The organism is Citrobacter sp. JGM124, from assembly GCF_018257795.1.
Classification (GTDB): domain Bacteria; phylum Pseudomonadota; class Gammaproteobacteria; order Enterobacterales; family Enterobacteriaceae; genus JGM124.
In genome coordinates, this window is the sequence record NZ_JAERJD010000007.1 from 1 (window position 1) to 115,343 (window position 115,343).

Below are 115,343 nucleotides of genomic sequence, written 5' to 3' on the forward strand. Positions count from 1 at the left end.
CAGCGCCTTGTCGAGTTTTTCAACTTTCGAGCCGGCGCTGGTCAGGCAGTCGAGAAACACCTGCATCCCCGCGGTCAGACGCTCATCCGCTGTCGCGTCAGACATGGCCTGCGCGTCCTGCCAGATATCCAGCGCACTCAGCTCAGACACCGGGCTCAGGTTAATTTTTTCAAACAGCGTGGCATACACCCCGCCAGCAGGGCGCCCGGTCACCAGGCTTTCGCCCCCCGTAACATGCTCATTTTTTACAGACATCGCTCTCTTCCTTATTAATCCGTTAAATACCGCGGTCGTTATGGCTGTTTCGGGGCCAGGGCTGACAGTTCAGAGCGAAGCTCCGCACTTAACGCCGGGTCGAGCAGAATCTTTTCCAGCTCTTTGCGGAAAGCCTGGTTATCCAGCAGGTTCGCTTTTAAATCCCGCAGCAGGCTGCGCATGGACAGCATGGCCTTCAGCTGGGGGATCTGGCGCGAGACCTGCTCCGGTGAAAAATCCTTCATGCTCCGGAATACCAGGCTGATGTTCTCCTCGCTGCCGTCACCCGCCAGGGTATTTTTGACGCTCAGGCTGACACTGGGGGAATACTCGCAGAGCACGGCGTCAAAGTTATTTTTATTCACATTCACTTTTTCGCGCTCTGATAAGGGGGCGGATGCCTGACCGTGGCTGAAGTCCCCCGCCACCAGTAACTTCAGGGGAAGTTCGGTTTTCTTGCCGGCGCCACCGGTGTGCAGGTCAAGCTTTAGGTTAATACGTGCCTTTGGCACTTCATTCTGGAAACTGTCAGCCATTTCATCATCCCTCTGTTCATCGCTGGTCACACTGTTTGTTTTGCAGTTCTTTACGTTCAGGGGCGGAACAATAATTGACGCCAGTCGTTATTTACAGTTTTTTAAACTAAAATAAGAAAAACCTTACGGTTTTTACGCTATTTTATCGTAGTGCACCGCATGGTGGACCAGGGCCGCAGGGCTCGCTGTACCGAAAAGAAGGAAAGGACAGACAGGATGAAAGGTGAAATGGCTCGGGGGATTTTTATTAAAGACGATCGCCTGCTGATTTACATTTTCAGGCGAGCGGAAGATAAAAAAGGGGCAAAGCACAAACCAGGACAACGGGGCGATGACCACCTCCCTGAAAGGCGATAACTCTCGATTAAAAAAGCACGTTTTGAGTTCCCTGCCATCCCACATCATGTAAACGAAAAACCACCGATCCAACGGTGGTTTTTCGTCAATTGCGCGGGATTAGCCTCTGCCCGGCTGCAACAGGTTATCTGACCATCTAGAAGCTGTAAGTCAGGCCTACAGTATAGCGACGGCCATCCAGTATGGTGTCATAAGTACTGTAGTCAATCCGTTTATCCAGCAGATTATAAACGCCTGCTGATGCCATCAGGCTTTTGTTTATGTCATAGCGCAGGCCTACATCAACCATTGTGTAAGAAGGCGTTCCCTGGGCCATCGCACTGCGGCTCAAATATTCTGAGGTATTACCACGGAAGTTCAGGCGACTCCAGAAACCAATATCCTGCATTGCCTGCCAAGAAAGTGTGGTATTAAACATATTTTTTGGCATTTTGTTTAATGGCTTGCCTGAGAATTGCCCACTCTTTTGCTCTGATTTGGTGTAGGTATAGTTCGCCGTCCAGTTCAGGCTGGGGGTAATTTTCCAGCCGAAGGTGGACTCCACGCCACGAATATTGACTTTATCCACATTAATGCGATCACTGACAAAATCGTAATGGGTTGTGCCAATGGTACAGGCTGGATCTGAGCTGCTGTTACAGCGGCGAACTTCACTAATTTTATCTTTAAAGTCAGTGTTATACAGAGTGATACCTGCATTGAGGTTATCATTGTTATCCCAGAGTAAGGCGATCTCTTCACTCAAGCTTTTCTCTGGTTTCAGATCCGGGTTACCCACAATAATGCCGTTGGAGCGCCCCCCGCCTGTTGTCTGCCCCCAGTTCTCTGATGACTGGCGTAAATCAGGAGCCCGATAACCCGCTGAAACGCCGCCTTTCAGGATCCAGTTATCATTGAGGTTCCATACTGCATAACCACGCGGTGTCCAGTTGGTACCGTATTTCTCATCCCGGTCCATACGCAGCCCCCCCGTCAGTGCGACCTGCTCAGTGACGAGCCACTCATCTTCGACAAACAGCGCCCAGTTCCAGCGAGTCAGTTTGTCGAGTCCGTCCGCGGCCTGGAGCTGATTCCCCGTATCACGCAACTTCTCATAACGGTACTGCCCTCCCAGCGTGAGAGTATGATCACCCAGGAAGATTTGGTTCTGATTATTGAAAACCGTATTGTACGATTTCATCCCACGATGGGGGTTTGTTGCTTCTTCCTGCTGTATATAGCTGGTGGTATCAAAAGCACCGTAATAACCACTGTGGGTAAGTGAATAGGTAGTGTGCTCATAGCGGCTATCACTCCTGCTGTTAGGCTCACACTTCCCGCTACGACAAACTTCTGAGTCTATTGATTTACCCGGGGTACTGTTCCTGTCCTGTAATTCCCGGGTTATTTCAAAATCGATATCGTTTTTATCATCAGGCGTAAAGTTTAGTGTCAGCCCACCGTTACGCATTTTCTGTTCATTATAGCCATTGAGAATAGTATCCTCTGCGCGGCGTGATATCAGGCCGGTGACTTTTGCCCCGAGTAGCCCGTCAATTAAGGGCCCGGAGGCATAGAGATTCGTTTGATACAAGTCGCCTGAATCATTATGTTGCTGGAATGTTGAATCCACGTGCAACGCGCCGTTCCAGGAACGGGTGTTAGAAATTTTCTTGGTAATGATGTTAATGACGCCGCCCATCGCATCTGAACCATACAGTGAAGACATTGGCCCACGAACCACCTCAATACGTTCAATGGATTCCAGTGGCGGCATCCAGCCCTGCTCAATGCCGGAGTTATCACTATTAGGCCGTGTCTCACGCGTATTTACACGTTTACCATTGATCAGGAACAAGGTGTACTGTGAGCCCATACCGCGGATACTGACATCACTCTTGCTTCCCCCACCCGTAACCACAACACCGGGGACATCTTTTAATGCATCAGTGACATCACGATATGCCTGGTCTTCTATCTGTTGCTTGGTTATGACAGAAATAGAGGCAGGAGCATCCTGAATTTTTTTTTCGAATCCAGAGGCAGTAACAACCAGGGTATCTTCACTGGCCGCGAAGGTAAGAAAGGGTAAGCAGACAAGGGAAATGGCTGAAGAAACAGCTTTAATATGATGTATTTTCATTATTTATATACCACACAAATTAATCTCAGAAGTATCACAATCAACAGCAGAATGATTCGAGTTGACCTTTACCGCGATAAATCAACGATGATCACTTGCGAAAGTGTACAAATATATTTCACAATGTAAATAGAAATAATAATTAATATCATTTGTAGTCACGTATTTTGATATCCCGTGTCAGGACTCAGACCTTTGGGGCCATTCACAGAAGGGAGACAAGAAGATCCATCAGGCCATTGTGGCTTTGATACTGAAATGCATAAGATTTTATCGCAATAAGGCGGGGAGACTGTTGTTGAGGATGGCCCTTCACGCTTTCACCAGCACGGCGTGAATCCGACTAGCCAGAAAGATGAAAAACGACGGGCATTACCCTCGCATCGTGGGCGACAGGGAGAGACCCAGAACAGGCCTGTTTTATTCATGGTGCAAGTTCGCGGCTTAACCACCGACAGTGGCGAAGTGCAAAACCGGGCAGGCCGCACAGGTGAGCGCACCCCGTGACACGCCTCTGAACGCGGTGTTATTGCAATCCCGGCGACCTTTCTATTGGTGCGAACGGGCAATCAGCAACATTTGGCCCCCCCCTTTCCACCATAGCGTGCATCCTGCCGATCCCGGAAGAACTCTTCATAGGTCATCGGGGTTTGCTCAGGGTGGGTAAGGCGTATGTGCGCCACATAGTTTTCATAATCCGGTACACCGACCATCATTTTTGCCGCCTGACCGAGGTATTTACCTGCTTTTGAGAGCGAATCAAACATCACTTTGTCCTTTTCAGTAAACCCGGCCTCCGTCTGTAGGCCGGGTTCTATATTACATCAATGTGCGCGTTTCGTGGCGCCACTCAGCTGTGCTGCATCTGCAGGCATAGGCTCATACGGTGTTTCTTTTGACGTCGGTTTGTCTGTCTTCAAGGCAGCCAGGGCTGTTTTGATAGAAAAGAGTGCCAGAACAAGCACAACAACCATAAAGAAAATGGTCAAACCGGCATCCAGGCGGTTGTTGAACACCAACTGTGCCAGCTGGGATTCTGTATACTGTGGTGGGATATTACCACTATCAATCATCCCCTGGAATTTATTAGCGATAGCCAGGAAACCCAGTTTGGTGTCCGGGCTAAAGGATTTCTGCCAGCCGGCTACCAGGGTGCAAATCAGCAACCAGGCTGTCGGTACCAGTGCCACCCAGGCGTAACGCTGACGTTTCATTTTGAACAGTACCACGGCACACAGCATCAATGCCATTCCCGCCAGCATTTGGTTCGCAATACCAAACAGCGGCCACAATGTGTTGATCCCCCCCAGTGGGTCAACCACCCCTTGATGCAGAAAGTATCCCCAGGCCAGCACACAAAGCGCCGTGGCCAGGAGGTTCGCTGGCAGAGAGTCTGTTCGTTTCAGCCCTGGATTCACTACGCCCAGCAGGTCTTGCAACATAAAACGTGCAGCACGGGTTCCCGCATCCACCGCCGTCAGGATAAACAGGGCTTCAAACAGAATGGCAAAATGATACCAGAATGCCACATCCATCAGGCCACCTAAGGCTCCGTGAAGAATATACGCCATCCCTACTGCCAGCGTCGGGGCTCCACCAGCACGGGAAATGATAGACTGCTCCCCCACGTCATTAGCTATCTGATGCAGCAGGTCTGGCGTCACCACAAAGCCCCATGAGCTCACCACTTGTGCCGCGGAGGCGACCACATCCGTGGTTCCCGCAGGAGCAAGGACAGCCAATGGGCTGTTCATGGCAAAATAAACACCCGGATCGATGATACAAGCAGAGACCAACGCCATGATGGCGACAAAGGACTCCATCAGCATACCGCCATAACCAATGAAACAGGCCTGCCCTTCACTGGCGAGCATTTTAGGTGTGGTCCCGGAGGAAATCAGCGCATGGAAACCTGATACGGCACCACAGGCAATGGTAATAAATAAGAATGGGAACAGATCCCCAGCCCAAACCGGGCCACTCCCATCAATAAATTTCGTCAGGGCTGGCATATTAAGCGTGGGGCGCATAATCAAAATACCGACAGCCAGTCCGACAATTGTCCCAATTTTCAGGAAGGTGGACAAATAATCGCGGGGCGCAAGTAACAACCAGACAGGAAGAACAGAAGCCACAAAGCCATAGCCCACCAACATCCAGGTTAACTGAACCCCCGTATAGTCAAACCACGGCGCCCAGGTTTCGCTCTGGGCAACCCAGCCACCGGAAATAATGGCAAACACCAGCAGTACCAGACCAATGACCGAGACTTCACCAATACGCCCGGGACGCAGATAACGGATGTAAATCCCCATAAACAGTGCCAGTGGAATGGTGAACGCCACGGTGTAAGTTCCCCAGGGGCTGTGAGTCAGGGCTTTGACCACAATCATTGCCAGCACGGCAAGAATTATCACCATAATCATAAAGGTGGCGATCAGCGCGAGCACGCCGGCAGTAGGTCCCATCTCTTCGCGAACCAGTTCTCCCAGGGAGCGTCCATCCCGACGTGTGGAGACAAACAGAACCATGAAGTCTTGTACCGCCCCCGCCAGAACAACACCAGCGAGTAGCCAGATCATACCAGGCAGGTATCCCATCTGTGCAGCTAATACTGGCCCGACTAATGGCCCGGCACCAGCAATCGCGGCAAAGTGGTGACCAAAGAGGACTTTTTTATCCGTAGGGACATAATCAAGCCCATCATTGTGTTTAATCGCCGGGGTCATCCTGGTTGGATCAACCTGTAAAACATTCTTGGCAATATATCTGCCATAAAAACGGTAGGCGATAAGGTACACACACACTGAAGCAACAACGATCCACAGGGCGTTGATCTGTTCCCCTCGATTAAGCGCAATATAACCCAGGGCGAAGGCTCCAATAACGGAGAGTAACGCCCATATAAAGTACTTTCCTGAACTATTCATAATTATTATCCGTGTCAGTAGTAGGGAATGTTACATTTTGTGTCCATGGCGACACCGTGAATTTAACAACCCGGACATAAAGATGAACAGGAAAATAACCTGACATTATCACTGTATTGTTAACGGGATCACTTAAGGCAGGAAAGTCGAAACAAGACAAAGAAGAAAAGCGTGCGCCACGGCAATAATCCCCCCCTCAATGGGAGGGGAATATACTGTGCGTTTGGCTCACGGCAGGATGCGGTAACCTGATTAATAACACGGGTAATATGTTACGTTGCGGCAGGTTCCGCCAGGGGCACAGAGAATAACGGGTGAAATTTAACCCACTAACCTGGTGCTGTTATCGTGTTTTATCCCTTTCAGGAAATGGAACCCACTTTCCGGAACAGTCTGCCTGTAAAGGTTTTGCCATCGGGAAGCCCGCAGTTCCTGGGGGGGCTGGCCAGAGCCCTTTTTTACCCACCGTTAGATGTAAAAACTCTGTGCGCCAGGTAATATCAGGACTGAAGGTCACACCGTCCATCACAACATCAACAGGATGGGATGAATCATAACCGCGCAGAAGAACCGTGCCTGTTACACTATTTGTGGAATGAACATCGTTCAGCACAATGTTTCTGTATTCCGGGACTGAATCACCCACTGCTTTCGGCGCGTAACGGGTATCAAAAGATATCGGCCAGCGATTATTCCGCATACAAATATGAGTATATTTAATATCACGAACGATTCCCCCCCTGCTCACATCGCTTTTAATGCGTAACCCGGATGTGGTTCCATCCAGCGTGAGATTATGGACCACGACATCACGCACCCCCGCATTCACTTCACTCCCTATCGACATACCATGCCCGGAGTAAAAATGATTATCCGTGATTGAAATATGTTCGGTGGGGCCGCTTCCCGCTTTGATGGCAATATTATCGTCCCCGGTGCGGATAAAACTCTGTGCGATAGTGATATCCTGGGATGCACCAGGATCTATCCCGTCAGTATTTCTTGCCGATGCTGGCGTGTCGATAACAATACCCCATATCGTCCCGCCTTTAACATGGTTAAGGACAATATGAAAATTGGGGGAATTATGCAGCCGGATGCCATGAATGATAATGTCACTGGCATGATCAATTTGAACCAACCGGGGAGCATTCTGTTTACCACCAGGAATGGACTGAGCCCGGCGTGCCATCGCCCACCATGTTTCAGCCTGGCCCTTCATCGTGTCCCCGCCTCGCCCGTCTATCATGCCCTGGCCCTGAATCCCGCCACCCTGACTGTTTTTTATTTGGATAAAAGGCCGGCACCCTTTTCCTTCTTTATCTATCGTGCCACATCGCCCGCGACCGGTGTCGTAGTATTCAGGGTTGGGGTCAGCGGCCAGTACCGTCCCTTGATCCAGTCGCAAAAAAACACCCGAGGGTATCTGTAGAGGCCCCGATGTAAAAGTACTGCCTGACGGGCCCTTACTGAGCTGGACTGCCTGCCCAGCAGGACAGCGGTTTAACGCTTGCTGGATATCACGCTGTGTGGTGATACTGTCCTGGCCCACTTCAGGGTAAAGCGTTGCACAAACGGGCTGTACTGGCTCGGGTTCCTTCACCTCTCGACGATCACCCGCGGCCTGAGCCACGAGACAGACAAGCAACGTACTGCTGCAGGCTGAGAGTGCCAGTACCCGAATAAGGGTGTTTTTATTTATTACCATACCCTGTGACACTCCGTTAAGAGACAACGCCCGTATTTAACGGGAGTATGTCCGGCCTATAGTGGGCAAACAGTACCGACAGATTACTCTTCAGTTTCCTGCGGCGCTCCCTGGCTTGCTTTGCGCTCAATAATCATCGTCTGAGGCGATGACAGCACGACGCCCTCCTCACGCAGACGCGTCAAAATAGCAAACAGTAAATCGCTTTTTACACTGCTCACATGCCGGGGGCTGGCTACATTGCCCGTTACCGACATCACAATACCGCTGGAGGTTAAGTCCTTAAATGATACGGATGGCTCTGGCATTTCCAGGATGCGTTCATTCTCACGGTAAATATCCAGCAGCAGCTGACGTACCTTCTGCGGGTCAATATCCAGCGGGAACGTCAGCAGAATAGTCGCCACCCCTTGCGCGTTCCCCATTGTCGCATTGCGCACATTCTGTGAAATTAGCTGCGAGTTAGGCACAATAACGGTGGATTTATCACTCAGCTGGATCTCCGTGGCACGTACATTGATGCGGCGAATATCTCCCTCAATACCACTGATGCTCACCAGGTCGCCAACTTTAACAGGACGTTCAGTTAACAAAATTAATCCGGAGATAAAATTCTTCACAATCTCCTGCAGACCAAAACCGATACCAACAGACAAGGCGCTGACAATCCATGCCAGCTTATTCCACTGAAGTCCCATGATCGACAGTGTCATCAGTATCAATAAGACAAAGCCAATATTGCTAAACAGGGTGATCAGTGAAACCCGCATTCCCCTGTCCATAGACGTTTTGGGCAGGAATTCATTTTCCAGCCAGCGTTTAACTGAGCGAAGTATCCAGAGTCCTACCAGCAGGCAAAGCAGGGCATTGACCACCTGTGCCGGGACGATGTTCATCGACTCCAGGCCTTTCCCCCCCCAAAACTCCATGGTTTTTTGCACCAGCTCGATCGGGGTAACACTGCCAAACGAACCATTCAGTAAAGACATAGCCGCCGCCAGTAGCAGCAATGTTTTGCCTATCGCACTCAACAGTGCGGCAACCAGACTCAGGTGGCGGGCCTCAATATTCAGGGATGCCTGTATTTGTCTGCCAAATGCCGTATTGATCGAGAACAAACTTTCGCAGGTGTCCGTAATAAGCCGGCTAAAGATATAAAAGAGACCACAGACGATGCCCATCCAGATCAGCTCATAGGCAAGGAATCGTGCCAGGGTAATGTAACCAATCATTAGTGAAATCATGATGACAAACCCTGTCAGGGTCAGGGCCATCTGAATCAGTCCCGCTAGCGTTGATCGTGCCTCCGGTTGTTGACCATCCATTATCATACGACGGCGAACCAGATTGGTGCGCATGCTAATCGCCAGGGCGGTAGCCCCAATCAGCAATGCGGTCATGCCATTAGCGAAAATCGTTGTGGCAACGCTGGTGTTGGCACTGCTGTTAAAATTCTCTGCCGTCTGGAAAATAAACATTAACGTGGCAGTCAAAGGTGGAAACGGTTTTAATGCCAGCGCGACTTCATCTGAAATTTGTGGCAAACGCCAAGAAGGACGACGGGTGGAGAGAAAAGCACGCCCCAGACCGGCTATCAGCCCACAGAAAACACTCAGGTCCACCAGTTTGTCGGCAAAGCTCCGCACGGTGTCTGATACTTCTTGCTGGCGGGTAAATGCCAGGTCGAGGAAGTTAAATGCCAGCACGATACTGCCCAGCGTAGTCATGGCAGTCGCGGCGGCCAGGAAACTACGACGTAATCGTCCTTCGGGTAAGTGGTGAATGCCTATCCAGGCCAGGAGTTCTTCAAGGTAACGGCGCCCCAGGGTCGCAACCAACCCGGCGGCCAGGATCCAGCATACCGTGCCCAGTATCCAGTCCGGGGAAAAAGAGAGTTCAGCCGTCGACTTGAGATCATCGATGAAGTCGCTAATGTTATCACTGTCATCATCCTGGGTATGGGTCAGCGGCGCCCAAAAACGTGGGCTAAAAATACTGCCCGCATTGAGGGCCAGTTGAGTTTTCAGAGCATTACGACGCAGATTGACTATCTGTGCAGAAAGATTAAGCGCCCCGACTTTAATCGCTTCCGCTTGCTTAATTTGATCGTCTGTCTTGCTATTCTGGTTCTCGAGCTTACTGCGTTTAATTGTTACTTCACCGGTCTCTTTTACGCCACTATCGGCTGTCGGAACCGGGCCAAGTACAGCCAGCTGAGCCTGCAGCTCTGTTTGCTGGATGTTCAGAGACTGTATCAGGCGATCGGCGTCACTGGACAATTCCAGCGCCAGACCATTGAGTACGATAAGCCGAGTATCGTTTGTTTCGCCAGAGACCTGTTGTTTAATTTTATCGAGTATCTTCTGCATCTTGGGCAGTTCAACCGCGGCATTGGCCTTTATCGGTGCCTCACCACTTTGCTGAGTACTACCGTTATCACTCGCGATGCTCCATGGGGATATTAGCGTCATCAGAGTCAACAGACACACACGGACAAAAGTTAACATGCCAGACATGTAAAGGTTCCTGAAAATAATTGAAGGCAGATGACCGCCGGAAGACTTATCGCGCCATAGTTTATGCCTTTGCCCTGCGCCACACTATAGGATTTGCGATAGAAATATTGTCTCCGGATCATAAGAATTCTTGATGGATATCCCCTGTGGGCGGCACAAAAAAGATAGCCTGCCATCAGGCCAGTGATAAAGGCCAGACTCTGTCAGCAGAAAGATTTGGAATTGATTCTCACCCCGGAACACCCTTTCATTGAGTAAGAAATATCGCTATCATTGGCTGCGCTGGCATTTTACACACTCACCCTGATCGCAGGTAATTCCCGATGTTCAAAGAGATACCATTCTCCGATGCCTCCCCAGTCGACAGAAATGATGATCCCCAAAAATGCTCATAACGTGTTGTTACATTCCACAATACTTTCAACCGAGCACCAGAATGAAATAAATGCCATATATAGAGCACCATAACTGGAAAGACACACCGTTCAGTTATACCCAGCAATCAACTGCCGCCATTAAAATTACATCATCGCCGGATTTTTTGACTCTGCTGCAACATTCAGGTGTCAAACGCTGTGCACTGACGTCGATTAGGCATAACTCATTAATAATAAATAATAAAAGCTATTGGAAATAATTTATGAAGACTATTTTTATTACAGGTGCAACCGGATTTGTCGGTGGGGCTATTGTAGAGAATCTGCTGAACAGAAATGCCGGAGAAAACTTACTGCTGCTGGTCAGGGCTGAAAACCGGGAAATGGGTCTCAAACGACTGCTGGAAAACCTGGAAAAATTTGATATCCCGCAATCAACACTGTCCGGGCTGACCGTCGATAATATTGTTACAGGTGACCTCGCTACCCCTGAAAACTTTATACAGAATCCCGTTCTGGATAGTGTGACACATGTCATTAACTGTGCGGCTATTGCTTCTTTTGGTAAAAACCCACTGATCTGGAAAGTTAACGTTACCGGAACCCTTGAATTTGTTAAAAGAATGAACCGCGTTGCAGGTCTTAAGCAGTTTATTCAGGTTGGTACGGCAATGTCTTGCGTCCCGTCCCAGGGAGAGCTGGTGACTGAACAGAATATCAGTGCTGAAGAAAAAGAGCATATTGTCGCCTATACCTACTCTAAAGCGACAATCGAGCAGTTGATACAAAAAGAGTGCCCGGATCTGCCATTACTGATCGTCCGACCATCCATCATTGTCGGGCATTCTAAATTGGGCTGCCAGCCTTCAAGCAGCATCTATTGGGTCTTTGAAATGGTGCTGAAACTGGGGAAATTTTTGTGTGCTCTGGAAGACAGAGTTGACATCATCCCTGTCGATTTCTGTGCTGAAGCGATTGTTCTTCTGTTGGATAAAGAAATATCAAATAATGAGATTTTTCATATTTCTGCTGGTGAAAAATACAGTGTCAGCTTCAGAGAAATTGACGCGGCCATATCCAAGGCACATGCAAGGCCTGCTATCGCGGAAAATTATCAGCAGGTAGATTTTAGTGAAGTTTATGCTCTTCGTAAAAGTTTCAATGAATTATATGGGGAGTGTAACGAACGCCTGATGCTGCTTGCCATGCAGCTTTATGGTTCTTTTGCGCAACTAAACGTTAAATTTGATAACAATAAATTACTCAATCTGGGCATGACACCTCCCCAGCGATTTGTTGAATACGTGGATAAATGTGTCTTAACAACAAGCCATTTAAGCGTGCCTGAATTGATGATTGTAGATTTTAAATAGTGTTGTAAACCCAAAATAGATATCGTATAACAAGCTTCTCCGAGGGGTGTCCTGTAATGGGCTGAGATGGTAGCAATGCCGAACCCTTTGAACCTGATCTGGGTCATGCCAGCGAAGGGACGGGTTGTCAGGCACCCCTGTGCTTTTGACTCTTCACACCGCCATCGTACCCGGATCTCCACACATTTTTGGAGATCGTATGTCTGTTTCAATGTTCGGATATGGCCTGTTTGGTCGCCTGCGCCAGGCGGCAGGGCAGGACTGGCAACACTATGTTTCTCACCCTTTTCTACAACAGCTGGGTTCAGGTGCTCTGCCACAGATCGCTTTTCGCCGCTATCTGACCCAGGACTATCTGTTTCTGATCCACTTTGCCCGAGCCTATGCATTGCTGGCAACCAAGTTTCATACCTTGCCAGAGATCCGCGCCGCCGTCCGGTCACTCAATCATATTGTTGCTGAATTGCCCCTGCATGTGGGTTACTGCACTGGCTGGGGGTTGAATGAAATACAAATGGCCCGGGAACCTGAAGCCAGTGAAACCCTCAACTACACCCGCTATGTCCTGGATATAGGGCACTCAGGTGATGCGCTCGAACTCCTCGCAGCCTTGCTCCCCTGTGTCGCCGGTTATGCAGAGGCTGGCCTGCTTTTATTGAATGATCCCCATACCTTAATCGAGGGTAATCCCTACGCGTCCTGGATACAGAATTACAGTGATCCTGAATATCTGGCCGGGGTTAATGGTGCGATAGAGATGCTCGAACAGGTCGGTCTGTCACGGGGAGCCGAGGGGCGTTTTACCCGACTGAGCGAGATATTTACCACTGCAACCCGCCTGGAATCTGCATTCTGGCAAATGGGACTGAATGCGGCAGACGGGTCGGTGTATAGAAAGTGAAGACCGCAATATCACCGCCGGGGATTGAAGTCCGTGATTTAACGCTGTGTTTCGGCTCACGAATAATTTTTGAACACCTTAACTTTACTATTCCAGGTGGAAAATTTATTTCCCTGCTTGGTACCAGTGGGGCCGGGAAAACCTGCTTGCTGAAGATTATCGCCGGCCTCTCCAGCCCCACATCTGGCAGTGTTGTCGCCAGTGATGGTCTTCCCGTCCCGGGACGTATTGCCTATATGGGTCAGCGCGACTTGCTCTATCCCTGGCTCACGGTGCTGGAAAATATCACCCTGGGCTCAAGACTGCGTGGAGAAAAGGCTGACTCAGCCTGGGCCTGGCAGTTATTAGAGCAGGTTGGACTCAGTGGACAGGGGAATGACAGGCCGGCATCACTCTCTGGAGGGATGCGTCAACGGGCTGCCATTGCCCGCACGCTGTATGAACGTCAGCCCATTGTGCTGATGGATGAACCCTTCTCAGCACTGGATACCCTCACCCGTGCCACCATCCAGACCCTGGCGGCAAAACTACTGGCTAATCATACGGTGCTCCTTATCACCCATGACCCAATGGAAGCCTGCCGTCTTAGTCATCGCCTGTTAGTACTGTCACGCTACCCTGGCGGCATTGATGATGGTCACGCTATTGCTGGCCTGCCGCCCCGGGCCCCTGATGATCCTGACGTGCTGAAAAGTCAGGCAGAACTGTTACAACAGCTAATAAAGGGGGCGGAATGAAGGGCCAGTCAGATCGCCGTGTTGCACGCTGGGGGCGGGGAATCACGGTATTGGCGGGTCTGATCTTGTTATGGTGGCTGGCGACCCTCAGTACTGTCCCCGCCTTTCTGCTCCCCTCTCCCTTAGCCGTTGCTGAGGCACTGTGGAAAGGTCATGATTTTCTTTTTTATCATACTGTTATTACAGCTTCAGAGGTGGTGGCTGGACTGCTGTCAGGCGTATTGCTCGGCGTATTACTGGCTCTGGGGATGATTTACTCCCCTCGTCTGCAACGCTGGCTGATGCCCTTAGTGCTCACCAGCCAGGCGATCCCGGTGTTTGCCCTTGCCCCACTGCTGGTGCTGTGGTTCGGCTTTGGCATGGGGGCCAAAGTAGCAATGGCAGTACTGGTCATTTTTTTCCCGGTGACATCGGCTTTTTTCGATGGCCTGCGCCGGGTCAATACTGACTATATCGATCTTGCACGCACTCTGGGTGCATCCCCCTGGGCACAGTTACGCCATGTCAGACTGATGGCAGCACTACCTGCGTTTGGTACCGGGTTGCGTATGGCTGCAGCAGTCGCCCCTATTGGTGCCATTATCGGGGAATGGGTAGGGTCAGCCGAAGGACTGGGTTATTTGATGCTGAATGCCAATGCCCGGATGCAGACCGACCAGCTCTTTGCCGCACTCTTTATCCTGATTCTGATGACGGTCCTGCTGTGGATCGCTGTTGATAGTCTGTTACGCCGCCTTGTGAACTGGACGGCGGAATAATGCACTCTGTTTTATAATACAAGGAATGAAACCTGATGAAAAAAAGCTTCTGTACTCTACTACTTGGCTCCTTAATCACAATGCAAGCTTCTGCAGCAGAAAACGTTACGCTGATGCTGGACTGGTACCTCAATCCTGACCACGCCCCGATTATTGTTGCAGAACAGATCGGTGCCTTTAAAGAACAGGGGCTCGACGTGAAGATTGTCCCCCCCTCTGATCCGTCACTACCCCCACGACTCGTGGCCGCGAAACAGTCTGATTTGGCCATCACTTATCAGCCACAGCTGCACTTCTTCGCAGACGAGGGGTTGCCACTGGTCCGTGTGGGTACCCTGGTGAATACCCCACTGAATACAGTAATTACCCTGGATAAAAAAATAACATCACCCGCTGGGCTGAAAGGAAAAAAAGTGGGCTTTTCTGTTTCGGGGATTGAAGAGGCAACACTCAATACGATGCTGAAACATGAAGGTCTTGTTCCGACAGATGTCCGCCCGGTCAGCGTTAACTTTCAGTTAAGCGGCGCACTCCTGGCAGGCCAGGTTGATGCAGTTATTGGCGGTTATCGCAATATTGAAGCCCTGGAATTACAACTACAAGGTAAAGAACCTACGGTATTCAATGTCGAAGACTATGGCGTTCCGGCCTATGACGAGCTGATCATCGTCGCCCATCCTGATAATGTGCATCAACCGAAAATCGCTAAGTTTTTAGCGGCGTTAAAAAAAGGGAATGACTACTTACAGGCTCACCCAGAAGAAACCTGGAAAGCCTTTGCCAGTACCCATCCAGAGCTGAATACCGAACTCAATCACCAGGCCTGGCTGAAAACATTACCTCTTTTTGCCCGAGATCCTGGACATCTTGATACTGCCCGTTATCAGGCTTATGAACAGTTTCTCTTCGATAATAAGCTGATTAAACAGATAACACCGGTAGAAAAATACGCCACGGAGATTCAGTAGCCCTCACGCTGCATATTATCGGGCTCGCAATAGATAATGATAAGCATTATCATATAAACCACTATTCCTGTTACAGAGGTGGAGATGATGGTGCAAGCCACGGAAAAACTGACCGCTGACTGCTGTATTGTTGGCGGTGGTCCCGCGGGACTCATGCTAGGTTACTTGCTGGCCCGTTCTGGCGTGAAGGTCATTGTGCTGGAGAAGCACGCCGATTTCTTGCGTGACTTCCGGGGCGACACCCTCCACCCGTCAACACTACAAATCATGGATCAACTCGGATTACTGGAGGCTCTGCTCCGGCTCCCCCACCAGCGCGCCGAACGTTTGGAGGCAGAAGTCGGAGGTGAAGAGGTAACGCTGGCTGATTTTTCGCGCCTGCCCGTAAAGTGTAAATTTATTGCTTTTATGCCCCAATGGGATTTTCTTAATTTCCTCACGGCACAGGCGAGTCGATTTCCTGATTTTAGATTACTCCAGTCATGTGCTTTCGATGATTTTCTCTACACCGATGCGCAGATTTGCGGCGTTCGTGCGGTGATGAACAGCAAACCACTTGAAATTTATGCCCCGCTAATTATCGGCTGTGATGGACGCCACTCAAGGGTACGTGAAAAAGCGCAGCTGCCAGGCCAGTCATTTGGGGCCCCACGGGATGTGGTCTGGTTCCAGCTGGATAAACAGGCAGACGATCCGCAATGGGGAATGGGGCATAAAGGGCCAAAACAAAATTTTATTATGCTTGATCGTGGCAGTTTCTGGCAGTGCGGGTACTCGATTATGAAAGGGGAATTTAGTGAGCTGGCCGCGGAAGGTCTTGAGGCATTTAAGCAGCGAGTCGCTCTTATTGCACCTTTCCCGGTATTACGCCTGGCACAACTGACGGACTGGAATCAGCTACGGTTATTAGACATTCGTATTGACCGCCTCAATAACTGGGCTCGGGAAGCAGTATTATGCATCGGCGACGCGGCTCATGCCATGTCACCGATTGGCGGCGTGGGTGTGAATCTGGCCATTCAGGATGCGGTGGCGGCCGCCAATATTCTCACGCCCTCGTTATTAAAGGGCAAAGTGACGCTACGGCAGTTGAATAAAGTACAGCGTCGTCGTCAGTTTCCAACCCGGGCGACACAGTTTATTCAGATAAAAATGGGCGGCAAAAAACGGCAACCAGGTGAGAGTAGCCGGCTCCCGCACATACTTAAACGTTACCGTTTCCTGCCCCATATTTTTGGCTGGATCATTGGCCTGGGCTTCCGTCGTGAGAAACCACGTCGAATAAAGTCCTCACAAGCCATCCGGTGAATATTTGCCACGTTGACACCAGGAAACTGTGCCGCCCAAACAGCAACGGGTTATCCGTTAAAAAAAGACGGAGTCAGTGCGGGTCAATCACCCCTATCACCTCATCGGCTTGCAGCTGGCAGCCCTGGCTGACGAGCTGCCTGATAACACCACTGCGCCGGGCAATAACCTGAACCTCCATTTTCATGGCCTCCATAATTGCGATGGCCTCCCCCGCTCGCACACCTTCCCCTTCTTTGGCTAACCAGCGAAAGAGCTGGCCGCTAATCGGTGCTTCAATACGGTTTTCTACCGTTGCCGGGGTGGGGACGGTTGTTTTTTCATCCGTGGGTGTTGCACCCTGTAGGGAAAGGCCTGTAAACAGGCTGGCTGGCAGCCCCAGGGTCATACGGCGCCCGTCCAGTTCAATCCAGCTGTGGGTGATGCCCCCACCCGCATTAGTAACCGCTGGTTTTTGTCGCGCCGCTGGAGGGATACAGGCACGAAAATCAGTCTCTATCCAGCGCGTGTGGACATTAAAATTTTCAGTGAAGTCCGTGTCCTCCATCACCGCACGATGGAAGGGTAATACAGTGGCAACACCGTCAATATAAAATTCCCGTAATGCCCGTCTGGCCCGGTCAATAGCCTGTTGTCGAGTCTGCCCTGTGACAATCAGTTTAGCTATCAGCGAATCATACTGCCCCGGAACCCTTGATCCCGTGACAACGCCACTGTCGAGACGAATGCCAGGACCTGAGGGGGCATGAAATGCAGTGATTCGACCCGGTGTGGGTAAATACCCTTTTCCTGCGTCTTCCGCATTAATACGAAACTCAAACGCATGCCCACGTGCCGCCGGAGATTGCTGAATACTCAGCGGCAGGCCATCGGCAATACGTAACTGTTCCACAACAATATCTAGCCCGGTTATCTCTTCAGTGACTGGGTGCTCAACCTGAAGTCGGGTGTTTACCTCAAGGAAAGCGAGCTTGCCGTCCCGGCCTAATAAGAACTCCACCGTTCCGGCACCGACATAACCAACATGGCGACAAATATCTTCCGCCGAACGCTGGATTTGTTGCTGCAGGCTATCGCTAATAAAGGGCGCGGGGGCCTCTTCCACCAGTTTTTGATTCCGGCGCTGTAGTGAGCAGTCACGTGTCCCCAGAACGATAATATGCCCATAATTATCCGCAATAACCTGGGCTTCAATGTGCCGCGGACGGTCAATAAACTGTTCCACATAACATTCTGCACGCCCAAAGGCATGCAGAGCTTCACGGGTCGCTGAATGATAAAGCTCGGCCACTTCATCCAGTGCCCAGGCCACTTTTAAGCCACGACCACCACCACCAAATGCAGCCTTAATAGCCATCGGTAAACCATGCTGAATAGCAAACGTCATCGCCTCTTCGACACCACTGACGGGCCCACTGGAACCGGCTACCAGAGGGGCCCCCACTGCCATGGCAATCTTACGCGCCTGAATTTTATTCCCCAGTTGCTCAATAACGTCAGGCGAAGGACCAATCCAGATAAGCCCGGCAGACTGCACCGCGCGGGCAAACTCCCCCCGCTCGGAAAGAAAGCCATACCCGGGGTGAACCATCGTTGCACCGCTGCGTCGGGCAATATTGAGTAAAGCCTCAATGTTCAGATAGGTCTCTGATGAGTCCGTGCCGGGCAGTGCCCAGGCTTCATCAGCCATACCGACATATAAAGCCTCCGCATCCGGTTCAGCGTAAACCGCTACCGACTGCACACCGTAATCCTGGCAAGCGCGAATAATACGCACCGCAATTTCACCCCGGTTGGCAATCAGAACTTTATGGGTGTTAATGGTCACAGGCTGGCTCCCCTGATAATTCAATGAATGGCTGAATAAGCACAAAGCGAATAAATGCACCCGGGGGAATTTGCCCCGCACGATCAAGGTGATAATCCGCCACCACCGCTATCACCGGGTATCCCCCCGTAACAGGGTGATCACGTAAAAATAGCACAGGCTGACCATTTGCCGGGATCTGAATGGCACCACTACAGGTTCCTTCACTCGGTAACTCCGTAGTTTGACTCCGCACCAATCCTTCTGCTCCGGTCAGGCGTAAACCCACACGATTTGATTCGGTGGTCACCTGCCAGGATTGTTCCGTTAGCCGCGCAACGGATTCTGATGTAAACCAATCGGTGCGAGGCCCCAGTATGATATCCAGGGTTATCGTTTCGCCTGGAGCCGGTAAAACCTCAGTTGGGGGCTGGTCAATAAGTACGGGGCTGCGGCCAGGATGATGACTGATTTGCACCCAATCCCCTGCCTGCAACGGAAGGGGGCCCAGTTGCGCCAGAGTATCCCGGGAACAACTTCCCAGTACCGGGGGGACCATAAACCCGTTCCTGACGGCCAGGTAACTGCGAACACCGCGAGCCGGGCTGCCAAGACGGAGCTCATCCCCCGCAGCTAAATTAAAGGGCCGCTCGTTGCCCAGGCAAAAGTCTTCCCCATCAACGGTCCTTAATTTAAGAGGGCAAGGTGCACCAGTCAGGGCCATCACCATATCCTGATGCGCTCTAATGTGCAGCCCCCCGAAGGTTATCTCCAGACAACCGTATTCCCGAGGATTCCCCACAATACGATTGGCACGATATAATGCCTGTCTGTCCATCGCCCCTGATGCGGAAAGGCCCATGGCAGCATAGCCTGTTCGCCCAGCATCCTGCCATAAGGCCTGAAGCCCGGTGGCCAAGATGTTAAGCCCTGTATCGCCCGTTACCGGGGGGGATATTGTCGGTTTATGGACGGGCAGAGAAATAATTTTATCTTTTTTATGTTCAACAAATTGAACCCGATCTCCGGGGGCCAGCGTTGCCGGTACTGGCCTGTCTAAATCCCACATGGTGAGTCCGGTACGCCCAATCAATTGCCATCCTCCAGGGCTGGCCTTTGGATAGATACCACTAAACACATCCGCTACCGCCAGGGCTCCCGGGGGAATACGTGTCCGGGGACTCCTGCGTCTGGGGATTTTCCACAACCAGTCAGGTGAGGATAAATAGGCAAAACCCGGGGCAAAACCGGTAAAGGCGACCTTCCAGACTGCCTCTTGATGGTGCTGGATCACCTGCTGAGTGGTCATGCCCATAACGCCGGCAAGTTCAGCCAGATCGTCGCCCTGATACTCAACAGGGATCCTCATCACCGGGCTTTGTTCATGGGCTACCAGGGTCACGGGAAGGCGCAAGAGGGCGTTCGCCAACAGGGACATGCTGGTGTGTAATGGCTGAAAACGAACTAACAGCGTCCGTGCCGCCGGGATCACTTCCTCTATCCCTGTCTGGGGCTGGTGCCTCAGTGCGTCAAACAGTGCCAACGTCTCTTCAAGGGAATCCAGTTCGACCAGAAAATGGGTAAAGCTGACCGAGATAAATCGCATTTCACCCCCCTGCCTTGTTCACTACGTCACACGTTATCATTGATATCAAGGCATTATCTCCTGACGATTACACTGAGATCTTGCTTATTCAGGCTAGTTAATGGGCAAGAAAAGAGCTGACAGTCACTCCCTGAGACGTTAATAACCGTCGTATCTCTGTCACCATTGCTAATGCTTCTGGCGTATCGCCATGAACACAAATGGACTGTGCATCAATGCGGGTAAACGTCCCTTCAATAGAGATAAGGCCACCTTCTGTCACCCATTGCAACATACGTTCTGCCACGTGACGGGCATCATGGATCACTGCCCCCGCTGCGGTCCGGGAAACCAGAGTGCCATCAGAATGGTAAGCCCGGTCAGCAAAAGCCTCAGGAATGGCGGTAAGGCCTTTCTGTTGTGCCAGTACCAGTAAAGGAGAGCCGGCAAGTGCCACCAGGGGCAAAGCAGGGTTGACAGCCAAAATGGCGTCAATAACAGCCAGGGCCTGGCCTGAATGATGAGCAATGGTATTGTAAAGTGCCCCGTGAGGCTTCACATAACGCACATCAGTACCCGCTGCTTTGGCTAACCCCTGCAATGCACCTATTTGGTAAATGACATCCGCGGTTAACTCTTCACTGGCAATATCCATATTACGCCGGCCAAAGCCAACCAAGTCGGGATAACTCACATGGGCCCCGACAGTCACACCTTGAGCAGCTGCAGCTTTTAAGGTTTGGAGTAAGTGCGCGGGGGAACCGGCATGAAAACCACAGGCAACATTAACACTGCTGACCAAAGGTAAAATAGCGGCATCATCCCCCATCCGCCATTGTCCAAAGCTTTCACCGAGATCACTGTTTAAATCTATTTTTTTTAGCATCGGCTTTTAATCACACCCAGTAAAAAAATGTTCCCCTGAATTTAACGCACTCTGGACTATTTTGCTGCTGAATGCGACTAATGAGGTACGTTACTGAAAGAAGTATTCGGTGATCACCGCGCTGATAATCACGACGCTGCCACCTTATGACCGAAACGCATCCATGAGTTCCTGCCAGTAATTCCCCTTACCCCCATCAAAGAATGGAAATATCCACCTAAAAACACGACAAGTGTCACAATTTTGAGACACTTGTTTTTAATTTATGCTTAAGAGTACATTAGCGCCATTGGGTGAATTATCCCCAGTAATAGCTGCCTGTGATAGTTAAAGTTACCAGTTTATTGGCCTGATGTTGTGTCGGTAATACATCGGGGATCCCGGGCATACGCGTGATTAAACGGCTTTTATCACTGCATATATACAACCTGTATCTGGTTATTGGGTGTACACAAACACGGAGTTAGCATAAGTGAAATACTTTCTGATGGGCATTTCCGTCATTTTGATATTGTGGGCAGGTACGTTTTTCTTGATGATAGAATAACGGATGTCAGACAAGGCACAGGAAAAAGGCAGGCTTTTCAGAAGGCCTGCCGTTGTTTTATTCATTAACAGAGGCTTACTCTGCCAAGTCAGTACTGTTTTTAGTACTGTGGGGTAGCAGTCCATCAGCACGGAACATCGTTTTAATCCCGCGGATCGCCTGGCGAATACGATCGCGATTTTCAATCAGGGCAAAACGAACGTGGGTGTCGCCATAATCCCCAAAGCCAATACCTGGCGAAACGCAAACCTTCGCTTCCTGAAGCAGCTTTTTAGCGAACTCCAGCGATCCCATCGCCAGATAGGGTTCCGGGATTTTAGCCCAGACATACATTGAGGCTTTTGGACAGTCAACCATCCACCCCGCTTCATGTAGCCCTTTCACCAGTACATCGCGACGGCGCTTATATTGTTCTGCAATATCACGAACGCACTGCTGATCCCCTTCCAGAGCTGCGATAGCCGCAACCTGTAATGGTGTAAATGTGCCGTAGTCGTGATAACTTTTAATACGCGCCAGCGCACTGACCAGCTCCTGATTTCCCACCATGAAACCAATACGCCAGCCCGCCATATTGTAACTTTTAGAGAGGGTGAAAAACTCCACAGCCACATCACGTGCCCCAGGCACTTCCATAATTGAGGGGGCCTTCCAGCCGTCATAGACGATATCCGCGTAAGCTAAGTCATGAATGACCAGCACGTCATAACGTTTCGCCAGGGCAACAACTTTCTCGAAAAATTCTCGCTCCACACACTGGGCCGTGGGGTTAGAAGGAAACCCGAGGATCATCATTTTGGGTTTTGGATAGCTTTCCCGAATCGCGCGCTCCAGTTCAGCAAAAAAGTCTACCCCTTCCACCAGGGGAACAGAACGTACCTGAGCCCCGGCGATCACCGCACCATAGATATGAATGGGATAACTTGGATTCGGTACCAGCACAGTATCGCCATGATCAAGGGTTGCCAGCATCAGGTGTGCCAGTCCCTCTTTTGACCCAATGGTAACAATCGCTTCCGTTTCAGGGCAGATATCAACATCGTAACGGTCTTTATACCACCGTGAAATCGCCCGGCGTAAGCGTGGAATACCTCGTGAGGTTGAATAACCATGGGTATCATCCCGCTGGGCGACGGTACAGAGCTTTTCAACAATATGCGGCGGGGTTGCACCGTCTGGGTTGCCCATACTGAAATCAATAATATCTTCACCGCGCCGACGCGCAGCCATTTTCAGTTCAGCGGTGATATTAAAAACATAAGGAGGGAGACGATCAATACGCGAAAAACGACGTTTTGGACTGGAGTCAGTCATAAATTCCTCGAAATAACGTGAGCGCCCGGACCGTCCGAGCGACGCTGCCACCTCAGGTGACATGTCATTGACAATAGCCTGAAACAAAATCATCTGTCGAGGGGGAAAGGCAATATTTTTACTGGCACGCCCCCTTTCCCAGGTACCGACACAGGATAAAAAACTGATGTCGTTTTATAAAACAGGGGGAATAACGTTATCTTTCCGCAGAAGGGTAAATAACAGACTGGGATATGACGGCAACAGGCATAAAAACACCTGCCACCGTTGGTGAACAAAAAATCAGCCCGTTAGCGTGGCAATTACAGCACGTTACCAAGAACCTGGCGCAGATGAGCACCCGCCCCCAATAATCCGGGCTGATCATGAACAATCAAATAGACGGGGATATTTTTAACGTACTCTTTAAAACGCCCTTTATCTTCAAATGCCGCACGAAAGCCGGAAGCTTTGAAGAAGTCCATAAAGCGCGGCACAATTCCCCCGGCGATATACACCCCGCCAAAAGTACCAAGATTTAGCGCGAGATTGCCACCGAAACGCCCCATAATGACGCAGAACAAGGAGAGCGCACGCCGGCAGTCAGTACAGGTATCTGCCAAAGCATGCTCGGTAACATCGCTAGGCTGATAATTTTCCGGTACACGATTATCCGCTTTTACAATCGCGCGATAGAGGTTTACAAGACCCGCACCAGACAGGACGCGTTCAGCCGAAACATGACCAATTTCTGACCGCAGTTCGTCCAGAATAAGACTTTCTTCTTCGCTGTTAGGGGCAAAATCCACATGCCCGCCTTCCCCGGGCAAGCTGACCCAGCGCTTATCCACATGCACCAGATGACACACCCCCAGCCCGGTACCCGCCCCATAGATAGCTACCGGCTTACCCGCCACGGGTTTATCACCACCAAACTGAATCAAATGCTCTGGTTTTATCATTGGGATAGCCATGGACACGGCGGTAAAATCGTTGATTATCTCCAAATTATCCAGGCCAAGACTCTTCTTCATTTCAGCAATCGAGAAAGCCCATGAATGGTTGGTCATCGCCACCCAGTCCCCAGTGACAGGACAGGCAATGGCAATAGACGCATCTTTTATCGTGACGTCCAGGGTGCCTAAATAGTGAGTGATCACCGCCTCCAGTCCTTGAAAATCGAGACCTGAATAGGTTTTAATCTGCTCAATATCGCCATTATCCAGGCGGCAAAGCGCCAGACGCGCATTAGTACCGCCGATATCTCCTACCAAAGCGTATTTGGTCATCGTTTCACAACTCCAGTAAAGTCAAAATGCATTCTGTTTCCACTGTAGAATTTGCCCGCTAAAACAACAAGGCGATCATTCAGACGTCATCTGAATAGTGAGCCGGGTCACAGTGCAGGGAATAAAAAGGTGAATGGCAGGGAGAACGCCCCCTTAACTACCTCACTGTGGCAATGATTAACCAGAAATTCAGTGCCACGACTAATAGCACAATAATCCAGACCATTATCTGCATTAAGCGGTGGTTAACCAGTTCCCCCATCAGCCGTTTATTGCTGGTGAACAGCAACAACGGAACCAGTGCCAACGCGATACCAAAACTCAGGAGAACTTGGCTCATTACCAGAATGCGCGTGGGGTCAAGACCCAACAGGATAACAACAAATGACGGCACCATAGTGATAAGGCGGCGCAGCCACAGTGGAATATAAAAATGAACAAATCCCTGCATCACAACCTGGCCTGCCAGCGTGCCCACCACCGTTGAAGAGAGGCCGGCTGCCACCAGACTGAGGCCAAAAATAGTCGCCGCTGCATGGCCGAGTAAGGGTTCCAGCGTTTTATAAGCCTCTTCCAGTTCAGCCACACCGGAATGACCACTAAAGTGAAATGCGGCAGCCGCCGTGGCCATCATGGCGATATTAACAAAGCCGGCAATGGTCATGGCAATCCCCACATCCCATTTAGTCGCTGTGTAGCGTTCTGCCCGGCTCGCCCCGGTCTGGTATTGTGTGAGGGATGAATGAAGGTATATGACATGCGGCATAATCGTCGCCCCCAATACCCCGGCAGCCAGGAATACGGCATCCGCATTGGGAAGTTCTGGAATCAATACGCCCTGACCTAACTGAATCATATTCGGTTGCGAAAAAATCAGCTCAACCAGATAAGCCGCTGCGACAAACAACAACAAGCCCGCAATGACCATTTCCAGTGGTTTCTGTCCTCGGTTTTGCAGCATCAAAATCAGGAAGGTCGCAATACCTGTAAGGACGGCTCCTTGCAGCAGAGAGATGCCGAGGATGAGTTTAAAACCTATCGCGGCACCAATAAACTCGGCTAAATCAGTCGCCATGGCGATGATTTCAGCCTGTACCCAGTAAAACCATACCAAAGGTTTCGGGTAGTGGTCCCGAATGTGTTCCGCGAGGTTCCTGCCTGTGGCAATACCCAGCTTGGCCGACAAAACCTGGATAACTGCCGCCATAATATTGGCCCATACCACCACCCAGAGCAGCTGATAGCCAAAACTGGCACCAGCCTGAATGTTGGTCGCGAAGTTTCCTGGGTCGATATAGCCGATAGCGGCGATAAAAGCAGGCCCCATTAATGCCAAACGCAATTTGCGCCCTGTGCCCCCGGTGCTATGTTTAATATGACGGTCACTCAAGTGGTCTCTCCGGGATATAGCCTTTGCTATGTTTGATGCTAACAAAATATCACCTACAGGCAAGCGCTACATCCGTAATGGCCTGAGATTTTTGACAAAAGGTAATTTTAGCGAAAAGAAGAAAAAGCGTGGCATTTCACAATGAAAATACGAACAAACGGGTAAGATTCAGCGTCATTTTTTTTACGTCGGTTCATCTATTTGATAACATAGCAAAATTGTATGACTGATCACTATTTTGGTTTTGAATTATAAAATATTTATATTCTGTGGCGGCGATCTCATTTTCTTATTTCTCGTTACATAGAATGTGCAACGAAACTACACATGTCTCATATTCGGAGCAAATATGTCCCATATTCTGCATTTCATTTTAGCGCTTGTGGTTGTTGCACTGCTAGCTTTGCTAGTCAGTCCTAACCGTAAACAAGTGCGCATCCGCTTTGTTATCCAACTATTGGTTATCGAAGTCTTACTGGCTTGGTTTTTCCTGACTTCGAATGTGGGCTTAGGATTTGTTCAAGGTTTCTCGGGGCTGTTTGAGAAACTGCTTAGTTTCGCCAATCAAGGCACAGACTTTGTATTTGGCAAAATGAATGATGAAGGGTTGGCATTCTTCTTCCTGAAAGTGCTCTGCCCAATTATCTTCATCTCGGCACTTATCGGTATTCTGCAACACATTCGTGTCCTGCCTGTCGTGATTCGCGCTATCGGTACTGTACTGTCTAAAGTCAATGGTATGGGTAAGTTAGAGTCATTTAACGCCGTCAGCTCCCTGATCCTTGGTCAGTCTGAGAACTTTATTGCCTATAAAGATATTCTCGGGAAAATGTCCCGCAATCGCATGTACACCATGTCAGCCACGGCAATGTCGACGGTTTCCATGTCAATTGTGGGTGCATATATGACGATGCTGCAACCTAAATACGTGGTTGCTGCATTAGTACTGAATATGTTCAGTACCTTTATCATTGTTTCTCTTATTAACCCCTACCGGGTTGACGAAGCAGAAGATAAGCTGGAAATGACCAACGCCCATGAAGGCCAAAGCTTCTTTGAAATGCTGGGAGAGTACATCCTGGCAGGTTTCAAAGTTGCGGTGATTGTGGCAGCGATGTTGATTGGTTTCATCGCGTTGATTTCAGCACTGAATGCGCTGTTCTCAACCGTACTGGGGATCTCTTTCCAGGGTATTCTCGGCTACATCTTCTACCCTGTGGCTTGGGTGATGGGCGTTCCTGCGAGTGAAGCATTGCAGGTAGGCAGTATTATGGCCACTAAACTGGTATCCAACGAATTCGTTGCCATGATGGACTTGCAGCAACTGGCAGGCTCTTTGTCACCACGTGCTGAGGGGATTCTGTCTGTGTTCCTGGTTTCTTTCGCTAACTTCTCTTCTATTGGTATCATTGCGGGCGCAATCAAAGGCCTGAATGAAGAGCAAGGTAACGTGGTATCACGTTTCGGTCTGAAACTGCTGTACGGCTCTACTCTGGTCAGTATCCTGTCTGCCTCGATTGCAGCCTTGGTTATCTAGTACCGCGCTCTGTGCGTCTTCAGGCGCAGGATTTAAGCCTTAAAAAAACCGGAGTATGCTCCGGTTTTTTTTCGCTTCCCGTTTGCCCGTCAACCGATAACCACTGACGGAACAGAGAGCATTTATCTGGATAACTCATGGCGTTAAAAAAGAGTGGTAAAAGCGAGTGAATAGGTATAAAAGCAAAAAACCCTCGCCTGAGCGAGGGTTTCTAATATGGTGGAGCTAAGCGGGATCGAACCGCTGACCTCTTGCATGCCATGCAAGCGCTCTCCCAGCTGAGCTATAGCCCCAGACCATAAAGCCGTGTCGTGTTGACGGTCGGCATGATATGAAACCAGCCATATGCTGTCAACGGCAAATTGTTTTTCCGCGTTCAATTGCCTAAAAAGTCATCGTGTTGATTAAATCCTGATTGCATCTGGCCGCGTTGTAGTTAATTCTGTCATTGTTTGAGGTAAAGTACTTCAATAATATAAACCACTAACCCCCTCCCTTCTGGAAAAGAAAAGGAATCACTGTGCTCAAGGAAAGAATGACACCCGAGGAATTAGCTATAGTTACTGGTTATAGTCGCCAGACCATCAACAAATGGGTACGAAGGCAAAACTGGACCACATCCCCCAAGCCGGGAGTTCAGGGCGGTAAAGCGCGCCTTATTCATATTGATGAACATGTTCGCGACTTTATTAATAGTGCCAGGCGTGTTACGGAGAGTCAGGTACGCTATAACGTCAACGATGCCCCACTGGAAAACCTGCTGTTAAATTCACTCCAGCAGATGTCAGACAGCGAACAACAAAGGATGGCGGCGATACTATTGCGGGACGGTATTGCAGGTGTATTAATGCGGCTGGGTATCAGAGATGAGTAACCCATAAGCTGCTTTCAGGCGAGTTCCGTCTGACACATAACGTTCCAGTCTAAAAAACAGCATCACGCTGTTCAGCAAGCATCGGGGGGAGACTAAACTCCCCCCTTCATTAACAAAAAACGGGTTAAAAAGACCGACTATCTGAACCAGATAACGTCATTACTGCCCTTCACGCTCACTGATAAACACCAGCGCTTTGGCAATACGTTCCAGTGAACGTTGTTTACCAATAGCATGTACAGTGACATCCAGCCCTGGAGACTGGCTGCCCCCTGTTACAGCAACTCGCAATGGCATGCCGACTTTGCCCATACCGACTTCCAGATCATCCGCGGTTGCCTGAATGGCATTATGCACGTTTTCAGGGCTCCATTCGGTGATAGCTGCCAGTTTGTCGCGCACCACTTCTAAAGGCTGACGGGCAACGGGACGCAAATGTTTTTTTGCTGCATCTGCATCAAACTCATTGAAATCCTCATAAAAATAACGGCAAGTTTGCGCCATCTCTTTTAAGGTTTTACAACGTTCCCCCAACAGTTTAACCAGCTCAGATAACTGCGGGCCAGTACGGGTATCAATGTGTTCCTGCTCAATATGCCACTGTAGCTGGGTAGCAACATACTCTGCTGGCAGATGGTTGATATAATGATGGTTCAGCCACTGCAGTTTTTCAGTATTGAAGGCACTGGCTGATTTGCTGACTGTATTCAGGGCAAACAACTCGATCATTTCTTCCCGGGTAAAAATTTCCTGATCACCGTGGGCCCAGCCTAAACGCACCAGATAGTTTAGTAAGGCCTCAGGTAAATAACCTTCATCACGGTATTGCATGACACTCACCGCACCATGACGTTTAGACAGTTTTTTACCATCATCCCCGTTAATCATCGACACATGAGCATAAAGGGGGACGGGTGCATTCAGTGCTTTCAGGATATTAATTTGACGTGGGGTATTATTAATATGGTCTTCACCGCGAATGACGTGTGTGATTTCCATATCCCAGTCATCAACGACTACACAGAAGTTATAGGTAGGGCTACCATCAGTACGACGGATGATCAGGTCATCCAGTTCCTGGTTGCTGAACTCAATAGGGCCACGAATCTGATCATCAAAAATGACGGAGCCTTCTTGCGGGTTAGCAAAACGTACCACACAAGGTTCATCTGCTGCATGTTCCGTCGTGTCATGGCGGCAACGCCCGTCATAACGAGGTTTCTCGTTATTGGCCATTTGATTTTCACGTAACGCTTCCAGACGTTCTTTAGAACAGTAGCATTTATAAGCCGTTCCAGCCTCCAGCATTTCGTCAATCGCTGCATTGTAACGATCAAAACGCTTAGTCTGGAAATAAGGGCCTTCATCCCAGTCAAGACTTAGCCAGTTCATGGCGTCCATAATGGCTTCAATGGCTTCCGGGGTGGAACGTTCGATATCCGTATCTTCTATACGCAACACAAACTCGCCGTCGTGGTGACGAGCAAAAAGCCAGGAGTAAAGAGCTGTACGAGCACCGCCAACGTGAAGATAGCCCGTTGGGCTTGGCGCGAAGCGAGTTTTGATTTTCATTAAAAGGCCCTAGTTACGCAAAAATGCCAAAGAAATGGCAATTGCCAAAGAAAGTTCACAGGTAACATTCTATCACTGTGGGCTAATTCCTCAATGTTGAGGCGGATCAATAGCTATAATCCTGATAATTTGGTGATAAATCAAACAGACACAGGCATTTGTTGACAGTATCGTTTAATTTTAAGACTAACAGAAAAAAACTGAAGAAAATGCGTTGACTCATTTTCAACTCTCCCTATAATGCGACTCCACACAGCGGGGGTGATTAGCTCAGCTGGGAGAGCACCTCCCTTACAAGGAGGGGGTCGGCGGTTCGATCCCGTCATCACCCACCACTTCGGGTCGTTAGCTCAGTTGGTAGAGCAGTTGACTTTTAATCAATTGGTCGCAGGTTCGAATCCTGCACGACCCACCAATGTAGAAAGGCGCCCTAAAGGCGCCTTTTTGCTGTCTGTTCGATTATATCGCCCCCTGCCATCACCTGAGAAAAACACCGTTGAGCAGCCTTACTTCAGCCACGGCTCGCCGCATCTGGCATACCTCCCCCGTGCAGAAGATACCTTTTTTCCATTTGTCGTCCCCCTGCTTTTTTTAATCTAAGAACAACCGCGGAAAACTGCGGGTAAATGTCAGTTTTGAGCCAAAAGAAGAAACGGATCGCCATGGACGATAGTATCGGGAAAAGTATCATTGATAAAATATCTGCCGAGTCATGGGGGACATATCGCCTGTAATGCTCAGGAAATCGACATTATTCACCAGAATAACAACAAAAATATTGATATCTATATCTAATGGGTTGACTCAGTTTCAACTATCCCTATAATGCGACTCCACACAGCGGGGGTGATTAGCTCAGCTGGGAGAGCACCTCCCTTACAAGGAGGGGGTCGGCGGTTCGATCCCGTCATCACCCACCACTTCGGGTCGTTAGCTCAGTTGGTAGAGCAGTTGACTTTTAATCAATTGGTCGCAGGTTCGAATCCTGCACGACCCACCAATGTAGAAAGGCGCCCTAAAGGCGCCTTTTTGCTGTCTGTGCATTATATCGCCCCCCGCCATCACCTGAGAAAAACACAGCGGAACAGTGTTGCTTTGGCAGCAGCCCGCGGCAGGGCCATCCTGCACGACAGACGACTTCCTGCGAATCAATTGTGCCGGGGAGCCATATCAGGTATTAACTTTTTGTCATGCATGCCGATAACAGACTGAAATCCTATTATTCAGGTGCGATGATGACAACAATCAGTACAACCCTTAATCTGGCCTCTCCCGCCGCCGGGGCGACCAGTCATTCCGACAATAGTCTCTCTTCACAGATAAGCCAGCTAACCAGCCAAATAACTAAACTGACTCAACAGCTAAAGGATGTTGCCGCTGGTGAGGGATCGGCAGATCAAAAGAAAGAAAAACAAGAACTACTCCAGGCACAAATAAAAATGTTACAGGCCCAGCTGGCACAATTACAGCGCCAGCAGGCAGAGCAAGCCAACAAAAAAAATAGTACACAAGCCGCGCCGCAAGTGGGGGTCAACAACCCAACTGACGGCAAGAAAATTGATATTTATATCTAAAGGTGCACGGTATCATCAAAGAGTGGATCACCTTTACGGGCTTCAGTTAATCGTTGAGCCTGTTGGTGAACCACTTTCCAGATAACCTCTGCAGCGCGAGAAAGTGAACGGTTCTTACGACGAACGAGCATGATAGTTCTGTCTACGCTCGGTACTAATCGCTTCACCACCAGCGAGCCGCCTTCCGGCAAAGGTAATGCCAGCGCCGGCAATATACTGATGCCGATCCCAGCTTCCACCATGGGATAGAGTGTTGCCGGGTGCCCTATCTGCTGAACTATTTGCGCGTTTATCCTCTGATTAAAAAGTGCCTCATCAATTAGAGGACGGCTGCCGGAGGCATAATCCTGTAATACCAGCTTCGCTCCTTGTAATTGCTGCCAGGTGACTTGGGGATCATGCGCCAGACGATCATCACCCCGACAAAGCAAGAAAAAGGGTTCCGATAGCACCTTTTCGCAGTGTAAGTCACTGGCTTCCCCGGGATCGATAACAATCGCCAGATCAACCTCCCCCTGACGAACGCTTTCCAGCACCCACTGCTGTGGTCTGTCATAGAGTTTGAACTGGATCTCAGGATAATAACGTGTTGCTGTAGCAATCGACTGGGGCATCAGGTGCGCGGAAATCGTCTGGCTGGCGGCAACCCTTACGGTGCCACTGAGCTGGTAGCCCACACTGCGCACATCAAGTAACGTCGCATTAAGATCTTCCAGTAACTGCTCTAGCCGTGAAGCTAATTGCTCACCCGCAGCGGTGAGCACCACTTCACGCGTAGTTCTGTCGAGCAGTTTCACACTGAGTGCATTTTCTAAATCTTTTATACTGTGGCTTACGGCTGACTGACTGAGACCAATCGCAGCACCCGCCTGGCTGAAACTGCCCTTGCGTGCCACGGCAACAAATACCCGTAACTGACGTAGTGAATAATTCATTTATTAAATTCATCAATCTATTAGATAAATCAATTTTATTTCTTAAACCAGAAGGAACACAATAGCCCTCTTTTGGCGGAGAACTGGCTATGAGATTGTTCCGTATTCTGGATCCTTTTACATTAACCCTAATTTGTACTGTTGTACTTGCCTCTTTCTTACCCGCAGAAGGAAACGTTTTTACCTTCTTTGAAGGCCTGACTACGGCTGCTATTGCCCTGCTATTCTTTATGCATGGTGCCAAGCTGTCACGGGAGGCCATTGTCGCAGGCGGAGGCCACTGGCGCTTGCACCTGTGGGTTATGTGCAGTACTTTTGTGCTGTTCCCGGTATTGGGTGTACTGTTCAATTGGTGGCAACCTTTCGACGTCAGCCAGAATTTATATGACGGTTTCCTTTACCTCTCCATTCTGCCCGCCACCGTGCAGTCAGCCATTGCCTTCACCTCTATCGCGGGAGGTAATGTCGCAGCAGCGGTCTGTTCAGCCTCAGCCTCCAGTGTATTGGGGATCTTTCTGTCACCAATCCTGGTCGGTATCGTGATGCATGTTAAAGGTGCCAGTGGCAGCTTCCATGATGTTGGCAGAATCATGCTGCAACTCCTGTTACCGTTTGTTCTCGGCCACTTAATGCGTCCGTGGATTGGCAACTTTGTGACGAAGCACAAAAAGATTATCGGGAAAACAGACCAGACATCCATTCTGCTGGTGGTCTATACCGCTTTCAGTGAGGCCGTAACTCATGGCATCTGGAATCAGGTCGGCTGGGAGGCCTTGCTGTTTATTGTGGGAGTCAGTCTGGTGCTACTGGCGATTGTGATCACCGTCAATATTGTGGTGGCTCGCCGTCTGGGCTTTAATAAAGCAGACGAGATAACAATTGTATTCTGTGGCTCGAAAAAAAGCCTGGCTAATGGTATCCCGATGGCGAATATCCTGTTCCCTGCGGCAACCGTTGGCATCATGGTGCTACCACTGATGATCTTCCATCAAATTCAGCTGATCATCTGTGCCATGATGGCTAAACGCTACCACCGTCAGGCCCTTGCCGCAAAAGCAAAGACTGAAACAGAAACACCATCAGCGCAGCACTAATTCTGCTGCAGGGGCCGGACCAAATGTTCCAGCCCCTCTGTTTTTATCACCAGAGCCAGGGCCATTAACTCACCCAACTGCCCTTCCGGGAAGTTATCTTTGCGGGCAAACCACAACAGATATTCTTCCGGAAGCGCGATGAGCATCCGCCCTTTGTATTTGCCAAAGGGCATAGCAGTATTGGCCAGGCTAACCAGTTGTGCTTTATCCAGCATGTTCGGTCAACAGACGGATCATTTCCGCTTCATCAATGATTTCTATTCCCAGTTCCTGAGCTTTGACGAGTTTAGATCCCGCAGCTTCTCCGGCAATTACTAAGTCAGTCTTTTTTGAAACACTGCCTGTGACTTTCGCCCCGAGCGCGGTAAGTTTATCTTTCGCTTCATCTCGCCCCATGATATTCAGAGACCCGGTCAGTACTACCGTTTTCCCCGCAAATGGGCTTTCTAACTCAGCAACGTTGACCAGCACAGGCGCTGGCCAGTGAACACCTTTATCCATGAGCTGACGAATGACTTCACGGTTACTTTCTTCTTCCAGGAAGTTGAACGTATGCGTCGCCACGACAATGCCGACATCAGGCACGGCCTGTAATTGATCAATACTGGCTGCGATTAACGCATCAAGAGTACCAAAATGTGCAGCCAGTCCGGCGGCAGTGGCCTCCCCAACTTCACGAATACCAAGGGCATATAAGAAACGGGCAAAGGTGGTTGTTTTCGCTTTTTCCAAAGCATTCACCACATTTTGCGCAGATTTTGGCCCCATACGTTCAAGTCCGGTAAGGATCCCGGGGGTCAGATCAAACAGATCGGCCGGGTTACGCACATACTCTTTATCCACCAGCTGGTCGATGATTTTATCGCCCATCCCGTCCACATCCAGCGCCCGACGGGAGACAAAATGTTTCAGTGACTCCTTACGCTGGGCACCACAAGTCAGTCCCCCAGTACAACGGGCAACGGCCTCACCTTCCACGCGTTCAATATCCGATCCACATACTGGGCAATGGGTTGGGAAGACAATTTCCTGGGTGTTGTCCGGGCGAGCTGACTCAACCACGCCAACCACCTGGGGAATAACATCCCCGGCACGGCGAATAATGACCTTGTCACCAATCCGTAATCCGAGACGCGCTATCTCATCGGCATTATGCAGCGTTGCATTACTGACCAGCACACCTGCAACCTGAACAGGTTCAAGGCGGGCTACAGGAGTGATTGCCCCGGTACGTCCGACCTGAAACTCCACGTCACGGACTTCTGTCATCTCTTCCTGGGCTGGAAATTTAAATGCGACAGCCCAGCGCGGTGCTCGGGCAACAAAACCGAGTCTTTCCTGCAAGGCCATAGCGTCAACTTTGATCACGACGCCATCAATATCAAAACCCAGGGTTGGACGATCCTCCTCCACCTGGCGGTAGAAACTCAGCACCTCTTCCGGGCTATGACACAGACGTACCCGAGAACTGACAGGCAGGCCCCAGGCCTTAAACTGCTGTAATCTTTCATAGTGGCTGGGGGGAAGTGTTCCCCCTTCCAGTAAGCCGACGCCATAGCAGAAAAAAGTTAAAGGGCGTTTTGCTGTGACACGAGGGTCAAGCTGACGCAAGGAGCCCGCAGCAGCATTGCGTGGATTGGCAAAAAGTTTTCCCCCCGTGCGGCGTGCTTCCTCATTAATTTTTTCAAAACCCGCTTGGGGTAAAAATACCTCTCCCCTGACCTCAAGGCGATGGGGAATATTGTCACCCTGAAGTTTTAGTGGAATGGCCCGGATGGTACGGACATTAGCCGTAATATTCTCACCCGTTGTCCCGTCACCACGCGTGGCGGCACGCACCAGCAAACCATTCTCATAGAGCAGGCTGACAGCAAGACCATCCAGTTTTAATTCACAGCAAAGCGTCACTGCCTCGGTGCTTTTTAAACGGTCCTGAACGCGTTTATTGAAAGCCAGGTAACTGGACTCATCAAAAACATTATCCAGAGATAGCATGGGGACTTCATGACGTACTTGAGTAAATTCACTTAATGGTGCCGCACCCACTCGCTGGGTTGGAGAGTCCGCAGTAATTCGTTCGGGATAGCGACCTTCAATTTCCCGTAACTCCCTCATTAAACGATCATACTCTGCATCAGGGATTTCGGGATTATCAAGCACATGATAGAGGTATTCATGGTGACGAAGCTGAGTTCGTAGCTGAGTCAGTTGTTTTTCAATTGAGTCCATATCCCACCATCAAGGATAAAAAACCCCCGACAGGCGGGGGTGATTAATGATTAATTGAGCAAGGAGAAAACCAGATGCCCCTTGGTTGTGACAAGGAGCGAAAATCAACAACGTGATTTTCACTCCTTTTTAGCAGTTTCAAACCACTGTGGCGGCGTCGATGTAAAAGATGGTATGACGACAACGTGTTAGTTGTTGAAGTCCATGACTTCGCGTATCCGATCTTGATACTCACGCATCTTTTGAGGTGTCATCATACGGCGCGCATCATCCAACACCACACCACCCACTTCATCAGCAATATGCTGGGCCGACTGTAGCATGAGTTTAAAATTCTGTTGCGGATCGCCATAAGAAGGAACCTGCATAAAGATAGTCACGCCCGGCGTTGCGAAATCAGTCATGTGTTCTGGATCAAAAGATCCCGGTTTTACCATATTTGCCAAACTAAACAGTACCGGCCCGCTGCCATCAGGACTCAAATGACGATGGAATATGTTCATTTCACCAAACTGGAAGCCCGCCTGCAGAATACTGTTTAACAACAGTTCACCATTCAACGTGGAGCCAGCATGGGCAGCAACGTTCATCACCACCACCGTCTCTTTCAGCCGTGGCTTTTCTACTGGTGCTACAACAGGCTCAGGTATCGCTTCCGGTTCAGGGGCGACTTCAGGCTCAGAGTAATGTTCTGGTTCTGGATCCGGTTTCGGCGTTGCCACCACAGGCGCCCTTGGTGGAACCGGTACAGGCTCCGCCTCTGGCACTGAGGGTTCAGCATGGGCTGGCGCAGCCGCTTCAACGGATTGAGCAACTTGTTGACGAGGCTGGGGCGACGCATAAGGCGGCTCATACTGGTGCTGGGGCTCTGCGCTCTGCTGCGCACGCGATGACGGTTCAGACGTAGTGCGCTGAACACGTACTTTTCCGACACTTTCCAGTTCGTCATCTTCTTCATCGTCGTCTTCATCACGCCTTGACTTCAGACGTTTCAGCGGACGATCACGAAAAATAGATGAGCGTTCCTTACGGCTAGTCCACAGTCCATGAACCAGCAATGCTATTATGGCTATCGCGCCAACAATGATTAATATCAGACGCAAATCCTGCATCATTATATTCTCTGTTGTCCTAACACCTTGCCTATGTGGCAAACATTTACACACTAAGAGTATTTGCCCAGCTACACAAGTGCAAGTCTGAGCGTATTTTTCTCAACAGAAAGATAGATTCAGGACACTTTTCGTCTTTTTTTCGACCAAATCCTGATACGAATCTCTTATTGAGCTCGGTTATGATAAACAGGCTAGCATCATATTAACGATAACGGAGTCTATTTACACTATGGGTTTACCTTCAGACAATCACCAGCATAGCGGGGTTCACTATTTCGCACTGGGTTGTAAATTAATACGCGAACCGGGCATTAAACGCTATGTCATTTTACCGCTGATCTTCAATATTGTGCTTATGGGTGGTGCTTTTTGGTGGTTATTTAACCGCCTCGGGCATTGGATCCCTGCCATCATGTCCTATGTTCCACAATGGCTACAATGGCTGGACTACTTAATCTGGCCACTGAGCGTTATTTCCGTATTACTGGTATTCGGTTATCTTTTTTCAACTATTGCTAACTGGATCGCGGCGCCATTTTGCGGCTTACTGGCCGAGCAGCTGGAAGCACGTTTAACCGGTGCAACCCCACCCAATACCGGCGTTAGTGATGTGTTAAAAGACACACCGAGAATCATGAAGCGTGAATGGCAGAAGTTCTGCTGGTATCTCCCCAGAGCGCTGCTGTTGCTGGTTTTATATTTTATTCCCGGTATTGGTCAAACGGTGGCACCGATACTGTGGTTCCTCTTTAGCGCCTGGATGCTTGCTCTGCAATATTGTGATTACCCTTTTGATAATCATAAGGTGCCATTTAACAGCATGCGACAAGCGCTGCGTACCAACAAAATCACGCAACTGCAATTTGGCACGCTGGTCAATATTTGCACCCTTATCCCTATTGTGAATCTGTTTATTATGCCGGTGGCTGTCTGTGGCGCCACAGCCATGTGGGTGGATTGCTACCGTAACCAGCATGCTCAGTGGAAATAGTTTTGTCCCGGGAAAGAAAAAATGGACTGCCAGTGGCATCGCTTATTCCAACTTTCTTTGCCTTATTTCTGTTACACATATAGATATGCTATTTCTTTACTTCCGCATATTGTCTGAGCAGGTATGCTGATTCGGTATCTCAAATTTCGATTATTAAGGATGAGTAATGAGCAAAATTTATGAAGATAACTCCCTGACCATAGGTCACACACCTCTGGTTCGCCTGAACCGCATTGGCAACGGGCGCATCCTGGCAAAGGTGGAGTCTCGTAACCCAAGCTTTAGCGTGAAATGCCGTATTGGCGCAAATATGATTTGGGATGCGGAAAAACGCGGTGTGCTCAAACCGGGTATTGAACTGGTTGAACCAACCAGTGGCAATACAGGGATTGCTCTGGCCTATGTTGCAGCTGCCCGGGGTTACAAACTCACCCTGACCATGCCTGAAACCATGAGTATTGAACGCCGTAAGCTACTAAAAGCGCTGGGTGCCAATCTGGTATTAACAGAAGGCTCCAAAGGTATGAAAGGTGCAATCCAGAAAGCAGAAGAGATTGTTGCCAGTGACCCTGCTCACTATCTGTTGCTTCAGCAGTTCAGTAACCCAGCTAACCCTGAAATTCACGAAAAGACCACAGGGCCAGAAATCTGGGAAGATACTGATGGTGAAGTGGACGTTTTCATCGCCGGTGTAGGCACCGGTGGCACCCTGACGGGTGTCAGTCGCTACCTTAAACAAACCAAAGGTAAAAAATCCCTGGTAAGTGTCGCGGTTGAGCCATCTGACTCCCCTGTCATAACCCAGGCTTTAGCGGGGGAAGAAATTAAACCCGGTCCACATAAAATCCAGGGGATTGGGGCAGGTTTCATCCCGGCTAACCTCGACCTTAAACTGATTGATAAGGTCGTTACTATCAGTAATGAAGAGGCCATCTCTACCGCACGCCGCCTGATGGAAGATGAGGGCATTCTGGCGGGGATCTCTTCGGGTGCTGCCGTGGCAGCCGCGCTGAAATTACAGGAAGACCCGGCATTTGCAGATAAAAATATCGTGGTCATTCTCCCTTCTTCAGGGGAACGTTATCTGAGTACAGCATTGTTTGCTGATCTTTTTACCGAAAAAGAACTGCAACAATAGTGCCATTGTTTTAATGTTGCTTAAAAAAGCGCCCAATAGGGTGCTTTTTTGTGGCCTCCATCATGTTTTTACGCTACTCGGCATTGCGCCAACTCTCCAGGTCTGGTATTTAACCAGCAATTATTTTGAAGCGCGAAATTATTCATCTTCGGTTTGATGAAAGCTGAATCGATTTTACTGGTTTGTAAAAATGCGCTTTTGGTTACACTATAGCTCTAATCAATATGGTGTAATTCAATTCTGTCCATAACGCTGACAAATGATTTAAGTCGCATTTTATGTGCAAGAACTCTTTAGGCTAAAGTTTACCGTTAGAGCTAAACTTTAGTTTCATAACACTTAACCGATAAGTTGAGGAAAGCAAATGTTCCAGCAAGAAGTTACCATCACTGCACCAAACGGTTTGCATACTCGCCCGGCGGCTCAGTTTGTTAAAGAAGCTAAAGGCTTCACATCTGACATTTCTGTAACCTCCAACGGCAAAAGCGCCAGTGCAAAAAGTCTGTTCAAATTACAGACTCTGGGTCTGACTCAAGGTACCGTTGTCACCATCTCTGCTGAAGGTGAAGATGAGCAAAAAGCGGTTGAACATTTAGTAAAACTGATGGCTGAACTCGAGTAATTTCCAGTTCTTATTAAAAATATCAGTCACAAGTAAGGTAGGGTTATGATTTCAGGCATTTTAGCATCCCCCGGTATCGCTTTCGGTAAAGCGCTTTTACTGAAAGAAGACGAAATCGTCATCGACCGGAAGAAAATTTCTGCCGCTAACGTTGAACAGGAAGTTGAGCGTTTTTTGAGTGGTCGTGCGAAAGCATTCACTCAATTAGAGGCTATTAAAATTAAAGCCGGTGAAACGTTTGGTGAAGAAAAGGAAGCTATCTTCGAAGGCCACATCATGTTGCTGGAAGACGAAGAATTAGAGCAAGAAATCATAGCCCTGATTAAAGATAAGCTGGTTACTGCTGATGCAGCAGCCTATGAGGTTATTGAAGGTCAGGCAACCGCTCTGGAAGAGCTGGATGACGAATACCTCAAAGAGCGTGCCGCTGACGTTCGTGACATAGGCAAACGCTTGTTGCGCAATATCCTGGGGCTGGCAATCATCGACCTGAGTGCAATTCAGGATGAAGTTATCCTGGTAGCCCAGGATCTGACCCCGTCTGAAACTGCCCAGTTAAATCTGGATAAAGTTCTCGGTTTTATCACCGATATCGGCGGTCGTACCTCACACACCTCAATTATGGCTCGCTCTCTTGAGCTACCTGCGATTGTCGGTACAGGCAATATCACCCAGCAAGTTCATACGGGTGACTATCTGATTCTGGATGCGGTAAACAACGTGGTTTACGTTAACCCGTCCGAAGAAAAAATCACCTCACTGAAAGAAGCACAAATACAGCTGGCTAACGAAAAAGCTGAATTGGCTAAACTGAAGGACCTGCCAGCGATTACCCTGGATGGGCATCAGGTTGAAGTTTGTGCCAACATTGGTACCGTGCGTGATGTTGAAGGTGCTGAACGTAATGGTGCTGAAGGTGTCGGCCTCTACCGTACCGAATTCCTGTTTATGGATCGTGATTCGCTGCCAACCGAAGAAGAGCAGTTCAGCGCCTATAAAGCGGTTGCTGAAGCTTGTGGCTCCCAGGCTGTGATCATCCGTACCATGGACATTGGCGGCGATAAAGAGCTGCCTTATATGAACTTCCCGAAAGAAGAGAACCCATTCCTCGGCTGGCGTGCTATTCGTATCGCTCTCGATCGTAAAGAAATTTTACGTGACCAAGTGCGTGCCATACTCCGTGCATCGGCTTTCGGTAAATTACGCATCATGTTCCCGATGATTATCTCTGTTGAAGAAGTGCGTGCGCTTAAAGCAGAAATTGACATCATGAAGGCACAACTGCGTGAAGAAGGTAAAGCATTCGACGAGAAAATCGAAGTCGGCGTGATGGTAGAAACCCCTGCTGCTGCCGTTATTGCTCCTCATTTAGCTAAAGAAGTTGATTTCTTCAGTATTGGGACGAATGATTTAACACAATACACTCTGGCAGTTGACCGTGGTAATGATATGATTTCACATCTTTACCAGCCAATGTCACCATCCGTACTGACACTTATTAAACAAGTTATTGATGCTTCTCATGCGGAAGGCAAATGGACTGGTATGTGTGGTGAGCTTGCGGGCGATGAACGTGCTACACTGCTCCTGCTGGGGATGGGACTGGACGAGTTTAGTATGAGTGCTATCTCTATCCCACAGATTAAAAAAATCATTCGCAATACTAACTTCGAAGATGCGAAGGTATTAGCAGAACAAGCCCTTGCCCAACCGACAACTGATGAGTTGGTGGCATTGGTTAATAAGTTCATTGAAGAAAAAACTATCTGCTAATACGGAAGATGCAGCCCAAATTACTGCTTAGGAGAGAAGGCTAATGGGGTTATTTAGTAAACTTTTCGGTGATAAAGGCAATAACGATACCGGAACCATTGAGATCGTTGCTCCACTGTCTGGCGAAATCGTTAATATTGAAGATGTGCCAGATGTTGTGTTTGCAGAGAAAATTGTTGGCGATGGGATTGCAATTAAACCATCAGGCAACAAAATGGTCGCTCCGGTAGATGGGACTATTGGCAAAATTTTTGAAACGAACCACGCTTTCTCTATCGAATCAGATAGCGGCATTGAGCTGTTTGTCCACTTCGGTATTGACACTGTTGAGCTCAAAGGCGAAGGCTTTAAGCGTATCGCTGAAGAAGGCCAGCGCGTGAAGAAAGGTGATGTCGTGATTGAATTTGATCTGCCATTGCTGGAAGACAAGGCCAAATCGACTCTGACGCCTGTCGTTATCTCTAATATGGATGAGATCAAAGAGTTAATTAAGCTGAGTGGCAGTGTGACGGTAGGTGAAACGCCCATTATCCGCATCAAAAAATAGAGAGACCACAGTGGCACCCATACCGTGCCATTGTTTCTGACGGAATAACCTTCCCTCTTTATTAGCAAAGCTAAAAAAGCACCTGTAACGGGTGCTTTTTTTATTCTATCTCTGCGGCGGCAGTATCAGTTCATCCAGTTGATGTTTTTGAGTCCAGGTAATGGCAGCAAAAACACGTCCGGCCGCGGCCTCTGCTGCCTCAGGGACAAGCATCCCTTCCAGAAGATGGCTAATCAGTTCCGCACAGAAGAGATCACCCGTACCTTTCAGACTCATGACAATGCGTTCATGGCTGATGATATCCACCGAATCTGCCGTCACAGTGACCACTGAAATAGTCTCAGGGGTATCCCCTGGTGCACTGGTGATAACAACCCATTTTAGCGTATCGGAGAGCAATGTTTTCGCCGCTGCCACTGCCTGACTGAGGGTATGACAAGGCAGACCCGTCAACACGTTGAGCTCAAACAGATTCGGGGTAATTCCCTGCGCTATCGGCAATAATGCAGCACGGTAGGCTTCTGGAATACCCGCTTTGACATAAATACCACTGTCGGTATCACCGATAACCGGGTCCACCATAATAATCGCCTCTGGGTGTCGGTGCTGAATATCCTCCAGCCATTGGGCCAGGAGATAGATTTGCTCCGCACTCCCCATGTAACCCGCCATCACGGCCTTAAGTTCCCGTAATGCGTCACGCTCTTCCAGGGCCTGTAAATACCCACTAAACCAGTCCACGGGAATCACCCCGCCGTAGTAGGTATCGTAATGGGGCGTATTACTGAACAGCACGGTGGGAACAGCCATAGCACGCCAGCCATGCTGTTTTATTGCTGGTATGGCGATACTGTTACCCACACTGCCATAGATAACCTGTGACTGTACTGCGACAATATCGGTTTGCAGCGCACGATGTGTATCGTTAAACAATACCGACTGGATGTCGTTATCCTGGACCATATCTCCTCCCTTGATAAATTAAATTCCGGCTCCCTGAACGTAGATCTCTTCACCAAATACGCCAGTGGATAAGTAACGGTCTCCCCGGTCGCAAATGATGGCAACAACGACAGAACCGGGGCTGGAGCGCGCGATACGGAATGCGCCAGCAACAGCACCACCAGAACTGACGCCACAAAAGATGCCCTCTTCAGCGGCCAGACGGCGCATTGTCTGTTCCGCTTCACTCTGTGACATATCAAGGACTTCATCAACCAAAGCGGGTTGATAAATTTTTGGCAGCCAGGCCGCCGGCCAACGACGAATACCAGGAATAGCACTGCCCTCTTCAGGCTGCAGGCCAACAATAGTGACAGGCCTGGCTTGCTCCCGCATAAAACGCCCGACACCGGTGATTGTTCCGGTGGTGCCCATGCTGGAAACAAAATGTGTAATTCGCCCGGCCGTTTGCTGCCAAATTTCAGGGCCAGTAGTCAAATAATGTGCCAGGGGATTATCCGGGTTATTAAACTGATCGAGGATTTTACCCTCCCCCCGATCGGCCATCTCCTGCGCCAGTGCCCTGGCCCCTTCCATTCCCTGTGTTTTAGTGACCAGGATAAGTTCTGCACCGTAGGCTTGCATGGCAGCCTTACGCTCCATACTCATATTATCTGGCATCAGCAGTTTGATTTGATAACCTTTTAATGCGGCTATCATCGCCAGAGCAATCCCTGTATTGCCGCTGGTCGCTTCAATAAGCGTGTCTCCCGGGGAGATATCACCACGCTTTTCCGCCTCAACAATCATAGAGAGTGCCGCACGGTCTTTTACTGACCCGGCAGGGTTGTTACCTTCCAGTTTGACCCAAATCTCGCTGCCATTGTTCAGCCCGGTGCGCTGCAGGCGAACTAAAGGGGTATTGCCAATCGTGCTTTCTAAAGTGACCACCTGCCACTCCCTTTACATGAAAAAACGGCCACTCAGGCCGTTTGTTACGGAATGTATGATGATAAATTATCAGGCTGGCTGCATCAGGTCTAGCTACTGGATGGGATTATTACCCTGGTAAATACGCGCGTGTTGCAGGCCAACAAACAGACGGTCACCCCGCTGCGGCGCTACACTTTCACGTAATACCACAGTGATTGGCTCATTATGCCACCCCATGGGCTGCACCACTAACTGCATGTAATAGCCTCGTGGGCTCACTTCCAGCACCTGTACAGGCAGAGGCGAGTCGAGATTTGTCCGCCTGCTCACATCCACCTCCCATGGCCGTAAGAAGAGATCAACCTCCCCTTGATAAACGGGAGTGTCAGCGAGCGGCCAGGAGTGAGCTCCCACCTGGAAATGGCTGGCATGGATGGTGCCTGGGATGCGGTTCACCTCACCAAGAAACTCCAGGACAAAACGCGTTTTTGGCTCACCCCACACGACGTCTGGTGCATCAGCTTGTTCAATATGTCCCTGGCTCATCACCACAACCCGATCAGCAACTTCCATTGCTTCTTCCTGATCATGGGTGACAAAAACACTGGTAAAACGCAGTTCTTCATGAAGCTGGCGCAACCAACGGCGTAGCTCTTTACGAACCTGAGCATCCAGCGCCCCAAAGGGTTCATCCAGCAGCAAAATTTGCGGTTCAACAGCCAGAGCACGGGCTAAAGCAACACGTTGCTTCTGCCCCCCAGAAAGCTGGGCTGGGTAACGGTCAGCAAGATGTGACAGCTGTACCATCTCCAGTAACTTGGTCACTTTTTGCCGAATGACTGCGGCTGATGGCCGTTCACGACGGGGTAATACGGTTAACCCAAAAGCAATATTGTCGAACACTGACATATGGCGAAATAACGCATAGTGCTGGAAGACAAAACCCACTTTACGTTCACGGGCATGGACTCGACTGACATCGGTTCCCTTAAACTTAATTTGACCGCTGTTTTGATGTTCCAGACCTGCAATGATCCGTAATAACGTCGTTTTACCTGAACCGGAAGGTCCCAGTAATGCCACCATCTGACCTGAAGGAATATCCAGCGAGATATCATTCAGCACCTGGGTGCGACCAAATGACTTCTTAATATTGGCAATATCAATGCTCATGATTTTCCTCTTGCTTGAGGCGTTTTTCCTGATTATTCAGACGCCACTGCAGCGCACTTTTTAAGAACAATGTCAAAATAGCCATCACAGTCAACAGGGCTGCTGCGGTAAAAGCACCCACCGTATTATAGTCCTGCTGTAGCAGTTCAATTTGTAGTGGTAATGAGAAGGTTTCACCGCGAATAGCACCGGATACCACTGATACAGCACCAAATTCACCAATGGCTCGTGCATTGGTCAGTACAACACCATATAACAACGCCCAGCGGATATTAGGCAAGGTGACGCGGCGGAACATCTGCCAGCCAGAAGCACCTAACAGAATGGCGGCTTCATCTTCCTGGCTTCCCTGACTGAGCATCACGGGTACCAGTTCACGAACGACAAACGGACAGGTAACAAAAATGGTAACCAGCACCATGCCCGGCCAGGCAAACATAATCTGTAAATCGTAAGTATCAAGGAAGCCACTTAACGGCCCGTTAGATCCGTAGAACAACAAATAGATTAAACCCGCCACCACCGGGGAGACGGCAAAAGGTAAATCCAGCAAGGTTAATAACAACTGACGTCCGGGGAAATCAAAACGCGTCACAAGCCATGCCAGTAAAATACCGAATACCAGGTTTACGGGTACCGTAATCAGCGCAATCATTACCGTCAGCCAGATAGCATGCAACATATCCGGATCGGCAATATTATGCAGTGCTGGCATAATGCCTTTTGAAAAAGCTTCGGAGAAAATAGATATCACCGGCACCACCAGGATCAAGAATGACACCAGCATGCCTATCCCAATCAGTGCCCATTTACCCCAATTGACGGGAGTACGGATATCATTTTTTACTACAGAGTCATTCGTCATTAGTGACCTACCACACGCCGACCAAAGCGACTTTGCAAGGTGTTAACGGTGAACAACAGCAACAATGATGCCGCCAGAATCACTGAGGCAATAGCACTCGCTGCCGGGTAGTCAAATTCCTGTAAACGAACAAAAATCATGAGTGAGGTAACTTCTGTTTTCCAGGCAATATTACCCGCAATAAAAATCACCGCACCAAACTCCCCGAGACTGCGGGTAAATGAAAGCGCCACCCCCGCCATCAACGCCGGAGAGAGTTCAGGCAGAATGACACGACGAAAACTTTGCCAGCGCGTTGCACCGAGCGTTTCTGCCGCTTCCTCATATTCTGGCCCTAACTCCTCCAGTACCGGTTGCACCGTACGCACCACAAACGGAATACTGGTGAATGCCATCGCCACGGCAATCCCCAACCAGGTGTAGGTCACTTTAATATCAAATTGAGCCAGCCATTCACCATACCAGCCATTCACCGAAAACAGGCCCGCAAGCGTTAAGCCTGCAACAGCGGTTGGCAAGGCAAAGGGTAAATCCATTAATGCATCCAGCAGGCTGCGGCCAGGAAATTGATAACGCGTCAGTATCCAGGCCATTAACAGCCCGAAAACGCCATTAAAAATGGAGGCGACTGCCGCAGAAATCAGAGTCACTTTATAGGCTGCAACCACCTGTGCATTAGTAATGACCTCCCAATATTGCATCAATGTCATCTGGGACAGCTGCATGACCAGTGCACTTAATGGCAATAACAGAATCAAACACACGAACAGCAAACTGGTGCCCAGGCTTAAAGTAAAACCAGGAAGGACACGCTTTGAGACCTGGGCAAACATTAACCACGCCCCGCAGCTAACAATTTATCCAGTTCACCACCGGTGGCGAAATGTGTCTTCATCACCTCAGGCCAGCCACCAAACTGCTGCTCCACACTAAACAGTTCTGTTTGCGGGAATTTATCTTTCAGTTTATTCATCACTTCCGGGTTATTCACACGGTAGTAGTAGTCGGTAATAATCTCCTGAGCTTGTGGGCTATAGAGATACTCCAGGTATTCTTTGGCCGCTTTTTCAGTACCATTCGCTTTGGTATTTTTATCCACCCAGGCTACGGGGAATTCAGCCAGTACGTTAACTTTAGGGACGACGACTTCGTAGCCCTCTTTCTCATACTGGTTACGAATGTTGTTTACTTCCGACTCAAATGAGATCAATACATCACCGAGACCACGTTCAACAAAACTGGTTGTAGCCCCACGACCACCGGTGTCGAAAACCTCTACGTTACCTAAAAATTGCTTCATAAATTGCTCAGTTTTCGCCTTATCGCCACCGTCTGCTTTGTCCGCGGCACCCCAGGCGGCAAGATAGGTATAACGAGCATTACCTGAAGTTTTGGGGTTAGGGAAAATAAGCTTCACATCCGGGCGTGACAGGTCACTCCAGTCATGAATATTTTTCGGATTCCCTTTACGTACCAGGAAAGCCATCGTGGAGTAAAAAGGCGAACTGTTATTCTCAAGACGGCTCTGCCAGTCAGCGGGGATCAGGTTGCCTTTGTCGTGAAGAATTTGAACATCACTGACCTGATTATAGGTCACTACATCGGCTTTCAGTCCCTGAAGAATGGCCAGTGCCTGTTTTGATGACCCGGCATGAGATTGTTTTATCGTCAGTTTGTCGCCATTATTTTCTGCAGCCCACTGTTTTTCAAAAGGGGGATTCAAGGCTGAAAATAACTCACGAGACACATCATAAGAGCTATTCAGTAGTTCAGTGGCCTGGGCAGACCCAGCCAGTACTAAAGAAACAGCTAATGCGTTCCATACATTTTTAACTGCTGTGATTGCCATACTTTGCCCTTACAAGTGTGGAAGTAATGGTTAACTGGCAACCAGTTTATTTATAACAGGGCATAAAACAGTAACGCTTTTATATACCGTTTAGCGATTTGCAATAAGAAACGAGCATAAGCAGATACGGCGCGGTGAATACCGCGCCACAAAGAGGGGGATTAGAGTGTCAGCAACACATCAAGGGAGGGGGCAAAATAGTAACCGCCAGTCACGGGACGGGTAAAACGCAGCATGGCATCATGCTTACCATCAGTTTCACCAAACATACTCAGTAATTGCTGTTCAATATTATGCAAACGTGCACTGTAGGCGATGAAATAAAGGCCATGCACACCACTGGCAGTGCCATAGGGCAAACTTTGACGCAATATTTTTAACCCTTTGCCGTCTTCCTTAAGATCCACACGACTGAGGTGAGAAGTGACGGGACGTTTGTCTGCCTCAATCTCTTCGTTCTCTTGTTTGGTGCGCCCGATTACCATTTCCTGCTCATGAACGCTCATACGGTTGAGCTGGCGCAAGTTATGTTCCCAGCGCTGAACCAGAACATAACTCCCCCCCGCATCAATACCATTCTGAATAATCGCCACATTCCGGCGATTTTCTTCACCCTGTGGATTTTCAGTTCCATCAACAAAACCGCTCAAGTCACGTTCTTCAACCCAACGGAAGCCATGTGTCTCTTCTTCTATTTTTAGAGCTCCGGCAAAGGCGGCCAAAGCGCCCTGAGCCAGGGTAAAGTTCACATCATGGCGCAAAGAAAGAATATGGATCATCACATCGTGCTGGCTGGCAGGTGCCACACCTTTACCCAAAGGGGTAAAATCTTTCAGTTCTTTAGCACTGTCATTACCCGCCAGGTCACGCCATAAACGGTGACCAAACGCCACTACTGCGCCCAATTGTGCCTGGGGGAATTGCGTCTGCAGTGCATTCAGAGTAGCGATAAATTGAGTACAACCTGAACGTAACGCAGCCAAATCACCAGTGAAAGAGGCTTCTAACCAAATAGCTGCGCGACAATGCTCAGGCAGAATACCACTTTGAGTCTGGAACATAATATCTCCTAAAGTCATAGTCCCTATTGCGGTCTAAGATTGCTAACAATATGAAAATACGTGCTTTTAATAATTAAAAACACGTATAAAAACCACCGCACCAAATTTATTATTATCAATAAATGGCACACCCGCCTCTGGCAACCAAAAAGATGGCGGGTATATAATTAATGTAAGAACTTTGGGTTGAGTATTTATTGACTTGTAACAACAACCTGTCATCTCACTGACTAACTCGTTCACCAGGTTACTGGAGTCAGCCGGACTGAACTAGCGTTGCCAGATAATCTTATTCACGGTCCATTTCTTCAGCGTATCATCCGCCGGGATTAATCCTTCCGGACCACTCCATTCGCCTTTAAAGGCATAACTAATGTGTGAACTACCGGGTGCTTTACATACCACGAAATCAGCATCGTCCCCTTTCCCCCGTTCGCAGGCCCCAAAAGCCTTATCGTATAAGTCGCCAAAGGGGGTGCCTATTGTGACACCACTATCGGTTTCAATGCTACTGTCCATGACATCAATTCGGCTGACGGTCCCGGTATTACCATTGATGACCAGCATCATCTGGTTATCTTTTAATACCTCAAAATAAGGCACTATCTCACCATTGGCCGTCTTCATACCATTACGCAGATGATAGTCACTATTTAACCCATCACGAATAGCGCTTTCATTCATTGCCGTCCCCCTGTTAAGCCCTGCCACCCCCTGTTCGCTAACTTTTGCACTGGAGCCGAACCAGTTCCATGGCAGTGCTGAAGACCACTGAACAGACGACAAGGTAGAACAGCCAGCTAACATCAGGGGGAGCCCTAATATCATCAGACGCAGTGTTTTCATTGAGGGTTCCTTTTTAAAAGAAGTTACCGCCTTTGGAGTGCAGACATGCTGAAAAGTGCCATTTCATTCATGGTGCAAAGCGAAGTAGTCGCGTAATCGACGATTCATGGCAAGCCACCATAATGCCAGGAGATCCATTACCAGTAAGACAAGCGTGCCCCCATTAATAACATCATCGGTGAGCCCGCTACATTGCCATACCAGCAACAGTAACTGGGTGGCCACGAGCACAGCCCACAATTTTGGCCAAAGGCGTGGCCATAAATGACGGCGACCACTGAGAAAAAAAGCCACTGCAGCCGGTATTCCCGGCAGCAGGCCTAACCAGAAATAATGATTATCTGGGTAAAACCAGCGTAAAATAGCCTCGCCTTCATCCCGAGAAGCCCCGGCAATGACCAGCAGCACCCACGTGCGAGCCTGAAATAATAAGATAGCCCAAAAAAGTATCGGAGCTTTCAGGTATCCTCGAGAATCAAAGTCATGGTACGAGTAGAGATTATTCAACGTCAATTAGCTCAATATTCCTGGTCTTCAATTAACCGTTTACCCAACAAAATAGTGTCCTGATGTTCATAGTCGAGTTTCTCATAAAGACCGATAACCACGTCGTTTTCTTCACGAATATGAATATGAATTTTTGGGCATCCACGGGCGATGAGTTTCTTTTCCAGCCGGTTCAATAATGCGTTGGCGATACCCCGCCCACGATATTCAGGGTGCACACCGAGATAATAGGCCGATCCTCGATGGCCATCATAGCCCCCCATTAATGAACCAATAATCTCCCCTGCCACTTCAGCGACCAGGAACAGATCCGGTGAATGTTGTAACTTACGCTCAATATCCATTTCTGGATCATTCCATGGGCGCAATAGATCACAACGTTCCCAAAGCGTTATCACCTCTTCGAAGTCTTCCTGGCGAAACACACGAATTTCCATGGGGGTAACCACCTTAAATCATAAAAGCTTAATTATGGCGATAAGTGTCCTGTAAGCCAATATCTACCGCAAAACTGGTAAAAAAGTGGCATAATTAAACGTCTGTCTTGAAATGAATAGAAAAACATTTCTGGCAAAAAATAATCATTTACCTGGTGTTGATACGCTATAACTTGCCTTCTGGACTACATAAGATAACGATTCCATTCGTATGAGCAAAATTAAATCGCTAACGCGACTAACAACACGTCGCCAGCTTCTGCTTTCAGGACTGGCCGCCCTGACTCTCGCAGGAATAAACAGAGCTCTGGCCAGTGGCGCAGGGACACCGCAGTCGTCCGCAGTTCCCCCCAGGGCCGCCAGGAAGCAGACCACTCGCCGTATTGTGGTTCTCGACCCAGGTCACGGTGGTATCGATACTGGTGCCATTGGTCATAACGGTTCCCAGGAAAAACATGTGGTACTGGCAATTGCTAAAAGTGTGCGCAGTATCCTGCGCAGCAAAGGTATTGACGCCCGTCTAACCCGATCTTCCGACGAATTTATTCCACTGTATGAACGGGTCGAGATCGCCCATAAACATGGCGCCAGTCTGTTTATGTCTATTCATGCCGACGGTTTTACCAACCCGAGTGCGGCAGGGGCGTCAGTGTTTGCGCTTTCTAATCGTGGTGCCAGTAGCGCCATGGCGAAATATCTGTCAGAACGTGAGAATGCTGCGGATGATGTTGCCGGGAAAAAAGCCAAAGATAAAGACCAGTACCTACAGCAGGTCCTTTTCGATTTGGTACAGACCGATACCATCAAGAATAGCCTGACACTGGGCTCCCATATTCTTAAAAACATCAAGCCGATACATAAATTACACAGTAAGAATACTGAGCAAGCGGCCTTTGTCGTACTCAAGTCACCCTCTGTCCCTTCAGTGCTGGTTGAAACGTCTTTTATTACGAATCCAGCGGAAGAGAAACTGCTGGGAACCACCGCATTTCGCCAGAAAATTGCTAATGCCATCGCCGCTGGTGTTATCAGTTATTTCAACTGGTTTGATAATCATAAATCCCATGGTAAGAAACGTTAACCTTATGGACCAACCTAATCTTCAAGCCGTTAAACAGTTTTTGCTCGGACTGCAGGATCGCATTTGTCAGCAACTCAGCGCCATTGACGGGGCCAGTTTTCAGGAGGATGTCTGGCAACGTCAGGAAGGCGGAGGTGGCCGCAGCCGCGTTCTACGCAATGGTCATGTTTTTGAGCAAGCCGGGGTTAATTTTTCACATATTCAGGGGGCCTCGATGCCGGCTTCAGCTACCGCTCATCGCCCGGAGCTGGCAGGCCGCAGTTTTGAAGCAATGGGCGTGTCACTGGTTATTCATCCTGAAAACCCCCATGTGCCCACCAGTCATGCCAATGTTCGATTCTTTATCGCTGAAAAACCAGGGGCTGACCCAGTATGGTGGTTCGGTGGTGGCTTTGATTTAACCCCCTTTTATGGCGTCGAAGAGGATGCCGTACACTGGCATCGCACAGCCCGTGACCTCTGCCAGCCATTTGGCGAAGGCGTCTATGCCCGCTATAAAAAATGGTGCGATGACTACTTCTTTATTAAGCATCGTAATGAACAACGGGGTATTGGCGGGCTTTTTTTTGACGACCTTAACTCACCCGATTTTGCAACCTGTTTTCGTTTTATGCAGGCCGTGGGGAACGGTTTTCTCGATGCTTACTTACCCATTGTCGAACGTCGCAAAACGACACCCTTTGACGAACAACAGCGGAATTTCCAACTCTATCGTCGGGGCCGTTATGTGGAATTTAATCTGGTCTGGGATCGCGGCACGCTGTTTGGCCTGCAAACCGGTGGGCGAACTGAGTCTATCCTGATGTCTATGCCTCCCCTGGTGCGTTGGGAATATGACTACCAGCCTGAAGAAGGCAGCCCTGAGGCCGCCCTGTACCATGATTTTTTACCCATTAAAGAGTGGGTGTAGTTCCTGTTCATTACAACGGCTGTGTTTGTGCCTCAACCACAGCCAGCGTAACCATATCGATAATTCGCCATACTGAGGCAATGGACGTTAAAATATGCACCTGGCTCGCCGGCGTATTTTTTCTGAGGTGTGACGCATTTTACCGGCGCTTTCAGGTCAGAAGAGCCGTAATTAGAGTGCGATAACAATGCAATTCCTGACTCAATCCCAAAACAACGCATCTGCCTCCCCACAGTGAACCATGGCCGTACCAGTCACCCTGGTATTCTTGCTCACTGTCTGCTGGGCTGGCCCCTTGGTAATACTCCGACGCTTCATTATCTGGTCGTTCGTTTGCCAGTCCTCACTCTGCCCGGCCTGTATCAGGGCGGTAATCGCATGGACAGCAGCCAGTTTTATTTGCTCATCAATGGTGGTTGCTCCAGCATCCGGCACACCGCTGAACTGCACCATACTCTTATCATCCCAAGTGTTGGCAGAATTCCGTATCCACCAGTTTAGTCTCCTCCGGTGTTATGACGCTGAAAAATCGTAGCCTGGCACAATACTTACTGTGGATAAGCGCTATGCTTACTGGTGGAAAAAAGATTGTCACTGATGGTCGCACCAGGCAGGCGTCGGCCAGGGATTAATGTCGGAGCATAGAATTTAACTCAAATTCTTACCTTTGCAGGAGGAAACCATGTCATCACGTAAAGATCTCGCCAATGCTATTCGCGCCCTGAGTATGGATGCAGTAGAAAAAGCAAATTCAGGGCACCCTGGTGCCCCGATGGGTATGGCTGATATTGCCGAGGTATTGTGGAATACGTTTTTAATACACAATCCTGGTGACCCGCACTGGCTAAACCGGGATCGTTTTGTTTTATCCAATGGCCATGCGTCAATGCTGCTCTACAGCTTGCTGCATCTGACGGGTTACGCACTGACCCTCGATGACCTGAAAAACTTTCGCCAGTTGCACTCAAAAACACCAGGCCACCCGGAAGTGACCGATACTGAAGGTGTCGAAACCACTACCGGCCCACTGGGCCAGGGCGTGGCTAACGCGGTGGGGATGGCAATTGCAGAACGAACCCTTGCCGCCCAGTTCAATAAACCAGGCCATGAGATAGTAAATCATCATACCTATGTTTTCATGGGGGATGGCTGCCTGATGGAAGGGATCTCCCACGAGGCCTGCTCCCTTGCAGGAACCCTTGGTCTCGGTAAGCTTATTGGTTTCTATGACTTCAATGGGATCTCTATTGATGGTGATACCCATGGCTGGTTTACCGACGATACCGCTAAACGCTTTGAGGCCTATCACTGGCATGTGATTCACGAAATCGATGGCCATAATCCGGAAGCGATTAAGCAGGCGATTATTGAAGCCCAGGCCGTGACTGACAAACCCTCACTCATTATCTGTCGTACCATTATTGGTTATGGATCGCCGAATAAAGAAGGCACAGAAAAAGCGCATGGTTCACCGCTAGGAGCAGCGGAAATCGCCCTGGCACGTGAGGAGTTAGGCTGGAAATATCCCCCTTTTGAAATCCCCCAAGAGATTTACGCAGGCTGGGATGCCAAAAATACAGGTAAGCATGCCCAGGCACTCTGGCAGGAACAATTTGATGCATATGCCAAAGCTTATCCAGAACTCAGTGCCGAGCTACACCGCCGCCTGACGGGTAAATTACCCGCTACATGGCACGAAGCCTCCTGGCAATATATTGAGCAACTGCAAGCCCACGAACAGAAAATTGCTACCCGCAAAGCGTCACAAAATACCCTTGATGTTTTTGGCCCTATCTTGCCAGAATTACTGGGTGGGTCCGCCGACCTTGCGCCAAGTAATCTGACCCTTTGGCAGGGGTCAAAATCAATTAAAGATGACCTGGCCGGGAATTATATCCACTATGGTGTACGCGAATTCGCCATGACAGCGATTGGTAATGGTGTTGCCCTGCACGGTGGTTTTATTCCTTATACAGCAACCTTCCTGATGTTTGTTGAATATGCTCGTAATGCAGCCCGCATGGCGGCGTTGATGAAAGCACATCAAATCATGGTCTACACTCATGACTCTATTGGTCTCGGTGAAGATGGCCCAACCCACCAGCCCGTTGAGCAGCTTGCCAGCTTACGTTTAACGCCCAATTTCAATAGCTGGCGCCCTTGTGACCAGGTAGAAACAGCCGTGGCATGGAAAGCGGCCATCGAACACCATGATGGCCCAACCGCATTGATCTTAACTCGCCAGGGGCTGGCACAGATGCCAAGAACCCCCCAACAGTTAAAAGATATTGCCCGGGGGGGGTATATACTAAAAGACTGTCAGGGCACGCCAGATATCATCCTGATAGCGACTGGCTCTGAAATGGAAATAACAGTTAAAGCCGCAGAGCAACTCACGGCAGAAGGGTATCACGCTCGCGTCGTGTCACTCCCATCAACCGACGTATTTGATGCCCAGGATGAGGAGTACCGTGAGTCAGTGTTACCGTCTGACATCAGTGCACGTGTTGCGGTTGAGGCGGGGATTGCCGACTACTGGTATAAATACACAGGTCTGAAAGGGAAAATTGTTGGCATGACCACCTTCGGGGCATCCGCACCGGCTGAACTGCTGTTCCCGCTGTACGGTTTTACCGTTGAAAATATTGTTAAGCAGGCAAAAATTATTCTAAGTAAAAAATAATGGAGTGGCAGGTGGCACACTCCGCCACCTGCCATTCTATACAGTCTCTGGTGTATATAACAAACAGGCTGGAGGAGAATCGTTTCACGATAATATATTGCTTTCGATAAGCACCTATCCGTTAAAAATGAGATTTAATTAATTCACCAATATAGGTATCAGCCTTTTTAGTCGCTATGATTTTATCGGCTTCATTTTTTCTTGCTAACTGTTTATCGCTCAACAAAGGTTGTTCCACACTTGATATAAAAGAAGAACGCACATCCCATGAATATGGATCTCTGCCAACGACCCGCTGGTCTATGTAATTCCCTAAACTGTCGCCATAAAGTTTTTTAATGGATTCAACCAGAGAATACTTCCAGGGCTGCATGTCGTAGTAAGGTAGTTTTTCTTTTAAAGAAAGGTATTCACTTAATGACTGGTCACCACTCACCATACCGCTATCAGCCAATAATAAAAAGTCGTCATAGATATTTTTCGGCATACTTCTGACCAGGACAATACTTACTATTTTATTACCCTGCCCGCTGATTTCATTATGACAGCAAACTTTACCATGCTTGTCGTCTATCGCAGTGATTTTGACTTTTGAAAAAAGGGCCAAATAGTCAACCCCCGTATGTTCCTTACCCAGCAGTAAGATCGATTTTATTGACTCAATAACTGAGCCCATTGCATTGCTCTGAACCTGACGCAAATTAATGATAAAATTTGCAGGTCTCTCGTCATCCAGGGTTTCGCAAAGTGTATTCGTAATAAACGCCTGTGCGCCTGTATAAAAGCACTCAGAGCTGATATAACCCAGATGATAACTGCTGCCAGTCGAGAGTGATACATTGTAACTATCAAGTAATAAATGCAGCTCATTTTTGAATCTCTCTCTAATCTCATTCAGCGTCCTGTCATCCGTAGGTATATAACCAATAGCTCCCTCATCAAACCCTAATTTATTTTCGGAAATCTGAGTAAACCCGATTCGTCTTAACATTTCTGCATAATGCTTAATATCTTTTCCAGGAAAAGGTAATATATCCATCTCTTCAATCAGAATAGCATCATTTCGGGGGAAGTTAAATTTTGTACAGAGTTCATCCACGTGCTTCTCTAATTTCTTTATATTAATGACGCTAAGGGGTAACACAATAAATAATGGATTAATTAACTGATCAATTGTATGGGGTTCATCATACTGTAAAGCATAATTTTGATATGGATCACTCTGACTCCTTAACATATTACTGAGTGGTGATATCGTTACTCTGCACCCTTGTTCAAGAGCAATATTCGCCACTTTTTTTGCCAGTATATGATCACCATTACCGTTACCATAAGGATTGATAATAACCATATCTCTACCACGATTATTTTCCGACAACAGATTACCTGAGCGTATTCCTTCAGACGCTTTTATTATACTCCCAGGAAAAGAATCAACACCATGCGTAATATTCAATTTATTTTCCTTTATAATTTAAAAAACCTTAGAAGCAATATATTCAGAAAGATTACCATTAAGCTGATCATGGTGATGTCAAAAAACGTAATTCACAGATAACATTATCGCCAATATGTATAAATTTTCAGGTTTCATACGTGAGTCCATTAATGCGTGATGACAGAAATATTTGCAGCTAATGAAGTATCGCTGTGAAGTGCCAGGCATAGCGATGAAGTCTGTCCTGAGAATGAAGGAAACAGCGCGTTATCGACTATCAAGACATGCAGACAAGCCCTCTTCAAAAGAAACAAGGGCCTGACATTTAACTCAGGTCTCACAGCATCATGGCAATAATGATGTTAATGTACGACATGATGCTGGCTATCGCCGGATGAGAGGTCAGGACATCACATTCTTCAGTTGAAGCTGTTGTAGTAAAATAACGGTCTTACCATCGCAGATTTCGCCATTGCGCATCATCTTCAGCGCCTGGCTGAAAGGTAATTCCAGCACGTCGATATCTTCATCTTCGATACCTCCCCCGCTGTTTTTTCGCTGTGAATCACTGTAGGGTGCAAGATAAAAATAGACAATTTCAGTCACTCCTCCTGGAGACATATAAAGCTCAAATACCTTTTCCAGATCACCAACCTGATAGCCGGTCTCTTCCATGGTTTCCCGGCGAATGCATTGCTCCGGGTCATCTGCATCAAGTAACCCAGCACAACTCTCGATCAGCATGCCGTCCGCATTACCGTTCATCCAGGTAGCGATACGGAATTGCCGTGTAAGCACCACGGTTTTTTTCTCGATGTTATACAACAGAATGGTGGCACCATTCCCGCGATCGTAAACTTCACGTTTATGGCGAATGGCTTCGCCATTTTGGCGAAAAAGATCATAAGTGAGATTACGTAGAATAAAATAGTTATCAGATAGAATTTGATTCTTAATAACATCAATGCGTAATGACATAGTACTCCCTCAACATAACAGACAACTGTCCCGCGAGTAACAACATTGCTAATTACGTTAAATAGTAGCAAATTTATTGTATTTTAATATTACAAATACAACCCATTCTTTAACTGCTAAAAAACGTTTTCACCCCGCGTTACTTCACCGTCTTTATCCCCTGCACACAGTACGGGCATCCGCTGAATATGATTCCATACGTCTCTGGCAGAGAAATCGCCACATCACGATATTTCATTTTTAAATAGCGTGATCGATATCAAAAAAAAATGCTAGCATGCGTGATCAATATTCGTCTATTTCCGATATATCTGAACAGAAAAAGATTATTAACAAAATGAAATTCAAAAAAAAACTGTTAAGTTTCAGGCGAAATAAACCTAAACATAGTGCTGTTACTCTTAATTCATTACATAACGCGATAGCAACCATCGAGTTTACACCTGAAGGTGAAATCATCACGGCTAATGACCTATTTCTTCAATGTATGGGTTATGAACTGGAGGAAATCATTGGCCAGCACCATCGTCTATTTTGCCCCCCTGATGACTACCAGTCACCACAGTATCGGGAGTTCTGGCAGCGACTGTACCGGGGCGAAAGCTTTAGTGATAAATATTTACGTTTAGGTAAAAATGGCCATCCGGTTTGGCTTGAAGCGCATTATGTGCCCGTGAAATCTGCAAGCGGCCAGGTCATTAAGGTCGTAAAAATGGGTAAGGATATCACTGAACACATTCTTGACTCCCAGAAACAACGCGCCATGACGACAGCAATTAACCGGTCAATGGCCGTAATAACCTTTAACTTACAGGGTTTTACAATAAGTGCCAATGCCAACTTTCTTAATATTATGGGCTATGGTGCGGATGAAATCATCGGTCATCACCACAGTCAGTTTTGTTTGCCTGAAAGTACGAATACCCCCGAATACCATCGCTTTTGGCAGCGACTGAATAATGGTGAATTCATTTCCGGTCAATTTCAGCGCCTGACCAGGCAGGGGGAAAGCCGCTGGTTACGAGCCACTTATACCCCGGTATTCAACGACGCTGGTGAACTGTATGAAGTTGTAAAATTTGCGACCGATGTCACGGAACAGGTAGAGAGAAATATACAAGAGCGCCAGGCAGCACAACAGGCCTATCAGGCTGCAATACGTACCAGTGACCGAACTCATTTCGGTGCCGCAGTGATGGAAAAAAGCATTGTGACTATAAATAAATTAGCAGATGAACTACACGCAATTTCCAATAATATCAATGAATTGAATGAAATTTCCGACAGTATTGGCAATCTGGTAGAGAATATCCGACGTATTGCTAATCAGACCAACCTGCTGGCATTGAATGCCGCCATTGAGGCCGCGAGAGCGGGCCAGCACGGACGTGGTTTTGCTGTGGTAGCCAATGAAGTCCGCACTTTGTCGCACAACATCAATCTGGCAACCAGTGAGATAGAGCACAAGGTCAAACATAACCAGTCAATAACTGATAATGCTTTGAATATAATAGAATCTAATCTACTGGACGTTGCACACTGCGTTAATCTGGCCAAAGATGCAGGTAGCGTTATGGAAGAGGTTAATGCCAGCTCCAATGAAGTGGTTTCCGCCGTCAATAATATTGCCGAGGCACTGAAAAAATAAGCGGATATACCTGAATATCATTTCGATATTTTAACTTCTTTAATATTAACATCACAGACATACAGATACTGTATTGTCAGTTTTCTACTGCCTGACACGCGAGAATTCAAACGGTAACAGGGGGCTGGCTCTGCATTCGTAGAGATTATTTACACTATCTTCGTAATTTCTCCACGTTTCAGGCGCCTCCTGATATTAAAGTGTGATGAATTTTATTAAAAAAAAGTACTTTTTAAGGGGTTGTATTGCATGGCAAATTTTTTCATTTCACGCCCCATTTTTGCCTGGGTACTGGCGATAATATTATCCCTGGCTGGCACACTTGCTATTTTAACCCTTCCCGTTGAGCAGTACCCTGATCTGGCACCACCCAATGTGCGCATCACAGCCAATTACCCAGGAGCGTCAGCACAAACCTTAGAAAACACCGTCACCCAAGTAATAGAACAAAGCCTGACCGGCCTTGATAACCTGATGTATATGTCATCCCAGAGTAATGCCGTCGGCCAGGCGACAATAACCCTGAGTTTTAAGGCCGGGACAGACCCTAATGAAGCGGTACAGCAGGTACAGAATCAGCTGCAATCCGCACTGCGTAAACTCCCTCAGCCAGTTCAGGCACAAGGGGTCAATGTGCGTAAAACTGGCGATACCAATATATTAATGGTCGCTTTTGTTTCCACTGACGGCAGCATGGATAAACAAGATATCGCCGACTATGTTGCCAGTCAGATCCAGGACCCTATCAGTCGTCTTGAAGGCGTCGGTGATGTGGATGCGTATGGTTCCCAATACGCAATGCGCATTTGGCTGGACCCTATCAAGCTCACCAGCTACCAGCTCACGCCTCAGGATGTCGTAGACAAAATTAAGGCTCAAAATGCACAAATCGCGGTTGGACAGTTAGGAGGATCGCCCTCCCTTGATACCCAGACGCTGAATGCCACCATCAACTCCCAATCCCTGCTGCAAACCCCGGAGCAGTTTCGCGCCATCACATTAAGAGTCAATAAGAATGGTTCTCAGATAACGCTCGGTGATGTGGCTGAGGTAGAGCTGGGGGCTGAACGTTATGATTTCCTTAGTCGTTACAATGGTAAGCCCGCTTCTGGCTTAGGCATTAAACTTGCGTCTGGCGCCAATGAGGTCACAACAGACAAAGTCGTCAGAGATAAAATCGCTGAGTTGTCACACTATTTTCCAGCAGGGCTCGAAGCCCGAATTGCTTTTGAAACGACCCCCTTTGTTAAGGCCTCAATTCAGGATGTGGTAAAAACTTTACTGGAGGCCATTGTTCTGGTTTTTCTGGTGATGTATCTGTTTTTACAAAACTTCCGGGCAACACTAATACCCACGATTGCGGTGCCAGTAGTACTACTGGGCACCTTCGTGGTGCTGTATGCTTTTGGCTTTAGCATTAATACCCTGACGATGTTTGCCATGGTCCTGGCCATTGGTCTGCTTGTGGATGATGCCATCGTCGTGGTGGAAAATGTAGAACGAATAATGAGTGAAGAGGGGTTATCCCCCGCTGCAGCGACCCGGAAATCCATGGGACAGATTCAGGGAGCCCTCGTGGGGATTGGGCTGGTTTTGTCGGCGGTATTTGTGCCTATGGCCTTTTTTGGTGGTACCACAGGGGCAATTTATCGACAGTTCTCTGTCACCATAGTTTCGGCGATGGTGCTCTCTGTACTGGTGGCATTAATTTTAACCCCGGCACTCTGCGCCACCTTGTTAAAACCGCTTCCTGAAGGGGAATTACATAGCCAGAAAGGCTTTTTCGGTTGGTTTAATCACCAGTTTGACCGGGCAGCACTGCGCTATGAAAGTCTGGTGGGGAAAATTCTCGCACGAAGCCTGCGCTGGCTGGTGATTTATGCTCTGTTAGTCGCAGGGATGATTATTTTATTTATGCGCTTACCCACGTCGTTCCTGCCCACGGAAGACCGGGGAGTATTCTCTACGTCAGTCCAGCTGCCGAGCGGTTCAACTCAGCAACAAACACTGAAGGTGGTAGAGAAAATTGAGCATTATTATCTGACTCAGGAAAAAGAGAATGTCGTTTCGGTATTCTCCACCCTTGGTTCAGGCCCGGGCGGGAACGGGCAAAACGTCGCCCGACTGTTTATTCGCCTCAAAGAATGGGGGCAGCGTGACAGTAAAACAGGCAGTGCTGAGGCGATTATCAACAGAGCCACAAAGGCCCTTGCTCAAATTCCCGAAGCCCGGGTTTATGCCAGTAGTCCCCCGGCTATCAGTGGTCTGGGCAGCGCCACCGGCTTTGACCTCGAATTACAGGATAATGCAGGGGCGGGACACCAGGCATTAATGGCGGCTCGAGACCAATTACTCGGCATGGCGAGCGAGAACCCATTGCTGACACGTGTCCGTCATAATGGCCTCGACGATAGTCCACAGTTACAAATCGACATTGACCAGCATAAAGCCCAGGCGCTGGGTCTCTCTATCGAGGATATCAACAATACGCTCCAGACGGCCTGGGGTTCAAGCTACGTCAATGATTTTATGGACCGGGGCCGAGTGAAAAAGGTCTATGTGCAAGCAGCGGCACAGTATCGTATGCAGCCTGATGACATTTCCCGTTGGTATGTGCGTAATAACGAGGGTGAGATGGTGCCTTTCTCGGCTTTTGCCACCTCTCACTGGGAGACAGGGTCATCACGTCTGGAACGTTATAATGGCACGTCATCCCTGGAAATTGTGGGTGAAGCAGCGCCGGGGGTCAGTAGCGGTACGGCAATGGCGGTCATGGAGCAACTGGTTAGTCAGTTACCTAGTGGATTTGGGCTGGAGTGGACAGGCCTTTCTTATCAGGAACGTCTGTCTGGTGCCCAGGCCCCGGCACTGTATGCCTTATCATTATTGGTTATTTTCCTCTGTCTGGCTGCGCTATATGAAAGCTGGTCTATCCCCTTTTCGGTGATGTTGATTGTCCCGTTAGGGGTGATTGGTGCCCTGGCCGCGACCGCGTTGCGCGGTCTGGAAAATGATGTCTATTTCCAGGTCGGACTGTTGACCGTTATCGGCCTGTCGGCAAAAAATGCCATTCTGATCGTGGAATTTGCCAATGACTTGAATACTCGTGGCCAGGATTTATTCAGCGCGACGCTAACCGCCTGTCGTCAGCGACTGCGTCCCATACTGATGACGTCTTTAGCCTTTATCTTTGGGGTATTACCGCTGGTTATCAGCAGTGGTGCGGGTTCAAGTAGCCAGCATGCGGTAGGCACCGGGGTGATGGGCGGCATGATATCCGCCACTTTCCTTGCCATATTCTTTGTTCCCCTTTTCTTTGTCTTAGTGCGTAAGCGTTTTCCCTTACGTAAACGCCCCGATTAGACGCCAACAATAAAGCGCCTCTACAGGGCGCTTTATTGTTGTATTAACAGTTGTTTGTTAATTATGCCGTGATATTTATTTTATTATCTGGTTATTTTTTGCGCAACATTTGCTCAATGAAATCTTTCCAGTTCCCTAATTCAGTGTCGATCATGTCTACCTCAAATATTACAATTTTATTAACTAAGCGAATGACAGTGCTAAAACCCTGCAGGGTATGCGGGGTCATTAATACGTGATCAGGTGATTAACAGTCAACTAAAATTTTAAACATCTCTTAACATCATTGATGTTAAATCATTTAAAAACATCTAAAACAACCAGAGGCGAAAAAAAATAAAACATTTAATAATCAGTGTAATAATTATTATCTGGGATTTAATACCGCATTTATTGACTACTTATAGATATTAACATCAGAGTTTTAAATCCAAATATATGAAGAAGACCATCAAATAATTTCAAAATATGATACAGCCATGCCACGCGTTCAGGTTTAGCAAAACGAAATTTATGCCTGAACGGTATATCGCATTTATATAATACCCAACGCGTGTTCCTGAGTATTATCTTAACCCGATTCGTCTCAACGTATTGTTAACTATTCGGTTACCGAACTCTCAGGAAACTGAGTTATGATGGCCTCTTTTACGCAGTGATCCATTCGTAACAGATAAGTGCTGACTGGCTCTCACATACCGACACAGGAGGGATTTTTATGTCCAATGAACGTCCGGGAACCATCCTTAAGCTTTATGGCATTAAAAACTGTGACACCATTAAAAAAGCCCGTCGTTTCCTGGAACAACACAACGTTAATTATCAGTTCCATGACTACCGTACTGATGGCCTGGACCCTGCTTTACTGGACCACTTTATTGCCGAACTGGGATGGGAAGCCCTGCTGAACACGCGAGGCACAACCTGGCGTAAACTGGATGAAACCCAACGATCTGCGATTACCGACGGACCAAGTGCAGCAAAACTGATGCTCGAGATGCCGGCAATCATTAAACGCCCATTGCTCTGGGCGCCGGGTAAGCCTATGCTTTTGGGTTTTAATGAATCAAGTTATCTGAAGTTTATCAACGAGGTATAGTCTTATGTCCTGCCCGGTTATTGAACTGGCCCAACAGCTTATTCGTCGCCCTTCCCTGAGCCCGGATGATGCAGGCTGTCAGGCATTAATGATAGAGCGTCTGCGTAGCATCGGCTTCACCATTGAACCGATGCATTTTGGTAAAACACAGAATTTCTGGGCATGGCGCGGACAAGGTCAAACCCTGGCATTTGCCGGACATACTGACGTAGTGCCACCGGGGGACGCGGAGCGCTGGATTAATCCCCCATTTGAACCCACTATTCGTGATGGCATGTTATTTGGCCGTGGCGCGGCAGATATGAAAGGTTCACTGGCTGCAATGGTTGTCGCGGCAGAACGTTTTGTTGCTCAATACCCCAGTCATAAGGGGCGGCTGGCATTTTTGATCACCTCCGATGAGGAAGCCAGTGCTCATGATGGCACCGTAAAAGTGGTTGAAGCACTCATGGCCCGCAAGGAACGGTTGGATTACTGCCTGGTCGGCGAGCCCTCCAGTACTGAAGTAGTGGGTGATGTAGTAAAGAATGGCCGCCGGGGATCTCTGACCTGTAACTTAACCCTTCATGGTGTACAAGGGCATGTTGCTTACCCGCATTTGGCGGATAACCCTGTTCACCGTGCCGCACCTATGCTTAATGAACTGGTTGCGATGGAATGGGATAAAGGCAATACATTTTTCCCGGCTACCAGTATGCAAATCGCCAATATTCAGGCAGGGACGGGCAGCAATAATGTGATCCCCGGTGAGTTATTTGTACAGTTCAACTTCCGTTTTAGCACAGAACTCACTGACGGAGACATCAAACGTCGGGTTATCGCCCTGTTGGATAAATACCAGTTACGTTACACCCTTGACTGGTGGCTTTCCGGACAACCCTTCCTGACTCCGCGAGGCAAACTGGTGGATGCGGTCGTTCATGCTGTCGAGCATTACAATGAGATCAAACCACAGTTACTGACCACGGGTGGCACTTCGGACGGGCGTTTTATTGCCCAGATGGGAGCACAGGTTGTTGAACTGGGGCCAGTGAATGCAACAATTCACAAAATTAATGAATGTGTGAAGGCGTCAGATCTCCAGTTGCTGGCACGAATGTATCAGCGCATTATGGAACAGTTAATCGCCTGAAGAAAGGCAAACACAGAGAGGTATCCCATGGAGTGGTTATCACAATATTGGTGGATTATGGTACCGGTGGTTCTTGTTGGCATTTTTATTAATGTCATAAAAGACTTAAGTCGAGTAGACCACAAGAAATATCTGGCCAACAAACCTGAATTACCGCCCCATCGTGACTGTAACGATAAATGGGACGATGACGATGATACCAGCAACCCCGGAAAACATTAATCGTCACCACTGGATGCAAACGGGCTGATTTTCAGCCCGTTTTTCCGTCACTGAACCACTTGTTCGTATTAATAACACCATCACATTCAGGCAAAAATTCCCCCTGCTGAATATGAGCCACCCAGGTCTTTAATCTTCCACAACGCTGACTGTCCAGTTGACACAGTGCGGTTTCTGTTTCCTGCCGTTGGGCGGCCAGCAAGGCTTTACGGCCACTTAATTTGAAAAGTTGCCCCAATGCGGCGCGAGTTTCCCCCTCTTGTAGCTCCCCACGAAGAACGCCAGGAGGCAGCTCACACCCCAGTAACAGCCGCTGCAATGCCCCACGGGAGCTGTCCAGGGAGCGATGAGCAAAGGCAAAACCGGCCAGTTCAAGCCAGTCATCATCACTGAGCTCATCATCAGAAAGCATCTGTTTATTTTCAATGGCCCCCGTTGGAAGGGGGAGCTGCCAGCGGGTGTTTCGTAACAGGCGCCGTTGCTCATGCTGGACTAACCAGTGCCCCTTCCGGGAAAGGGGCAACAGCGCCATCAGGTTGTAACAACCGCTACTGGCCTCAAGCTGGCTCCCCATACGTACAAGCTGAAAACCACACCGTTGCCAGAAACGCCACAGTTCCTCGGTATAACCAAAACTGACTGACAGATAGTCAAACGCGCCTGTGGCCATTTGTCGGGCTTGTTCAATAAGCTCACTGCCAAGCTGCTGACGCTGACAACTGGGATGAACCGCTATACGGCTAATTCGTAGCCCAGACAAAGTAGCGGCTAATGGGTTGCCGCCATGCGCTGCCAGCGACTGAGCCACCAGGTTACCTCTTGGGCGACGAAATCCTCCCCAGACTTGACCACTCAGGCTTTTATCAAGCCCCCCCTCTTCCACCAGCCATACCGCACCAGCACAATGCGTTGCTCGCGTGGCGGCAATGTAGTGCATACCCGGGGCATCCAGGAGACGTCGCCAGTCCAGTGGTGACGTTCGATAATGCGCCCCTGAGAGTAAACGATAGATATCGGCCAGCTGCTGTGCATTCTGCGGCCAGAGATGTGGTTCAATACGTGAAAAACTGACCGTTCCACTGGGTAACCTGCCCAGGACGGGTTCCTCAAATAACATCATTCTGTCTATCAGGCGTTCAAGGGGGCAGCCCTGAGCCCAGCGTATGGGGTGATTCAGCGTAAAATAGTGACATGAGGGTAATGAGGCACAAAATTTCAGTAGAAAACCGCGCCCGGTTCCTTCATAACCTTGTACCGTGGTGGTCAATAGCACCCGGGGGAAGTGGGAAATCATCTGTTGTAACAACGGGCCCGGGATCGCCGCCGCCTCATCGACAATCAGCCAGTCAAAATGCCCCTCCGGTTTGTTTTTCGCCAGAGCATCAGGAGCCAGAAAAACAAACTTTTTACCGGCAAATTGTGCCAGTACATCCGTAGAAGTTTTACTGGGGGCACTCACCAGACACGCTCCGGGGCTGCTATCAGCCAACATCCCCGCCAAAGAAGACTTCCCGCGACCCCGTGGTGCCGTGACTACAGCAACACCACGCTCAAGCAAATTCAGCTGTGCCAGTATTGATGCCTGCTCTTGCTGTGGCCCCTGATGAACTGGCTGCCACGAGGGGTAATCAGCTAACCCCGTGAGGTTAAGTGGATGATGCTGTCGCCACACCACGGCATCAGTATCATTCATCAAACAACCCTGTAAATGCTGGATAAAATGAGGGGTTGCAATCGCCTCAGGGGTTTCGCTCCATCGGCAGGAGTCCGCGTCAGGCTGATGCTCCCAGTTTTGCCACTCTGGCGCCAGTAGCACTAACCAGCTTCCTGCCTTAAGTGTACCTGCCAGTGCAGCCAGTGCCGCTGCATCGAACCCTTTACGGGCATCAAATATCCCATGACGAAATTCCCGTCCTAACAGCGTACGTAATGCCGACGGCGCACAATGCAGAGCCCAGTCAGAGACCTCACCAACCCATAGCCAGTCCCCAGATAACTGGGCGGAGAGCTGGCGAGCTTGTTGCTCACTCCACGGCGCCTCGCCAGCTATCACCAATAAACGGCGTATTCCACTCACCTCCATTTGCGTTGTTATCTGGCTCAGGTGAGTGACAGGGTGGATTTTGATATTCATGGGTTCATCGCTATATCGTCAAAATGAAGGCATTGTTGCAGTTCCCCACTGACAAACCCACGATTAAACCATTGATAACGTTTATCTAAATGGGCATATGAGAAAGTTTCAGGTAAAATAGTACCCTGAGGTCGAAGGCGTTGTTCTTCGTCAATGATCCGGGCCACATTGAGTGCCTGTTGTAGGTCACCCGAACTCAGAATTTGCTGTTCAGCCATACGGTGCCCCCAAAGCCCGGCAAAACAATCCGCCTGAAGTTCGTGTTCCGGGGACGCACTTGCCCCGGTTTCAAGCTTCAGTTGCTGCTGAATATGATGCCCGAAAGCATGGGCAATAACATACCCCAGGGTGAAGTCCCCCCCGGCACCGAGCGTTTTTTTCATCTCATCATACAAAGTGAGCGAGACGTAGACGCTGTTGTCCTGTGGGCAATAAAAGGTACCGATGGCAAGCTTATCATTGTGGCAAGGAGTGTGGACAGGCTCCCTGTATATCACTATGTGTGGCGGCTGATAGGGAAGGCCCTTTGTCTGAAACAAGGTCTGCCACGTTTCGTCAAGGGTAGCAATGAGCGTGGTGGTAAACTCGGTCGCGTCATTGTCCGGTGAAACAATGTGTTCCTTGAGGGTAACCGGGGCTGCTACCACGTTCGGTGAGGCCGATTTTTTTGTAAAAAAATCACTAATGCGTCCCTGGCAGTAACTGGCGACAATCACCACCACCAGCAAAATAATCCCTCCCTTTCCCCGAGGGATGCGAAAGATCCCCCGCCCGAAACTCGTCGGTGATCGGTGGACGGTTCTCAGTTTTTTTTCTGGATTATTGCCGTTACGCTGCCCATGATTGCCCATAGTCGCTACCTGATTAGCCTTTTATTACTCTAGATCCTAGAAGGTTAATAGGTTAATTACCACTGTAAAACCATGAAAAAAGGACGCTAAATAGCGTCCCTTTTATTACAGGATCACGATGTCAGGCCCTGTGCCTGACAAAACGTAAACGATTGCGCGGTTAGTCTAATTTAACGCCAAGACGGTGTGCTACCACTTCATAGGCTTCAATCAATCCGCCCAGACTCTGGCGAAAACGATCTTTGTCCATCTTCTCAAGCGTCTCTTTATCCCACAAACGGCTGCCATCTGGAGAAAACTCATCGCCCAGCACCACCTGGCCCTTGAATAAACCAAACTCAAGCTTAAAGTCTACAAGGATGAGTCCCGCGTCATCAAATAACTGACTCAGAACATCGTTAGCTTTATAGCTCAGTTCACGCATACGGGCGAGGTGTTCTTTGCTCACCCAACCGAAGGTTTCGCAATAAGACTCATTGACCATGGGATCATGCATGGCATCATTTTTCAGGAAAAGGTCGAACAGAGGTGGATTCAGTAATGTTCCCTCTTCAATACCCAGACGCTTGACCAGCGACCCGGCAGCGCGATTGCGGATGACACACTCAACCGGCACCATATCCAGTTTTTTTACCAGCACTTCGTTGTCGGAAAGTAACGCTTCCATTTGGGTTGGAATGCCTGCCTCTTCCAGTTTAGCCATAATAAAATGGTTGAACTTATTGTTTACCATTCCTTTACGGTCAAACTGTTCGATACGTGCGCCATCTCCTGCTGACGTATCATTGCGGAATTCGAGTACCAACAGGTCTGGATTATCCGTACTGTAAACGGTCTTCGCTTTGCCACGATACAACTCAGCTTGCTTTTGCATCTTTCTGTCACTCCAGGTGTTACGACTGCTTTTGCAGTCTGGGGTTGATACATAATGCTTAAATAAAAAGGGTCGGTAGTTACCGACCCTCAACAATCATTAATTAAATGCCGCCTGGAATACGGCGACTAATGCGTCGTTTTGCGACTGTGTCAGGGCGTGCCCTTTAGGATCGATAAACTGCATACTACTGCGGTTATCCAGGTCACCAACCTGCAGTTTATAATCGCCGCCCACAAGATCAGGATCTCTCGCCCCGAGTTGTGTCCAGGCACTGTCTGAAAGAGGTTTATAGGTCACCGCGATGCTGCCTGTAGAGCGAGTCGCATCGGTTATCTTCATACCTACTTTTTCCAGTGCCCCTGGCAGTTTAGTCCAGACCGCATTAAACGGTGCTCTGACCACAAGCATCGGTAACCCTGTGTCATCAGCGGCGCTCTGCACATCAAACTGCGATACGCTGCGGTTATCCTGCCTATTTTTTTGAGCAGTTTGCGCGTTATCCAGACCCAGACTGATAGCATTAAGCATTTCAGCACTGTAGCGCTGCACAGAAGCCGTATCACTGACAGGTTTACCCGCCTGTTCAAGGTTCAGCAACTTAACTACGATAGACTGCTGATACCCCTGAGGCAGAACGCTGATCTGGTAGCGACCTCGGTACTGCTGATCTTCATCAGCACGATTCCACTCTACCCAATCCGTGGTCAAGGTTTGCTGACCATCACTGCGTTCCGTAATGGTATAGCGATTTTCCTGGAGAATACTCACTACTTGTGGCCACAGCCCATTAGCCATGGCCGCTTCGACTAACAGTGTCGCAGTATTTCCTGCAAACGTTGTTCGCCCGCCATTCACCAGTGACAGAGCCTGGGTTGGGGGACGAATATCCAGCGCCTTACCAATTGCATCACTGCTACGAACCACAGGAATATCGTACTGTGCGTTCTGTAGTGGCAGAATCATACCCGCCGGAGCATGAAGTTCCGCAAGCGGTGTTGCCTGCAAATACGACTCATCGCCGCTCACTTGACGCTTATAACGCTGGTCGCTGCTACAGGCAGCCAGCAGCATGGCGAGTGAGACAACAGCAACTTTTGCCACCGTCGATTTCTGTACTGAGTAAGCCATTAAATCTCCCTAGCTTTTACAGCAAACCGGCATGCTTAAGTGCGTCCAGAATGACCGGGCGACTTGCGTCGGTTAACGGTGTCATCGGCAAACGTAAGGTGTCGGTTGCTACAAGACCTAATTCCCTTGCAGCCCATTTGACTGGAATAGGATTAGGTTCTACAAATAGTTTATGGTGTAGCGGCATGAGACGCTGATTAATCTTACGTGCTTTCGCAAATTGTCCTTCTGCCGCCAGTTTACACATTTCCGCCATCTGGTGCGCGGCTACGTTAGCAGTAACAGAAATAACCCCGTGACCACCCAGCTGCATAAAGTCTAATGCATTCGCATCATCGCCACTCACCAGGATAAAGTCATCTTCAACCAGCTCTTTGATCTGGTTTACGCGGATTAAGTTCCCGGTTGCTTCTTTGATACCAATAATATTTTTGATCTTCGCCAGGCGGCCAACCGTTTCAGGCAGCATGTCACACCCCGTACGCGAGGGGACATTGTACAGCATCTGTGGCAAGTCGGTACTTTCAGCAATCGCTTTAAAGTGCTGGTACAGGCCTTCCTGGGTCGGACGATTGTAATAAGGTGTAACAGTAAGGCAGCCAATCACGCCACTATTGTGGAAACGCTTAGTCAGAGAGATGGCTTCGGACGTGGCATTGGCACCTGTGCCAGCAATGACCGGAATACGTCCGTCAGCCAGGTCCAGGGTTAGCATCACCACGTCGCCATGTTCGTCATGGCTCAGAGTGGCTGACTCACCAGTCGTGCCCACAGAGACAATCGCCGACGTTCCAGCGTCAATATGGTAATCAATCAGTTTTTTCAGACTGGAGCGGCAGACATGACCTTTCTCATCCATCGGTGTAATTAACGCGACAATACTTCCCGTAAACATTGGCGACCCTCTGTGCGAACATGTTCCTCAATGTTACGTTTGGTGCCATCAGAAAAGCAAGCAGCCAGAAGCCCCTAAGCGGTTGGCAGCAGGTTTTTTTTGTGCTTTCCTAGTGATAATCGCCCCCCACATACAGGAAGAATACGTTTGACGCCCTCATCACACCATTATTTGGTTATCACTGCATTGGGAACTGCCCGCCCAGGTATCGTCAATACTATCACCCGCCACGTCAGTAGTTGCGGTTGTAATATTGAAGACAGTCGCCTCGCTATCCTGGGGGAAGAGTTCACCTTCATCATGCTGCTTTCCGGGAGCTGGAATGCGATAACCCTGATTGAGTCAACGCTACCATTAAAAGGCGCGGAACTGGATCTGTTAATTGTGATGAAGCGCACATCAGCTCAAGAACGCCCCCCCATGCCCGTCAGCGTATGGGTCCAGGTGGAAGTCGCAGACTCACCCCATCTGATTGAGCGCTTTACTCATCTTTTCGATACTCATCACATGAATATCGCAGAACTGGTATCGCGTACCAAACCCGAGCAAGATGATCGCGTGCCTAAACTGTATATTCAGATCACTGCCCACAGCCCGGCTTCTGAGGATGCGAGCATTATCCAGCAAGCTTTCAAATCACTGTGTACAGAACTGAATGCAGAAGGCACTATTAGCGTGGTTAACCTACAACAAGAAGATTGAAACAGACGGAGAGAATCGATGAGCCCACTGAAAGCCGGTGATATTGCACCCAAATTTAGCCTGCCTGATCAAGACGGTGAGCAAGTAAATTTAACCGACTTCCAGGGACAGCGCGTTCTGGTTTATTTCTATCCGAAAGCGATGACACCAGGCTGTACTGTGCAAGCCTGCGGTTTACGCGACAACATGGATGAACTTAAGGCGCATGGCGTCGAGGTGTTGGGTATCAGCACTGACAAACCAGAAAAACTGTCCCGTTTTGCCGAAAAAGATATGCTTAACTTTACCCTGCTGTCCGATGAAGACCATCACGTCTGCGAGCAGTTTGGCGTTTGGGGAGAGAAATCTTTTATGGGGAAAACTTACGATGGTATCCATCGTATTAGCTTCCTGCTGGACGGCAATGGAAAAGTTGAACATGTTTTTGATAACTTCAAAACCAGCAACCACCACGAGGTTGTTGTTAACTGGTTAAAAGAGCACGGTTAATTTAATCATTTACGTCACCGGGCCATTGCCCCCTAAATGTCATGGCATAAATCAGTCATAAGCGGAAAAACTGACGTTTTTCCGCTTATTTTTCCCGAGTGTCAGGGCAAAACAGTGTCATCATCATTGGGGCCTGTATCATTAGGCCAGGCATAAACCACCGCTTTTACTAAGGTGGCAAGAGGAATGGCGAAGAACACCCCCCAGAATCCCCAAAAACCGCCAAAAATCACCACTGACAAAATAATCACTAACGGGTGCAGGTTTACCGCTTCAGAGAACAGTACTGGAACCAGAACATTGCCGTCCAGGGCCTGAATGATCAGATAAACCGCCAGTAGCGTCCAGAACTCTGGCCCATGACCGAACTGGAATAAAGCAATAAACACCACCGGGATAGTGACCACAAATGCCCCGATATAGGGGATAAGCACAGAGAACCCCACCAGAACGGCCAGCAGTAACGAATAATTTAATCCGAAGACAATAAAGCCCAGATAGGTGGCCACACCAACCACCACCATCTCCAGCACTTTTCCGCGAATATAGTTGGTAACCTGCTGATTCATTTCAACCCAGACTTGTTCTGCCAGGGTACGGTTACGGGGCAAAATACCGCGCACAGCACGCAGCATCTGCTCTTTATCTTTAAGAAGAAAGAAAACCATCAACGGCACCAGTATCAAATAGATAGCCAGCGTTAAGAGCCCTACCAGTGATGCCAGAGACACCTTCAGAACCTGATCCCCGACCCCCATCATGCGAGAACGCATATTTTCCGTCATCGCATCAAAGACCCCGACATCGACTAAAGTCGGATAACGTTGAGGTAAAGTAGAAGCATAATCCGTCAGTCGATTCAGCATTACAGGTAAATCGCGAATCAGATAAACACCTTGCTGGGAAGCGAGGGGGGCCACCACCAAAACGAGTAACAACAAAATGCCAACGAAAAAAATCAGCACAATACTGGCGGCCCAGGTTCGTGAACACCCCAGGCGTTCGAGTCTTGCTGTTGGCCATTCAAGCAGATAAGCCATCACAAGCGCGACCAGCAAGGGAGCAAGAATTCCATGGAAGAAAAACAGGATGCCAAATCCCACCAACAGAATAACCAGCAGAGCGATGGCTTCCGGGTCACTAAAACGGCGGCGGTACCACTGTAACAACATACCTAACATACAAACATCCTGAACCTGCATTGTGGGCATGAATTGTAACTAATTGGAACAGAAAAGACTTTGCTTTTTACGCTGCAATACAACAACTCACATAATCCCCCCTATACTTGAGGAGATTCTCTCTTCTGGACGATCCTGAAGCTGATACAATGACATTGCCAGCGCAACGGGATAAAGTTGCTGTCTGGCAGGCAAATTCATTATTCTGTTTACTCGTCGCACTCGACATCGACTCTACAGGAAAGCAGTTATGATCAGGCCATTGAAAAAGCAACTGATTACCGCGCTGATGTTCGCATTACTGACAGGAAGTCTGCCTGCGACTGCAGACGATACAATGAACCAACTGCCTGACATAGGTACTACGGCCGGGAGTACGCTTTCTATTGGCCAAGAGATGCAGATGGGCGACTTCTATGTGCGTCAGTTACGTGGCAGTGCACCACTCATTAATGATCCGTTACTGAACCAGTATATTAATGCGCTGGGACTACGGCTGGTCAGCCATGCTGACTCAGTCAAGACCCCTTTTCATTTCTATTTAATCAATAACGATGATATTAATGCCTTCGCCTTCTTTGGCGGTAATGTGGTCCTGCACTCAGCACTTTTTCGCTATGCTGATACGGAGAGTCAGCTCGCTTCAGTCATGGCGCATGAAATATCCCACGTTACCCAGCGTCACTTGGCGCGAGCCATGGAAGATCAAAAAAAGAATGCGCCCCTCACTTGGGCCGGTGCACTCGGTTCTGTCCTGCTAGCGATGGCAAACCCTTCTGCTGGAATGGCGGCACTTTCCGGAACCCTGGCGGGGACTCAGCAAGGCATAATTAGTTTTACCCAGCAAAATGAACAAGAAGCCGACCGGATTGGGCTACAGGTGTTACAACGTTCGGGTTTTGATCCCCAGGCCATGCCAAGCTTCTTTGAAAAACTACTGGATCAATCCCGCTACTCTACCCGCCCGCCAGAGATGCTGCTAACTCACCCATTACCTGAAAGTCGCCTTTCTGATGCCCGTAACCGGGCTAATCAAATGCGTCCGGTGGTCGTACAGTCGTCCGAGAATTTTTACCTGGCTAAAGCCCGCGTATTGGGAATGTATAATACTGGCCGTAACCAGTTGACCGATGACCTCCTGGATAGCTGGTCAAAGGGGAATATTCGTGAACAGAACGCCGCACGCTACGCCAGGGCCCTTCAGGCGATGCAGGCAAAGAAATGGGATGAAGCACGTAATTTTCTGCATCCTCTGATTACAGCACAGCCTGCTAACCCCTGGTTTCTCGACCTGGCCACCGATATCGATTTAGGCCAGAAACGCAATAACGATGCCATTAATCGATTAAAAAATGCCCCTGGACTGAAAAATAGCCCGGTGCTGCAAATTAACCTTGCCAATGCCTATCTTGAGAACAGTCAGCCGGCAGAGGCTGTGACGATCCTCAATCGTTACACCTTTGCCCATCCTGATGATCCTAATGGCTGGGATCTACTGGCACAGGCACAAGCCACGTCAGGCAACAGGGATCAGGAATTGGCCGCCAGGGCTGAGTTACTGGCAATTAATGGTCGTCTTGATCAAGCCATCTCACTACTGAGCAGTGCCAGTAGCCAGGTTAAATTGGGGAGCCTGCAGCAAGCCCGTTATGACGCGCGTATTGATCAGCTGCGTCAATTAGAACAACGATTTAAACCTTATTCTAAGATGTAATGGAGTTTTTATGTCCACTATTGTTACCCTTTATCATAACCCGCGTTGCTCAAAGAGCCGCGAAACGCTGACGTTGTTACAAGAGTCAGGGGTAAGTGTCGCCATAATACGCTACCTGGAAACGCCCCCTGATGCCGCGACGTTAAAACACTTACTGGAAATGCTCAGTTTTACTGACGCTCGCCAGCTCATGCGCCGTAAAGAGACGCTCTACACCACATTGCAGCTTGATAATCCGGCACTTAGCCAGGATGAACTGCTCCAGACCATGGTGGAAAACCCGATTTTAATCGAACGCCCTATCGCTGTTGCCCAGGGCAGAGCACGCATCGGCCGCCCACCAGAGCAGGTTCTGGAAATTATTGGAGGCTAATATCAAACAAGGAAGCTCACTGGCTTCCTTGTTTCACATTGGCGTAAGAGATTAAATTACTCTCCGGGTTCAATCCTAATACTCTGGATACCAATCCCTAATTTGCGCGGGTCGTGCCCTAAAATATTACCCTCATTCGATAGCTCCGGTGTGGGTGGGCTAATCGTCAACCGATTACTGCCCTCAGGATTATCAAACTGCAATGTGACGTCTGAAAGCTCACTGCCCAGCATGATATGCTGTTGCTCATCCCCCACGCTCACCACTATAGGCTTATCAATATTCGTCCCAAAAGCTTTCGCTGTTATTTTCAGAGCAAAATGTGGCGGGAGTGGTTGCTGGTATTCAATAGTAACATCTGGCGCTAAATTGGCGTTTGACCAGCGGCCCCAGGCTTCCTGCCGTGATATCCCATTAAATGCCTTCACACTCTCCGGAGCCCCGGGAATGTTAAACAGAAAATCCGGTGAGGGGTAACGAATGTTGTTATCTTCGATTTTCAGCTGCTCGACATTGTGCTTAAAGTGCCCCGGATCAGCAGACTGCTGGCTCCAGGACACGTTTATCACCTCTTGCGGGGCTTGCAGCAGATTCACCGTCGGCACACCATCCAGCTGCCCTTGAGCGACACAAAGCGCGTCAGACAGTTCCAGCTCTGGCTTCCAAAGGCGCGCCATTTTAAAACACTTGTCGACCCAGATAAATTTATCCTCAGCTTTGAACCCCGCCAACTGGTAGCGCAGAGGGGCTGAGTACTCACTTTCCGGTAATGGCTCTATTTTATCTTTACCGACTTTCAACAACATAGGTAAGCGAAAATTCGCCCCGGAATAGCTAAAGGTATTGTGGTTCTGGTCAACAGTGAATGCATCGATGGTTTTAGGGAAATTCCACAGATCAATAATGTCAGGCTTCCACTCCATTATTTTCTCTTTCATATTCAAAAAAATATAAGAAAGAGACTCGGCAGAAAGACTACTTCTTCCCAACCCAATAGCACTCCCACCCCCCAGAATATCCAGCACCGTAGCCCCGTTATCCATCGGGTTACGTTTCATGTCATTGATTTCTGCTTTAGGGGCATTGCCCGGCAGGACAAAGAATAAATTTTTTCTTTCCTGTGGCGTGAGATATTTATAAGCACTGTTATTCATTGCCAAATGATCGGATGACACCACAATCAGCGTCTGATCGAAATAAGGCGAAGCTTTAATTTTCTCAATTAACGCGGCAATGTGTTCCTGGCTACAAGTGACGGCACTGAAGGTTTTATTCTCTTTTCCATCATGGCTATAGCTACGACGTTTACAGGTTCGGGAAACAAAGCCATCCGGATGATGGGTGTCCACCGTTAACGTAAAGAGAGAAAAACGCTCCCCTTTTTCGGACAGCTCAATAAATTTCTTATATACCTCATTCAACACGGTATCGTCATAAAAGCCCCAGTTATTGCGATAAGCGGGATCATCAACGACGTTTTTAAGCTCCTGTGCACCATAGCTATAGTCAAAACCATGGGAAGAGAGAAACACATCCTTCCCGGCGAAACGCAAATCCGCGCCCTGAATAAAGTAGTTCTTATAGCCGGAGGCTTTCAGGATATCCCCGAGGCAGATGTTTTTAGGGAAAAAACTCGACATGGATGCTGAAGAGTTACCCTCAAACGGCGCAAACAACGGAATACCACACTGAGAGGCCACCATACCGGCAATGGTATAATCCATACCGGGTAACTGGTCAGTGTGACTGAAATCGAGAGCAGAATGCCTCACGGCATTTAATTCTGGAGTCAATGCCGGGAAGACACGGTCATCAAAGTAGGTACGTTCAAGGCTCTCGGCGTAAATATAGACCAGGTTCAGTTTGGGATTTTTGATGACTTCCTGTGGCACCTGATAATACGTTGAAAAATCAGAGTCATCATGAGGTTTTTGTGACGTAATTAATGATTTGACCTGCTGATAAGCAGGTGCGGTATTCACAGACAGTAGCACCAATACTAAGGCTAACAGGCTATAACCTAAGTGGTGGGGCCGATTTTTGCCACGTAAAATCCATGCCAACCCGCCCACAATCACTATCAGGCCGACAGCAATACCCAGTCCGGGCAAAATATACTTCCCGACCCCTGCCCCCGTCATGCTACTGGTCAGCGTGTATAACACCGCGTCATTAATACCTTCGCCAGTGAAATAATCACTCGCGATAAACGTAATATTGAGAACAATAAACAGGCAGGCGATCAGCAAAATAACGGTAAACCAACCGACATTCCGCCCGGCTTTTATTGAGTACAATCCAATAGCTGCACAAAAAAGAACAATTGATAGCAATCCTAACAACATCCGTCCCTCAAAAATCGCGCAACCTGGCGCAGTATCATAATCCCGCGCCAATTTAACTCTGCTGTCATTTTACTGCAATTTTCATGACATAAATTTAGGTATTATTACTCAAAAAATACGAATCCCCTCTCCTTTAGCCAGATTTCCCCCCTGTTTATGCCAGTGGTCATGACGTTGTTAGGTAATGCCTCTCAATTCGATACAGCGTACCCATTAGAGGGAAAGCCTCATTCCGGGTATCTTGGCTCCATCGCAAAACGGAGGATGTACACATGTCTTTAATCAATACCAAAATCAAACCATTCAAAAACACTGCCTTTAAAAAAGGTGAATTCATCGACGTGACTGAGAAAGACGTCGAAGGTCGCTGGAGTGTGTTCTTCTTCTACCCAGCTGATTTCACCTTTGTTTGCCCGACTGAGCTGGGTGATGTAGCTGACCACTATGAAGAATTCCAGAAGCTGGGGGTTGATATCTATTCCGTTTCAACCGATACCCACTTCACGCATAAAGCCTGGCATGGTAGCTCTGAGACTATCGCAAAAATTGACTACGCCATGATTGGTGACCCGACAGGTGCCCTGACCCGTAATTTTGAAAACATGCGTGAAGATCAAGGCCTGGCTGACCGTGGTACCTTTATCGTTGACCCTGAAGGCATTATTCAGGCTATCGAAGTCACCGCGGAAGGCATTGGTCGTGATGCGGCTGACCTGTTACGTAAAGTGAAAGCAGCACAGTACGTTGCCAGCCACCCTGGTGAAGTATGCCCGGCCAAATGGAAAGAAGGTGAGGCCACCCTGGCCCCGTCCCTGGACTTGGTTGGTAAAATCTAACCGTCCTGCCTGCAGGTGAGATTGTCGGTTGCCTCAGCAACCGACAATCCGGCTCCCCATAAGGGAAAAGAGCAGGATTTTTCCCTTATGGCAGTTACTGCCAAATATCAACCACCTGATGTTCCTGACCCATTTAAATGGCCTCTGAACCCTGTCTTTTATTCAGAGGCGGACCCCAGTCCATATGGACTGCCCTGGCCATTAAGGAGATTTTTAATGCTCGATACCACTATGAAGAACCAGCTCAAGGCCTACCTTGAAAAACTGACTAAACCCGTTGAATTAATTGCCACCCTGGATGACGGTGCGAAATCATCAGAAGTAAAAACATTACTGAATGAGATTGCCGAGCTATCAGAAAAAGTCTCCTTTAGCATCGATAATACTCTGGACGTTCGTAAACCGTCATTTTTGATCACTAACCCAGGATCAAATCAAGGGCCACGCTTTGCCGGCTCTCCTCTGGGCCATGAGTTCACATCTCTGGTGCTGGCACTGTTACAGATGGGGGGACACCCTTCCAAAGCCTCCATTGAGGTACTGGAACAAATTCGCGCCATTGAAGGGGATTTCCATTTTGAAACCTATTACTCACTCACCTGTCATAACTGTCCCGATGTGGTTCAGGCCCTGAACCTGATGGCCGTGTTAAACCCTCGAATCACTCACACCGCCATTGATGGCGGCGTGTTCCAGAATGAGATCCAGGAACGCAATGTCATGGGCGTGCCGGCAGTTTATCTGAACGGATCAAGCTTTGGACAAGGGCGTATGACTCTTGAAGAGATCGTCAGCAAAATTGATACTGGCGCTGAAAAACGTCAGGCTGAGGCCCTTAATGCCCGTGCACCTTATGAAGTATTTATCGTCGGTAGTGGGCCTGCAGGTGCCGCTGCTGCCATTTACGCGGCTCGTAAAGGCATTCGTACGGGTTTGATGGGGGAGCGTTTTGGGGGACAAGTACTGGATACCGTGGATATTGAAAACTATATCTCTGTAGCCAAAACTGAAGGCCAAAAACTGGCTGGCGCACTGAAAGTCCATGTTGATGAGTACGATATTGATGTTATTGACAGTCAGAGCGCCCGCACGCTAATCCCGGCAGACGTTGAGGGAGGGCTGCACCAGTTGGTTACCGCATCAGGGGCCACCTTAAAAGCACGTTCAATCATCATCGCAACCGGAGCCAAATGGCGAAATATGAATGTTCCGGGGGAAGAACAGTACCGCACCAAAGGGGTTACCTACTGCCCGCACTGTGACGGTCCATTATTTAAAGGTAAACGCGTGGCCGTGATCGGCGGGGGGAATTCAGGGGTTGAGGCGGCTATTGACCTTGCGGGTCTGGTTGAACATGTCACTTTGCTGGAATTTGCGCCAGAAATGAAAGCCGACAAAGTGCTACAGGATAAGGTTCGCAGCCTGAAAAATGTCGACATCATTGTTAATGCCCAGACTCAGGAAGTTAAAGGCGATGGCAGTAAAGTAACAGGTTTGCAGTATCAGGACCGCGTGACAGGCCACAGCCAGGATATACCGCTGGCAGGTATTTTTGTACAGATAGGTCTGTTACCGAATACCCAGTGGCTGGATGGTGTAGTGGAACGCAATTCTGTGGGTGAGATTGTGATTGATACTAAAGGGGAAACCAGTGTTAAAGGTATTTTTGCCGCCGGTGATTGTACCACTGTCCCTTACAAACAGATCATTATCGCCACGGGAGAAGGGGCAAAAGCGTCCCTGAGTGCATTTGATTACTTAATTCGCACCCCGGTTGCGGTAGAAAAGGCCGCCTGATAGCCTGAATCCTGAAACGTAAAAAAAAGCGGCATTAATGCCGCTTTTTTTATTTTAATGGAACTGAAACAGCGTTATTTACGGCGCCAGATGGTGCCTTCCGCGCTGTCTTCTAACACGATGTTCAGCGCGTTCAGACGATCCCGCGCCTGGTCTGCAAGTGCCCAGTTTTTACTGGCACGGGCTTCAATACGCTGTTGAATCAAAGCTTCAATCTCAGCGACTTCCTCAGTATCAACTTGTGCACCGCTTTGCAGGAACTGTTCTGGATCTTGTTCCAGCAAGCCCAGGACAGAAGCCAGTTCACGCAGTGCAGAAGCCAGGCCATTTGCGGCTTGTGGATTTTCCACTTTCAGGCGGTTAATTTCACGCGCCATATCAAACAGCACCGAGTAGGCTTCCGGGGTATTAAAGTCATCATCCATAGCTTCACAGAAACGCGCAACGTAAGCCTCACCACCCGCAGCGGGAACGCGGTTATCAGTACCACGTAATGCGGTATAGAGGCGGCCCAGCGCAGCACGGGCTTGTTGCAGGTTTTCTTCACAATAGTTGAGCTGGCTACGATAGTGCCCTGAAATCAGGAAGTAACGTACCGTTTCCGCATCATAGTGCTTCAGCACATCACGCACAGTAAAGAAATTACCCAGGGATTTTGACATTTTTTCGCGATCGACCATCACCATACCGGAATGCATCCAGGTATTGACGTAACTCCCACTGTGAGCGCAAGTGGACTGTGCCAGTTCGTTCTCATGGTGGGGGAAGATCAAATCAGAACCACCACCGTGCAAGTCGAAATGGTTACCCAGCTGTTTACAGTTCATGGCAGAACACTCAATGTGCCAGCCAGGACGCCCCATACCCCAAGGCGATTGCCAGCTTGGCTCACCGGGTTTGGACATTTTCCATAGCACAAAGTCCATTGGATTACGTTTGGCATCCACCACATCAACACGCGCACCGGCCTGGAGTTGATCAAGATCCTGGCGCGACAGTACGCCATAATTAGGATCGCTCTCAACAGAGAACAAGACATCCCCATTGTCGGCGACATAAGCATGGCCTCTATCCAGAAGCTGCTGAACGATTTCGATGATTTCCGGGATATGATTTGTCGCACGAGGTTCACTGTCCGGACGCTGGATGTTCAATGCATCAAAATCTTTGTGCATCTCAACCACCATACGATCCACCAGGCTCACAAAATTCTCACCATTTTCCTGGGCTCGTTTGATAATTTTGTCATCAATATCGGTGATATTACGGACATAAGTCAGTTCATAACCCCGATAACGTAAGTAACGAGCGACCACATCAAAGGAGATAAAAGTCCGTCCATGCCCAATATGACAGAGATCGTAAACGGTGATACCACACACGTACATGCCGACTTTCCCGGCATGAATGGGCTTAAATTCCTCTTTTTGGCGCGTCAGGGTATTAAAAATTTTTAACATCTGGAGGTTCCATATCTGTGTGTGGAAAGGCAATTGCTTATCTTGGCGAAAGATTTTACCCCGAAGCGGCTTGCTTTGCATTACTGACGCGATACTAAGAGTTATGTTATAAAAGCACACTGATACGACGGCGCAATCTGCCGCAATATCCACTGACACTTATTAGGATATAAAAATGGTCACTTTCCACACTAATCATGGCGATATTGTTATTAAAACTTTTGATGACAAGGCCCCCATTACCGTTAAAAACTTCCTCGACTACTGCCGGGAAGGTTTCTATAACAACACCATTTTCCACCGTGTAATAAACGGCTTTATGGTCCAGGGCGGCGGTTTTGAGCCGGGTATGCATCAGAAAGCAACCAAAGATACCATTCAGAACGAAGCTAATAACGGCCTGAAAAATACCCGCGGTACTCTGGCTATGGCCCGTACCCAGGCACCACACTCTGCCAGTGCACAGTTCTTTATCAACGTGGTTGATAACGACTTTCTGAACTTCAGCGGCGAAAGCCTGCAAGGCTGGGGCTACTGTGTTTTTGCCGAAGTCGTCGAAGGCATGGACGTGGTTGATAAAATTAAAGGTGTCGCAACAGGCCGCAGTGGCATGCACCAGGATGTACCAAAAGAAGATGTCATTATTCAAAGCGTGACCGTTAGCGAATAATGTCCACACTGTTCATTGCAGATTTGCATCTGTGTGATGAAGAACCGGCGATAACCGCCGGTTTTATTCATTTTCTCAGCCATCAAGCCGTCAACGCAGACGCACTCTATATTTTGGGTGATCTGTTTGAGAGCTGGATTGGCGATGATGATCGCCAGCCACTTCATCAACATATCGCCAGTGCGATTAAAACCCTGGTGGACTCTGGTGTTCCCTGTTATTTCATCCATGGTAATCGTGATTTTCTGATCGGCAAGGCTTTTGCCAGGGCGAGTGGCATGATTCTGTTACCGGAACTTCAGGTTCTTGATCTGTATGGTCGGAAGATGCTGATTATGCATGGGGACACACTCTGTACCGATGACAGCGGTTATCAGGCATTTCGCCAGAAGGTTCACACTCCCTGGATACAAACCCTGTTCCTCACTTTGCCCTTGTTTATTCGTCGTCATATTGCGGCAAAAATGCGAGCGGGGAGCAAGGCCGCCAACAGCAGTAAATCCCTGACCATTATGGATGTTAATCCACAGGCAGTGATAGATGTCCTGACTGAGTATCAGGCACAGTGGTTAATCCACGGTCATACCCATCGTCCGGAAATTCATGAACTGACCGCCAATCAGCAGCCTGCCTTTCGTTGTGTGTTAGGCGCCTGGCATGAGGAAGGTTCAATGATTAAAGTCACCCCTGAATCCGTTGAACTGATTTCATTTCCTTTTTAACTAAAATCTCTTTTTTTGCCGCTTTCGCTCCGACGCAACCGTTTTCCTTCATGAATGTTCATGGTATTCTCTCAACCCTTGTGACCGAATGCGGCGCGTTCGGTGATTTCCGCACACCCACAGGAGTTTTGAGACGCATGTCTTCTGAACACACCCCGGCCTCTGTCGCCATTGTTATGGGTTCAAAAAGTGACTGGGCAACGATGCAGTTTACCGCTGAAATCCTCACCACCCTGAATATTCCTCATCATGTGGAAGTCGTCTCTGCCCATCGCACCCCAGACAAACTGTTCAGCTTTGCCGAACAAGCCGAAGATAACGGTTATCAGGTGATTATTGCCGGTGCAGGAGGCGCTGCTCACCTGCCCGGGATGCTGGCGGCGAAAACGCTGGTCCCGGTATTGGGTGTCCCGGTACAAAGTGCCGCTCTCAGTGGGGTTGATAGCCTCTACTCTATTGTACAAATGCCCCGGGGGATCCCGGTAGGTACCCTGGCTATTGGTAAAGCCGGTGCCGCGAATGCCGCCTTACTGGCCGCACAAATTCTGGCACTGCAGGATAAGTCCCTGGCTCAACGTCTGGCTAACTGGCGTCAAAGCCAGACTGATGACGTTCTGAATTCACCGGACCCCCGGGGTGAAGCATGAAACCCGTTTGCGTGTTAGGTAACGGTCAACTGGGGCGTATGTTACGCCAGGCCGGTGAACCTTTGGGTATCCAGGTCTATCCCGTTGGGCTCGATGCCAATCCGGCGGCAGTTCCCTTTACCCAGAGTGTGATTACTGCCGAGATTGAACGCTGGCCTGAAACGCCCCTGACCCGTGAGCTGGCACAGCATAATGCCTTTGTAAATCGTGACATATTCCCGATTATTGCCGATCGCCTGACCCAGAAACAATTGTTTGACCGGCTTGGTCTGGCGACCGCCCCCTGGCAGCTACTGGCAGATCCTCAGCAGTGGGATGAGGTCTTTGCTACCCTGGGCCCCCTGGGGATAGTAAAACGCCGTACCGGTGGTTACGATGGCCGTGGCCAATGGCGTCTGCGGATTGATGAAACCGCCCAGTTACCTGATGAGTGTTATGGTGAGTGCATCGTTGAGCAGGGGATTAATTTTTCGGGTGAAGTTTCCTTGATTGGAGCACGGGCCACTGACGGGACGACCGTTTTTTATCCGCTAACCCATAATTTGCATCAGGACGGGATACTGCGCACCAGCGTGGTGTTCCCCCATGCACTTCGTGAGCACCAGCAGCAGGCTGAAACCATGCTCGGTGCTATTATGGATGAACTCAAGTACGTCGGCGTCATGGCGATGGAGTGTTTTATTACGCCCGCAGGATTACTGATCAATGAACTCGCTCCCCGGGTGCATAACAGCGGTCACTGGACTCAGAACGGTGCCTCAATCAGTCAGTTTGAATTGCATCTGCGTGCCATTCTTGACCTGCCGTTACCCAAACCAGTGATTAATGCCCCATCCGTGATGATCAACCTGATCGGCACCGATCTCAGTTATGATTGGTTAAAGCTGCCACTGGTTCACCTGCACTGGTATGACAAATCTGTCCATGCGGGCCGTAAAGTGGGCCATCTCAATCTCAATGACAGTGACACAGCACGTCTCAGTGCTTCACTGGAAGCCTTAGTGCCATTGCTGCCCCCTGAATATGCCAGTGGTATTGCCTGGGCACAGAGAAAGCTGGTAAAGCCGTAACCCTTTGAGTGGTCTTAATCAACATGCCCGCCACCCGTGCGGGCATGTTTTATTATCACTTTCCGACCAGGATATATCAGGAGACAAATCGGCGGAACAATGCCCGGCCTTTCAGTAACCGAAGCCCGAGCCAGCCCCCACACAAGGAGAGTAAAACCGCCCCTGTCAACGGCAGAATCACCCACAACCGCCAGTCTGGCTCCCAGGGAAAGTCAAAGACTTTGGTTTGCAGCAATCCGAGGGCGGTTTCTGCCCCCAGTGCGGCGACCAGGCCAGAAACCAAACCTAACAAGGCAAACTCCCACCATAAGGTCGTTCGCAGCAGCTTCTTAGCCGCACCAAGGGTGCGATAAACCACCAGTTCCTGATGCCGCTGGCGCATACCGACCTGTACCTGAGCCAGTAATAATAACAGTCCACAAGCCGTCACCAGTATCACCATCAGTTCCAGCGCCCGGCTGACTTGTTCCAGGACCTGGCTAACCTGTTTAATAATCGCGCCAATATCCAGCAAGCTGACCGTCGGAAACTCGCGATTTAATTCCGTCAGCAGGTGATTATCCCCTTCCCAGCGAAAACTGGTGAGGAAACTTTGGGGCTGATTTTCCAGCGCTCCTGGCGGGAAAATAAAGTAAAAGTTAGGCCGCATACTCTCCCAGTCTACTTTGCGCAGGCTGGTGACTTTGGCACTGAAAGGCTGGGTATCCCCCATAAAGGTCAGCGTATCCCCCAGTTTAATACCCAGCCGCCTGGCGACGGCTTCATCCATTGACGTCTCCCCTGCCTTCGGTGGCCAGTAACCGCTGACGATAGGATTATGTTCCGGTCTGCCACTTTGCCAGGTGAGATTAAGCTCCCGATTGAGCGCTTCATCAGGATTGCCTTCCGTCGAATGGCCGTTAATTTCTGTCATGCGTACCCGGACAATGGGATAAAAATTATCCGATTTTACTCCATGGCGGGTCAGAAAGCCTTGCACCGGCTCCACCTGATCAGGGGCGATGTTAATCAGGAAATAGTTAGGGCTTTCTTCCGGGAGCTGTTGCTGCCAGCGATCCAGCAAGTCGCCCCGCAGCACCAACAATAGCGCCAGTAACATGAAGGATAATGAGAATGCGGCCAGTTGGCTGAGTGTCACCCAAGGTTGCCTTAACAGGCGATTTATCGCCAGCCGCAGAGCCAAGTGTTTTACCGTTAGCGCTCTGAGTAACTTCAACACCCCAAAACCAACTCCCCCTGCCAGCACCGCCAGTACGAGTATCCCTGCCAGCACCGCCCACAGTAAGGTATTTCCCCCCATAAGTAAGGCTAACAGGGCAACAACGACCCCCGTCATCACCGGCAGATAAACTTTTAGCGGCCAAATATTGGCCACCGCATCCTGGCGCAAGACACGCAACGGTTGAGTCGCCAGCAATAAACGATAAGGGCGGATACCCACAAGGACTGAAATGGCCACCATCGACCCCATCGCCCATAACCAAGGCCAGAAGCTGGCGGCAGGCAACTCCCCGGGGAGTACTGGCCTGAGCAGATGCATGAGCAAGGATTCAAAAATAAGACCAATCACAGAGCCGGTGATGGCGGATAACAGCAATACCATAACCCACTGACCAATGATCAGTTTAGCCAGTGCCCTTCGCCCGGCTCCCAGGGTTTTTAAGATAGCCACCAAATCATAGCGACTACGGCAATAATGGCTCATCGCCACCGTGACGGCGGCAATAGCCAGTAACAGGGTCAGTAAGGCTGAAAGTAACAGGAACTGTTGGGCACGCTGTAACGATTTCCCCAGGGCTCCTTCATCTTGTTCCAGCCCTATCCAGCGCTGCTCTGGTTGCAGCTTCGGCAACAAATAGCGTTCATACTGCTGGAATTGTTCCGGTGTACCCGCAAATTTATAGCGCCATGAAATACGGCTGCCTGGCTGAACTGCACCGGTTTTTTCCACATCCGCCATGTTCATCATCAGTCTTGGGGCTATCTGGAAAGGGTTAAATCCTGCATCAGGCTCCTGTAATACTTCCCCGACAATACGCAGCCTGGCATCCCCAACATCAATGTTATCCCCCTGTTTTAAACCCAGCAAGGCCATCAGACGAGGGGCCAACAGTACCGTTCCGGGTTCTGCTTTCAGCCCGGGAGGCTGGGTATCCAGCTCACCATACAGGGGGTAGGTTCCATCCACAGCCTTAACATCTGCCAGTTGCGGGGTATCCCCGGCAAACGTCATGGTGGCAAAAATCAGCTGTTTACCGACGGTTAGCCCGGCTTTAGTGGCTTCTTCCAGCCAGGCATCGGGCACGGCACGAGGCGCGCGTAATACACGATCTCCCGCCATAAAATCACGGCTTTGCTGACTCAGGCCTTGTTCCATGCGGTCACTGATACTGCCCAGTGCCAGCACGCAGGCAACCGCCAGACTTAAAGCCAGCCAGACAATAATTAACGCCGGGGATTTCCATTCACGCCAAAACCAACGCCCTATCATGCTTCCTCCCACAACTTACCGTCCCGGACACGCAAACGCCTGTCACAACGGGCGGCAAGGTGCTCATCATGTGTGACCAGTATCAGGGTGGTGGCATGGTCACGATTCAGAGAAAACAGTAAATCAGCGATGCGGTCACCAGTCTGGCGATCCAAGTTACCTGTAGGTTCATCCGCAAACAGGACACCAGGGCTACCGTTAAAGGCACGCGCCAGCGCGACACGTTGCTGTTCTCCCCCGGACAGCTGGGCTGGCAAATGGTGCAGACGCTTTTCAAGACCAAGCTGCGCTAACAGTGCTTTGGCTTGATCGCGACTGGTGGCATCATTTTCTCCCCGCAGTAATGCAGGGAGTTCAACGTTTTCCAGCGCACTGAGAGTGGGGACCAGCATGAAGGACTGAAACACAAAACCGATATGACGGGCCCGCAAAGCTGCCCGTTGTTCTTCATCCATTTTGTGTAATGGCTGCCCCATCAGGTAAACTTCACCCGCGGTGCCATCATCAAGACCAGCGAGTATAGCCAACAGTGTTGACTTGCCTGATCCTGACTCACCAATCAAGGCGATGGTCTGTGCCGGTTTGACAAGTAGCTCAACTCCGGTAAGGATGGACAGCTCATGTTCCCCCTGACCTACGGACTTGCTAAGATGATGAACTTCAACACTGTATTCCGCTGGCATTTGCCCTTCCTGTTTCTAGTCTTGATGACGTTTCGTGCCGCTGCGGCAGACACGCTATTAATTTTGGGTGATAGCCTGAGTGCCGGTTATCGTATGGCGGCAAACAGCGCCTGGCCTGCACTGCTGAATAAGCAGTGGTCCCCGAAAAATATCCAGGTGGTTAATGCAAGCATCAGTGGTGACACCGCCGCACAGGGCCTGTCACGCCTGCCCGCTTTACTGGAACAACATAAACCAGAGTGGGTGCTCATTGAACTGGGTGGCAATGACGGTTTACGTGGTTTTCCACCCCAGTCAGTCTCCTCCACCCTGCAGCAAATCATTAGCCAGGTAAAGGAAAGCGGTGCAAAACCACTGCTGATGCAAATTCGACTGCCCGCTAATTATGGTCGCCGTTATAATGAGGCTTTCAGCGCCATCTATCCGCAACTCGCTGAAAAGAATGCCACGCCTTTACTGCCCTTCTTTATGGAACAGGTTTATCTAAAACCTGAGTGGATGCAAGATGATGGCATTCATCCAACATCAGAAGCGCAACCTTTTATCACTGACTTAATGGCCAAAGAACTGGCACCTTTAGTGAGTCAGTAAAACCAATGACAGCCCATCACGATGTCCTGGATTTATCATCACCTCCGGGTGATATATCAACCAAACCAGGACTTAACAGTTAACCATGACTAATACATTAACGGAGCATACTTCAGGTAAAGTTATGCAAAAATCTATTTTAATTACCGGATGTTCAAGCGGCATTGGTCTTGCCAGCGCCCAGCGACTGAGCGCAGAAGGCTACCGAATTATTGCTGCCTGCCGTAAACCTGAAGATGTGGAGCGCATGAACACCGCCGGGTTTACTGGCATCCTGATGGATCTTGATTCTGCACAAAGCATCCAGCAAGCCGCGGAGCAAGTTATCGCCCTGACCGATAACCGTTTATATGGGTTATTTAACAACGCCGGTTATGGCGTTTATGGTCCACTCTCCACCATCAGTCGTGACCAACTGGAACAACAGTTTTCGACCAATTTTTTCGGTGTTCACCAGCTGACCATGCTGTTACTCCCGGCCATGCTGCCCCACCACGAGGGGCGTATTGTGATGACCAGCTCAGTTCTGGGGCTGGCGGCAACACCTGGCCGTGGAGCTTATGCTGCCAGTAAATATGCCCTGGAAGCCTGGTCTGATGCTTTGCGTATGGAGCTATATCACTCGGGGATTCAGGTGAGCCTGATTGAACCGGGCCCCATTAGCACCCAGTTCACGGCTAACGTTAACCAGACTCAAAGGGATAAACCGGTTCATAATCCTGGCATCGCGGCACGCTTTACTCTGGGACCTGATGCCGTTGCCAGTAAGGTATTGCACGCATTTTCCAGCCCGAGGGCTAAATTACGCTACCCCGTCACCATGGTGACCCATGTTATAGGCTGGGCGCGCCGCCTGTTACCCACCTGCCTGTTGGATAAAATTTTACGGACTTGAGTTGAAGCGCTACGACTCGCCCCCATTAAGAACCTAAATACCGAACAGAGAATCGCTAATGTCCACTGAATATATTATCAATATTACTGAAGCGAACTTACACCAAACCCTGGAACAGTCGGCAGTAAAACCAGTACTGTTCTATTTTTGGTCTGCACGTAGTCAGCATTGTGAACAACTGACTCCCATTCTTGAAAGTTTAGCCGCCCAGTATCATGGCCAGTTTATTCTGGCCAAACTAGACTGTGATGCTGAACAGATGATCGCCTCGCAATTTGGTCTGCGCGCTATTCCAACCGTCTATTTGTTCCAGAATGGTCAGCCCGTTGACGGCTTCCAGGGGCCACAGCCAGAAGAGGCCATTCGTGCCTTACTGGACAAAGTATTACCCCGTGAAGAAGAACTGAAAGCGCAGCAAGCTGCCGAACTGATGGCGGAAGGTCGTCATGCAGAAGCGTTGCCATTGTTGAAAGAGGCCTGGCAGCTTTCCAGCCAGAACAGTGAAATAGGATTGATGCTGGCAGAGGTACAAATCGCCCTCAACCGCAGTGATGACGCGCAACAAGTGCTGCAAACTATTCCTTTGCAGGATCACGACAGCCGCTATCAAGGGCTACTGGCGCAAATTGAGCTTTTGAAACAAGCGGCTGATACCCCAGAAATCCAGCAACTGCAACAACAGGCAGAAAACGATCCTGACAATGGGGTCATTGCCAGCCAGCTGGCGCTGCAACTGCATCAGGTGGGGCGCAATGAAGAAGCGCTGGAACTCCTCTACGGACATCTGCAAAAAGCATTAACGGCCGGTGACGGCCAGGTGCGTAAAGTCTTTATGGATATTCTGGCCGCATTGGGTACAGGTGATGCCCTGGCATCTAAATATCGTCGTTATATGTACGCCCTGCTCTACTGATTAAAATTGGGCCTGACGTGGTCAAAAATACCGTTCACGTCAGTCTCTGGCTGTGGATCAAGCCCTGGCCTCCTGGTCAGGGCTTTGACTGACTCGGTTCGGAATAAACTGACCGGGATACCTGAATCACGCGCTGCCCGAGTGGTCATGTCATCCTGCTTTACGACCCCTGAGCCGATATCCCCCTACCCATGGTTGCCAGCGGCGTCTTTGCCGCCATCATTTTACCCACGAGGCTCCAACCAGCGTACAGAAAAATACCCGTCATTGATGTCCTCAGTACACTGCACATCATGCACGAACCACGCATAAAGAACCGATGAGTCCACACACCATCGTACTGGCGGGGGTTTACCATGAAATGCCGCGTCACCACATTCCCGAAAATACTTGGCACGAATTTTCGCTGGCTCAAAAATATTATCCTGGTAAATTTTTGGATAAGGGTAAGACTTCTCGGTCAACAAAACGTCAGCCTGCCGGGAGACAACAGATAACCAGCCCCAGTGTTTTTTCAGCGTTGCAATATCCTCATTCGCTTTATCCCTCGCCGCGCGTGCTTGGGGAGTCATTCCCGCGAATCCCGCCATCGATGACGGGGATGTCAATATTCCGCTCAGGATGCCTTCCAGCCTGTACAGTTCACTTTTATATTCGTAAAACTGCCGTCCCAGCCACTCAAAATAGCCATCAAGATGCCGGTTCATTGCCTGGTAACTCAGCGCGGTGGCATTAACCGCGCTCTGGTATGTGCTGACCCATTGATCAACCGATTCATTTTCCACCCCGTCACTCAGGTCGAAATAAGACCATACCAACCGGTCAGTCTTGTACAGCGTGCTGAAATCAGGAAAAGGCACAGAGGACTTCATGGCCTCCGCGTACATCTTCCGCAGCGACACCCGGCACAGCTCCGCGCTCGGCTTTTGTACATCCGGTTTCAGCCCACCCCCGATATCCTCACTGCACCCCGGCATCAGCACTTCCTGATGCTCAAAACCCTCCCGCCCGGTGCGGTACACGCACCGCCAGCGCCGCCGCTCATGGGCCGCCACCAGGTGCAGCGACTTTTTGACGGCCTCCGGCAGGGGCGACATATGCTCAAGATATTTTCGCCCGAACAGCGATCCCACCGTTCCCGCCGTTTTAGCGACCGGCCCGGGCAGCCAGCTGACCGCCGCCGCCGCGTAGTCCAGACCGTCATCGCTGCTCTCCGGCGTGTCCCGCGAGCAGTCAAACAGCCCGGCAAACACGATATCCACCGGGACGCCGCGAAAAACAGGTTTTCCACTCGTTTTTTTGTCGCATATCTCACCCAGCAGCATATCGATAAATTGCCGGGCCAGCGTGCCGCCCATATCAAAGCCAAAGACAGATACCGAAATCAACCGCACCGGAACTTCTCCGCCTTTTGCCGCCTCCTCAAATGACTGCTCAAAGCGCGCTTTCATGCTGTTAAGGCGCGTGTCCGCGCCAGTCACAAAGTTGTAGGCCATAAAGGCCGAGTCGCGCAGCCACGGCGTCGCCTCGATGCTCACCCGCTTCACCGCGTTCACCGCCGAGTCCTTCAGCATCCCCAGCCGTCCCTTCGGGGTCAGCAGCGTGTCCTTCATCTCCGTCAGGACGTCCTTGCCGCTGGCGCCCCCTACCGACGACTGAAAGGCCTCTTTCGCCATATCCACGGGCTTGTCCTTCAGGTCATCCAGCAGCGAGCCCAGGGATTTATCCATCATCCCCTGAAGGCGTTCATCCTCCGTTTCATCAAACGACGTGCCCAGCCCGGATATGTAGTGCCTGCTGTAAGTTGTGTTTGGCGTACTGCTTTCTGGAACGGGATATGCCCGATACAACCGGGCGATATTGCTCAGCCGGTTTTCCGGCGCGTCCTGCTCAATATTGCGCCCCACGCCGTCAAAAAAGAACCCGATATGCAGCACCCGTGAGCAGTTCCCCAGCTGGTAGTCGCAGGACTGCTGCGCCCGGTGCGCCGCCGCAATCATCGCATCCAAATCCATTTCCATTGTCACTTATCCTCTGTGTGTACTGGTGGCGGTGTGTAGTTCGGGCTGCGCGGATCGTAGGGCGAAAATGCGTTATCGCTCCACCCCAGTAGCACCTTATCTCCCGGTAAAAAATGGACGTGCAGATCGTTTTCGCCCCTCTTGCGCTCAGGCAATGGCATCACCACCCGCCGCTGCTCCGGCCGCATCCCCGCCTCGTACTGTGGCCCGGTGACGCTGAGCGTCCAGATCACCTCGGCGGTCTTCCCTCGGACACTGCCGCAGCAGGTTGTGTTACTACCAATACCAGAGGATGGATTGTTAGGGTTATACACCCCCGTATTTGGCCCGGCCATGCCGTTCACGCTGAACCCCAGAATGGGCCGGTCAATTTTGCTATGAGCGACAAGAGTCACGCCGCCCATCGGCGGGGCCCAGAACATCACCCACACTATCCACCCGAGCAGAAACACTACCGGCAGCGATATCAGCCCCCAGAGCCACACTTTTCGCCGGGCATAAAACCGGGTGAAAGCCACATCCATCTGTTCCAGTCGTTTAAAAAAATTCATGATTTATCCTTTATCATCCCTTCAGGCACGGGCTGAAGGTTTCAATTGTTGATTCGAATTTGTAAGTCGGCAGAAGCGCCGAAGGGGTATAATTCGGGCTGCGCGGATCGTAGGGCGAAAATGCGTTATCGCTCCACCCCAGTAACACCTTATCTCCCGGTAAAAAGTAAACGTGCAGATCGTCCTCACCCCGCTTGCGCTCTGGCAGTGGCATCACCACCCGCCGCTGCTCCGGCCGCATCCCTGAATCATACTGTGGCCCGGTAACATCCAGCGTCCAGATCACCTCGGCGGTTTTCCCGCGGACACTGCCGCAGCAAGTTGTGGCACCGCCACTTTCATTCGTATATTTATTATTCGGATCATGAGCGCTAGCATTCCCCCCAGCAACACCGTTCACGCTGAATTCCAGAATAGGCCGGTCTATTTTACTGTGAATAATCAGCGTCACGCCGCCCGCCGGCGGGGCACAGAACATCACCCACACTATCCACCCGAGCAGAAAAACCACCGGCAGCGATATCAGCCCCCAGAGCCACACTTTTCGCCGGGCATAAAACCGGGTGAAAGCCATATCCATCTGCTCCAGTCGTTTAAAAAAATTCATGATTTATCCTTTATCATCCCTTCAGGCACGGGCTGAACCTTTCAATTGTTTATTCGAGCCTGTGGGCCGGCAGAAGTGGCGAAGGGGTATAATTCGGGCTGCGCGGGTCGTAGGGCGAGAATGCGTTATCACTCCATCCCAGTAACACCTTATCTCCCGGTAAAAAATGGACGTGCAGATCGTTTTCGCCCCGCTTGCGTTCTGGCAGTGGCATAATGACCTTATGAACCTCTTGTCGTAGTCCGGCGTTATACTGCGCTCTGGTATAAGTCACAGTCCAGATCACCTCGGCGGTCTTTCCGCGGACACTGCCGCAGCAGGTTGTATTACGGCCAACCCCGGAAGATGGATTACTGGGGTTGTACGCCCCCGTATTTGGTCCGGCCATCCCATTAACGCTGAAGCCCAGAATGGGCCGTTCAATTTTGCTATGAGCGACAAGAGTCACGCCGCCCATCGGCGGGGCCCAGAACATCACCCACACTATCCACCCGAGCAGAAAAACCACCGGCAGCGATATCAGCCCCCAGAGCCATACTTTTCGCCTGGCATAAAACCGGGTGAAAGCCATATCCATCTGCTCCAGTCGTTTAAAAAAATTCATGATTTATCCTTCATCATCCCTTCAGGCACGGGCTGAAGGTTTCAATTGTTTATTCAAGTCTGTGAGCCGGCAGAAGTGCTGAAGGGGTATAGTTCGGGCTGCGCGGATCGTAGGGCGAGAACGCGTTATCGCTCCACCCCAGCAGCACCTTATCTCCCGGCAAAAAATGGACGTGCAGGTCGTTTTCGCCCCGCTTACGCTCTGGCAGTGGCATAATGACCTTATGGACCTCTTGTCGTAATCCGGCGTTATACTGCGCTCTGGTATAAGTAACGGTCCAGATCACCTCGGCGGTCTTTCCGCGGACACTGCCGCAGCAGGTGGTTTTACCATTCTCACCCGCATACTTATTACCGGGGTCAAAAGCCCCGGCATTCCCCCCAGCCATGCCGTTCACGCTGAACTCCAGAATGGGCCGGTCTATTTTGCTGTGAATAATCAGCGTCACACCGCCCATCGGCGGAGCCCAGAACATCACCCACACTATCCACCCGAGCAGAAACACTACCGGCAGCGATATCAGCCCCCAGAGCCATACTTTTCGCCGGGCATAAAACCGGGTGAAAGCCATATCCATCTGCTCCAGTCGTTTAAAAAAATTCATGATTTATCCTTTATCATCCCTTCAGGCACGGGCTGAAGGTTTCAATTGTTTATTCAAGTCTGTGAGCCGGCAGAAGTGCTGAAGGGGTATAATTCGGGCTGCGCGGATCGTAGGGCGAGAACGCGTTATCACTCCACCCCAGTAACACCTTATCTCCCGGTAAAAAATGGACGTGCAGGTCATTCTCGCCCCGCTTGCGCTCAGGCAATGGCATCACTACCCGCCGCTGCTCCGGCCGCATCCCTGAATCATACTGTGGCCCGGTAACATCCAGCGTCCAGATCACCTCGGCGGTCTTTCCGCGGACACTGCCACAGCAGGTTGTGTTACTACCAATACCAGAGGATGGATTATTAGGGTTGTACACCCCCGTATTTGGCCCGGCCATGCCGTTCACGCTGAACTCCAGAATGGGCCGGTCAATTTTGCTATGAGCGACAAGAGTCACGCCGCCCATCGGCGGGGCCCAGAACATCACCCACACTATCCACCCGAGCAGAAACACCACCGGCAGCGATATCAGCCCCCAGAGCCATGCTTTACGCCGGGCATAAAACCGGGTGAAAGCCACATCCATCTGTTCCAGTCGTTTAAAAAAATTCATGATTTATCCTTCATCATCCCTTCAGGCACGGGCTGAACCTTTCAATTGTTTATTCGAGCCTGTGAGCCGGTATTCTCCTTAATCATCCGTTATCTGGCCCCTGGACAGCCTGTTTGCCAAAGAAGGGACGTCCTTAAATGCTTCCTCTAATGAACCGCCTGCAGCCAGGGATGCCAACAGGGCCTTCCCACCATTGAGGTAACAAAGTGCATACAGCTTGCTGTCTGCACCCTCGGTTATCCCGGCATGTTTGGCTTTTCTGAGCGCTTTAATCACCATGTCACGCTGAACGCAGGGGGAGAAGTGCTGGCTTGATGGCATCGTCTGCCATTGAGCCAGCACGCTGCTGATTTCTGGTTTATCCGCTATCTTCTGCCATGTTGCTTCATTCAGACGGATAACAGGATTAGCAGGAAGTCGGGATGTGGAGTCAGAAAGGGGGATTGGTTCCCATTTATCGTTGCCGGGTATCCACCACTGTGCAATATCCCGGAATAAAAAGGCGTGCCAGTCACTCTCTGAGGATAAGGCCAGCACATTAAGAACATGTGGCGCATAAAAACGTACCAATGAAGTATGATTGTCTGGCCCCACAAGGGTACAGCCTCTGGAAAGTTGGATCGCGACAGAAGAAAGATGCCGGTGAGCAACAATAATACCCACTACCCCTGCAAGAACCTCCAGATGGCCGGATAACTGAGCTTGATTTTTTACCTCCAGTAGCCAGGGGCCGTACTCCTGAAATTCTGCCAGCTGTGGATGGAGATACAATGAATGCATACAGGGTGCATGTTGTGAATGAAATATCCGAAAATCCTCCAGTGGCTGCGCCCCGGACTCAAATACCAGATAAGTATATGTTTCTTTATTATTGAACAGTGTCTGTTGTAACACGCTGATATCCATCACTGGGCTCCCATAACAATGGCGCTGTTTGATTTAATGGCGTTCAGCAGGCACGGGATACAAATATCGTCCGTTATGGTGGGATACCGGATTGGAATATTCAGCGGCAAACTCGCCGCACCCGCCGCCATCGTCCGCTTCACGTTACGCCGATACGACGCTGTCGTGCCATACTCGACCTTCCCGGCCTCCAGGCGCAGATAGCTCCCGCCCCCCATCAGCGTGATACGTTTTTTTCCGGTAAAGGCGATATCACTCGCCGAACTCAGCGTCAGCATCTTCTGTGCAAACAATCGCAGGCTGGCGTTCTGCGCCTGGATATCGACCGGCCCCTCTGCGGATTTCAGACTCAACTGGCCACTGCGGGCGAAGAGCCCCAGCCGTTCTCCGGCAAGGGCGGCCAGATTCCCCATAGCCCCGATGCTGATATCGCCCCCGGCATTCATCGCCAGGTTGCTGCCTGCTGTCAGCTGCATATCCTCACCACTGGTCAGGACCATGCCTTCCGGGGCCGAGAACAGCACGGCCTGGTTAAGCGGTTTCAACCGTTGCTCAAACATCTGTATCTGGCTGTCCACATCGCCCTTCAGCGCCTGTGCTCTTTCTGCCGCTATTTCCAGCTGTTGCAGTTGCTGGTTCAGCCTGTCGATTTCCTTCAATGCGGCATCCCTGTCAAGTGCCTCCCCCCGGGATTTAGCCTGGGCATCTGCGCTGACGAACAACCCCTTCCCGGCCCTCAGGGTTCCCCACTCGTCGGTGCGCAGCTCAGTACCCTGGCCACGACGTTGCCCCTGGCTGTCTACCAGGTGCCCGCTGTTAAGCTGTGTCCGGCCGTATTCCGTGGCAAGTTTGATGTGCTCCTCACCGCGCTGGTCTTCCATTCTCAGCTTGGTGTTCGCCGGTGTGCGCAGAATGTTCCGGGTGTGATTGTCACGGTTCACCAGATCCGGATGTGCGGCGTCGTGCAGCGCACAGGCGATGTACGGCAGGTCAATATCCCCCCGGCTGTAGGCAATCGCCACTTCTGTCCCGTCGATGAGCGGCGTATGCCAGCCCAGTGTCTCACCGGCGGTCGGCTTCGCCATCCGCAACCACAGGTAGTCGTAACCGGGTTCTGTTCCGTCCCGGTCGAAGTCCAGCCTCACCCGGTAGCGCCCCTGTTCGTCCAGGTGAGCATAAATAGTATTTTTTTCACGGCTTTCTATCCGGGCAGGAAGCGTGCCCGGGATGACCGGGCGCGGGACTTCTACCGGGCGGAAGCAGTAACGTTCGGTGTAAGGCATTCCCCAGACCGACACATGCAGACGGGAATCACGGCCCCCCCGGAAGGTGGCCAGGGTGAGGATGACACCGTCTTTCAGGGCGGCAATGACATTGCCCTGCGGCTCCAGCACCTGCCCGGGTGTCAGGTGTGCAGCATTGCTGAACAGGTGAATACGGGCCGTCCTGCTGAGCTCCCGCTCGTGGTGAAGCCGGGCGTAGAACGCGCCTGACTCAGTTTCCGGTTCAGGGCTGGTGTCATCCCCCGCCTCACGGTAAGCCATGACATGGTGGTAATGCTCCCCGGAGGTGACCGCATCATTACGCACGCTGACCGTGGCATCCATCGGCGCACTGGCAGTCCGGTAATTGTAGTCTTGTGTGGTGACGGTGCCGGTGGCAATACTGTGCCAGGCCCGCACATCCCAGACCGACTCTGCCGCCCCGTCAAACAGACCCGATGGCTCGCTGTAGGGCAACCGTACATCAAACTGGTAGTTAAGCTGGCTGTCGCCCAGCAGGTAAGTATCCAGGCCACGAACGTCGTCCATTTCCGTGCGCCAGTAAATGCCCACCTCAGACAGAATACGCTGGATGAACTGCAAGTCGCTCTCCTGCCACTGGGTGATAATTTCACGTGGCGGGTAACGGTGCGTCAGTCTGAATTCAAAATCGGGTCCTTCCAGCCCGTGTTTACGCAGTACCTGTTCCACGACCTCCGGGACGGACTGGTTCTGGTATACCGCGCACTGCCGGGTGTGTCCCAACAGCGCCAGGCGTGAACTGAGCGTAAGCCGGTAGTGGGACTGATCCTTTGATGTGGACAGCCATTCCAGGTGGGTCACCCTGCCGTGAACCGTCTTGCCGCCACGCATCCGGAAGGAGGCATATTTCATCAGCACCTGTTCCGGGGAAATGTTCGCCTGTTGGGAAGTGAACTCGATGTCCCACCGGAATGGCTCGCTCAGAGCTTCTCTGCCGTAGAAGCGCAGGATATCCGGCTTCACGGTGCTGTCATTGATATCCAGAAAGTATCGGCTCTGTCCGTCAAAAAGTGTTAACCAGTTATCCATCACGTTACTCCTTCAGCGGCACAAGGCTGAGCCAGCCATCACCCAGTTCAATCGTGCGGGGTTTTTCCGGGTCGAGGTCGTCACGGGTCAGCACCAGACGCCAGCGGTTTTCTTTTTGATCCGGGCGGTTAAACAGCCCCACCACCGCCACGAACTGAGCATCTTCATCCATAGGCATATTGAGCGTCACGCTTCCCCCGGGCATCACCAACAGTGATTTTGATGCCAGTACGTCGTCCTTAAGTACCGTATCGGCATGACGCAGCAGGGTCTGGTAATCGGCAGCATCAACCGCTTTACGATCCCGGAGTTGATAGACCCGCACCATGATCGCCAGCGGCGTCTGTGCACCATCAGTGTTCAGAGCTGTGCGCGGGGTAAAATCCAGATGCAGGGTTTTAATTTTCTTGTAGAAGAGGGATTTGGTAATACTGACCGTCCCGTCCGCGACCGTCTGCGTCAGACCGCAGCCGGCGAGCAGGCTACAGGCAATAAGCGTCAGCGCCCACCAGCGGATTACTGTTACCATTCAAAAGTTCCTTTATTGAGAGTGGGAGAGCGTGGTTATTCAAAACGGTAATGCCCGTCTTCAGCGGGGGGTAATGCAGAATATTGCAATCCTTCGTAGCAGCCCAGACTGATGGTCAGGCTCTCCCGGTTATTGCTGAAACGTTCTGCTTTCAGACCCAGTAAACCGGTGCGGCCCAGTTGTATACGCCGTCCTTTCCCAAGACGAGGCTCTGGTAAAAAACGTACGGGGACAGTAAGGCGCAGTCGGGCGTCACTACGGTAGCCGAGATAGACACGCAGCAGAGCCCGCAAATCGGTATGGTGGGCACCACCGGGTAACCAGCCTTCGGCCTCGTCCGAATCCTCCGTCGTCAGTGTCACCAGTACCCGGCTACATGCTTCTTTTGCCGTTTTGCCAAGTGTGGCCCGCTGTGAAAGACGAACGCGGTTTTCGGCACCCAGTCCACCAGGGTTATCGATATGTACCCTGACCAGATCCGGTTCAGTGATAACAGCCTGGGTATGCGGTGCCAGCAGGCTTACCAGTGCCCGGATGCCTTCGGCATTGCGGGTGGGCAACCGCATGGTGCCCAACAAGGCCAGGAAACGGGAAACCGGCGTTGCCACCTGTTCAGCCGTGCCAGGTATACCGAGTCCGACCAGCCCTAGCAGACACTGGGATGTGTTATCTCTGCCACCCGCCTCGAAAGTGGCCGGATAGGCGTATTTTCGCCAGATGCGGTAATACTGCGTGGTGATACGATGACTGAAAATATCCAGAAATGAGGTGATCGCCTCATGCCCTTCTCGGTGCTGCGCAATATCATCCAGGTAGGATGTTGGTAGCGGAGAATCTACGCCATACATTCCCAGAAAGGTGGTACGAACCGTTGGGGGCTGTGCCGGATGGTCTTCATCGATTTCAACCGCTTTCAGGGTGCTGACCGGGAACCCCATACCCGGCCAGGGCCTGAATCGTACCGGATCGTTACCCGGGTGACTGGTTGCGCCCAGTTTCGGCGCGTCCGGGTTGTCCTGCTCCAGCAACTGGCAGAAACGATAAAAATTGGCCCGCCAGATATCTTTGTTAAGGGCTAAGGTCAGCCCGGCACGTGCTGGCTGTGATTCTCGCGCCATCTCAGTCGTTTCCCTGTTGGTTGCAGTACCAGTGTGAGCTGGTTAAAGAGGTGTATATCGGCATAAAGCGCGAAGAACCGGTGCAGCATCTCGCCGAAGAGATTCACATCGCCCTCACCGGCAAAATTGTCCACATTCAGCGTGACCTCTATGTCCACTCCCCGGAGCATAAAACCCTTCTCAAAACGGCGGATCAGGGTGTGCTTCACGGCCACTATCGCTTCAAGTCGACGGCGGTTCATTTCATCGTCAGTCCAGTCATAGAGCGCCAGTGTTCCCCGCAGAACTTCCGGATTGTCCATCATGCTGAGGAAATTTGAGCCCAGGTGACTCATCACCCGCCAGTGAAAACGGTCGTTTGCCGGGGGATACAGCGGCATCGTCGGTGCTGTGACGTTCAGCACTCTGACGGGCACCTTGTCGGTTTTGACTACCCTGTCCAGCAGCGTACTTTCCAGCGCTTTGCGCGGGAGCTGTCCATTCGTGCCAGTGATTCGCATCGAGAGGGACTCCGGTTTATCGGACAGCTGCTCCAGCTCGAACGAGCGCCCCCCGAGAATTAACCAGGTGTCATACAAACCAGCGGGGCCGCGCTTGACTCGAGTATGAAAATAACGCTCAGGGGCATCGTGGCGCATCATTCCGCCCCGGTGGCGAAAGCTGGTGAAGGGCACATAGGGATGCTTGCCATTTTTCACCGCACCATGAATATTATCGACGCTGTAAATCTCGGTATGACCATCCTGCAGACGCAACGGCCTGAGCAGGTATTCATTATCCAGCGGATTAAGCATCAGTGGATCGGCCTCCAGGGTAAAGAGATTGATAACCGGCGCACAATGCAGCCGAAAGTTTTCCGTCTCAAAAGGCAGATCAGATGACCATGTTTCACTGAGTACAATGTCGATTTCAAACCACGTACTGGCCGCAGTGAGCCCTATGGTGTCGAGGCCACGCAACGCAACAAACATAAACTTTGGGCGGAAGCTGAAATACTCCAGCAACAACTGGTAACCACTGAACGCCGTATCTGCTTTTTTCCACAGGCCGTCATGGTCATCAAAGCCCATGGGTTTACACCAGCCATCAAACTGATGACGTTCGGTGTGCGTCCCCGCATGGCGGGCATACATGGCATGTACACGACGGGTCATTGCCAGATGCAACGCTGAGTTAATCGGACTCTCTGCGTTGAGGTAAATGGCGACGTTGTCGATTCCGGCTTTACTCCAGTCCACTTTTTCGGGGCATTCAAAGCGTAGCCGGAGGGCGGAGCGGCCATCATTTTCTGTGTGCAGGCTTACGTCTGTAAGGTGCAGCGGCTGCAGCGTAACATCGCGAGTGCTCCGGTACTGACAGGCGGTTTTATGTGTCCCGACAGGACGTGACAGAACGGAGAAACCTTCAGCCAGTACTTCGGCCTGACGCAGACTACGCCAGTCAGGTGAGAACTCGACGATAGCCAGTGACGGAATAGTCCGCATATAGTGCGGCCATAACAGGCTTACCAGCCCTTCGGTCAGTTCGGGCAGGTCATCATCCAATTTTTCGCGCAGGCGCCCCATCAGGAAGGCAAAACCTTCAAACAGGCGTTCCACGTAAGGGTCGCGTGCACCAGGTTTATCCATGTTAAGCATTGCTGCCCGATCCGGATGAGCCTGGGCAAACTCTTTACCCGCTTCACGCAGGTAGCGCATCTCTGCTTCGTAATAGCGCAGGGTTAAGTCATCCATGTTGAAATGAATATCCTTCTAGATTAATGACCATTATTTAGGTTCTTTCGCTATATAGATTTCTGACGCGTAATCGCCCCTGTTTGAATAGGAATAAATAGACAGCATCACGTCATCTCCGTCGTAATTTATGTAAAAAGGTTCGAGAATACCTTCAACGGGAATAATCCTTTGAGTTGATTTTTTTTCAATATCAGTTTTCCAGATGCAACCCAGCGCACCGCTGTTGTCAAAATAAAATGTATTACTATCGGAACCCCAAATAAATTGGCGAATATATCCAAATTCATCGTCTGTAATTGAATTGTCAGCTTTGTTTGCAAAGACATTCAAACCTAAATCCGGGCGATTGACTGGAAATACATACATGCCTTCATCCGGCTCTTTAACATTCCCATCACTTGAAGCAAGTCGCCATTTTCCATCTGGTGAGATCAATGACGCATTGCATTCTGAACTACCACAATACCCCGTCCATGGTATTGTTTTTTTTGTCAGTGAATCTGCCTGCTCGGGGGATATATCTGAAATGCTTTTTTCACCACTGGGTGATATAAATAAATAATGATAATCTTGATCTGCATCATTCCCGACAGAAAAGTAGGCTAACGCATTTCCTTGCGTATCTCTGGCACGGGATATTACATCCAGATAACCATCATAGAGTTGAATGATGCGAGGGCTTGTATCATCAGTAAGTTCTACGAGAAGGGTAATATTCTTATCCTGATACCGTCCGCTGGCAGAAATATAAATATATAAATCATCGTTAACTTCCTGATACGTCAGCACTGACGATACATTGAGATTATCAATATTAATCCCCCCATCAAAACTATCAGAAGAAAATATTTTTTTTACTAACCATGGTGAGTCGGTTATTGTAAATCCTGACTTGGTTTTAATTGGGGCATCCAGTATTGCATCCAGTTTGTCGCCCTGGCGGTTGAAAATATCACTGACATTTTGGAGGTTATTGCTTGTTGCTAACTGTTTATTGCGAATTAAATAACTGTTAGTAATACAGGTTACATCACTCTGGCAGCTGTTTCTTTCTTGTAGCCACTCTTTTTGACGTTCAGCCAGGCGTCCATGACTTAAAGAACTGTCATAAGCCTTTTTGAAAAAATGGTTAAGGGCATTGTCAAGTCCTGATAAATACTCATTGCTACATATCGTTTTTTCTGTCGGTGATAAATTTGCAAGGGTACAATCAAATCCAGCCGCCAATCCATCCTGACTGACGTAAAGAAGGCATAATGCCACGATAATAGAACGATAAATCATATATTCCTTATTTGTTTTCTATCCTGCAGGACCGATTAATCTGAGTCCCTGCCAGAAATACCACCGGGGATCGAGCCAGTATCCGAAAGCGAGGTTCATTACCGTGAGGGGGTGTTTTACCGGGATACCAAGCCGCAAGCGTCACATCAACGATATATGACGTGAAACGCTCTGGGATCACGGGCTAAGAAGCCTTTTTTCGGCACCCGATTCTGCTTTAGCCTGCCACTGAACCATGACCGACACGAATGAAATGTCATCAACGTCCCGGGGCCGGTGATTCAGCCGTCTGCCACTTGCTTGTCGAGGGCCTGTGGCAGGTGAGGCTTCGTCACATGGTTACTGGTACGCTTCGGCCCCAGCGGCGACGTTAAAAATAGTGTCTGGCAGCGTGAATCCCTGTAGCTTCAGTAACGCAAGCGGACCGTCCCCGAACTCGCTGCGCATCACAAAGTTCAGCGCATTACCATCGGCGGTGATCCACACCAGTTGTGTACGGCTGGCATCAAGCGGGGTAATACGAGCCTTATCCAGCAGGCGGATGAAGCCCCAGTTCCCCTGGTTACTGGCATAGAGCTGCATCCCACTGTTGACACTACGCCAGCTGAGCGACACCCCTGGATAATAGGTATTTCCTGGCCAGGTGAAGCTCTGCCAGCTCTCCATCTGATTGAAGTAGTCCAGATTCTGTTCATCGAGGGTCAACTGCACTCTGGCAACATCCTTTGAAGGACGCGCCATTAACTCGAAGCGCACACCCGCATCACCCTGAGAAAAAATGATGTCTGACAGTTCTGCCAGCTGGTTAATCGCCCGGAGGAAATTCGGGCTGATAACCATTCCCTGACTGACGGCAGGGTCAACCACCCAGCGATTTCCCTCCTGGTGAAGGATCCCGCCAAGGTTAGTTTTCAGGAATGTGGTGATTCGCCCCGAGTCGCTACGCAGGAACTGAGCCAGCAATGGCAGGGAGGCATCGCTGCCAGTGGCTTTAAACGGATACCGCCCCGCAAAAGCCTTATTCCACTGTTCGACAATGGTTGCCTGCCAGCGGGCATTAAGGCTCCCCGCAGCCGGGGCAAGAACTTGCCGCCAGGCCAGATCCAGCGGTTGCACAAACAACGACTGGCCAAATCCGCTCCATTCCTGCCCCAGGCTCGCCGCAACCAGGCTGCCGTAATCACGGGTGTCAGTCAGGTCGATGGCTTTCCCCTGGAACACGGTCTGGGCCAGCATCTGCGACATCGCCTGCGGATCCGGGGCGCTGGTAACTTGCTGCAGCTTCAGCCGCACCTGGGTAATGCGCGCCAGCCAGGACTGGAAACTGAGGCTACCATTGATACCGGTGCCTTCTTTACCCTCCATCAGCCCTATTAGTGGCCCAAACACATCATCCAGCGGACCTTTAGGCCCCTGAGCCTGTTCTATAAACTGCCTGGCATTTTTTTTCTGACCGATCAGCTTTTTCGCTGAGTCCACTATCGAGTCAGCCAGGGCCTCACCCGTCTGCCCTGTTTTTCCCTGATAGTTTAGCGTGTTCATCAGCGCCACCAGTGGTGACTGACGGACGTCGCCGATCAGGCTGAGCTGGGCAATCGATTCAGAAAGTGACGTGGCCTCCTGCCACCGAATGCTGTTGGCCATGTTCAGCCAGGCATTACCAAAATCGGTAAAATAGCGTTCTGTCAGACGAGCCTTCAATGCCTCCGGCGAAATGTCATTCCCTGTCTGGCGAGTTTTATCCGTCAGTACCCAGTCGATTTCATCACGCCGGGTCTTGACGACCTCATTAATTGCATCCTGTACCTGCTCTTCCCAGGCCTGACGCGTAAACATCCCCGGGATGACTTCGTCAGTGCTGAATACCGTTGAGGCATCGGTATCACCGGTCATATCGGCAAGTGTTAAGTCAGGCCAGTTGCTGGCCACGCGTTTCAGCATGTCCTGATACAACCCGGACTCAGCATTACGCTGGCCTACCTGCTTGAGCAGGATCTGACGTACCGTGGTGATTAATTCAGCATCGGGATTAATTTTCCATTCCGGGTGTTCAGGAAGATTCTGCGCATAAAAGCCCAGTAGTTTTGGTGCCATTTCCTGCCATGTGCCATCCGCCACATTCTGACGTTTCGGCCAGACCGTCAGCACGTTTTTTGCCATCCATCCCGCGTCCGCCTTATCCGGGCGGGCCAGCATCAGATAACTTTTAAGTACGTCATAGGTCCGCTGTGTCCCCCTGGTGCGGGCATCACTGCCCGGCGGCAGCTGCACAAAGGCATTCAGCAGCCGCTTCAGATGGTCGGTGGTGGTATCCCGCATCAGCTGGGCATTGTTCTTTGCATACAACGGCCAGAGTGCCGCCAGCGTGTCGCTATCCTGGTTAAGGCCAAAACGGGTGTACCAGGGCGCGCCGGTCGCTTCACGATGTTGCAGTCGGGCGATGGCTTGCTGTAGTACGAGCTGGTTGCGCAGACGTTCAGCCAGGGGTAATGCCGTGTCCGCTGCCTGACTGGCCGTTTCCTGAGCCTGATAAATTTGGGTACGGTTAATGGCAAGAGACAGCAGTGTGCCCGTTCCCCATAAGACAATCAGGGAAAGCAGGGTTAACCGCAGCACCTTCAGCCAGTCTAAACCCAGTCTCCTGCCACTGACGGCATCACAGTCATTAATGACGGCAGTCCAGGTCGGTGTGTCGAGTCGTGTGTTCGGCACCGTTCCGGCAACGGCCAGTGCAGGGCTGAACATGATACCCCTTAAACGCCAGGCGGCGGATCCCTGCATCAGCCCGCTGAGTAAAACGCTCAGGCTGGCTTTCAGTTCGTGTTGCAGGCGGGAAGATAGCTGAAGCAGGCCGTCATGTGCCGGATTATTCAGGATCTGCGCCATACCCGCTTTTTGCAAGCGTTGCACCAGCACAGTCAATGCGCTATCTGCCTCTTTTACGGTGCCTTCCGGCCCGAACATCACCCCTGTCGCAGCCGTTTCCATACCCTGCTGAACACCGATGGCGTTGTCTGTCAGCCATAGCCAGACAGGGGCCTGCCAGCCCAGCAGGTGGTCCGCTTTCTGACGACAACGCAGGAAAGCATCACGTTCGCTATCCGTCGGTAGGGCTGCGGTATTCATCACCTGAATGATACCATCAACCGGGCGTTCGGCCCGCAGACGCTTAAGTTTTGAAAGAAAGATCTCATCCGGTAGTGACTGGGTGTCACCGCCATAAATCAGCACGTTACTGTCGCCTTCCTGCCAGAGGTCATGGCACAGACCCGGGGCGGCTTTGTTAACATCGTCCTGGTTGCCCATCACCAAAAGGAGCCGCACTTTACGCTGCCAGCGGCGTCCATAACGAAAGCGCAGGTGCTCGGACAGGGCGTCTTCGTTGAATACGGGTTCATCGGCGTCTTCTTCACCGGGAATGGCATGTGTCACCGGAGTGATAATCTGAGCTTTTTTCTGCCCCCAGTGGACATACAGCCCGGATTTACCGGCAAAATCGAAAGCCTTCTCGATTAGCCAGCCGAGTAAAAACATCCCGGCAACCAGCACGGCACAAAAGGTGAGTATACGCTGGCCGTCATAGGGCCCGAATCCGGTAGCCGAGGCCACGTTTTCCGGAAAGGCATAAAACAGAAATGCCACGATAACTGCCAGAAAAAAGGCGACAGCCACAACCGAGCCGATGACTGTTTTAACTTTTACCTTAGACATTCTTGGGCGATTCCTTGCAAACTTCTTCTTTGGTAATGACGGCGACCCAGATGTCGTCCCTGTCAGCGTCGGGTTGTGCGGCGATAACCTGTGGGCCTCGTTGTTCAACGTCAGCATTGGCAAGTGTGATGGCCAGCCACGGTGCTGCATGACCCGTGTAGCCCAGCACCGGGTCGATGCTGAAATTGTCCTCTGAAAGGCTAAATTCCACCCCGTTTTCCTCACAGGCATTATTCCAGCCACTTCCAGCGGTCAGGCCTGGACCTGAAATCCAGCCACTCTTGAGTGCGTCAGGCCCCATTTTTGCCCAGAGCAATGCACGTTCAAACGCGTTGGTCAGCGTGGCTTCAGTTCCTCTTTCCGGGCGATGAAGACGGGGCGCATCTGGCCAGGCGTTGGCTTTACGGTTACTGAATACCAGCATCGAGACGGCATCAGCGTCTTCTTCCCGGGGGGATGCCGGTAACGATAATGTGACGACCACCAGAATGCCCGCAATATCCCATCGCTTGTCCAGCCAGGCATCAAACGCCCCCAGACCCTTTCCGGCCATCAGACGAAATATCCTGCCTGTTTTTAGTGAGAGATCGGCTTTTAACTGCTCTTCAACCAAGGGAGACAGATCGCTGTCACAGTCCAGCATCAACCAGCATGGCAGCGTGAGCGGCAGTGGCTGAACAATCACCTCCACACGCGTAGTGATTTTGGTCACGGCGGCTTTCAGGGCCTTCGTTAAATCTGTCTGATACTCTGTTAATGCCGCGTACCTGACCGGTTTTTCACATCCTCTTGGGCGTGAGAAGTCGATGGTGGGAGCCGCGGCTTTCATTGCCTCCAGCAGGTCATCGGCCTTATTTCCAGCCGGGGACTGGATGTGCGTACCAAGAATCCAGGCACAGCGCTGACCGCGCAGAATTTCACTGTCGATGAGGGCTTCCCGTTCAACATTACGTGACTCAGCCCCAACCTGTTCTGCTTTATAGGCAACCCTACGTAAACCGAAAAGCAGTCCCCAGATGCAAAATGGCAGGCCCAATGCGGTGAACCAGAAGACAAACCCTGTTCGTTCTGCGGTCCAGCACCATAGCGTGAGCGCTATGCCCCCCAGCATGATAAACGCGAGAAATATCAGCCACCGCCCGGTGCCTGGGCGCGTTATCTTAGGAGCCTTTTCAGGGATGGCATCCAGCCAGACAGGCATAATCAGGCAACCTTTGCTACGGTAAATGAACTGATCAACGTACAACTGCAGGCACATTTATGACCGTGAAAGGCAACCGGGATACCATGATCAAGATAATCAGGATTGCCTTCTACGATGGTTGTTGGTCCATGTCCCTCTACCGTGCAGGAAACGTTGTCGCCTTTGCGGGCAACGCCGATACCACCGAATTTCATCGTTTCAGAAGCAGTCAGTACCGAACCACCGTGAGTGGTTTTATCACCTTTACGGATAATCTGGAGCATTATTAAATTCCTCTTCTTTATCTCTTAACTAATTCATCATTCTTTAATTCCCATGTCTCAGTCGGGATTTTTTATCCGTGCCGCCAATAGAGATCGAAGGGATTTTTATTATGAATGTTTCTGGGCCACTGGTTATTGATGGGTAATGTCCGCCACAGAAGTCAATTGTCTGCAGATGTTTGAATTTCTCATCTTCCGTTTTGCTAAACACATGTAATGGGCCCCCATCGCATGTATTTCCCATTGGGCCATCAATAAATACTATTATTTGTTTGCTGGCTTCGTACAAATATGAATACGACAATATAGATGGTGCGCGATAAAACTAACACTTGTAACTATCAACAAGTTCACCATTGATTTTTATACTACCAGTATTATTTTCCGAAGAAGTGTTTATCCTCGGCGCTTCATCTGCAAAAGCAAAATTATTACATGTGAGAAATGCAAACAAAATGCAGAGCAACAGCTATTTTGATCTAAAATCTATTTGGTTAGCCTAAATTAACATTTCTTAATGAATTATGGTTTAATTTATTAACTTATCCCGGTCGTTCTCTGATGCATGTCGCGTCCGAATTTTACTACTGTCATCTTCTCGTTATGACGGATATTTATGAGAGGCTCATTGATTATTACACCCTTCCAATGATTCTATTAATTTCACATACCCACTATTATTAAAATTAAATAAGGCTGTTTTGCATACAGGACTATCACTTTTGTTGATTGAGATAGATTGACCGGTTACAGCAATCATTGAACTATTTTTATAAGCATCTATCTCAAATGGAAGACCAACAGGGATACCATTATCAGAAATATCAGCATAATTATAACTACCATTATTATCTGATGGAAGTGTTGCTACAACTTCCCCTGATAGTTTATCAATAACCCAGCCACATACCCAATTATCACGAAGGCATTCTTTACCATAACCTCCAAAGGTTTTATAGATTCTAAAGTGCCCTGAAAAATTAACAGGTTTTTTTAGTTGCTCTTGGGCTGCATTTTTCCAGTGTGGCGAGTAGTTTTCCTGCTCTTTATTAAAGTGAATATTTTTTTCAAATGGCCCGTTACTTACGGGAACTAGGTAGTCAGAAAACTGAGGATTAGAACTGTCTTGTGATAATGCTCCAAACGACAAGAGCATACATGATACAAGAATAAGAAATTCGTTAGATTTTATATTGCATCCCATTTTTAGAATCCTCAAGAGATTTAATCATCGTGTCTGGTAATAGGTGAGATTTATTCAATCCATCTCCAGCATAGTACGACTCACCCTCTACTTCTGCCACCCTGCTGAGGAATGGTTGCCAGATAGCATCGCCTTTTTTGAAGTACCAGTCGCTGGGATGCTTTACGATAGTTTTTTGAATGACTTCACGATAGTCGGGGTTATGGAGCGCTCTCCAGTATTCCATTGGCGAATAGCGGTCACTTCCGCTGTCAATTTTATCCAGCAGGCGCTGATAATTATGCTTCACGAGAGCATGACTGGTCCGCGTGTCTTCGGTCGCGGCCTGGTAGAGTGATTTGAAGTAAGAAGATTTGATCACATTCACTTCTGCTTAGATATCACTTAATGACCCACTTTTTCATTAGGTCAATAAACATACTATTTATTATTTGGAAAACATACTTTTAGTGATCTTTCCCTGATACTGATTACCATTTTTTATTGAGTGAATTATGGGTCAGTCGAAACTGTTGGCCATACTATACATAGGTAAAAACGCAACTATTAATAAAACTTGGCAGGATCGCGGTTCCAATTTTGAAAATCAGACTGAACAGTTCAGGCTGTGAGAAAAATAAAATCAATCCTGTTCCCCGATATAATGACATTATAATGTTGATTTTTTTTGATTTTTAAAACTCACACTTATTCATTTCAACATTAGAACGATCGCCAGAAGCGACAACAAAATCCGGTTCTGATCTCCAGATGTAGTTATTATTCTGTGTATCAAAGAATCCTATCCATTTCATATACATGATACCATTTTCAAATGTAATATCAGCAATCGGTTTATTCTGAGAAATCACAGTCCAGTCAATAGTCTCATTCATTGTTTCAATCACATTCTTATAGAATAGTTCTAATTGACCATTGTGCCCCTCTTGTATAATGCCGGAAATATAAAGATTATTATCATTTATATTTATCCTTACTTCATTTGATGACTCAATTTCTACAGACCCACCAAATCCACCACACTTCACAGCCCAATAGCCCACGTCCTTTTCGATATTTGCAAATGCTAGAGCTGGCAATGCACATATTAGTAAAATAATTGCTTTCAGAATTTTATAATTCATTTAAAAACCCATGCCTTATATGTAAATTGGTTTTCCCTTCTAATTCTTCTTTGAGAAAGAAATCATAGATCTTTAAACATTCGTTCAAAGACTTAATTGGTTGACCATGTCTACTTGGTGGTAAACTTGCCCATTCATAACTGCAACTATTTTCAATGGCTTCTTTGATTTCACCTTGAACAATCATATTTAATGCATTATTTCGTACTTTTTCCTTAAGTATTACAACACAAAGTAAATCTTGAGATTCAGGGCTAAAATCGGCAATGCCATATTTCTTTCTCCAAAAGACAGTAGACCGATCATCCCAAGTATATCCCATAACTTGATATGCACCAGCTGCGGAAGATATATATACATTTCCTGTTTTCTTATTTGTCCTCGTGATTTTAATCTGGGGATGTGTTGAGAAAGTTTTATGATAATCCCTTATGAATGACTCACCACCAAATAATCGTTCATAGCCCTGTTCACCCGTAGTTCCTTCGCATACCCTGATCATTCTCATGAATGCCCTTACTCTGGCTTCTTCTAGAGTTATATTTTTTAAGAATAAATAACTCAAAAAAACGGTAGTACTTCCAATCAGTAGAACATGTACTTTTCAATGAAGGAACCGATGACTTTTTCGTGGATTTCCACGGAACGCGAGAAGCAGATTGTTTTACGTGCCAGCCGCTTAATGCGGGTGCGGAGGGTCAGGTTGTTACGTTCGATACGTTGCGTGAAGATTTTGCCGGTCAGGTGTTTTCCCTTCGGCACTTCTCTCGCGTAGCTGCCCCAGTCATCGCTGGTCACCATGCCGATATTGAACGGTGTCAACAGGGCTAACAGTTCCCGACAGGTCTCATCATTCCGTGGTCCGAAGGTGTAAGCCAGTTTTAGTGTTGTAAGCGTACCAGAGCCAGTGTTGTTGCGCCTTGCTGCTAACGAAGCTCCACTGCTCATCGAGTTCACAGATAAGGGCAACATCAGAGTGAGCGACAGGTGCTGATGTTATCCGCAGGGGCGAGAGCTTTTTAATGTCCGTATGACGGTATTGATGCCGATTTTCAGTGTTCTGGCGGTATCGCGGACACCTGCGCCGTTATGTGCCATTTCAACAATCTGCTCCTTAACGCCGGGTTTTCTGGCTTCATAAGAGTAAGTGAGCTGGAAAACACGTTTACATGAGCGACAACGGAAGCGCTCATGCTGGGAACAACTACGACCATGTCGATAAACTTCATCGGAATGACAGCGCGGACAATGAACAGTAACGGTAGCCACGGAAACCTCAAATACCAGTAGATTACCAGAAAATTCTATCGATTGAAGGCATTACCTCTTCAAGATACTCAAAGAGTATAGCTTTCGAATCAATACAAGTTAGGGATAATATCTTGCATAGGCTCTAAGTCTAATGTAGTGGATTCCTCTTTTATTTCTTTTCCTGAAAGATTAAATGTCTTGAACAGTTCACCACATGAATTACAACCACCTGCGCCGGATAAAATAATCCTGTCATTTTTACATGAGGCACCGTAAAAGACAAAATTCATCATCTTTATTTTTTCACCTTTGTTATTCATACGTTCTACAAAACCTGTAGACTTTGATAGATCTTGATTTTCCTTACCAAGAATGAACGTTTGTTTTCCACAAATTGGTATATCAAGTTTATCCTGATCATCCTTAAGATTATTTATGCTACAAAATGATTCGATACTGTATTGAATACCACTACAAGAAGATTTGAAAACATTAGAAGTATTTGAATAACAAAATATTGGAGTTAGGAGAAGGAAAATTATTTTTTTCATAAATACGCCGAGAAATTATTTTCAATAAATTTCACCATCTCTTCTGAGGTGGCATGTAAGCTTGTCTTACCTTGCTTTTCTTCATCTAGGTAGTCTTCATATTTTTCCATAATCATTTTTTTATTTGCAGTTGGTTGACCATGAGGCGAACCAGGTAAACTGGCCCATTCGATACGACATAAATGTATGGCTTCACTAATTTTTTCCTGCATTACTGCGTCTAATGCTTTTCGACCGGCAATTAATGCTATACAGCCAAGATCTTGGTTGCTCTGACTGAAATCTGTGAATACGTATCGACGTTGTAGGTTTCTCCATGTACCATATAAAAATTGATAAGCTCCAGCAGCAGTAGAAACAACACCATTAGCTTCATGTCTGATGTTGGGGTGTTTACTAAAATCTGTAAATTTAGCTCCAGTAAACATCGTTCTGTATCCGTCTTCCTGAATGGTCCCCTCACCAATACGGATCATCCGTAGAAATGCACGTAAACGAAGTATTCTAATATTTTCATTAGTCCGAATTAACGAGGCTAAAAACTTCAAGGGGTGCATATGCCACAGCGAAGGCCCAATATTTAAAGGTTTGGCATCCTGCATCCAGGCCATTTTATCAAGAAAATCCTCACTGTATTTCTTCCATTCCGGGGCATCTTTCTTCAATGCATTCAGGAATGGTTGCCAGATAGCATCGTCTTTTTTGAAGTACCAGTCGCTGGGATGTTTTACGATTGTTTTCTGAATAACGTCACGATAGTCGGGGTTATGGAGCGCTCTCCAGTATTCCATTGGCGAATATCGATCACTTCCGCTGTCAATTTTATCCAGCAGGCGCTGATAATTATGCTTCACGAGAGCATGACTGGTCCGCGTGTCTTCGGTCGCGGCCTGGTAGAGTGAATCGATGAGGTTACGGAAGAATCCAGTGGGCTGGTTTTTACCAGTCAGGTAATCAAAGCTGGCAGGCTCTGCGGTTTCAGTTCTGAAACCCAGCTTTGCCAGATCATACTGCGACAAAAGTTGAGGTTCTGCCTGGCCTTTGGGGACATAGGCATTTTCTGGTCGCAGCTGCCAGTATTCCTGTTTGGTCGACTTATCGACTTCCGTTTGTACCTGACTTAGTGGAAGGGTCCCTGCTCTGGTTGTTACCCTTGTATCCTTTGTAAATGTTCCTGTTGCAACATCTTTTTTGTACAACGCAAGGCCCGGAGAGTACTTCAGCCAGATTGGATTTTTTTCTCCCACCTGCTCAGGATTGGTCAGGAACTTTTCCAGGTTATCATCCATACTCGTGCATTCGATATGTACCTGGTATCGCGCTTCATATCCGCCGTCCTTAGGTGCCTGATAATATCCCATATGGCCAACAGGATCACCGGCGCTGACAGCATAGGGCGTCGGGCATACTACCTGGTCAAATTTCATTGCTTCTTTTGCTGGTGGCATAAGTTTCTGCCACCAGGAAGGCTGAACCACCCCATCAGTGCCAGGTGACAGGTTGTTTTTGTCCACAAGCATCCAGTATTGCTGCCCTGGCTTCAGGGATGTTTTCTTACCCTTTTGCATTGCCTGTTCTGAGAGGCTGACAAATGTAACAAGGCCATACTCTCTCTTGTTAAATGCGACGGTATGGAGGCCGCTGTCTGTTTTATCCCACTCGACAATGGACCCTTTTGGTATCGTACCTTTTCGGTAGCTTTCGCTGGTACTTTTATTATTGGTACTGTCGGTCATGACCCATTCTGGATCGTAGGCGGAAAGCGTATCCTGGACTGTCCACTTTGTTTCCGCCGGATTAACGCTATAGGCTGAATATGGGGCCAGGTGCATATACAGGGTATAGAAATGCAGTCCGCTGGATTCCTTCTCCCCCGGTTGAATAAAGTGTTTAACCAGAACAAACGAACCGGAAAAACTAAGCGGGCCGGATTCCCATCCAAGCGTGAGATAATCCTGGCAGACACGGTAAGCGACCACTTCACCGTCAGCCATGCATCGAATTGCCTGCTCGCCTTTAAAGGAAACCGGAAAATCTATCGCCTCAAGAGGAGACTTACCACTCAACGCACACCATGGGGTCGTTGCTTCGGTGATATGGATCCCGCCATGCCACATCCCGCTGCGGCCAATCGCGTACTGTCCAGTTGATTCCCCACACAGATGTGAAAGGATATCCTCCAGGCTCCCAAAGTCACTTCCTCGGTTGTCAGAGGGGATCGGCCAGACAATTTTTATGCTGTCTTTTATCCCGGCAGATGAGGTCTTGTCAGCGCTATTCGTCTCGGCATAACGATAAAGCTTGTAGGCTATATTCTGGTCACGGTATACCTGAGCAGGATAGAATCCCCTTTCCTGGACAAAATCAGATACCCAGTGTGTACCATTAAACATCGCTATATGGCCATGCAGATGATGTGGTGCCGCCTGGATTACGACAACATCTCCCGTTTGCTGATCAGATATTGTGAATACGCCGTCACTACGCACTGTTGTGACGTTATCCACCACTTTAAAGTTATTTTCAATCAACCAGGGGCCATAGTTTTTAGCTGATTCAATCCCTGAGTTTTTTACCAATACCCCACCAGCAATCAATGCCTTTTTAACATATCGGGCACATTTCGACTCTCCATATTTAAGTTTTTTATCAATGCCTTTTTTAAAGTTATCAGCATTAATTTTAGCTCTGGTCAGAGCCTGTGAGTTCAAAACACTAACTGCGATTTTCTTATCCAGCATTTATTCTTCTCCCTCTGCTTGTCGAGGGCAATAAATACTACTATGGGATACGGGCTTAACAGAATCCATTAACCACGTCCCTTTTTCTTTAGCCAGGTTAATGGTATACAGGGATACGCCCT

The 115,343-nt window shown here is 49.4% G+C and carries 99 protein-coding genes, 5 tRNA genes, 3 pseudogenes and 1 riboswitch (1 of these 108 running past the window's edge); of the genes and pseudogenes, 41 read left to right on the forward strand and 66 right to left on the reverse strand.

The features are described 5' to 3' along the window. Both JK154_RS10745 and tssB read right to left on the reverse strand, forming a co-directional pair. Positions 1-255: pseudogene (locus JK154_RS10745) on the reverse strand (type VI secretion system contractile sheath large subunit); the annotation flags it as partial. 38 nt (positions 256-293) lie between these two features. Further along, positions 294-791, reverse strand: a complete 498-nt coding sequence (gene tssB / locus JK154_RS10750; RefSeq protein ID WP_211992547.1) for a type VI secretion system contractile sheath small subunit — start codon at positions 789-791, stop codon at positions 294-296. A gap of 216 nt (positions 792-1,007) precedes the next feature. Here tssB and JK154_RS10755 point away from each other — a divergent pair, with 216 nt between their 5' ends. Beyond that, the gene (locus JK154_RS10755; RefSeq protein WP_211992548.1) at positions 1,008-1,148 is read left to right on the forward strand and encodes a hypothetical protein; all 141 of its coding nucleotides are present in this window, start codon (positions 1,008-1,010) and stop codon (positions 1,146-1,148) included. Positions 1,149-1,284: 136 nt separating this feature from the next. Here the strand turns inward: JK154_RS10755 and JK154_RS10760 are convergent, their stop codons facing one another. The 5 genes from JK154_RS10760 to JK154_RS10780 all read right to left on the reverse strand — a co-directional run bounded on the left by JK154_RS10760 (position 1,285) and on the right by JK154_RS10780 (position 10,424). Beyond that, on the reverse strand, positions 1,285-3,270 hold the full coding sequence (locus JK154_RS10760) for a ligand-gated channel protein (protein WP_211992549.1): 1,986 nt from the start codon (positions 3,268-3,270) through the stop codon (positions 1,285-1,287). A gap of 569 nt (positions 3,271-3,839) precedes the next feature. Further along, positions 3,840-4,037: a YbdD/YjiX family protein gene (locus JK154_RS10765; protein WP_211992550.1), complete on the reverse strand. Its 198-nt coding sequence runs from the start codon at positions 4,035-4,037 to the stop codon at positions 3,840-3,842. A gap of 57 nt (positions 4,038-4,094) precedes the next feature. Beyond that, on the reverse strand, positions 4,095-6,200 hold the full coding sequence (cstA, locus tag JK154_RS10770) for a pyruvate/proton symporter CstA (RefSeq protein ID WP_211992551.1): 2,106 nt from the start codon (positions 6,198-6,200) through the stop codon (positions 4,095-4,097). A gap of 343 nt (positions 6,201-6,543) precedes the next feature. Continuing rightward, a complete protein-coding gene (locus JK154_RS10775) occupies positions 6,544-7,908 on the reverse strand; it encodes a glycosyl hydrolase family 28 protein (RefSeq protein WP_211992552.1) in 1,365 nt (454 codons plus the stop codon). 83 nt (positions 7,909-7,991) lie between these two features. Beyond that, positions 7,992-10,424: a DUF3772 domain-containing protein gene (locus JK154_RS10780; protein WP_211992553.1), complete on the reverse strand. Its 2,433-nt coding sequence runs from the start codon at positions 10,422-10,424 to the stop codon at positions 7,992-7,994. Positions 10,425-11,064: 640 nt separating this feature from the next. On the opposite strand from JK154_RS10780, the gene JK154_RS10785 reads away from it, so the two are divergent. From JK154_RS10785 to JK154_RS10810, 6 genes are all read left to right on the forward strand, one after another. Then, a complete protein-coding gene (locus JK154_RS10785; RefSeq protein WP_211992554.1) occupies positions 11,065-12,174 on the forward strand; it encodes an SDR family oxidoreductase in 1,110 nt (369 codons plus the stop codon). Between the two features lie 32 nt (positions 12,175-12,206). Beyond that, positions 12,207-12,311: riboswitch (TPP riboswitch) on the forward strand. 62 nt (positions 12,312-12,373) lie between these two features. Further along, positions 12,374-13,075 carry a TenA family protein gene (locus JK154_RS10790; RefSeq protein WP_211992555.1) on the forward strand — a complete coding sequence of 234 codons (702 nt, stop codon included), beginning with the start codon at positions 12,374-12,376 and terminating at the stop codon, positions 13,073-13,075. Beyond that, complete coding sequence (locus tag JK154_RS10795; RefSeq protein WP_211992556.1) at positions 13,072-13,812, forward strand: ABC transporter ATP-binding protein; 741 nt, start codon at positions 13,072-13,074, stop codon at positions 13,810-13,812. Before JK154_RS10790 ends, JK154_RS10795 begins: the two co-directional genes overlap by 4 nt. Further along, entirely contained in the window at positions 13,809-14,570 is a 762-nt protein-coding gene (locus tag JK154_RS10800) for an ABC transporter permease (protein ID WP_211992557.1), read from the forward strand. The genes JK154_RS10795 and JK154_RS10800 overlap by 4 nt, the downstream gene beginning before the upstream one ends. A 32-nt stretch (positions 14,571-14,602) precedes the next feature. Next, on the forward strand, positions 14,603-15,538 hold the full coding sequence (locus JK154_RS10805) for an ABC transporter substrate-binding protein (protein WP_211992779.1): 936 nt from the start codon (positions 14,603-14,605) through the stop codon (positions 15,536-15,538). An 84-nt stretch (positions 15,539-15,622) separates the two neighbouring features. Continuing rightward, a complete protein-coding gene (locus tag JK154_RS10810; protein WP_211992558.1) occupies positions 15,623-16,846 on the forward strand; it encodes an FAD-dependent oxidoreductase in 1,224 nt (407 codons plus the stop codon). A 73-nt stretch (positions 16,847-16,919) separates the two neighbouring features. Here JK154_RS10810 and JK154_RS10815 read toward each other — a convergent pair whose 3' ends face one another. The 6 genes from JK154_RS10815 to JK154_RS10845 all read right to left on the reverse strand — a co-directional run bounded on the left by JK154_RS10815 (position 16,920) and on the right by JK154_RS10845 (position 25,643). Further along, positions 16,920-18,674 (reverse strand): biotin carboxylase N-terminal domain-containing protein, encoded by a 1,755-nt coding sequence (locus JK154_RS10815; protein WP_211992559.1) that lies wholly within the window; start codon positions 18,672-18,674, stop codon positions 16,920-16,922. Then, a complete protein-coding gene (locus JK154_RS10820) occupies positions 18,664-20,259 on the reverse strand; it encodes an urea amidolyase family protein (RefSeq protein WP_211992560.1) in 1,596 nt (531 codons plus the stop codon). The genes JK154_RS10815 and JK154_RS10820 overlap by 11 nt, the downstream gene beginning before the upstream one ends. A gap of 97 nt (positions 20,260-20,356) precedes the next feature. Next, positions 20,357-21,124 carry a 5-oxoprolinase subunit PxpA gene (locus tag JK154_RS10825; protein WP_211992561.1) on the reverse strand — a complete coding sequence of 256 codons (768 nt, stop codon included), beginning with the start codon at positions 21,122-21,124 and terminating at the stop codon, positions 20,357-20,359. Positions 21,125-21,746: 622 nt separating this feature from the next. Beyond that, a complete protein-coding gene (gene alaC, locus JK154_RS10835; protein ID WP_211992562.1) occupies positions 21,747-22,985 on the reverse strand; it encodes an alanine transaminase in 1,239 nt (412 codons plus the stop codon). A gap of 302 nt (positions 22,986-23,287) precedes the next feature. Next, entirely contained in the window at positions 23,288-24,253 is a 966-nt protein-coding gene (glk, locus tag JK154_RS10840; RefSeq protein ID WP_211992563.1) for a glucokinase, read from the reverse strand. Positions 24,254-24,410: 157 nt separating this feature from the next. Further along, entirely contained in the window at positions 24,411-25,643 is a 1,233-nt protein-coding gene (locus tag JK154_RS10845) for an Nramp family divalent metal transporter (protein ID WP_211992564.1), read from the reverse strand. A gap of 349 nt (positions 25,644-25,992) precedes the next feature. Between JK154_RS10845 and JK154_RS10850 the strand changes: the two genes are divergently transcribed. Next, positions 25,993-27,180, forward strand: coding sequence for a NupC/NupG family nucleoside CNT transporter (locus JK154_RS10850; protein ID WP_211992565.1), 1,188 nt, complete (start codon positions 25,993-25,995; stop codon positions 27,178-27,180). Between the two features lie 217 nt (positions 27,181-27,397). On the opposite strand, the gene JK154_RS10855 is transcribed toward JK154_RS10850, so the two are convergent. After that, a tRNA-Ala gene (locus JK154_RS10855) sits at positions 27,398-27,473 on the reverse strand. Positions 27,474-27,700: 227 nt separating this feature from the next. Here JK154_RS10855 and JK154_RS10860 point away from each other — a divergent pair. Continuing rightward, complete coding sequence (locus JK154_RS10860) at positions 27,701-28,054, forward strand: YfeC-like transcriptional regulator (RefSeq protein WP_211992566.1); 354 nt, start codon at positions 27,701-27,703, stop codon at positions 28,052-28,054. A 159-nt stretch (positions 28,055-28,213) separates the two neighbouring features. On the opposite strand, the gene gltX is transcribed toward JK154_RS10860, so the two are convergent. Beyond that, positions 28,214-29,626 carry a glutamate--tRNA ligase gene (gene gltX, locus JK154_RS10865; RefSeq protein WP_211992567.1) on the reverse strand — a complete coding sequence of 471 codons (1,413 nt, stop codon included), beginning with the start codon at positions 29,624-29,626 and terminating at the stop codon, positions 28,214-28,216. Positions 29,627-29,885: 259 nt separating this feature from the next. Here gltX and JK154_RS10870 point away from each other — a divergent pair. The 5 genes from JK154_RS10870 (at position 29,886) to JK154_RS10890 (ending at position 31,200) form a co-directional block, all read left to right on the forward strand. After that, positions 29,886-29,961, forward strand: a tRNA-Val gene (locus tag JK154_RS10870). A gap of 4 nt (positions 29,962-29,965) precedes the next feature. Next, positions 29,966-30,041, forward strand: a tRNA-Lys gene (locus JK154_RS10875). A 429-nt stretch (positions 30,042-30,470) separates the two neighbouring features. Further along, positions 30,471-30,546 (forward strand) — tRNA-Val (locus JK154_RS10880). 4 nt (positions 30,547-30,550) lie between these two features. Next, a tRNA-Lys gene (locus JK154_RS10885) sits at positions 30,551-30,626 on the forward strand. Between the two features lie 232 nt (positions 30,627-30,858). Next, the gene (locus tag JK154_RS10890; protein ID WP_349291104.1) at positions 30,859-31,200 is read left to right on the forward strand and encodes a FlxA-like family protein; all 342 of its coding nucleotides are present in this window, start codon (positions 30,859-30,861) and stop codon (positions 31,198-31,200) included. Here the strand turns inward: JK154_RS10890 and JK154_RS10895 are convergent. After that, positions 31,197-32,135 (reverse strand): LysR family transcriptional regulator, encoded by a 939-nt coding sequence (locus JK154_RS10895; protein ID WP_211992568.1) that lies wholly within the window; start codon positions 32,133-32,135, stop codon positions 31,197-31,199. The two genes, JK154_RS10890 and JK154_RS10895, sit on opposite strands and share 4 nt — an antisense overlap. Before the next feature lie 89 nt (positions 32,136-32,224). Between JK154_RS10895 and JK154_RS10900 the strand changes: the two genes are divergently transcribed. Then, the gene (locus tag JK154_RS10900) at positions 32,225-33,229 is read left to right on the forward strand and encodes a bile acid:sodium symporter family protein (RefSeq protein WP_211992569.1); all 1,005 of its coding nucleotides are present in this window, start codon (positions 32,225-32,227) and stop codon (positions 33,227-33,229) included. Here the strand turns inward: JK154_RS10900 and JK154_RS10905 are convergent. The 3 genes from JK154_RS10905 to zipA all read right to left on the reverse strand — a co-directional run bounded on the left by JK154_RS10905 (position 33,226) and on the right by zipA (position 36,573). Further along, the gene (locus tag JK154_RS10905; protein WP_211992782.1) at positions 33,226-33,441 is read right to left on the reverse strand and encodes a DUF3820 family protein; all 216 of its coding nucleotides are present in this window, start codon (positions 33,439-33,441) and stop codon (positions 33,226-33,228) included. The genes JK154_RS10900 and JK154_RS10905 overlap by 4 nt on opposite strands. Further along, complete coding sequence (gene ligA, locus JK154_RS10910; RefSeq protein ID WP_211992570.1) at positions 33,434-35,458, reverse strand: NAD-dependent DNA ligase LigA; 2,025 nt, start codon at positions 35,456-35,458, stop codon at positions 33,434-33,436. The genes JK154_RS10905 and ligA overlap by 8 nt, the downstream gene beginning before the upstream one ends. Before the next feature lie 188 nt (positions 35,459-35,646). Further along, the gene (gene zipA / locus JK154_RS10915) at positions 35,647-36,573 is read right to left on the reverse strand and encodes a cell division protein ZipA (protein ID WP_211992571.1); all 927 of its coding nucleotides are present in this window, start codon (positions 36,571-36,573) and stop codon (positions 35,647-35,649) included. Between the two features lie 229 nt (positions 36,574-36,802). Here zipA and cysZ point away from each other — a divergent pair, with 229 nt between their 5' ends. The 5 genes from cysZ to crr all read left to right on the forward strand — a co-directional run bounded on the left by cysZ (position 36,803) and on the right by crr (position 41,644). Next, the gene (gene cysZ, locus JK154_RS10920) at positions 36,803-37,564 is read left to right on the forward strand and encodes a sulfate transporter CysZ (RefSeq protein ID WP_211992572.1); all 762 of its coding nucleotides are present in this window, start codon (positions 36,803-36,805) and stop codon (positions 37,562-37,564) included. A gap of 166 nt (positions 37,565-37,730) precedes the next feature. Next, positions 37,731-38,702: a cysteine synthase A gene (gene cysK / locus JK154_RS10925; protein ID WP_211992573.1), complete on the forward strand. Its 972-nt coding sequence runs from the start codon at positions 37,731-37,733 to the stop codon at positions 38,700-38,702. 364 nt (positions 38,703-39,066) lie between these two features. Then, on the forward strand, positions 39,067-39,324 hold the full coding sequence (ptsH, locus tag JK154_RS10930; RefSeq protein WP_211992574.1) for a phosphocarrier protein Hpr: 258 nt from the start codon (positions 39,067-39,069) through the stop codon (positions 39,322-39,324). Positions 39,325-39,369: 45 nt separating this feature from the next. Then, on the forward strand, positions 39,370-41,097 hold the full coding sequence (gene ptsI, locus JK154_RS10935; protein ID WP_211992575.1) for a phosphoenolpyruvate-protein phosphotransferase PtsI: 1,728 nt from the start codon (positions 39,370-39,372) through the stop codon (positions 41,095-41,097). A gap of 43 nt (positions 41,098-41,140) precedes the next feature. Beyond that, on the forward strand, positions 41,141-41,644 hold the full coding sequence (crr, locus tag JK154_RS10940) for a PTS glucose transporter subunit IIA (RefSeq protein WP_211992576.1): 504 nt from the start codon (positions 41,141-41,143) through the stop codon (positions 41,642-41,644). A 105-nt stretch (positions 41,645-41,749) separates the two neighbouring features. Here crr and pdxK read toward each other — a convergent pair whose 3' ends face one another. The 10 genes from pdxK to JK154_RS10990 form a co-directional block, all read right to left on the reverse strand. Next, positions 41,750-42,607, reverse strand: a complete 858-nt coding sequence (pdxK, locus tag JK154_RS10945) for a pyridoxine/pyridoxal/pyridoxamine kinase (RefSeq protein ID WP_211992577.1) — start codon at positions 42,605-42,607, stop codon at positions 41,750-41,752. An 18-nt stretch (positions 42,608-42,625) separates the two neighbouring features. Further along, positions 42,626-43,537, reverse strand: coding sequence for a cysteine synthase CysM (gene cysM / locus JK154_RS10950; protein ID WP_211992578.1), 912 nt, complete (start codon positions 43,535-43,537; stop codon positions 42,626-42,628). Between the two features lie 93 nt (positions 43,538-43,630). Further along, positions 43,631-44,692, reverse strand: coding sequence for a sulfate/thiosulfate ABC transporter ATP-binding protein CysA (gene cysA / locus JK154_RS10955; protein WP_211992579.1), 1,062 nt, complete (start codon positions 44,690-44,692; stop codon positions 43,631-43,633). Next, positions 44,682-45,557, reverse strand: a complete 876-nt coding sequence (gene cysW, locus JK154_RS10960; RefSeq protein ID WP_211992580.1) for a sulfate/thiosulfate ABC transporter permease CysW — start codon at positions 45,555-45,557, stop codon at positions 44,682-44,684. The genes cysA and cysW overlap by 11 nt, the downstream gene beginning before the upstream one ends. Continuing rightward, complete coding sequence (cysT, locus tag JK154_RS10965; protein WP_211992581.1) at positions 45,557-46,390, reverse strand: sulfate/thiosulfate ABC transporter permease CysT; 834 nt, start codon at positions 46,388-46,390, stop codon at positions 45,557-45,559. The genes cysW and cysT overlap by 1 nt, the downstream gene beginning before the upstream one ends. Continuing rightward, positions 46,390-47,406, reverse strand: a complete 1,017-nt coding sequence (locus JK154_RS10970) for a sulfate ABC transporter substrate-binding protein (RefSeq protein ID WP_211992582.1) — start codon at positions 47,404-47,406, stop codon at positions 46,390-46,392. The genes cysT and JK154_RS10970 overlap by 1 nt, the downstream gene beginning before the upstream one ends. A gap of 161 nt (positions 47,407-47,567) precedes the next feature. After that, the gene (locus tag JK154_RS10975) at positions 47,568-48,467 is read right to left on the reverse strand and encodes a Dyp-type peroxidase (protein WP_211992583.1); all 900 of its coding nucleotides are present in this window, start codon (positions 48,465-48,467) and stop codon (positions 47,568-47,570) included. A gap of 270 nt (positions 48,468-48,737) precedes the next feature. Further along, the gene (locus tag JK154_RS10980; RefSeq protein WP_211992584.1) at positions 48,738-49,313 is read right to left on the reverse strand and encodes an RpoE-regulated lipoprotein; all 576 of its coding nucleotides are present in this window, start codon (positions 49,311-49,313) and stop codon (positions 48,738-48,740) included. Between the two features lie 63 nt (positions 49,314-49,376). Further along, a complete protein-coding gene (locus tag JK154_RS10985; protein WP_211992783.1) occupies positions 49,377-49,820 on the reverse strand; it encodes a DUF2919 domain-containing protein in 444 nt (147 codons plus the stop codon). An 11-nt stretch (positions 49,821-49,831) separates the two neighbouring features. Beyond that, the gene (locus JK154_RS10990; RefSeq protein ID WP_211992585.1) at positions 49,832-50,257 is read right to left on the reverse strand and encodes a GNAT family acetyltransferase; all 426 of its coding nucleotides are present in this window, start codon (positions 50,255-50,257) and stop codon (positions 49,832-49,834) included. Positions 50,258-50,468: 211 nt separating this feature from the next. Here JK154_RS10990 and amiA point away from each other — a divergent pair, with 211 nt between their 5' ends. Together amiA and hemF are read left to right on the forward strand one after the other, a co-directional pair. Then, entirely contained in the window at positions 50,469-51,338 is an 870-nt protein-coding gene (gene amiA, locus JK154_RS10995; RefSeq protein WP_211992586.1) for an N-acetylmuramoyl-L-alanine amidase AmiA, read from the forward strand. A 4-nt stretch (positions 51,339-51,342) separates the two neighbouring features. Beyond that, complete coding sequence (gene hemF / locus JK154_RS11000) at positions 51,343-52,248, forward strand: oxygen-dependent coproporphyrinogen oxidase (RefSeq protein WP_211992587.1); 906 nt, start codon at positions 51,343-51,345, stop codon at positions 52,246-52,248. Between the two features lie 213 nt (positions 52,249-52,461). Here hemF and JK154_RS17725 read toward each other — a convergent pair. Next, positions 52,462-52,569 (reverse strand): annotated as a pseudogene (locus tag JK154_RS17725) (hypothetical protein); the annotation flags it as partial. A 361-nt stretch (positions 52,570-52,930) separates the two neighbouring features. Between JK154_RS17725 and tkt the strand changes: the two are divergent. Continuing rightward, positions 52,931-54,931: a transketolase gene (tkt, locus tag JK154_RS11015; protein WP_211992589.1), complete on the forward strand. Its 2,001-nt coding sequence runs from the start codon at positions 52,931-52,933 to the stop codon at positions 54,929-54,931. Between the two features lie 121 nt (positions 54,932-55,052). On the opposite strand, the gene JK154_RS11020 is transcribed toward tkt, so the two are convergent. Beyond that, the gene (locus JK154_RS11020) at positions 55,053-56,387 is read right to left on the reverse strand and encodes a hypothetical protein (RefSeq protein ID WP_211992590.1); all 1,335 of its coding nucleotides are present in this window, start codon (positions 56,385-56,387) and stop codon (positions 55,053-55,055) included. A gap of 384 nt (positions 56,388-56,771) precedes the next feature. Beyond that, entirely contained in the window at positions 56,772-57,347 is a 576-nt protein-coding gene (gene nudK / locus JK154_RS11025) for a GDP-mannose pyrophosphatase NudK (protein ID WP_211992591.1), read from the reverse strand. A gap of 337 nt (positions 57,348-57,684) precedes the next feature. On the opposite strand from nudK, the gene JK154_RS11030 reads away from it, so the two are divergent. Together JK154_RS11030 and acrD are read left to right on the forward strand one after the other, a co-directional pair. Continuing rightward, entirely contained in the window at positions 57,685-58,995 is a 1,311-nt protein-coding gene (locus JK154_RS11030; protein WP_211992592.1) for a PAS domain-containing methyl-accepting chemotaxis protein, read from the forward strand. 249 nt (positions 58,996-59,244) lie between these two features. Continuing rightward, complete coding sequence (gene acrD / locus JK154_RS11035) at positions 59,245-62,358, forward strand: multidrug efflux RND transporter permease AcrD (RefSeq protein WP_211992593.1); 3,114 nt, start codon at positions 59,245-59,247, stop codon at positions 62,356-62,358. 91 nt (positions 62,359-62,449) lie between these two features. Here the strand turns inward: acrD and ypfM are convergent, their stop codons facing one another. Continuing rightward, the gene (gene ypfM / locus JK154_RS11040) at positions 62,450-62,512 is read right to left on the reverse strand and encodes a protein YpfM (protein WP_211992784.1); all 63 of its coding nucleotides are present in this window, start codon (positions 62,510-62,512) and stop codon (positions 62,450-62,452) included. Between the two features lie 588 nt (positions 62,513-63,100). Here ypfM and JK154_RS11045 point away from each other — a divergent pair. From JK154_RS11045 to JK154_RS11055, 3 genes are read left to right on the forward strand one after another with little or no spacing between them, the layout of a single operon-like run. Further along, positions 63,101-63,457: an ArsC family reductase gene (locus JK154_RS11045; protein ID WP_211992785.1), complete on the forward strand. Its 357-nt coding sequence runs from the start codon at positions 63,101-63,103 to the stop codon at positions 63,455-63,457. Between the two features lie 4 nt (positions 63,458-63,461). Continuing rightward, positions 63,462-64,589, forward strand: a complete 1,128-nt coding sequence (dapE, locus tag JK154_RS11050; protein ID WP_211992594.1) for a succinyl-diaminopimelate desuccinylase — start codon at positions 63,462-63,464, stop codon at positions 64,587-64,589. Positions 64,590-64,616: 27 nt separating this feature from the next. Next, on the forward strand, positions 64,617-64,811 hold the full coding sequence (locus tag JK154_RS11055) for a YpfN family protein (protein WP_211992595.1): 195 nt from the start codon (positions 64,617-64,619) through the stop codon (positions 64,809-64,811). A 31-nt stretch (positions 64,812-64,842) separates the two neighbouring features. Here JK154_RS11055 and JK154_RS11060 read toward each other — a convergent pair whose 3' ends face one another. The 5 genes from JK154_RS11060 to dapA all read right to left on the reverse strand — a co-directional run bounded on the left by JK154_RS11060 (position 64,843) and on the right by dapA (position 70,696). Continuing rightward, entirely contained in the window at positions 64,843-66,945 is a 2,103-nt protein-coding gene (locus JK154_RS11060) for a GNAT family N-acetyltransferase (protein ID WP_283093671.1), read from the reverse strand. Next, positions 66,942-67,796 (reverse strand): neutral zinc metallopeptidase, encoded by an 855-nt coding sequence (locus JK154_RS11065; protein WP_211992596.1) that lies wholly within the window; start codon positions 67,794-67,796, stop codon positions 66,942-66,944. The genes JK154_RS11060 and JK154_RS11065 overlap by 4 nt, the downstream gene beginning before the upstream one ends. A 160-nt stretch (positions 67,797-67,956) precedes the next feature. Further along, on the reverse strand, positions 67,957-68,670 hold the full coding sequence (gene purC / locus JK154_RS11070; RefSeq protein WP_211992597.1) for a phosphoribosylaminoimidazolesuccinocarboxamide synthase: 714 nt from the start codon (positions 68,668-68,670) through the stop codon (positions 67,957-67,959). Between the two features lie 99 nt (positions 68,671-68,769). Continuing rightward, positions 68,770-69,801 (reverse strand): outer membrane protein assembly factor BamC, encoded by a 1,032-nt coding sequence (gene bamC / locus JK154_RS11075; RefSeq protein WP_211992598.1) that lies wholly within the window; start codon positions 69,799-69,801, stop codon positions 68,770-68,772. Between the two features lie 16 nt (positions 69,802-69,817). After that, a complete protein-coding gene (dapA, locus tag JK154_RS11080; protein ID WP_211992599.1) occupies positions 69,818-70,696 on the reverse strand; it encodes a 4-hydroxy-tetrahydrodipicolinate synthase in 879 nt (292 codons plus the stop codon). Between the two features lie 147 nt (positions 70,697-70,843). Between dapA and JK154_RS11085 the strand changes: the two genes are divergently transcribed. Then, the gene (locus JK154_RS11085; protein ID WP_211992600.1) at positions 70,844-71,398 is read left to right on the forward strand and encodes a glycine cleavage system transcriptional repressor; all 555 of its coding nucleotides are present in this window, start codon (positions 70,844-70,846) and stop codon (positions 71,396-71,398) included. Between the two features lie 18 nt (positions 71,399-71,416). Then, positions 71,417-71,887, forward strand: coding sequence for a thioredoxin-dependent thiol peroxidase (bcp, locus tag JK154_RS11090; protein WP_211992601.1), 471 nt, complete (start codon positions 71,417-71,419; stop codon positions 71,885-71,887). Positions 71,888-71,988: 101 nt separating this feature from the next. Here the strand turns inward: bcp and JK154_RS11095 are convergent, their stop codons facing one another. Next, positions 71,989-73,068, reverse strand: a complete 1,080-nt coding sequence (locus tag JK154_RS11095; RefSeq protein ID WP_211992602.1) for an AI-2E family transporter — start codon at positions 73,066-73,068, stop codon at positions 71,989-71,991. A 250-nt stretch (positions 73,069-73,318) separates the two neighbouring features. Here JK154_RS11095 and bepA point away from each other — a divergent pair, with 250 nt between their 5' ends. Together bepA and arsC are read left to right on the forward strand one after the other, a co-directional pair. After that, the gene (gene bepA, locus JK154_RS11100; RefSeq protein WP_211992603.1) at positions 73,319-74,782 is read left to right on the forward strand and encodes a beta-barrel assembly-enhancing protease; all 1,464 of its coding nucleotides are present in this window, start codon (positions 73,319-73,321) and stop codon (positions 74,780-74,782) included. A gap of 10 nt (positions 74,783-74,792) precedes the next feature. Next, positions 74,793-75,155, forward strand: a complete 363-nt coding sequence (gene arsC / locus JK154_RS11105) for an arsenate reductase (glutaredoxin) (protein WP_211992604.1) — start codon at positions 74,793-74,795, stop codon at positions 75,153-75,155. Positions 75,156-75,211: 56 nt separating this feature from the next. On the opposite strand, the gene opgB is transcribed toward arsC, so the two are convergent. After that, positions 75,212-77,497 (reverse strand): phosphatidylglycerol--membrane-oligosaccharide glycerophosphotransferase, encoded by a 2,286-nt coding sequence (gene opgB / locus JK154_RS11110; RefSeq protein WP_211992787.1) that lies wholly within the window; start codon positions 77,495-77,497, stop codon positions 75,212-75,214. A gap of 275 nt (positions 77,498-77,772) precedes the next feature. Here opgB and ahpC point away from each other — a divergent pair, with 275 nt between their 5' ends. Together ahpC and ahpF are read left to right on the forward strand one after the other, a co-directional pair. After that, positions 77,773-78,336 (forward strand): alkyl hydroperoxide reductase subunit C, encoded by a 564-nt coding sequence (gene ahpC / locus JK154_RS11115; RefSeq protein ID WP_211992605.1) that lies wholly within the window; start codon positions 77,773-77,775, stop codon positions 78,334-78,336. Positions 78,337-78,552: 216 nt separating this feature from the next. Beyond that, complete coding sequence (gene ahpF / locus JK154_RS11120; protein ID WP_211992606.1) at positions 78,553-80,133, forward strand: alkyl hydroperoxide reductase subunit F; 1,581 nt, start codon at positions 78,553-78,555, stop codon at positions 80,131-80,133. Positions 80,134-80,207: 74 nt separating this feature from the next. Here the strand turns inward: ahpF and cysS are convergent, their stop codons facing one another. Further along, on the reverse strand, positions 80,208-81,593 hold the full coding sequence (gene cysS, locus JK154_RS11125; protein WP_211992607.1) for a cysteine--tRNA ligase: 1,386 nt from the start codon (positions 81,591-81,593) through the stop codon (positions 80,208-80,210). 175 nt (positions 81,594-81,768) lie between these two features. On the opposite strand from cysS, the gene ppiB reads away from it, so the two are divergent. From ppiB to purK, 4 genes are all read left to right on the forward strand, one after another. Beyond that, positions 81,769-82,263 carry a peptidylprolyl isomerase B gene (ppiB, locus tag JK154_RS11130; protein ID WP_211992608.1) on the forward strand — a complete coding sequence of 165 codons (495 nt, stop codon included), beginning with the start codon at positions 81,769-81,771 and terminating at the stop codon, positions 82,261-82,263. Then, positions 82,263-82,985, forward strand: coding sequence for a UDP-2,3-diacylglucosamine diphosphatase (gene lpxH, locus JK154_RS11135; protein WP_211992609.1), 723 nt, complete (start codon positions 82,263-82,265; stop codon positions 82,983-82,985). The genes ppiB and lpxH overlap by 1 nt, the downstream gene beginning before the upstream one ends. A 137-nt stretch (positions 82,986-83,122) precedes the next feature. Continuing rightward, positions 83,123-83,632, forward strand: a complete 510-nt coding sequence (gene purE / locus JK154_RS11140; RefSeq protein WP_211992610.1) for a 5-(carboxyamino)imidazole ribonucleotide mutase — start codon at positions 83,123-83,125, stop codon at positions 83,630-83,632. After that, the gene (purK, locus tag JK154_RS11145; RefSeq protein WP_211992611.1) at positions 83,629-84,702 is read left to right on the forward strand and encodes a 5-(carboxyamino)imidazole ribonucleotide synthase; all 1,074 of its coding nucleotides are present in this window, start codon (positions 83,629-83,631) and stop codon (positions 84,700-84,702) included. The genes purE and purK overlap by 4 nt, the downstream gene beginning before the upstream one ends. Positions 84,703-84,778: 76 nt before the next feature. Here the strand turns inward: purK and ybbP are convergent, their stop codons facing one another. Then, on the reverse strand, positions 84,779-87,193 hold the full coding sequence (gene ybbP, locus JK154_RS11150; RefSeq protein WP_211992612.1) for a putative ABC transporter permease subunit YbbP: 2,415 nt from the start codon (positions 87,191-87,193) through the stop codon (positions 84,779-84,781). Continuing rightward, complete coding sequence (gene ybbA, locus JK154_RS11155; RefSeq protein WP_211992613.1) at positions 87,190-87,876, reverse strand: putative ABC transporter ATP-binding protein YbbA; 687 nt, start codon at positions 87,874-87,876, stop codon at positions 87,190-87,192. The genes ybbP and ybbA overlap by 4 nt, the downstream gene beginning before the upstream one ends. On the opposite strand from ybbA, the gene tesA reads away from it, so the two are divergent. The 3 genes from tesA to JK154_RS11170 all read left to right on the forward strand — a co-directional run bounded on the left by tesA (position 87,844) and on the right by JK154_RS11170 (position 90,275). Continuing rightward, a complete protein-coding gene (gene tesA, locus JK154_RS11160; protein ID WP_211992614.1) occupies positions 87,844-88,467 on the forward strand; it encodes a multifunctional acyl-CoA thioesterase I/protease I/lysophospholipase L1 in 624 nt (207 codons plus the stop codon). The two genes, ybbA and tesA, sit on opposite strands and share 33 nt — an antisense overlap. A gap of 85 nt (positions 88,468-88,552) precedes the next feature. Beyond that, positions 88,553-89,362: an SDR family oxidoreductase gene (locus tag JK154_RS11165; protein ID WP_211992615.1), complete on the forward strand. Its 810-nt coding sequence runs from the start codon at positions 88,553-88,555 to the stop codon at positions 89,360-89,362. Positions 89,363-89,420: 58 nt separating this feature from the next. Beyond that, the gene (locus JK154_RS11170; protein ID WP_211992616.1) at positions 89,421-90,275 is read left to right on the forward strand and encodes a co-chaperone YbbN; all 855 of its coding nucleotides are present in this window, start codon (positions 89,421-89,423) and stop codon (positions 90,273-90,275) included. Positions 90,276-90,499: 224 nt separating this feature from the next. Here JK154_RS11170 and JK154_RS11175 read toward each other — a convergent pair whose 3' ends face one another. The 23 genes and pseudogenes from JK154_RS11175 to JK154_RS11285 form a co-directional block, all read right to left on the reverse strand. Next, on the reverse strand, positions 90,500-92,296 hold the full coding sequence (locus JK154_RS11175; protein ID WP_211992617.1) for a DUF2235 domain-containing protein: 1,797 nt from the start codon (positions 92,294-92,296) through the stop codon (positions 90,500-90,502). Between the two features lie 2 nt (positions 92,297-92,298). Next, a complete protein-coding gene (locus JK154_RS11180) occupies positions 92,299-92,847 on the reverse strand; it encodes a DUF3304 domain-containing protein (RefSeq protein WP_211992618.1) in 549 nt (182 codons plus the stop codon). 13 nt (positions 92,848-92,860) lie between these two features. Further along, positions 92,861-93,454, reverse strand: coding sequence for a hypothetical protein (locus JK154_RS11185; RefSeq protein ID WP_211992619.1), 594 nt, complete (start codon positions 93,452-93,454; stop codon positions 92,861-92,863). A gap of 49 nt (positions 93,455-93,503) precedes the next feature. Then, positions 93,504-94,058: a DUF3304 domain-containing protein gene (locus JK154_RS11190; protein WP_211992620.1), complete on the reverse strand. Its 555-nt coding sequence runs from the start codon at positions 94,056-94,058 to the stop codon at positions 93,504-93,506. 49 nt (positions 94,059-94,107) lie between these two features. Next, entirely contained in the window at positions 94,108-94,662 is a 555-nt protein-coding gene (locus JK154_RS11195) for a DUF3304 domain-containing protein (protein WP_211992621.1), read from the reverse strand. Between the two features lie 49 nt (positions 94,663-94,711). Further along, a complete protein-coding gene (locus tag JK154_RS11200) occupies positions 94,712-95,266 on the reverse strand; it encodes a DUF3304 domain-containing protein (RefSeq protein WP_211992622.1) in 555 nt (184 codons plus the stop codon). 78 nt (positions 95,267-95,344) lie between these two features. Beyond that, complete coding sequence (locus tag JK154_RS11205; protein WP_211992623.1) at positions 95,345-96,172, reverse strand: DUF4123 domain-containing protein; 828 nt, start codon at positions 96,170-96,172, stop codon at positions 95,345-95,347. Next, the gene (vgrG, locus tag JK154_RS11210; RefSeq protein ID WP_211992624.1) at positions 96,172-98,505 is read right to left on the reverse strand and encodes a type VI secretion system Vgr family protein; all 2,334 of its coding nucleotides are present in this window, start codon (positions 98,503-98,505) and stop codon (positions 96,172-96,174) included. The genes JK154_RS11205 and vgrG overlap by 1 nt, the downstream gene beginning before the upstream one ends. Before the next feature lie 4 nt (positions 98,506-98,509). Further along, positions 98,510-99,034 (reverse strand): type VI secretion system lipoprotein TssJ, encoded by a 525-nt coding sequence (gene tssJ / locus JK154_RS11215; protein WP_211992625.1) that lies wholly within the window; start codon positions 99,032-99,034, stop codon positions 98,510-98,512. Positions 99,035-99,069: 35 nt separating this feature from the next. Next, entirely contained in the window at positions 99,070-100,152 is a 1,083-nt protein-coding gene (gene tssG, locus JK154_RS11220) for a type VI secretion system baseplate subunit TssG (RefSeq protein ID WP_211992626.1), read from the reverse strand. Further along, positions 100,116-101,885 (reverse strand): type VI secretion system baseplate subunit TssF, encoded by a 1,770-nt coding sequence (gene tssF, locus JK154_RS11225; RefSeq protein ID WP_211992627.1) that lies wholly within the window; start codon positions 101,883-101,885, stop codon positions 100,116-100,118. The genes tssG and tssF overlap by 37 nt, the downstream gene beginning before the upstream one ends. A 33-nt stretch (positions 101,886-101,918) precedes the next feature. After that, complete coding sequence (locus JK154_RS11230) at positions 101,919-103,172, reverse strand: hypothetical protein (protein WP_211992628.1); 1,254 nt, start codon at positions 103,170-103,172, stop codon at positions 101,919-101,921. A 339-nt stretch (positions 103,173-103,511) separates the two neighbouring features. Continuing rightward, a complete protein-coding gene (locus tag JK154_RS11235) occupies positions 103,512-106,883 on the reverse strand; it encodes an ImcF-related family protein (RefSeq protein WP_211992629.1) in 3,372 nt (1,123 codons plus the stop codon). After that, positions 106,876-108,084, reverse strand: a complete 1,209-nt coding sequence (locus tag JK154_RS11240) for a hypothetical protein (protein WP_211992630.1) — start codon at positions 108,082-108,084, stop codon at positions 106,876-106,878. The genes JK154_RS11235 and JK154_RS11240 overlap by 8 nt, the downstream gene beginning before the upstream one ends. 2 nt (positions 108,085-108,086) lie before the next feature. After that, entirely contained in the window at positions 108,087-108,350 is a 264-nt protein-coding gene (locus JK154_RS11245) for a PAAR domain-containing protein (protein WP_211992631.1), read from the reverse strand. Positions 108,351-108,975: 625 nt separating this feature from the next. Further along, a complete protein-coding gene (locus tag JK154_RS11250) occupies positions 108,976-109,554 on the reverse strand; it encodes a hypothetical protein (protein WP_211992632.1) in 579 nt (192 codons plus the stop codon). Beyond that, a complete protein-coding gene (locus JK154_RS17730) occupies positions 109,532-109,915 on the reverse strand; it encodes a hypothetical protein (protein WP_249215884.1) in 384 nt (127 codons plus the stop codon). Before JK154_RS17730 ends, JK154_RS11250 begins: the two co-directional genes overlap by 23 nt. A 313-nt stretch (positions 109,916-110,228) precedes the next feature. Beyond that, complete coding sequence (locus JK154_RS11260) at positions 110,229-110,678, reverse strand: hypothetical protein (protein WP_211992633.1); 450 nt, start codon at positions 110,676-110,678, stop codon at positions 110,229-110,231. Further along, positions 110,668-111,186, reverse strand: coding sequence for a glycoside hydrolase family 104 protein (locus tag JK154_RS11265; RefSeq protein WP_211992634.1), 519 nt, complete (start codon positions 111,184-111,186; stop codon positions 110,668-110,670). The genes JK154_RS11260 and JK154_RS11265 overlap by 11 nt, the downstream gene beginning before the upstream one ends. A 77-nt stretch (positions 111,187-111,263) precedes the next feature. After that, a pseudogene (locus tag JK154_RS11270) lies at positions 111,264-111,947 on the reverse strand (IS1 family transposase). Between the two features lie 89 nt (positions 111,948-112,036). Next, entirely contained in the window at positions 112,037-112,480 is a 444-nt protein-coding gene (locus JK154_RS11275; RefSeq protein ID WP_211992635.1) for a hypothetical protein, read from the reverse strand. Continuing rightward, the gene (locus JK154_RS11280; protein WP_249215885.1) at positions 112,477-115,221 is read right to left on the reverse strand and encodes a glycoside hydrolase family 104 protein; all 2,745 of its coding nucleotides are present in this window, start codon (positions 115,219-115,221) and stop codon (positions 112,477-112,479) included. The genes JK154_RS11275 and JK154_RS11280 overlap by 4 nt, the downstream gene beginning before the upstream one ends. Next, a protein-coding gene (locus JK154_RS11285) for a DUF3828 domain-containing protein (protein WP_211992636.1) crosses the window boundary here: on the reverse strand, positions 115,222-115,343 show its 3' portion. Its footprint extends 349 nt past the window's final position; only the last 122 of its 471 coding nucleotides appear in the window; its start codon lies beyond the right edge, outside the window — the gene reads right to left on this strand; the stop codon is at positions 115,222-115,224.

Coding starts and splice junctions, on each gene's coding strand:
- tssB (WP_211992547.1), bottom strand. CDS start 791: ATGGCTGACAGTTTCCAGAATGAAGTGCCAAAGGCACGTATTAACCTA.
- JK154_RS10755 (WP_211992548.1), top strand. CDS start 1,008: ATGAAAGGTGAAATGGCTCGGGGGATTTTTATTAAAGACGATCGCCTG.
- JK154_RS10760 (WP_211992549.1), bottom strand. CDS start 3,270: ATGAAAATACATCATATTAAAGCTGTTTCTTCAGCCATTTCCCTTGTC.
- JK154_RS10765 (WP_211992550.1), bottom strand. CDS start 4,037: ATGTTTGATTCGCTCTCAAAAGCAGGTAAATACCTCGGTCAGGCGGCA.
- cstA (WP_211992551.1), bottom strand. CDS start 6,200: ATGAATAGTTCAGGAAAGTACTTTATATGGGCGTTACTCTCCGTTATT.
- JK154_RS10775 (WP_211992552.1), bottom strand. CDS start 7,908: ATGGTAATAAATAAAAACACCCTTATTCGGGTACTGGCACTCTCAGCC.
- JK154_RS10780 (WP_211992553.1), bottom strand. CDS start 10,424: ATGTCTGGCATGTTAACTTTTGTCCGTGTGTGTCTGTTGACTCTGATG.
- JK154_RS10785 (WP_211992554.1), top strand. CDS start 11,065: ATGAAGACTATTTTTATTACAGGTGCAACCGGATTTGTCGGTGGGGCT.
- JK154_RS10790 (WP_211992555.1), top strand. CDS start 12,374: ATGTCTGTTTCAATGTTCGGATATGGCCTGTTTGGTCGCCTGCGCCAG.
- JK154_RS10800 (WP_211992557.1), top strand. CDS start 13,809: ATGAAGGGCCAGTCAGATCGCCGTGTTGCACGCTGGGGGCGGGGAATC.
- JK154_RS10810 (WP_211992558.1), top strand. CDS start 15,623: ATGATGGTGCAAGCCACGGAAAAACTGACCGCTGACTGCTGTATTGTT.
- JK154_RS10820 (WP_211992560.1), bottom strand. CDS start 20,259: ATGCGATTTATCTCGGTCAGCTTTACCCATTTTCTGGTCGAACTGGAT.
- JK154_RS10825 (WP_211992561.1), bottom strand. CDS start 21,124: ATGCTAAAAAAAATAGATTTAAACAGTGATCTCGGTGAAAGCTTTGGA.
- alaC (WP_211992562.1), bottom strand. CDS start 22,985: ATGACTGACTCCAGTCCAAAACGTCGTTTTTCGCGTATTGATCGTCTC.
- glk (WP_211992563.1), bottom strand. CDS start 24,253: ATGACCAAATACGCTTTGGTAGGAGATATCGGCGGTACTAATGCGCGT.
- JK154_RS10850 (WP_211992565.1), top strand. CDS start 25,993: ATGTCCCATATTCTGCATTTCATTTTAGCGCTTGTGGTTGTTGCACTG.
- gltX (WP_211992567.1), bottom strand. CDS start 29,626: ATGAAAATCAAAACTCGCTTCGCGCCAAGCCCAACGGGCTATCTTCAC.
- JK154_RS10890 (WP_349291104.1), top strand. CDS start 30,859: ATGATGACAACAATCAGTACAACCCTTAATCTGGCCTCTCCCGCCGCC.
- JK154_RS10895 (WP_211992568.1), bottom strand. CDS start 32,135: ATGAATTATTCACTACGTCAGTTACGGGTATTTGTTGCCGTGGCACGC.
- JK154_RS10900 (WP_211992569.1), top strand. CDS start 32,225: ATGAGATTGTTCCGTATTCTGGATCCTTTTACATTAACCCTAATTTGT.
- ligA (WP_211992570.1), bottom strand. CDS start 35,458: ATGGACTCAATTGAAAAACAACTGACTCAGCTACGAACTCAGCTTCGT.
- zipA (WP_211992571.1), bottom strand. CDS start 36,573: ATGATGCAGGATTTGCGTCTGATATTAATCATTGTTGGCGCGATAGCC.
- cysZ (WP_211992572.1), top strand. CDS start 36,803: ATGGGTTTACCTTCAGACAATCACCAGCATAGCGGGGTTCACTATTTC.
- cysK (WP_211992573.1), top strand. CDS start 37,731: ATGAGCAAAATTTATGAAGATAACTCCCTGACCATAGGTCACACACCT.
- ptsH (WP_211992574.1), top strand. CDS start 39,067: ATGTTCCAGCAAGAAGTTACCATCACTGCACCAAACGGTTTGCATACT.
- ptsI (WP_211992575.1), top strand. CDS start 39,370: ATGATTTCAGGCATTTTAGCATCCCCCGGTATCGCTTTCGGTAAAGCG.
- crr (WP_211992576.1), top strand. CDS start 41,141: ATGGGGTTATTTAGTAAACTTTTCGGTGATAAAGGCAATAACGATACC.
- pdxK (WP_211992577.1), bottom strand. CDS start 42,607: ATGGTCCAGGATAACGACATCCAGTCGGTATTGTTTAACGATACACAT.
- cysA (WP_211992579.1), bottom strand. CDS start 44,692: ATGAGCATTGATATTGCCAATATTAAGAAGTCATTTGGTCGCACCCAG.
- cysW (WP_211992580.1), bottom strand. CDS start 45,557: ATGACGAATGACTCTGTAGTAAAAAATGATATCCGTACTCCCGTCAAT.
- cysT (WP_211992581.1), bottom strand. CDS start 46,390: ATGTTTGCCCAGGTCTCAAAGCGTGTCCTTCCTGGTTTTACTTTAAGC.
- JK154_RS10970 (WP_211992582.1), bottom strand. CDS start 47,406: ATGGCAATCACAGCAGTTAAAAATGTATGGAACGCATTAGCTGTTTCT.
- JK154_RS10975 (WP_211992583.1), bottom strand. CDS start 48,467: ATGTTCCAGACTCAAAGTGGTATTCTGCCTGAGCATTGTCGCGCAGCT.
- JK154_RS10980 (WP_211992584.1), bottom strand. CDS start 49,313: ATGAAAACACTGCGTCTGATGATATTAGGGCTCCCCCTGATGTTAGCT.
- JK154_RS10990 (WP_211992585.1), bottom strand. CDS start 50,257: ATGGAAATTCGTGTGTTTCGCCAGGAAGACTTCGAAGAGGTGATAACG.
- amiA (WP_211992586.1), top strand. CDS start 50,469: ATGAGCAAAATTAAATCGCTAACGCGACTAACAACACGTCGCCAGCTT.
- hemF (WP_211992587.1), top strand. CDS start 51,343: ATGGACCAACCTAATCTTCAAGCCGTTAAACAGTTTTTGCTCGGACTG.
- tkt (WP_211992589.1), top strand. CDS start 52,931: ATGTCATCACGTAAAGATCTCGCCAATGCTATTCGCGCCCTGAGTATG.
- nudK (WP_211992591.1), bottom strand. CDS start 57,347: ATGTCATTACGCATTGATGTTATTAAGAATCAAATTCTATCTGATAAC.
- JK154_RS11030 (WP_211992592.1), top strand. CDS start 57,685: ATGAAATTCAAAAAAAAACTGTTAAGTTTCAGGCGAAATAAACCTAAA.
- acrD (WP_211992593.1), top strand. CDS start 59,245: ATGGCAAATTTTTTCATTTCACGCCCCATTTTTGCCTGGGTACTGGCG.
- dapE (WP_211992594.1), top strand. CDS start 63,462: ATGTCCTGCCCGGTTATTGAACTGGCCCAACAGCTTATTCGTCGCCCT.
- JK154_RS11055 (WP_211992595.1), top strand. CDS start 64,617: ATGGAGTGGTTATCACAATATTGGTGGATTATGGTACCGGTGGTTCTT.
- JK154_RS11060 (WP_283093671.1), bottom strand. CDS start 66,945: ATGAATATCAAAATCCACCCTGTCACTCACCTGAGCCAGATAACAACG.
- JK154_RS11065 (WP_211992596.1), bottom strand. CDS start 67,796: ATGGGCAATCATGGGCAGCGTAACGGCAATAATCCAGAAAAAAAACTG.
- purC (WP_211992597.1), bottom strand. CDS start 68,670: ATGCAAAAGCAAGCTGAGTTGTATCGTGGCAAAGCGAAGACCGTTTAC.
- bamC (WP_211992598.1), bottom strand. CDS start 69,801: ATGGCTTACTCAGTACAGAAATCGACGGTGGCAAAAGTTGCTGTTGTC.
- dapA (WP_211992599.1), bottom strand. CDS start 70,696: ATGTTTACGGGAAGTATTGTCGCGTTAATTACACCGATGGATGAGAAA.
- bcp (WP_211992601.1), top strand. CDS start 71,417: ATGAGCCCACTGAAAGCCGGTGATATTGCACCCAAATTTAGCCTGCCT.
- JK154_RS11095 (WP_211992602.1), bottom strand. CDS start 73,068: ATGTTAGGTATGTTGTTACAGTGGTACCGCCGCCGTTTTAGTGACCCG.
- bepA (WP_211992603.1), top strand. CDS start 73,319: ATGATCAGGCCATTGAAAAAGCAACTGATTACCGCGCTGATGTTCGCA.
- arsC (WP_211992604.1), top strand. CDS start 74,793: ATGTCCACTATTGTTACCCTTTATCATAACCCGCGTTGCTCAAAGAGC.
- ahpC (WP_211992605.1), top strand. CDS start 77,773: ATGTCTTTAATCAATACCAAAATCAAACCATTCAAAAACACTGCCTTT.
- ahpF (WP_211992606.1), top strand. CDS start 78,553: ATGCTCGATACCACTATGAAGAACCAGCTCAAGGCCTACCTTGAAAAA.
- cysS (WP_211992607.1), bottom strand. CDS start 81,593: ATGTTAAAAATTTTTAATACCCTGACGCGCCAAAAAGAGGAATTTAAG.
- ppiB (WP_211992608.1), top strand. CDS start 81,769: ATGGTCACTTTCCACACTAATCATGGCGATATTGTTATTAAAACTTTT.
- lpxH (WP_211992609.1), top strand. CDS start 82,263: ATGTCCACACTGTTCATTGCAGATTTGCATCTGTGTGATGAAGAACCG.
- purE (WP_211992610.1), top strand. CDS start 83,123: ATGTCTTCTGAACACACCCCGGCCTCTGTCGCCATTGTTATGGGTTCA.
- purK (WP_211992611.1), top strand. CDS start 83,629: ATGAAACCCGTTTGCGTGTTAGGTAACGGTCAACTGGGGCGTATGTTA.
- ybbP (WP_211992612.1), bottom strand. CDS start 87,193: ATGATAGGGCGTTGGTTTTGGCGTGAATGGAAATCCCCGGCGTTAATT.
- tesA (WP_211992614.1), top strand. CDS start 87,844: ATGATGAACTTCAACACTGTATTCCGCTGGCATTTGCCCTTCCTGTTT.
- ybbA (WP_211992613.1), bottom strand. CDS start 87,876: ATGCCAGCGGAATACAGTGTTGAAGTTCATCATCTTAGCAAGTCCGTA.
- JK154_RS11165 (WP_211992615.1), top strand. CDS start 88,553: ATGACTAATACATTAACGGAGCATACTTCAGGTAAAGTTATGCAAAAA.
- JK154_RS11170 (WP_211992616.1), top strand. CDS start 89,421: ATGTCCACTGAATATATTATCAATATTACTGAAGCGAACTTACACCAA.
- JK154_RS11175 (WP_211992617.1), bottom strand. CDS start 92,296: ATGGAAATGGATTTGGATGCGATGATTGCGGCGGCGCACCGGGCGCAG.
- JK154_RS11180 (WP_211992618.1), bottom strand. CDS start 92,847: ATGAATTTTTTTAAACGACTGGAACAGATGGATGTGGCTTTCACCCGG.
- JK154_RS11185 (WP_211992619.1), bottom strand. CDS start 93,454: ATGAATTTTTTTAAACGACTGGAGCAGATGGATATGGCTTTCACCCGG.
- JK154_RS11190 (WP_211992620.1), bottom strand. CDS start 94,058: ATGAATTTTTTTAAACGACTGGAGCAGATGGATATGGCTTTCACCCGG.
- JK154_RS11195 (WP_211992621.1), bottom strand. CDS start 94,662: ATGAATTTTTTTAAACGACTGGAGCAGATGGATATGGCTTTCACCCGG.
- JK154_RS11200 (WP_211992622.1), bottom strand. CDS start 95,266: ATGAATTTTTTTAAACGACTGGAACAGATGGATGTGGCTTTCACCCGG.
- JK154_RS11205 (WP_211992623.1), bottom strand. CDS start 96,172: ATGGATATCAGCGTGTTACAACAGACACTGTTCAATAATAAAGAAACA.
- vgrG (WP_211992624.1), bottom strand. CDS start 98,505: ATGGATAACTGGTTAACACTTTTTGACGGACAGAGCCGATACTTTCTG.
- tssJ (WP_211992625.1), bottom strand. CDS start 99,034: ATGGTAACAGTAATCCGCTGGTGGGCGCTGACGCTTATTGCCTGTAGC.
- tssG (WP_211992626.1), bottom strand. CDS start 100,152: ATGGCGCGAGAATCACAGCCAGCACGTGCCGGGCTGACCTTAGCCCTT.
- tssF (WP_211992627.1), bottom strand. CDS start 101,885: ATGGATGACTTAACCCTGCGCTATTACGAAGCAGAGATGCGCTACCTG.
- JK154_RS11230 (WP_211992628.1), bottom strand. CDS start 103,172: ATGATTTATCGTTCTATTATCGTGGCATTATGCCTTCTTTACGTCAGT.
- JK154_RS11235 (WP_211992629.1), bottom strand. CDS start 106,883: ATGTCTAAGGTAAAAGTTAAAACAGTCATCGGCTCGGTTGTGGCTGTC.
- JK154_RS11240 (WP_211992630.1), bottom strand. CDS start 108,084: ATGCCTGTCTGGCTGGATGCCATCCCTGAAAAGGCTCCTAAGATAACG.
- JK154_RS11245 (WP_211992631.1), bottom strand. CDS start 108,350: ATGCTCCAGATTATCCGTAAAGGTGATAAAACCACTCACGGTGGTTCG.
- JK154_RS11250 (WP_211992632.1), bottom strand. CDS start 109,554: ATGGGATGCAATATAAAATCTAACGAATTTCTTATTCTTGTATCATGT.
- JK154_RS11260 (WP_211992633.1), bottom strand. CDS start 110,678: ATGAATTATAAAATTCTGAAAGCAATTATTTTACTAATATGTGCATTG.
- JK154_RS11265 (WP_211992634.1), bottom strand. CDS start 111,186: ATGAGAATGATCAGGGTATGCGAAGGAACTACGGGTGAACAGGGCTAT.
- JK154_RS11275 (WP_211992635.1), bottom strand. CDS start 112,480: ATGAAAAAAATAATTTTCCTTCTCCTAACTCCAATATTTTGTTATTCA.
- JK154_RS11280 (WP_249215885.1), bottom strand. CDS start 115,221: ATGCTGGATAAGAAAATCGCAGTTAGTGTTTTGAACTCACAGGCTCTG.